Origin of the sequence: Methylocaldum szegediense (assembly GCF_949769195.1) — a bacterium.
Lineage (GTDB): Bacteria > Pseudomonadota > Gammaproteobacteria > Methylococcales > Methylococcaceae > Methylocaldum > Methylocaldum szegediense.
Window position 1 is genome coordinate 1,095,757 of the sequence record NZ_OX458333.1, and the last position, 115,343, is coordinate 1,211,099.

Annotated in this window: 91 protein-coding genes, 4 pseudogenes and 1 CRISPR repeat array (1 of these 96 running past the window's edge); of the genes and pseudogenes, 35 read left to right on the top strand and 60 right to left on the bottom strand. The window is 57.5% G+C overall.

Annotated features, from left to right (window positions below; all coding sequences use genetic code 11):
• Both QEN43_RS04630 and QEN43_RS04635 read left to right on the top strand, forming a co-directional pair.
• Positions 1-85, top strand: partial view of a hypothetical protein gene (locus tag QEN43_RS04630; RefSeq protein ID WP_026612151.1) — the end only. The gene continues 935 nt to the left of window position 1, outside the view; the window shows 85 of its 1,020 coding nt (coding positions 936-1,020); the start codon falls outside the window, past its left edge; its stop codon occupies positions 83-85.
• Positions 86-798: 713 nt separating this feature from the next.
• A complete protein-coding gene (locus QEN43_RS04635) occupies positions 799-1,413 on the top strand; it encodes a PEP-CTERM sorting domain-containing protein (RefSeq protein WP_317963746.1) in 615 nt (204 codons plus the stop codon).
• Between the two features lie 934 nt (positions 1,414-2,347).
• Here QEN43_RS04635 and QEN43_RS04640 read toward each other — a convergent pair.
• The 3 genes from QEN43_RS04640 to rnd form a co-directional block, all read right to left on the bottom strand.
• Complete coding sequence (locus QEN43_RS04640) at positions 2,348-2,647, bottom strand: cupin domain-containing protein (RefSeq protein WP_317963747.1); 300 nt, start codon at positions 2,645-2,647, stop codon at positions 2,348-2,350.
• 82 nt (positions 2,648-2,729) lie between these two features.
• The gene (locus tag QEN43_RS04645) at positions 2,730-4,313 is read right to left on the bottom strand and encodes a bifunctional aminoglycoside phosphotransferase/ATP-binding protein (protein ID WP_036269375.1); all 1,584 of its coding nucleotides are present in this window, start codon (positions 4,311-4,313) and stop codon (positions 2,730-2,732) included.
• A complete protein-coding gene (rnd, locus tag QEN43_RS04650) occupies positions 4,306-5,469 on the bottom strand; it encodes a ribonuclease D (protein ID WP_036270012.1) in 1,164 nt (387 codons plus the stop codon). The genes QEN43_RS04645 and rnd overlap by 8 nt, the downstream gene beginning before the upstream one ends.
• A gap of 87 nt (positions 5,470-5,556) precedes the next feature.
• Here rnd and QEN43_RS04655 point away from each other — a divergent pair, with 87 nt between their 5' ends.
• The 3 genes from QEN43_RS04655 to QEN43_RS04665 are packed head-to-tail and all read left to right on the top strand — an operon-like array spanning position 5,557 to position 8,887.
• Positions 5,557-6,306: an electron transfer flavoprotein subunit beta/FixA family protein gene (locus QEN43_RS04655; RefSeq protein WP_026612154.1), complete on the top strand. Its 750-nt coding sequence runs from the start codon at positions 5,557-5,559 to the stop codon at positions 6,304-6,306.
• Positions 6,303-7,253, top strand: coding sequence for an electron transfer flavoprotein subunit alpha/FixB family protein (locus QEN43_RS04660; RefSeq protein ID WP_026612155.1), 951 nt, complete (start codon positions 6,303-6,305; stop codon positions 7,251-7,253). The genes QEN43_RS04655 and QEN43_RS04660 overlap by 4 nt, the downstream gene beginning before the upstream one ends.
• The gene (locus QEN43_RS04665; RefSeq protein WP_026612156.1) at positions 7,250-8,887 is read left to right on the top strand and encodes an electron transfer flavoprotein-ubiquinone oxidoreductase; all 1,638 of its coding nucleotides are present in this window, start codon (positions 7,250-7,252) and stop codon (positions 8,885-8,887) included. The genes QEN43_RS04660 and QEN43_RS04665 overlap by 4 nt, the downstream gene beginning before the upstream one ends.
• Before the next feature lie 10 nt (positions 8,888-8,897).
• Here QEN43_RS04665 and ubiA read toward each other — a convergent pair whose 3' ends face one another.
• The 15 genes and pseudogenes from ubiA to hslV all read right to left on the bottom strand — a co-directional run bounded on the left by ubiA (position 8,898) and on the right by hslV (position 24,657).
• A complete protein-coding gene (gene ubiA / locus QEN43_RS04670; RefSeq protein ID WP_051332087.1) occupies positions 8,898-9,785 on the bottom strand; it encodes a 4-hydroxybenzoate octaprenyltransferase in 888 nt (295 codons plus the stop codon).
• Positions 9,782-10,363, bottom strand: coding sequence for a chorismate--pyruvate lyase family protein (locus QEN43_RS04675; RefSeq protein ID WP_317963748.1), 582 nt, complete (start codon positions 10,361-10,363; stop codon positions 9,782-9,784). The genes ubiA and QEN43_RS04675 overlap by 4 nt, the downstream gene beginning before the upstream one ends.
• A gap of 168 nt (positions 10,364-10,531) precedes the next feature.
• Complete coding sequence (gene panB / locus QEN43_RS04680) at positions 10,532-11,317, bottom strand: 3-methyl-2-oxobutanoate hydroxymethyltransferase (RefSeq protein ID WP_026612159.1); 786 nt, start codon at positions 11,315-11,317, stop codon at positions 10,532-10,534.
• A 241-nt stretch (positions 11,318-11,558) separates the two neighbouring features.
• A complete protein-coding gene (recG, locus tag QEN43_RS04685) occupies positions 11,559-13,643 on the bottom strand; it encodes an ATP-dependent DNA helicase RecG (RefSeq protein WP_026612160.1) in 2,085 nt (694 codons plus the stop codon).
• Between the two features lie 17 nt (positions 13,644-13,660).
• Positions 13,661-14,047 carry a RidA family protein gene (locus tag QEN43_RS04690; RefSeq protein ID WP_026612161.1) on the bottom strand — a complete coding sequence of 129 codons (387 nt, stop codon included), beginning with the start codon at positions 14,045-14,047 and terminating at the stop codon, positions 13,661-13,663.
• Positions 14,022-16,238, bottom strand: coding sequence for a bifunctional GTP diphosphokinase/guanosine-3',5'-bis pyrophosphate 3'-pyrophosphohydrolase (gene spoT / locus QEN43_RS04695; protein ID WP_051332088.1), 2,217 nt, complete (start codon positions 16,236-16,238; stop codon positions 14,022-14,024). The genes QEN43_RS04690 and spoT overlap by 26 nt, the downstream gene beginning before the upstream one ends.
• A 23-nt stretch (positions 16,239-16,261) precedes the next feature.
• Positions 16,262-16,555 carry a DNA-directed RNA polymerase subunit omega gene (rpoZ, locus tag QEN43_RS04700; protein ID WP_026612162.1) on the bottom strand — a complete coding sequence of 98 codons (294 nt, stop codon included), beginning with the start codon at positions 16,553-16,555 and terminating at the stop codon, positions 16,262-16,264.
• 273 nt (positions 16,556-16,828) lie between these two features.
• Positions 16,829-17,989 carry a phosphoglycerate kinase gene (locus QEN43_RS04705; RefSeq protein ID WP_026612163.1) on the bottom strand — a complete coding sequence of 387 codons (1,161 nt, stop codon included), beginning with the start codon at positions 17,987-17,989 and terminating at the stop codon, positions 16,829-16,831.
• Between the two features lie 198 nt (positions 17,990-18,187).
• Positions 18,188-18,607 (bottom strand): annotated as a pseudogene (locus tag QEN43_RS04710) (thioredoxin family protein); the annotation flags it as partial.
• Between the two features lie 684 nt (positions 18,608-19,291).
• Positions 19,292-20,911 carry a ubiquinone biosynthesis regulatory protein kinase UbiB gene (ubiB, locus tag QEN43_RS04715; RefSeq protein ID WP_317963749.1) on the bottom strand — a complete coding sequence of 540 codons (1,620 nt, stop codon included), beginning with the start codon at positions 20,909-20,911 and terminating at the stop codon, positions 19,292-19,294.
• A gap of 13 nt (positions 20,912-20,924) precedes the next feature.
• Positions 20,925-21,581, bottom strand: a complete 657-nt coding sequence (locus tag QEN43_RS04720) for a ubiquinone biosynthesis accessory factor UbiJ (protein WP_317963750.1) — start codon at positions 21,579-21,581, stop codon at positions 20,925-20,927.
• Positions 21,582-21,583: 2 nt separating this feature from the next.
• Positions 21,584-22,333, bottom strand: a complete 750-nt coding sequence (gene ubiE / locus QEN43_RS04725; protein WP_026612166.1) for a bifunctional demethylmenaquinone methyltransferase/2-methoxy-6-polyprenyl-1,4-benzoquinol methylase UbiE — start codon at positions 22,331-22,333, stop codon at positions 21,584-21,586.
• Between the two features lie 55 nt (positions 22,334-22,388).
• On the bottom strand, positions 22,389-22,757 hold the full coding sequence (locus QEN43_RS04730; protein ID WP_026612167.1) for a gamma-butyrobetaine hydroxylase-like domain-containing protein: 369 nt from the start codon (positions 22,755-22,757) through the stop codon (positions 22,389-22,391).
• Between the two features lie 14 nt (positions 22,758-22,771).
• Positions 22,772-24,097: an ATP-dependent protease ATPase subunit HslU gene (gene hslU, locus QEN43_RS04735; RefSeq protein WP_317963751.1), complete on the bottom strand. Its 1,326-nt coding sequence runs from the start codon at positions 24,095-24,097 to the stop codon at positions 22,772-22,774.
• On the bottom strand, positions 24,094-24,657 hold the full coding sequence (gene hslV, locus QEN43_RS04740) for an ATP-dependent protease subunit HslV (protein WP_026612169.1): 564 nt from the start codon (positions 24,655-24,657) through the stop codon (positions 24,094-24,096). Before hslV ends, hslU begins: the two co-directional genes overlap by 4 nt.
• A gap of 144 nt (positions 24,658-24,801) precedes the next feature.
• On the opposite strand from hslV, the gene QEN43_RS04745 reads away from it, so the two are divergent.
• Positions 24,802-26,001: a class I SAM-dependent rRNA methyltransferase gene (locus QEN43_RS04745; RefSeq protein ID WP_026612170.1), complete on the top strand. Its 1,200-nt coding sequence runs from the start codon at positions 24,802-24,804 to the stop codon at positions 25,999-26,001.
• On the opposite strand, the gene QEN43_RS04750 is transcribed toward QEN43_RS04745, so the two are convergent.
• Positions 25,996-28,317, bottom strand: a complete 2,322-nt coding sequence (locus QEN43_RS04750; RefSeq protein ID WP_317963752.1) for a cyclic nucleotide-binding domain-containing protein — start codon at positions 28,315-28,317, stop codon at positions 25,996-25,998. The genes QEN43_RS04745 and QEN43_RS04750 overlap by 6 nt on opposite strands.
• Positions 28,318-28,527: 210 nt before the next feature.
• Here QEN43_RS04750 and QEN43_RS04755 point away from each other — a divergent pair, with 210 nt between their 5' ends.
• Entirely contained in the window at positions 28,528-29,883 is a 1,356-nt protein-coding gene (locus QEN43_RS04755) for a DegQ family serine endoprotease (protein ID WP_026612171.1), read from the top strand.
• 163 nt (positions 29,884-30,046) lie between these two features.
• Positions 30,047-30,688: a hypothetical protein gene (locus QEN43_RS04760; protein ID WP_026612172.1), complete on the top strand. Its 642-nt coding sequence runs from the start codon at positions 30,047-30,049 to the stop codon at positions 30,686-30,688.
• Between the two features lie 175 nt (positions 30,689-30,863).
• On the opposite strand, the gene QEN43_RS04765 is transcribed toward QEN43_RS04760, so the two are convergent.
• The 4 genes from QEN43_RS04765 to QEN43_RS04780 form a co-directional block, all read right to left on the bottom strand.
• Complete coding sequence (locus tag QEN43_RS04765) at positions 30,864-31,787, bottom strand: branched-chain amino acid transaminase (RefSeq protein ID WP_026612173.1); 924 nt, start codon at positions 31,785-31,787, stop codon at positions 30,864-30,866.
• A gap of 35 nt (positions 31,788-31,822) precedes the next feature.
• Entirely contained in the window at positions 31,823-34,681 is a 2,859-nt protein-coding gene (glnE, locus tag QEN43_RS04770) for a bifunctional [glutamate--ammonia ligase]-adenylyl-L-tyrosine phosphorylase/[glutamate--ammonia-ligase] adenylyltransferase (protein ID WP_317963753.1), read from the bottom strand.
• A 37-nt stretch (positions 34,682-34,718) separates the two neighbouring features.
• Positions 34,719-35,435 carry a tetratricopeptide repeat protein gene (locus tag QEN43_RS04775; protein ID WP_162144368.1) on the bottom strand — a complete coding sequence of 239 codons (717 nt, stop codon included), beginning with the start codon at positions 35,433-35,435 and terminating at the stop codon, positions 34,719-34,721.
• A gap of 135 nt (positions 35,436-35,570) precedes the next feature.
• Positions 35,571-36,170, bottom strand: coding sequence for a hypothetical protein (locus QEN43_RS04780; RefSeq protein ID WP_026612175.1), 600 nt, complete (start codon positions 36,168-36,170; stop codon positions 35,571-35,573).
• 514 nt (positions 36,171-36,684) lie between these two features.
• On the opposite strand from QEN43_RS04780, the pseudogene QEN43_RS04785 reads away from it, so the two are divergent.
• Positions 36,685-38,061 (top strand): annotated as a pseudogene (locus QEN43_RS04785) (IS1380 family transposase).
• Between the two features lie 426 nt (positions 38,062-38,487).
• Here QEN43_RS04785 and QEN43_RS04790 read toward each other — a convergent pair.
• From QEN43_RS04790 to QEN43_RS04805, 4 genes are all read right to left on the bottom strand, one after another.
• Positions 38,488-41,589 carry an error-prone DNA polymerase gene (locus QEN43_RS04790; protein ID WP_026612176.1) on the bottom strand — a complete coding sequence of 1,034 codons (3,102 nt, stop codon included), beginning with the start codon at positions 41,587-41,589 and terminating at the stop codon, positions 38,488-38,490.
• 105 nt (positions 41,590-41,694) lie between these two features.
• Positions 41,695-43,179: a Y-family DNA polymerase gene (locus tag QEN43_RS04795; RefSeq protein WP_026612177.1), complete on the bottom strand. Its 1,485-nt coding sequence runs from the start codon at positions 43,177-43,179 to the stop codon at positions 41,695-41,697.
• 534 nt (positions 43,180-43,713) lie between these two features.
• On the bottom strand, positions 43,714-44,445 hold the full coding sequence (locus tag QEN43_RS04800; RefSeq protein WP_317963754.1) for a PEP-CTERM sorting domain-containing protein: 732 nt from the start codon (positions 44,443-44,445) through the stop codon (positions 43,714-43,716).
• 32 nt (positions 44,446-44,477) lie between these two features.
• On the bottom strand, positions 44,478-45,443 hold the full coding sequence (locus QEN43_RS04805; protein WP_317963755.1) for an IS481 family transposase: 966 nt from the start codon (positions 45,441-45,443) through the stop codon (positions 44,478-44,480).
• Positions 45,444-46,128: 685 nt separating this feature from the next.
• On the opposite strand from QEN43_RS04805, the gene QEN43_RS04810 reads away from it, so the two are divergent.
• The 5 genes from QEN43_RS04810 (at position 46,129) to QEN43_RS04830 (ending at position 52,745) form a co-directional block, all read left to right on the top strand.
• Positions 46,129-47,286: a Card1-like endonuclease domain-containing protein gene (locus QEN43_RS04810; RefSeq protein WP_317963756.1), complete on the top strand. Its 1,158-nt coding sequence runs from the start codon at positions 46,129-46,131 to the stop codon at positions 47,284-47,286.
• A 446-nt stretch (positions 47,287-47,732) separates the two neighbouring features.
• Positions 47,733-48,062 carry a CRISPR-associated protein Csx16 gene (csx16, locus tag QEN43_RS04815; protein ID WP_026612180.1) on the top strand — a complete coding sequence of 110 codons (330 nt, stop codon included), beginning with the start codon at positions 47,733-47,735 and terminating at the stop codon, positions 48,060-48,062.
• Complete coding sequence (locus QEN43_RS04820; protein ID WP_026612181.1) at positions 48,059-48,679, top strand: PDDEXK family nuclease; 621 nt, start codon at positions 48,059-48,061, stop codon at positions 48,677-48,679. Before csx16 ends, QEN43_RS04820 begins: the two co-directional genes overlap by 4 nt.
• A 192-nt stretch (positions 48,680-48,871) precedes the next feature.
• Positions 48,872-51,579: direct repeats of the CRISPR family, unit length 36 nt; unit sequence GTTTGAAACGAGACCTGATTAAGAAGGGATTAAGAC.
• An 18-nt stretch (positions 51,580-51,597) separates the two neighbouring features.
• On the top strand, positions 51,598-51,969 hold the full coding sequence (locus QEN43_RS04825) for a FlhC family transcriptional regulator (RefSeq protein WP_051331384.1): 372 nt from the start codon (positions 51,598-51,600) through the stop codon (positions 51,967-51,969).
• Between the two features lie 107 nt (positions 51,970-52,076).
• Complete coding sequence (locus QEN43_RS04830) at positions 52,077-52,745, top strand: cold-shock protein (protein WP_317963757.1); 669 nt, start codon at positions 52,077-52,079, stop codon at positions 52,743-52,745.
• Positions 52,746-52,774: 29 nt separating this feature from the next.
• On the opposite strand, the gene QEN43_RS04835 is transcribed toward QEN43_RS04830, so the two are convergent.
• The 4 genes and pseudogenes from QEN43_RS04835 to QEN43_RS04845 all read right to left on the bottom strand — a co-directional run.
• Positions 52,775-53,659 carry an IS630 family transposase gene (locus QEN43_RS04835; RefSeq protein WP_156912590.1) on the bottom strand — a complete coding sequence of 295 codons (885 nt, stop codon included), beginning with the start codon at positions 53,657-53,659 and terminating at the stop codon, positions 52,775-52,777.
• Positions 53,580-53,894 (bottom strand): helix-turn-helix domain-containing protein, encoded by a 315-nt coding sequence (locus QEN43_RS21690; RefSeq protein ID WP_396662766.1) that lies wholly within the window; start codon positions 53,892-53,894, stop codon positions 53,580-53,582. The genes QEN43_RS04835 and QEN43_RS21690 overlap by 80 nt, the downstream gene beginning before the upstream one ends.
• Positions 53,895-53,999: 105 nt before the next feature.
• On the bottom strand, positions 54,000-56,345 hold the full coding sequence (locus tag QEN43_RS04840; RefSeq protein ID WP_317964065.1) for a lytic transglycosylase domain-containing protein: 2,346 nt from the start codon (positions 56,343-56,345) through the stop codon (positions 54,000-54,002).
• Positions 56,337-57,662 (bottom strand): annotated as a pseudogene (locus QEN43_RS04845) (conjugal transfer protein TraG N-terminal domain-containing protein); the annotation flags it as partial. The gene QEN43_RS04840 and the pseudogene QEN43_RS04845, both read right to left, overlap by 9 nt.
• A gap of 515 nt (positions 57,663-58,177) precedes the next feature.
• Here QEN43_RS04845 and QEN43_RS04850 point away from each other — a divergent pair.
• Positions 58,178-59,512, top strand: coding sequence for a cytochrome P450 (locus QEN43_RS04850; protein WP_317963758.1), 1,335 nt, complete (start codon positions 58,178-58,180; stop codon positions 59,510-59,512).
• Between the two features lie 118 nt (positions 59,513-59,630).
• On the opposite strand, the gene QEN43_RS04855 is transcribed toward QEN43_RS04850, so the two are convergent.
• Complete coding sequence (locus QEN43_RS04855; protein WP_026608925.1) at positions 59,631-60,008, bottom strand: hypothetical protein; 378 nt, start codon at positions 60,006-60,008, stop codon at positions 59,631-59,633.
• Positions 60,009-61,421: 1,413 nt separating this feature from the next.
• Here QEN43_RS04855 and QEN43_RS04860 point away from each other — a divergent pair.
• Positions 61,422-61,592: a rubredoxin gene (locus tag QEN43_RS04860; RefSeq protein ID WP_026608926.1), complete on the top strand. Its 171-nt coding sequence runs from the start codon at positions 61,422-61,424 to the stop codon at positions 61,590-61,592.
• Between the two features lie 176 nt (positions 61,593-61,768).
• Here QEN43_RS04860 and QEN43_RS04865 read toward each other — a convergent pair whose 3' ends face one another.
• From QEN43_RS04865 to QEN43_RS04890, 6 genes are all read right to left on the bottom strand, one after another.
• Positions 61,769-62,764: an IS481 family transposase gene (locus QEN43_RS04865; protein ID WP_317963759.1), complete on the bottom strand. Its 996-nt coding sequence runs from the start codon at positions 62,762-62,764 to the stop codon at positions 61,769-61,771.
• Positions 62,765-63,985: 1,221 nt separating this feature from the next.
• Positions 63,986-65,098, bottom strand: a complete 1,113-nt coding sequence (locus QEN43_RS04870; RefSeq protein ID WP_026608928.1) for a triose-phosphate isomerase family protein — start codon at positions 65,096-65,098, stop codon at positions 63,986-63,988.
• A 632-nt stretch (positions 65,099-65,730) separates the two neighbouring features.
• Positions 65,731-66,300 (bottom strand): endonuclease dU, encoded by a 570-nt coding sequence (locus QEN43_RS04875; RefSeq protein WP_026608929.1) that lies wholly within the window; start codon positions 66,298-66,300, stop codon positions 65,731-65,733.
• A gap of 105 nt (positions 66,301-66,405) precedes the next feature.
• Complete coding sequence (locus QEN43_RS04880; RefSeq protein WP_026608930.1) at positions 66,406-66,807, bottom strand: GGDEF domain-containing protein; 402 nt, start codon at positions 66,805-66,807, stop codon at positions 66,406-66,408.
• Positions 66,773-67,648 carry a GGDEF domain-containing protein gene (locus QEN43_RS04885; RefSeq protein ID WP_317963760.1) on the bottom strand — a complete coding sequence of 292 codons (876 nt, stop codon included), beginning with the start codon at positions 67,646-67,648 and terminating at the stop codon, positions 66,773-66,775. The genes QEN43_RS04880 and QEN43_RS04885 overlap by 35 nt, the downstream gene beginning before the upstream one ends.
• A gap of 126 nt (positions 67,649-67,774) precedes the next feature.
• Positions 67,775-69,106 (bottom strand): POT family MFS transporter, encoded by a 1,332-nt coding sequence (locus QEN43_RS04890; protein WP_026608932.1) that lies wholly within the window; start codon positions 69,104-69,106, stop codon positions 67,775-67,777.
• A gap of 213 nt (positions 69,107-69,319) precedes the next feature.
• Here QEN43_RS04890 and QEN43_RS04895 point away from each other — a divergent pair, with 213 nt between their 5' ends.
• Entirely contained in the window at positions 69,320-69,475 is a 156-nt protein-coding gene (locus tag QEN43_RS04895) for a hypothetical protein (RefSeq protein WP_162144247.1), read from the top strand.
• Between the two features lie 356 nt (positions 69,476-69,831).
• Here the strand turns inward: QEN43_RS04895 and pepN are convergent, their stop codons facing one another.
• Complete coding sequence (gene pepN, locus QEN43_RS04900; RefSeq protein WP_026608933.1) at positions 69,832-72,486, bottom strand: aminopeptidase N; 2,655 nt, start codon at positions 72,484-72,486, stop codon at positions 69,832-69,834.
• 134 nt (positions 72,487-72,620) lie between these two features.
• On the opposite strand from pepN, the gene QEN43_RS04905 reads away from it, so the two are divergent.
• The 4 genes from QEN43_RS04905 to QEN43_RS04920 all read left to right on the top strand — a co-directional run bounded on the left by QEN43_RS04905 (position 72,621) and on the right by QEN43_RS04920 (position 77,671).
• The gene (locus tag QEN43_RS04905; RefSeq protein ID WP_026608934.1) at positions 72,621-73,601 is read left to right on the top strand and encodes an HlyD family secretion protein; all 981 of its coding nucleotides are present in this window, start codon (positions 72,621-72,623) and stop codon (positions 73,599-73,601) included.
• The gene (locus QEN43_RS04910; protein ID WP_026608935.1) at positions 73,598-74,542 is read left to right on the top strand and encodes an ABC transporter ATP-binding protein; all 945 of its coding nucleotides are present in this window, start codon (positions 73,598-73,600) and stop codon (positions 74,540-74,542) included. Before QEN43_RS04905 ends, QEN43_RS04910 begins: the two co-directional genes overlap by 4 nt.
• Entirely contained in the window at positions 74,539-75,639 is a 1,101-nt protein-coding gene (locus tag QEN43_RS04915; RefSeq protein ID WP_026608936.1) for an ABC transporter permease, read from the top strand. The genes QEN43_RS04910 and QEN43_RS04915 overlap by 4 nt, the downstream gene beginning before the upstream one ends.
• A 487-nt stretch (positions 75,640-76,126) precedes the next feature.
• Positions 76,127-77,671 carry a sensor histidine kinase gene (locus QEN43_RS04920; RefSeq protein ID WP_026608937.1) on the top strand — a complete coding sequence of 515 codons (1,545 nt, stop codon included), beginning with the start codon at positions 76,127-76,129 and terminating at the stop codon, positions 77,669-77,671.
• A gap of 621 nt (positions 77,672-78,292) precedes the next feature.
• Here the strand turns inward: QEN43_RS04920 and QEN43_RS04925 are convergent.
• Positions 78,293-79,282 (bottom strand): IS481 family transposase, encoded by a 990-nt coding sequence (locus QEN43_RS04925; RefSeq protein ID WP_317963761.1) that lies wholly within the window; start codon positions 79,280-79,282, stop codon positions 78,293-78,295.
• Positions 79,283-79,387: 105 nt separating this feature from the next.
• Between QEN43_RS04925 and QEN43_RS04930 the strand changes: the two genes are divergently transcribed.
• From QEN43_RS04930 to QEN43_RS04940, 3 genes are all read left to right on the top strand, one after another.
• Complete coding sequence (locus QEN43_RS04930; RefSeq protein ID WP_268870477.1) at positions 79,388-79,987, top strand: DUF6345 domain-containing protein; 600 nt, start codon at positions 79,388-79,390, stop codon at positions 79,985-79,987.
• A gap of 44 nt (positions 79,988-80,031) precedes the next feature.
• A complete protein-coding gene (locus QEN43_RS04935; protein WP_036267702.1) occupies positions 80,032-81,105 on the top strand; it encodes a hypothetical protein in 1,074 nt (357 codons plus the stop codon).
• Between the two features lie 105 nt (positions 81,106-81,210).
• A complete protein-coding gene (locus tag QEN43_RS04940; protein WP_156912625.1) occupies positions 81,211-81,636 on the top strand; it encodes a hypothetical protein in 426 nt (141 codons plus the stop codon).
• Between the two features lie 120 nt (positions 81,637-81,756).
• Here QEN43_RS04940 and recQ read toward each other — a convergent pair whose 3' ends face one another.
• The 3 genes from recQ to purE all read right to left on the bottom strand — a co-directional run bounded on the left by recQ (position 81,757) and on the right by purE (position 85,665).
• Positions 81,757-83,904, bottom strand: a complete 2,148-nt coding sequence (gene recQ, locus QEN43_RS04945; RefSeq protein ID WP_026608942.1) for a DNA helicase RecQ — start codon at positions 83,902-83,904, stop codon at positions 81,757-81,759.
• A gap of 35 nt (positions 83,905-83,939) precedes the next feature.
• Positions 83,940-85,070, bottom strand: a complete 1,131-nt coding sequence (locus QEN43_RS04950) for a 5-(carboxyamino)imidazole ribonucleotide synthase (RefSeq protein ID WP_026608943.1) — start codon at positions 85,068-85,070, stop codon at positions 83,940-83,942.
• A 106-nt stretch (positions 85,071-85,176) separates the two neighbouring features.
• Complete coding sequence (gene purE, locus QEN43_RS04955; RefSeq protein ID WP_026608944.1) at positions 85,177-85,665, bottom strand: 5-(carboxyamino)imidazole ribonucleotide mutase; 489 nt, start codon at positions 85,663-85,665, stop codon at positions 85,177-85,179.
• 105 nt (positions 85,666-85,770) lie between these two features.
• On the opposite strand from purE, the gene ubiG reads away from it, so the two are divergent.
• Positions 85,771-86,511, top strand: coding sequence for a bifunctional 2-polyprenyl-6-hydroxyphenol methylase/3-demethylubiquinol 3-O-methyltransferase UbiG (gene ubiG, locus QEN43_RS04960; RefSeq protein WP_026608945.1), 741 nt, complete (start codon positions 85,771-85,773; stop codon positions 86,509-86,511).
• Here the strand turns inward: ubiG and QEN43_RS04965 are convergent.
• From QEN43_RS04965 to QEN43_RS04985, 5 genes are all read right to left on the bottom strand, one after another.
• On the bottom strand, positions 86,481-86,858 hold the full coding sequence (locus QEN43_RS04965) for a hypothetical protein (RefSeq protein WP_026608946.1): 378 nt from the start codon (positions 86,856-86,858) through the stop codon (positions 86,481-86,483). The genes ubiG and QEN43_RS04965 overlap by 31 nt on opposite strands.
• Before the next feature lie 212 nt (positions 86,859-87,070).
• On the bottom strand, positions 87,071-87,577 hold the full coding sequence (locus QEN43_RS04970) for a cupredoxin domain-containing protein (protein WP_026608947.1): 507 nt from the start codon (positions 87,575-87,577) through the stop codon (positions 87,071-87,073).
• A 133-nt stretch (positions 87,578-87,710) separates the two neighbouring features.
• Positions 87,711-88,226 carry a WbuC family cupin fold metalloprotein gene (locus tag QEN43_RS04975; protein WP_036267704.1) on the bottom strand — a complete coding sequence of 172 codons (516 nt, stop codon included), beginning with the start codon at positions 88,224-88,226 and terminating at the stop codon, positions 87,711-87,713.
• Positions 88,198-89,118, bottom strand: coding sequence for a M90 family metallopeptidase (locus QEN43_RS04980; protein ID WP_084161582.1), 921 nt, complete (start codon positions 89,116-89,118; stop codon positions 88,198-88,200). Before QEN43_RS04980 ends, QEN43_RS04975 begins: the two co-directional genes overlap by 29 nt.
• The gene (locus tag QEN43_RS04985) at positions 89,115-90,011 is read right to left on the bottom strand and encodes an isoaspartyl peptidase/L-asparaginase (RefSeq protein ID WP_317963762.1); all 897 of its coding nucleotides are present in this window, start codon (positions 90,009-90,011) and stop codon (positions 89,115-89,117) included. Before QEN43_RS04985 ends, QEN43_RS04980 begins: the two co-directional genes overlap by 4 nt.
• Positions 90,012-90,294: 283 nt before the next feature.
• Between QEN43_RS04985 and QEN43_RS04990 the strand changes: the two genes are divergently transcribed.
• Positions 90,295-90,474 (top strand): hypothetical protein, encoded by a 180-nt coding sequence (locus QEN43_RS04990; RefSeq protein ID WP_036267706.1) that lies wholly within the window; start codon positions 90,295-90,297, stop codon positions 90,472-90,474.
• A gap of 28 nt (positions 90,475-90,502) precedes the next feature.
• Here QEN43_RS04990 and QEN43_RS04995 read toward each other — a convergent pair whose 3' ends face one another.
• The 6 genes from QEN43_RS04995 to QEN43_RS05020 form a co-directional block, all read right to left on the bottom strand.
• Entirely contained in the window at positions 90,503-91,102 is a 600-nt protein-coding gene (locus QEN43_RS04995; RefSeq protein WP_051331387.1) for a DUF488 domain-containing protein, read from the bottom strand.
• Positions 91,103-92,015: 913 nt separating this feature from the next.
• Positions 92,016-93,266, bottom strand: a complete 1,251-nt coding sequence (locus tag QEN43_RS05000) for a DUF4340 domain-containing protein (protein WP_317963763.1) — start codon at positions 93,264-93,266, stop codon at positions 92,016-92,018.
• Between the two features lie 12 nt (positions 93,267-93,278).
• Entirely contained in the window at positions 93,279-95,159 is a 1,881-nt protein-coding gene (locus QEN43_RS05005; RefSeq protein ID WP_026608952.1) for a GldG family protein, read from the bottom strand.
• A gap of 16 nt (positions 95,160-95,175) precedes the next feature.
• Positions 95,176-95,910: an ABC transporter permease subunit gene (locus QEN43_RS05010; RefSeq protein WP_026608953.1), complete on the bottom strand. Its 735-nt coding sequence runs from the start codon at positions 95,908-95,910 to the stop codon at positions 95,176-95,178.
• Positions 95,907-96,845 (bottom strand): ABC transporter ATP-binding protein, encoded by a 939-nt coding sequence (locus tag QEN43_RS05015; RefSeq protein ID WP_026608954.1) that lies wholly within the window; start codon positions 96,843-96,845, stop codon positions 95,907-95,909. Before QEN43_RS05015 ends, QEN43_RS05010 begins: the two co-directional genes overlap by 4 nt.
• A 39-nt stretch (positions 96,846-96,884) precedes the next feature.
• Positions 96,885-97,892, bottom strand: a complete 1,008-nt coding sequence (locus QEN43_RS05020; RefSeq protein ID WP_317963764.1) for a DUF5765 domain-containing protein — start codon at positions 97,890-97,892, stop codon at positions 96,885-96,887.
• A 473-nt stretch (positions 97,893-98,365) separates the two neighbouring features.
• On the opposite strand from QEN43_RS05020, the gene QEN43_RS05025 reads away from it, so the two are divergent.
• Together QEN43_RS05025 and QEN43_RS05030 are read left to right on the top strand one after the other, a co-directional pair.
• Positions 98,366-99,385: a zinc-dependent alcohol dehydrogenase family protein gene (locus tag QEN43_RS05025; protein WP_026608955.1), complete on the top strand. Its 1,020-nt coding sequence runs from the start codon at positions 98,366-98,368 to the stop codon at positions 99,383-99,385.
• Positions 99,386-99,387: 2 nt separating this feature from the next.
• Positions 99,388-100,080 carry a type 1 glutamine amidotransferase domain-containing protein gene (locus QEN43_RS05030; RefSeq protein WP_026608956.1) on the top strand — a complete coding sequence of 231 codons (693 nt, stop codon included), beginning with the start codon at positions 99,388-99,390 and terminating at the stop codon, positions 100,078-100,080.
• A 388-nt stretch (positions 100,081-100,468) separates the two neighbouring features.
• On the opposite strand, the gene QEN43_RS05035 is transcribed toward QEN43_RS05030, so the two are convergent.
• Both QEN43_RS05035 and QEN43_RS05040 read right to left on the bottom strand, forming a co-directional pair.
• A complete protein-coding gene (locus QEN43_RS05035; RefSeq protein WP_156912626.1) occupies positions 100,469-100,615 on the bottom strand; it encodes a hypothetical protein in 147 nt (48 codons plus the stop codon).
• A gap of 225 nt (positions 100,616-100,840) precedes the next feature.
• Positions 100,841-101,524: a dioxygenase family protein gene (locus tag QEN43_RS05040; protein ID WP_036268378.1), complete on the bottom strand. Its 684-nt coding sequence runs from the start codon at positions 101,522-101,524 to the stop codon at positions 100,841-100,843.
• Between the two features lie 275 nt (positions 101,525-101,799).
• Here QEN43_RS05040 and QEN43_RS05045 point away from each other — a divergent pair, with 275 nt between their 5' ends.
• The 4 genes and pseudogenes from QEN43_RS05045 to hisC all read left to right on the top strand — a co-directional run bounded on the left by QEN43_RS05045 (position 101,800) and on the right by hisC (position 105,104).
• Complete coding sequence (locus QEN43_RS05045; RefSeq protein ID WP_084161586.1) at positions 101,800-102,381, top strand: HdeD family acid-resistance protein; 582 nt, start codon at positions 101,800-101,802, stop codon at positions 102,379-102,381.
• Positions 102,382-102,523: 142 nt separating this feature from the next.
• Complete coding sequence (locus QEN43_RS05050) at positions 102,524-102,844, top strand: hypothetical protein (protein ID WP_026608959.1); 321 nt, start codon at positions 102,524-102,526, stop codon at positions 102,842-102,844.
• A 149-nt stretch (positions 102,845-102,993) separates the two neighbouring features.
• The gene (locus QEN43_RS05055) at positions 102,994-103,551 is read left to right on the top strand and encodes a thiamine pyrophosphate-dependent enzyme (protein ID WP_235726504.1); all 558 of its coding nucleotides are present in this window, start codon (positions 102,994-102,996) and stop codon (positions 103,549-103,551) included.
• A 486-nt stretch (positions 103,552-104,037) separates the two neighbouring features.
• Positions 104,038-105,104, top strand: a pseudogene (hisC, locus tag QEN43_RS05060) (histidinol-phosphate transaminase).
• Positions 105,105-105,345: 241 nt separating this feature from the next.
• Here hisC and QEN43_RS05065 read toward each other — a convergent pair.
• The 4 genes from QEN43_RS05065 to QEN43_RS05080 are packed head-to-tail and all read right to left on the bottom strand — an operon-like array spanning position 105,346 to position 109,745.
• Positions 105,346-106,104, bottom strand: coding sequence for a CpsD/CapB family tyrosine-protein kinase (locus QEN43_RS05065; RefSeq protein WP_235726505.1), 759 nt, complete (start codon positions 106,102-106,104; stop codon positions 105,346-105,348).
• A gap of 32 nt (positions 106,105-106,136) precedes the next feature.
• A complete protein-coding gene (locus QEN43_RS05070; protein WP_026608960.1) occupies positions 106,137-107,888 on the bottom strand; it encodes a GumC family protein in 1,752 nt (583 codons plus the stop codon).
• A gap of 19 nt (positions 107,889-107,907) precedes the next feature.
• Entirely contained in the window at positions 107,908-109,167 is a 1,260-nt protein-coding gene (locus tag QEN43_RS05075; protein ID WP_026608961.1) for a porin family protein, read from the bottom strand.
• Between the two features lie 2 nt (positions 109,168-109,169).
• Positions 109,170-109,745, bottom strand: coding sequence for a polysaccharide biosynthesis/export family protein (locus QEN43_RS05080; RefSeq protein ID WP_051331388.1), 576 nt, complete (start codon positions 109,743-109,745; stop codon positions 109,170-109,172).
• 75 nt (positions 109,746-109,820) lie between these two features.
• On the opposite strand from QEN43_RS05080, the gene QEN43_RS05085 reads away from it, so the two are divergent.
• The 3 genes from QEN43_RS05085 (at position 109,821) to QEN43_RS05095 (ending at position 114,854) form a co-directional block, all read left to right on the top strand.
• Positions 109,821-110,087, top strand: coding sequence for a hypothetical protein (locus tag QEN43_RS05085; protein WP_156912627.1), 267 nt, complete (start codon positions 109,821-109,823; stop codon positions 110,085-110,087).
• An 841-nt stretch (positions 110,088-110,928) separates the two neighbouring features.
• Positions 110,929-113,325, top strand: coding sequence for a tetratricopeptide repeat protein (locus QEN43_RS05090; RefSeq protein WP_026608964.1), 2,397 nt, complete (start codon positions 110,929-110,931; stop codon positions 113,323-113,325).
• A complete protein-coding gene (locus QEN43_RS05095; protein WP_317963765.1) occupies positions 113,322-114,854 on the top strand; it encodes a tetratricopeptide repeat-containing sulfotransferase family protein in 1,533 nt (510 codons plus the stop codon). Before QEN43_RS05090 ends, QEN43_RS05095 begins: the two co-directional genes overlap by 4 nt.
• Positions 114,855-115,343 lie beyond the last annotated feature (489 nt).

The window sequence follows — 115,343 nt, forward strand, 5'->3', positions numbered from 1 at the left end:
GGGTACGCGAGCTGCGGATCCCAAGCAGGTTGTGAACCCGACGCTCATCGTTTTCGACGGAGCGAAGCGGCCATTGGGCCAGTGAGATAAGGGTACAAACCGATATGATCCTTCACAAAATATACCGGGCAGCTGGTTTACATGATTGTGAAAGGGCCAGGCTTTTGTCTTTTACTCAGGATCAAGTCATCCCATTCCGTTAAGAAGATCTTAACTGGACGGCTTGCTCGTACTCAGGTCGATCTTCTTATGAAGCGCGTGTAGGGCGCATTAGCCTAGCGTAATGCGCCGAATGGAAGGTTCCCATGGGGCGGAATAGGCGACTACGCTATTCCGCCCTACGCGGGCTGTCCACCTCAGTGAGCTGTCACTTCGCGTAAGAAGCCCAAAGCAAATAACCAAAACCTGACGCGTTCTCGTTTCGTTGGTTGAGCGCTTGGGATTGTGAACGGTCGGGAATTGCGGGGTTGCACAGCTAGGGCGCGTTGATATCGAAAGCAAACAACAAAAGCCTGACCTTTTTGACCCTTTTTTCTTTTTTTGTGCTCACCCGCCCAAGCCGCTGGGTCTGGTTTCGGAAGCTTCGACCAGTGGATTCCGGCAGCACGGCCGCCCGCTTTTCTATTGAAGACGATGTAAAAAATTTTAAATTTTAGCTTTGCCTTCCCAGTACCGGGTGCGCTGTCATGGCCTTCAGAAAAGCCCATGAAAAACAGACGAATACGATGCTGGTTTTATTTTTGCCTGAAGGCAATCCGGGTAATTCCGCCCGCCATCCCGTGGACAAAGGAGACGTTCATGAACAAGACCCAAGAAAAAGAACAATTGCAGCAAGCTCCGCTCCCCCTCGCGCAGCCAGCATCGGCCACCAGAAGGCGCAACCGACTGACCCGGAACCTGGCCGTCGCGGCTTTCCTGGCCGTCCTTCTGCCCCTGACCAGGGCTGAGGCCATCCCCATCGTCATGAACTTCACGGTGCCCGGTCCCGTGACCGGCACCATCGTCTGGGACGCAGCCTCCCCGACCTCGCCCATCGATAGCCTCATCTCCATTGATCTGAGCATTGATGGGCATGACTTTACCCTAGACGAGGTCGACTTCGTCAACCTTGGGGAATTTGGGTTAATCGGGGGCAGGGTGACCGGAGTCAATACTATCTCTCCTGGGACTAACGACTTTTGGATAATGTGGGACGTACAGCATTTGACTCCTTTCGAGTTCGCCTACACCAGCCCCACCCTCGACGTTGTTTCTGTTGTAACGAAATCGAGATTCGACCAGTTCAGCGTGACAGCGCAACAAGCGGTGCCGGAGCCAGCGACCCTGACCCTCCTCGCGGCGGGTCTCGCCGTGGGGCGCCTCGCCCGGCGCCAGCCTGTGTACGCTTCGGCACCGCGGTACAAACCGGGATGATCCTTTTGCCCATACTCAGGCTGATCTTCTCGAGCAACACGTGTAGGGCGTATCAGCTTTAGCGCAATTCACCGAATGGAGATTCCCATGTGGCGGAATAAGCGCGTACGCCCTTCCGCCCTTTCACGGCCTCAACCCTGAGGTGCCGAACTCCGCTGGAGTTCGAACAACAGTGGCAAACAGCAGCCTGGCTTTTTTATCCGGAAAACTCTTGCCCTGCCAACTGTTGGACGACAAGGGGCGGAGTAACGGGGCTATTCAAATCAAAAGGAAAGAACGAAAGGCTGACACTTTTCGACTATTTCTTCTTACGTGGGTCATCGGCAGGATTCGTATAAACGATATCCCATGGCCCGGTGGCGATTAGCTCGACGATCGTTTCCTCGTCAGTCGTCCAGACATAATGGGTATGATCTCCGGGTAGCACAAAACTTGAACCTGCTTTAAGCATCTCGCCTTTTTGCGTGTCGAATGTTTCACCGACGCCATTTCCTTATTCCATTTCTACCTCATAGCTGAAATATTCGACTGCACTTTGTCCGCTCTATTTTGCTAGGTCACGGATCATAATTTCACTTCAGAATTAGAAATTGAATTAGTTACTTGAGCCAACGTGTGAACCGAAAACCGAAATAACGGAAACGTCCCATCAGCCGGCGCATTCCCTCACCCCAACCCCTCTCTCAGAGGGCGAGGGGCTTAACTCCCTTCTCCCTCTGGGAAGGGGCGTCCTGGTGCTCCCAGGACGACCGTTTGCGATTGGAAGGGTCGTTTCGGTGCTCCCGGAACGACCGTTTGCGATTGGAGAAGGGCCGGGGATGAGGGCCTAGCACTTTTGGGCTTGTTGTTCCATTTCTACTCCATAGCGGAAACGTTTGACTGTACTTTGTCTGCTCTACTGTGATAGGTCATGGATCATAAATTCACTTCGGAATTAGAAATGGAATAATTTGCCGCGTAGGACTGTAATGACCTCGGTAAACGGGTGTTTGTGCGGTGGAATCGGGTAGTTGGGCGGAAATTTTAACCAAGCGATGAAAACACCTGCTCTGTTCGGATCGCCGACCAGAACTGCGCTCTGAGCGCCGTTAGGGAGTATCGGTTCGTCATTCCACTTAACGATATCTGGCGTAAACGATCCTGGGGTAACGGCATTCATGCGATCGATCTTATCCCGGCCTAACGCAGAACCAACGAAAGAGAAAACCAATAGGGATATCAAGAAAATCTTCATCTGATTTCTCGCACAACGTTGGAAAGCGTCGGGTTTTTCGTTTTTACTTTGGATCGGGTCGTTCCATTCAGTTGAAAAAACCTTAATCGGACGATTTGTCCGTACTCAGGCCGATTTTCTTGACAAGTTCGTCAACCGAAACCGCTCCGCTGGTCTCGATCACCAGCGTATTGCGCTGCTCTTCTTCGGTTAATTCATCATGCGTCGCAAGCTGACGTTCGAGCACCGCCAGATCGGCTTCAGAGGGATCTCGACCCTGTGAGGCGCGGGATTCGATGCGGCTTTTCAACGTGGCGACCGGAGCCCGGCAATCAAGAATCAAGAAGGGGACGCCTAGCCGTTGGGCAAGCAACCGTTGGCTTTCACGGTACTCATATTTCAGGAACGTGGCGTCGACGATGACGGAGACGCCGGATTTCACGATCGCCTCGGCGGTGTCGAGTAGATAGTCATAGGTTCTCCGCGTCATATCGGCGGTATAGATGCCGGTGTCGAGGGTCGATCCAGTATTGGCGAGTTCGCTAAATCCGGCCAAGCGTTTTCGTTCCAGGTCGGAACGGAGGCGTATGGCCGGGAGGCGTTCGGCGATTTGGCCGGCGATATAGGACTTGCCACTGCCCGAAAAACCGCGGGTGATGAACAATGCGGGGCTTGGTGGCCGGATGAGACCGGAAGCGTAATCGAGGTAACGCCGATAAAGGGCCAATAATTCCTGCTGTTTCGAGGAATCAGTGGTGGATGCTCGAGTCAGTTGGGCGATCTTGGCCCGCACCATAGCGCGATAGACGAGGTAAAAATCGAACAAGGCAAGCCCTCGGTAGTCTCCTGTAACCTCCAGGTAACGGTTCAAAAGCCGGAAAGCTAAATTCCTTTTGCCTTTAACTTCGAGATCCATGGTCAGAAAGGCCAGCTCGCTCATGACATCGATCCAGCGCAGGTCTTCGCTGAATTCGATGCAGTCGAACGGCGTGGGCTCGTCGTCGATGAGCACGATGTTGCCGAGGTGAAGGTCGCCGTGGCATTCGCGAATGAAACCAGCGGCTTTACGGGCAAGCATGGTCTCTCGGCAGCGCGAATACACCTCGGACGTCCAGGCGCGCACGGCTTCGAGTTTGGCGCGGTCGATCGGATCGTCCTGTAAGGGCTCGACGTGGGTGAAATTCTGTTCTGCGGTGTCGTGGATCTGTTCCGGGAGTCCGTGGGCGTCTTCGGCGGTGCTGCGGTTTACGCTTGCGTGAAACCGCGCCAGCGTTTCGGCCAGCTTGTCCATGTGTTCAGGCGAGAGGCGATCTTCCTGACACAAGCGATCGAATAAGGCCGACTCGTCGAAGCGGCGCATCTTAATGGCGAATTCGATAGGGGTGCCACTGCCGCCGATTCGGGGGTTTCGAGCATCTTCGGTGATGGGGACGACGGCGAGATACAAGTTTGGAGCGAGCCGGCGATTGAGTCGGAGTTCCTCTTCGCAAAACCGGCGGCGTTTTTCCAGAGTCGTGAAGTCGAGGAAACCGAAATCCACCGGCTTCTTGATCTTGTAGGCATAGGGATTTGTCAGCAAAACCCAGGAAATATGGGTCTCCCGGATTTCGATGGTGTTTGTGGGATGATCGTAAGCGGCGGGATTACGCAGCGCCGAGATCAGTTCGGGATAGGGAGCGTCATCCATACGGTTCCATCTGTAAGCGGCCGTTAACCACTTTAAGCTGTCTTTCGCCCTGAAGGAGCGCTTTGAGCTCCGCCCCGGCCATGGCCTTGCGCCAGCCCTGAAGCAGTTTCGATTGCTCCGGGTCATCCATCAGTTGTTCCAAATCCTTGCGGCCTGCGAGCACCGCCGGGTTCAGTGTGTGCTGCGCGGCCCGCAGGCGTACCACCGCAGTCAGCACATCAAGCAGCGCTTCCTGTTCCGGCGTCTTCTTGGCCTGCCGCGGTCTGAGGGGAACCGCCGGCGGTGGGCGGTGTTTCGCCTCGTCGATGATTCGGCACAGTTGGCTGCCATAACGCTTGAGCGTACGTTCCTCCAGCCCCCGGATCAGCTTGAACTTGTCGGCAGTCGTCGGCTGCAGCCGTGCGAGATCGAACAAAACTTCGTCCTTGACCAGCCAACTGCGTGGAATGTCCTGCTGGCGCGCGTTATCCTCACGCCAAGCCGCGAGCGCCTGTAGTACGGCGAGCTGGGATGCGTTCAGCTGATAATGTCCGCCGATGCGCTGCCAAGCTTGATCGGACGCATTCTCGTAAAGCTTCGGATCGAGCAGGGCAGCGAAATCGCCCTCCGGCCAATCGAGGCGGCCCAAATCTTCCAAACGCTGGCGGAGTTTCAGATAAGCGGTTCCGAGATGGATGACATCGTCGGCTGCATAACGCAATTGGGCATCGGCCAAGGGCCGGAGCGACCAATCGGTGCGTGCGTGGCCTTTGCCCAGGTTCACGCCGAGCAGTTCCGAAATGAGGCCGGCGTAACTGATCTGTTCGGGCAAGCCGATCAAGGGAGCGGCGATCTGGGTATCGAAGATCGGCGCCGGCAGTTTTCCCCAGAGGTTGAAGAAGATTTCCAAATCCTGCCGCGCAGCATGAAATACCTTCGTGATGGCGGGATCGAACAGCAGATTCGCTACCGGTTCCAAGGATTCGAGGACGAGCGGGTCGATGCAAGCTACCCGGTCGGCGGTCGCGATCTGGAGCAGGCAGAATTTGGGATAGTAGGTTTTTTCGCGGAGAAATTCGGTGTCGACGGCAATCCAGGAGGAGTTCCTGGCAGCGCGGCAGAAGTCTTGGAGTTGACTGGGCGAGTCGATGTAGCTGATTTGCGGAGAGGACGTCATGTCGGAAAGAGTGCTTTTTCGAGTCATAAGGCTATTATATGGCTTAGGGACGAAGAATACGCTCCCGCCAATCATCCGAGGTGGCGCATGAAAATATTGGTGAGTGTGAAGCGCGTGGTGGATTACAACGTGCGCATTCAGGTGAAGCCGGACGGGACGGGCGTCATGCTGGACGGGGTGAAGATGAGCATGAACCCGTTCGACGAGATCGCCTTGGAAGAGGCGATTCGTCTTAAAGAGGCCGGCAAGGCGACCGAGATCGTGGCCGTCTCGCTCGGGCCGCAGGCGGTACAGGAGCAATTGAGGAGCGCTCTAGCGCTAGGCGCAGATCGGGCGATCCACATGCCGCTGGATAAGGCACCTCAACCCATCAACGCCGCGCGCGCCTTGGCCCAGCTTGCGCGGCGCGAGAATCCCGATCTGATCCTGATGGGCAAGCAGGCCATAGACGACGACTGCAATCAGACGCCCCAGATGCTCGCGGCGCTGCTCGATTGGCCGCAGGCGACCTTTGCTTCCAAAATCGAGTTGAATGACAAGTCAGCCACGGTTGCCCGCGAGGTCGACGCCGGACTCGAATTTCTGGCAATCGATCTACCGGCAGTGATTTCCGCCGACCTGCGGCTCAATGTTCCCCGTTATCCGAAGTTACCGGACATCATGAAGGCGCGTCGTCTGCCGATCGAAACGGTCACGCCGGGGGACCTGGGCGTCGAGTTCGTGCCGGAACCTAAGCTAGTTAAAGTCGCGCCTCCAGAGAAGCGTCAGGCCGGACGGAAGGTAGCTTCGGTCGAGGAGCTGGTGGCGGCGCTACGCGAGCGAGGGCTGTTGTCATGAGCAAGGTATTGGTCATTGCCGAGCACGACGGCGAAACCTTGAATCTTTCGACTTCGAAAACCGTGGCTTGCGCGCTGACTCTCGAGCCGGAGGCGATCGATGTGGCCGTGTTCGCCGATGCTGGGAACAAGCCCGCGCAAGCAGCGGCCCGGCTGAATGGCGTGACCAGGGTGCTACTGGTCGAACATGTTGCCAACCAGAATCCCGTGGCGGCGGTTCTTGCGCCGCAAATTTCCGCGCTGGCTAGAGACTACACCCATGTGCTAGCGCCGGCGACCACCTTCGGCAAGGATGTTTTGCCGCGAGCGGCGGCGTTGCTTGGCGTACCTCAAGTGAGCGATGTCATGCGGGTGATCGACCGGAATGTTTTCGAGCGGCCGATTTATGCAGGGAACGCGGTGGAGACAGTCGAAACGCCGCCCGGCATCGTCGTCGCGACGGTGCGCACAGCCTCGTTCAAGGCGGTTCCTGAATCGGGATCGGCACCTGTGGAAAAAATCAGCCTCGATTTCGACTGTCCGACGCACACGCGTTTTCTCCGGGTCGAAAGTTCGTCCGGCGGGCGTCCGGATCTTCAGTCGGCCCGCGTAGTAGTGTCTGGCGGTCGGGGTTTAGGAACCAAGGAAAACTTCGATTTAATCTATGCGCTAGCGGATCGATTGGGCGCGGCGGTCGGCGCATCCCGCGCGGCGGTGGACGCAGGATTGGTTCCGAACGACTTGCAGGTGGGGCAGACCGGTAAGATCATCGCGCCCGAGTTCTATTTGGCTTTCGGCATCTCCGGAGCGATACAGCATCTCGCGGGAATCAAGGACGCGGGCACCATCGTCGCGGTCAATAAGGACCCGGACGCGCCCATCTTCGAAGTGGCGGATATCGGTTTGGTGGCTGATTTGTTCGACGTGCTGCCAGCCTTGATCGAGGCTCTGTCCAAGGGGCGAGCGTGAACCGCGAAAGTCTGGAGTTTGACGTCATCATCGTAGGGGCCGGCCCCGCGGGGCTCTCCGCCGCTTGTCGTCTGATGCAACTGGCGAATGAGGCGGGAAAGTCTCTCCGGGTCTGCGTCGTCGAAAAAGGAGCCGAGGTCGGCGCCCACATCATTTCCGGTGCCGTGTTCGAGCCGACCGCTCTGAACGAACTGTTCCCGGATTGGAAAGAGCAGGGCGCGCCGGTCACTGTACCTGTCGAACACGACGAACTGCATTACCTCATCGGCGAAAAAAACTCGGTCAAGGCGCCCGGCTTTCTGATACCAAAGCCCATGCGCAACGAGGGCAACTACGTGATCAGCCTGGGCCGTTTGTGCCGTTGGCTGGCGGAAAAGGCCGAAACGCTCGGCGCCGAAATTTTCACCGGCTTTGCCGCGGCCGATGTGCTTTATGACGAGAACGGTTCGGTAGCCGGCGTAGTGACGGGCGACATGGGTGTTGCTAAGGACGGTTCAAAAAAGCCGAACTATCAGCCCGGCGTTGAGCTGCGCGCGCCCTATACGATTTTCGCAGAGGGCTGCCGCGGACATTTGGGCAAGCGGCTGATGGAGCGCTTCGACTTGCGGAGGGACATCGATCCGCAGCATTACGGCATCGGCATCAAGGAAATCTGGCGCATCGATCCGTCCCGCTACCGGCCAGGGCACGTGGTTCATACGCTAGGCTGGCCTTTGGACAATGAAACGGAAGGCGGCGGTTTTCTCTACCACAGTGAAGACGGACTGGTTTCGGTCGGGTTCATTGTCGCCCTGAATTACCGGAATCCCTATCTGAATCCGTTTAGCGAGATGCAGCGCTGGAAGCATCATCCGATCGTGCGCCGGTTCCTTGAAGGCGGAACCCGGATCGGCTACGGTGCGCGGGCGGTCAACAAGGGCGGCTGGCAGTCAGTGCCCAGGCTCTCTTTTCCAGGCGGCGTGCTGGCGGGTTGCGAGGCCGGATTTCTCAACCCGGTGAAGATCAAGGGCAATCATACCGCCATGAAAACCGGCATGCTGGCGGCGGAAGCGGTATTCGAGGTGCTGGAAACGGGAGGAATCCCGGATTTGGACGGGCGCTATCGCGAGTCCTGGGTCTATGACGAGTTGTTCCGGGGTCGCAACTTCGGTCCCGCACTGGCGAAATTGGGAACGCTCGTTGGAAGCGCGTTCATTTGGCTCGATCAGAACATTTTCCGCGGAAAGCTTCCGTTTACCCTACACAATCGTGTTCCGGATCACGCCTCGTTGGATCGAGCCGCGGACAGCCGTAAGATCGATTATCCTAAGCCCGATGGCGTACTGAGTTTCGACAAACTGTCCTCGGTTTATCTCTCCAACACCAATCACGAGGAAGACCAGCCCTGTCATCTCGTTCTGACCGATCCTTCTATCCCGATTTCACAGAACCTGCCGTTGTACGACGAACCGGCACAGCGCTATTGTCCGGCAGCGGTTTATGAAATCGTGGAGGCGCCAGGAGAACCGGCCCGATTCCAGATCAACGCGCAGAACTGCGTTCACTGCAAAGTCTGCGATATCAAGGACCCGGCGCAAAACATCAACTGGGTACCACCTGAAGGCGGGGGCGGGCCGAATTACGTGAATATGTGATGTGGGTGGTCTATGCGCGCAACAGGTAATCCGCCGCAAGTCCCGCAAACACCGTCGCACCGAACCAATGGTTGTTCAAAAACGCCTTGAAGCAGCCGTCGCGGTCGCGCTTCCGTATCAGAAATTGCTGGTAGGCGAATAGTCCAGCAGCAACCAGGAGTCCCAAGAAATAGGGCAATCCCAGCCCGGTCTGCCTACCCACCCCATAAAGAAGCAGCAGCACGAAGATCTGAAGCATTCCGATCAAGACTCTATCCATATCGCCGAACAGAATGGCGGTGGATTTCACGCCGATTTTGAGATCGTCGTCCCGATCCACCATGGCGTACATGGTGTCGTAAACCAGAGCCCACAGGATGGTCGTGAAGTAAAGTTCCCAGCCGATCCACGGAATACCACCCGTTTGGGCCGCGAAAGTCATAGGCACGGCCCAGCCGAAGGCTAGCCCCAGGTAGGCTTGGGGAAGATAGGTGTAGCGCTTCATGAAAGGGTAGGACGCGGCGAGGAAAGCGCCGGGAACCGACAATGCAATCGTGAGCGGGTTGGTAAGGAGAACCAGGCCGAACGACACGAGGCAGAGTATGACGAACAGCCAAAGCGCTTCCCTAGGGGATACCAACCCAGCGGCGATCGGGCGTGATTTTGTGCGTTTCACATGAGGATCGAAGTCACGGTCGGCGTAATCGTTGATCACGCAGCCCGCCGCTCGCATCAGCACGACGCCGGTCGCGATGACGAAGGTTACCAAGATATCAGGCTTGCCGTTTCCGGCGATCAATAACGCCCATGCGGCCGGCCACAGCAGAAGGAAGATGCCGATGGGCTTGTCCATCCGCGTCAGCCTCCAGTAAAGCTCGAGACGCTGGGTGGAAAGTCCGAAGGTCGGTTGCTCGATCATAGGCTCGCTTCTCGTTTCAACAGAGAAGGTAGAAAGAACTCAGCGACTAAGAGGTTTCCGTGCGCGATGGCGTACAGTGAGCGTCGACCCCAGATCCGCTCGGACGATTCGACAGTATCAAGCACGTCGAGGCTTCCGGGAAGCCGCTCTGCCTTTTCGACGACGGCTAGCTCCAACCCGAGGCGCCTCAGCTTGGGATCGGAGAAAAGAACCTCTCCCAGTGGGCGGTTGCCCAAAGACGCCAAATGGTGCTGAGCGCCGCGGCGAATGCTTGCCGGTATGATGCTGCGCGCCACCACCAGAGGCTCCTCACCGCACTGAAGGGAGACCTCGCGTACCAATGCGACCCGCGAAGGTCTAAGTCTAAGCGCCCTCGATTCGTCGGCGAACGGTCTCAGCCAGTCTTGCTGTAGCACTCGGAGGCGGAACTCGCCGCCGCAGAGGTCGCGAACCCGGCGGGTCAGCGAACCGGTTTCGAAAAGCCAGGAATGGAGGCCGTCGGGGATACGGCTACGCCGACTGCTTCCGGGATGAAACCAGTCCGGTGCTCGGCGGAAAAGTTGGCTGCGTGTCGTCAATGGTTGCTCTCAAGAACAAACCGCAAATTCTAACAGAGGGAGTGGGCTTTCTGGATCGGCCAAATATATTGAGCCGCAAGGAATGGCTTAGCTGCGCCTCCGATGCGGCGGTTTGATCGGAGCGGCCGCTTAGGTCGCCGAACTCGCCATCCGCTCGAGCGCATCCCCTTACTTGGTCCGTGAAGCGCGCATCTGGAGAACATGGTCCACGAAGGTGCCGTCCCCGACTTCCTTCATAAATCGCTCGGCGACATCGACTATCGCTTTGCCAACGTAGGCGTACTGTCTCGAAAACGGCGGCCAATAATCTCCAAGCCCGATCGCGTCGTTGATGACCAGAACCTGTCCGTCGCACCCTGCGCCCGCGCCGATCCCCACGGTGGGCACTTTGATCGACTGCGTGATCGTTTTCGCCAGGGCTGCCGGTATGTGCTCGAGAACCACCATGAACGAGCCAGCTTCGGAGATGCCGATCGCTTCGCTCAAGATGCGTTCCGCGTCGCTTTTGTTTCCTCCGACCTGCCGGAAATCGGAGGCCGTCTGGGGCGTCAAGCCGGTATGGCCGACCACATCGATTCCGTTGGCGACGAGATGCGCAATCACGTCGTACTTCGGACCTTCCAGCTTGATGCTGTCGGCACCGGCGTCCAGCAGCCGTTTGGCGCTTTTCAAGGCCGTTGCCGGATCGCGATCGCTGTTGTATGGAAGATCGCCGATGATATGGGTGTTCGGTGCGCCGCGGCGGACAGCGCCGACATGGTACTCCATATGTTCGATGGTGACGTGGTGCGTGCTGTCGAAACCCATTTCAACCATTCCCACCGTGTCTCCGACCAGGATGACCGGAATCCCCGCTTTTTCGAGAGAACGGGCGACCGGAGTGGTGTAAGCCGTCAGCACCGGGATCGGTTTTACCGACTTCATATGTCTTAAGGTTTCTGCGTTGAGTTTCATGGCTCTTATCTCCGGTTTGTCGGATTCATAACAAGTGTCGTCATCGTGTGTCAGGGAGCTTGGAACCTATCCCGGCGACTCGGCTCAGGACGAGCCCGTTCGACAGCCTCCGAGCGAACGGGTTGTATGGCTATCTGTTTCCTCGAGGCGGGGATAAGACGGACTTTTATCGTTGCCGTATTCGCTTTGGAAGACCGTAATGGCATCAGGAAAAATGTCGAGATGCCATTCAGGTCGCCATTCAAGCGCCGGCATATTGCACCGAATGGCCGACCCAGCGCCGGATCAGGCGTTCGGCGCGGTCGGGATAATCCTTCAGCAGAATAGCGGCCGATTGAGCAACAGCATCCAGGAGGGGGCCGTCGCGCGTCAAGTCGGCGATGCGGAACTGAATTTGCCCGGTCTGCCGGGTTCCCAAGAGTTCGCCGGGGCCCCGCAGTTCAAGGTCCTTCTCGGCGATGACGAAGCCGTCGTCGGAATCCCGCAGAATCCCCAAGCGCTGTCTGGCGGTTTCCGAAAGAGGCGGCTGGTACAGCAAGACACAATGAGCTTCGCCGGGTCCGCGTCCGACCCGCCCGCGAAGCTGGTGCAGCTGCGCCAGTCCCAAGCGTTCGGCATTCTCGATGATCATCAGGCTGGCGTTCGGGACGTCCACGCCGACTTCGATCACGGTGGTTGCCACCAGCAAATCGAAATGTCTTTCCTTGAAGGCCGACATGACGGCTTCCTTTTCGGCAGGCTTCAAACGCCCGTGTATCAGAGCAACGCGCACATTCGGAAGGGCTTCGGCCAGCATGACAGCGGTCTTTTCAGCTGCTTCGCACTGCAAGACCTCGGATTCTTCGATCAGCGTGCACACCCAGTATACCTGCCGGCCTTTGGACACCCAATCGGTAATGCGGGCGATAATGTCCGCGCGGCGGCTGGTCGGAATAACCGCGGTTTTGACCGGCGTCCGTCCGGGAGGGCGCTCGTCGATGACGGAAAGATCGAGGTCGGCATACCCGAGCATCGCCAAAGTTCTCGGAATCGGTGTGGCGGTCATGATGAGCTGGTGCGGATACAAGCCATCCTGAAGACCTTTTTCGCGTAACGCCAGCCGCTGATGGACGCCGAATCGGTGCTGTTCGTCGATGATGATGAGCCCTAAGCGGTGAAATACCACCTGTTCTTGAAACAGTGCATGGGTGCCGACGACGATGCCGGCTGCGCCGCTACTGATCGCCTCGAGTTCGGTTTTTCGGGCTTCGCCTTTTAGGCGTCCGGACAGGAAGGCGATCTGCACGCCGAAGGGTTCGAGCCACTGGCGGAAGTTGCGGAAATGCTGTTCGGCCAGGAGCTCCGTCGGGGCCATGATGCCGACCTGGTAGTTGGACGACAATGCGGCCAATGCGGCATAGGCCGCGACGACCGTCTTACCCGAGCCGACGTCACCCTGAACCAGCCGCATCATGGGGCGATCGGAACACAAATCGGCTTCGATTTCGGCGATAACGCGCTGCTGAGCGCCGGTCAGAGCGAACGGCAGGCTGCGCACAAACCGCTCCGCCGCCTGCCGATTGATCGCCAGAACCGGTGCTCGATGAGCTTGCATCTGGGTTCTGAAACGACCGAGGCTCAGATGATGGCTGAGGAGTTCCTCAAAGGCGAGGCGCGACCGGGCCGCGGTTAGCTTCGGTGATGTTTCGTTGCAGCCGGCGGGCGGCTGATGCAGCAGCCGGAGAGCGTCCCGAAGCGGTAAGCGATACCCTGCCGGGATCAGCGGCTCGGGCAGCAAGTCGGGAAGCCGCGATTCGTCCGCCATGGACAAGGCTTGCGCGGCCAGTCGGCGAATGGCTTTCTGATGGATGCCTTCAGTCAACGGATAAACCGGCGTCAGCGCTTGCTCCGAAACGTCGGCGTCCATATCGTCGATCAGCTTGTAGTCGGGATGGGTCATTTCCAACCCGGCGTAGCCCGTCCGCACTTCGCCGTAACAGCTGAGTCTTTTGCCTCGGGCCAGTTGCTCGCGCTGCTTGGCCGTGTAGTGAAAGAATCGGAGGTCGAGAAAACCGGTACCATCGCCAATCCGGATGATCAGCGAGCGACGGCCTTTTGGGAGGATTTCCGCGAGTTCAACCCGGCCTTCCACCAGTGCATGGTCGCCGGGTTTCAGTTGGCCGATGGGCGTGACGCGAGTCCGGTCCTCGTAACGCAGCGGCAGGTGGAACAGCAGATCACCGACGGTGGAAATGCTCAGCTTTTCTAGCCGCTTGAGCGTGTGCGCCCCGGCGCCCTTCAGGGCGGATACCGGGAGCTCGTCGAGAGATCGGACTTGCGAAGCCAAATAGTCGCGTGCGCCTACTACTTCGCCACAACCATGACCGCATCCATCTCGACGCCGGCGCCGCGCGGCAGTGACGCTACGCCGATAGCGGCACGGGCAGGGTAGGGCTCGGCGAAATACTCCGCCATGATTTCGTTCACCAGCGGGAAATGGGCGAGGTCGGTCAGGAACACGTTGAGTTTGACAACATCCCGGAGGCTACCCCCGGCAGCTTCGGCCACGGCCTTGAGATTGTCGAACACGCGCCGGATCTGCACGTCCATTCCGCCCTCGACCATGGTCATGGTGGCGGGATCGAGCGGAATCTGTCCGGATAGATAAACGGTGTCGCCGATTTTCACGGCCTGGGAGTAGGTGCCGATCGCCTTGGGAGCCAGGTCAGTCTGAATAATTTGTTTTTCCATGGTTTTGCTTCTTTCTGAGTTCGGACTTTACGCGGGAAATTTTCAAAACGACCGACAATTTTCGGAGTTCTCGCATGACCGAGGCGAGATGGACGCGGTCCTTGACCATCAAGGTGATGATGTCGGTAGAAATCTGGCTGTCCTGATTGGTGATCTGGACGTTCTCGATGTTGGCACCCATGCGGGAGATGGTGGAAGCGACTTTCGCCAGAGTGCCCACCTGGTTCATCAGTTCGAGGCGGATGACGGCCGGAAATTCGCCGCTGGCTTGCTTGTCCCAGTCCACGTCCAGCCAGTTCATGTGTTTCTTTCTAAGTTCCGAGACGTTCTTGCACTCGCTGAGATGAACGACGATGCCTTTGCCCGGATTGAAGAATCCAACGATAGGGTCGCCCGGTATCGGGCGACAGCATTTGGCCAAATTGACCACCATGCCCTCGGTGCCTTTGATGATGAGCGGCGACAGCGCGGTTCCCTTCTCCTCTTTGCTTCCGGCGTCCAATGAGGCATCAGCCTGAAGGAACTGGCGGACGACCAAGAAAGGCAAACGGTTGCCTAGCCCGATATCTTCCAGCAAGGCTTCTAGGGAGGGCAGTTCGAGTGCCTTTAGCAGTTGGTCGATACGCTCTTTCGGAACATCCTCGAAACTCATGTTGTGGGCGTTGAATTCCTTTTCCAGCAGGCGCCTGCCCAGGGCAACCGCCTCTTGTTTCTTGAAATTTCGGAGATAGCTGCGGATGGCGGCGCGCGCTTTCGCGGTAACGACGAAATTAAGCCAGAGCGGGTTGGGGCGGGCCCAGGGCGCCGTGATGATCTCGACGGTCTGGCCATTTTCGAGAACGGTCTGGAGCGGCGCGAGCATGCGGTCGATTCGGGCGGACACGCAGGTGTTGCCGATGTCGGTATGCACGGCGTAAGCGAAGTCGACAATCGTCGCGCCGCGCGGAAGCTTGGTGATTTTGCCCTTGGGTGTGAACACGTAAACTTCCTGTTGGAACAGGTCCACCTTCAGGTTGTCCAGGAATTCCATCGAATCGCCGGCACTTTTCTGGATTTCCAGAAGATCTCTCAGCCATTCGTGAGCACGGGCCTGACTGCTGGATATCTCTTCTTGGTCGCTTTTGTATAGCCAGTGTGCAGCAATGCCTGACTCGGCTAGGTGGTGCATGGCACGGGTGCGGATTTGGATTTCCAGCGGCTGGCCGTAAGGTCCGACCAATACGGTATGAAGGGACTGATAGCCGTTGGCTTTGGGCACCGCGATGTAATCCTTGAAGCGACCCGGAACCGGCTTATAGAGGTTGTGGACGATGCCGAGCGCCCGGTAACAATCGTCCACCTGGTCCGCGATGATGCGGAAGGCGTAAACGTCGTAGACGCCGGAGAAGGACACGTGCTTGGTGCGCATCTTCTGATAGAGACTGTACAGATGCTTTTCCCGTCCGATCACTTCGCAATTGACCAGTCCGGCATCGTGTAATCGTTTGGTGATCGTGGATTCGATCAGCGCCACCACTTCTTTGCGATTGCCGCGCGCCTTTTTTACCGATTGTTCCAGCACTCGGTAACGCATCGGATACATCGCGGCGAACCCCAGTTCTTCGAGTTCGAGCCGCATTTCGTTCATGCCGAGTCGATTGGCGATCGGCGCATAGATATCCAGGGTCTCGCGCGCAATACGCCGCCGCCGCGTCGGCGACATGATTCCTAGGGTGCGCATGTTGTGGAGACGGTCTGCCAGCTTGACCATGATGACGCGGAGGTCCTTGACCATCGCGAGCACCATCTTTCGGACATTCTGAGCCTGCGCCTCGGCCCTGGATTTACAATCGAGCTGGGTCAGTTTGCTGACCCCGTCGACCAGTTCGGCGACTTCGTCTCCGAATTGTTCGCGTAACTGTTCCTTAGTGACGGGGGTGTCTTCGATGACATCGTGCAGGATGGCCGCCATGATGCCTTTCGCGTCCATGCGCATTTCCGCAAGAATGATGGCGACGGACAGCGGATGGCAAATGTACGGTTCTCCGGTCAGTCGAAATTGGCCTTCGTGGGCGGAAAGGGCGAGCTGATAAGCGCGGTATATCTCGTCAACCTGAGCGCTGTCGAGATAGGTCGAGACCAAGCTGCAAAGCCTGCGAATGAGCTTCTCATTCGGCAGTTCGGTGACTTCTTTCGGAAGCAGCTGGTTCATAACACCCCGGGATTCGGACCGGTTTACTCGAAGTCGTCTTCCTCGAGTTTCTCCATGCCGGCAGCCTCCGGGCTAGGCGCTGCCGGACGTTCGATGGCGAACCGTTCCTGTTTGGTGTCAGCAGTGAGATAGTCGCGGGTGATCAGACCCTCGGCGATTTCCCGAAGCGCTACCACGGTCGCTTTATCGTTTTCCCACGGCACTTTGGCAGCGTCGGGGTGACGGGACAGTTCGCGGGCTCTCTTGGTCGCCAGCAAAACGAGTTGAAAGCGGTTGTCGACATGCTCTAGACAGTCTTCGACGGTTACTCTTGCCATATGTGATGTATCCTCGATTTACAATCGATTGAATAAAAAGTTAATAAAAACAATTGCCTTATAGGATATTCTACCTAAAAAGAGAGGTCTTGACGCAGAGCATCCACACTGCGAAGCGGAACGTACTCCGCCTCCAGCAGTCCCCCTCCAGTTTTGGTCGAAGCTTCATAATCCAGACCGTCAACGCGCTTGCAAGGTTCAGACCGCCGAGAAAACAAAGCGCGAAGGACAGCGCCGGGTGCTCTCCCTCGCGCTGCGGAGTCGAAGAAAAGACTACTTGGCCCGTTCTTCCAGCATGGCGACCGCCGGGAGCGTTTTTCCCTCCAGGAATTCCAGAAAAGCGCCGCCCCCCGTCGAGGTATAAGACACCCGATCGCCGATTCCATACTTTTCGATCGCGGCTAGCGTGTCGCCGCCGCCGGCGATGGAGTATGCGCTACTTTCCGCGATTGCCATAGCCAGGGTGCGGGTGCCTTCACCGAATTGATCGATTTCGAAAACGCCGACCGGACCGTTCCAAACGATAGTGCCCGCCGACTTGGCCAGTTCAGCATAACGGGCCGCGGTTTCCGGTCCGATGTCGAGGATCAGATCGTCGTCGGCTACATCGCCCACCTTCTTGACCGTTGCTTGTGCCGATTCCGAGAACTCTTTCGCGCAAACCACGTCGGTTGGAATCGGAATTTCTGCGCCTCTTGTTTTCGCCTGTTCCATCAAACGCTTGGCCTCGGGAATCAAATCGGCCTCGTACAAGGATTTGCCCACCGAGTGACCTGCCGCGGCGATAAAGGTATTGGCGATGCCGCCACCGACGATGAGCTGGTCGACCTTGGAAGCCAGTGAGTCGAGCACCGTCAGCTTGGTGGATACTTTGGACCCGCCGACGATCGCGAGAAAGGGGCGCTCCGGGTTTTCCAGCGCCTTGCTAAGAGCGTCGAGCTCGGCCGCCAGCAGGAGACCGGCGCAGGCCTCGGGCGCGAAACGGCCGACACCGTGGGTCGAAGCTTCGGCCCGGTGAGCGGTGCCGAAGGCGTCCATCACGTAGATGTCGCAAAGAGCGGCCAGTTTTCTGGCCAAGGCTTCGTCGTCCTTCTTTTCACCTTTATTGAAGCGGACATTCTCGAATAGGACGATCTCGCGTGGATGTAAATCGACACCGTTCAGCCAGTCCTTGATCAGGGGTACCTTGCGGCCAAGCAGCCAGGTCATACGGTCGGCCACGGGTTTCAACGAAAACTCGTCGGAATATTCGCCTTCGGTCGGCCGCCCGAGATGGGACATCACCATCACTTTGGCGCCGGCTCTGAGACAGTGCTCGATCGTGGGCAAGCTAGCGCGTATGCGGGTATCGCTGGTGACTTTGCCATCTTTTATCGGGACATTCAGGTCCGCGCGGATCAGAACGCGTTTTCCGGCGAGATCGAAATCGGTGATGCGCTTGAAAGAAAGGGATTTTTTGTTTTCGACTTCTTTTTTCTCGGCTTTTTCAGGGGCTGGCGGTTCCCGCCATTTGATCGAGCAGCCCATGCTCGGGATTTGTTCCTCCGGTCCCTTACCGGTTTCCGCGATCTGCTTCATGGCCTCGAACAGCTCGCGCCTTGCGTCCGGCGGGGCGGCTTCCTTACGGCTCGCGTCGAGTCGTCCGCGGTATTGCAGTTCCAAGTCCTTGTTATAGCCGAAGAAGTCCGGCGTGCAGACAGCTCCGTAGGCTTTGGCGACTTCCTGAGTTTCGTCGTACAGGTACGGGAACGGATAGCCGAGCTGCTCCGCGACGATTTTCATGTTTTCGAAGGAGTCTTCGGGGTAGTCCGTCGGGTCGTTGGACATGATAGCTACGGCGTTGATGCCGTATTCCTTGAGTTCTTTGACGTCCCGAATGATGCGATCTTGCACGGCCTTTACATAGGGGCAGTGATTGCAGATGAACATCACCAGGAGCCCGTTGGGACCCTTGCATTTTTCCAGAGTCCAGATCTGGCCATCCACGCCAGGCAGAGCAAAATCAGGTGCTTTCTTGCCGAATTCACAAACCGGGGTTTCTGTGCGCGCCATGGGGACCGTCCTTTCTTATACGTTTGTGACCGAGGAAATCTATGAAAATGACCCGAAATCATAACAAAGAAATCGATTCGAGTCGTCGGGATGAGCTACGGTCTCATGTCTGTCATTCGTACGTAACGGTTGCAGTTTAGAGCGTTTTCATCCCTGTTGTGCCCTCGAATAAGGAAGCTGCCTTCGGCAGCAAGCTATTTTTGAGCGGGTCTCGCCCCGCCGGCGAGTTTCGCTGCAAACTCCGTCCCTGGAGTTTGCCCTTCGGGCCAGCCTTCGGCTGTCCGAATTCGCTCCCGGCGAATTGGTCTTTTGCTTGCCCAAAAGACAAGTTTGTCAGGAACAAACTTGGACGCGCGAAGCGCGCCCGAAGGGTTCGCACCAAGGAGGGTGTGAATCAGCGAAACCAAAGAAAAGGGCACCCGGATGGCGCGCTGATCCTGCGCGTCGCCGGCTTGCGCCAGGGGCGACAGAAGGCACGTCCGTGTACCTCTGTCGCCGCACGCGCTCCCTCGCGTGCCCCTTCGGGCAATTCCGGCTCCAACCGGCGATGCTCGGGCGCGCCATACGGGAAAATTTTTTTATTCCATCTATTGGATTAGTAAAAGCTCTAAAGACAGGATGGCTGATAGGGGAAGCTCTTAGGAGCGAATGCCATCCCCATCGAATGTTTTGAAATTGCGAGGATCAGAGCCAGGCTCCTACGAGCAGGAGCACGCCTAGAGTGCCAGCTACGCCGGCGATGGCGAGCGGCGCGGAGCCTGATAGGACTGCCGCGCTGATGAGCAGGGCTCCGCCGGTGATTCCGATAAGCAGACGTCGCCGGCTCCGCACGATTTCCTGACGGATCTGCTCGAGCTCGCGCGATTCGAAATTCACCGTCAGCTTTCCGGTTGCCGCATTTTCCAGCGTGCGGTGGATCAGCATCGGCATCTCGGGCCAGCTTTCCGCCCATCCCGGAAATTGCGCCTGGATTTTCTTCAGGCTGGCCTTGGGTCCCATTTCGTCCTTGAACCAGCGTTCCAGAAACGGTTTCGCGGTCTGCCAGAGATCGAGGTCGGGATAGAGCTCGCGGCCAAGTCCTTCGATGTTCAGCAGAGTCTTTTGTAGCAGCACCAGTTGCGGCTGCACTTCCATGTCGAAGCGGCGGGCCACTTGGAACAGCCGCAATAACAGATGGCCGTAAGAGATATCTTTCAACGGCTTCTCGAATATCGGTTCACTCACGGCGCGTATAGCGGACTCGAATTCCTCGACGCGGGTGGTTTTGGGAATCCAACCCGATTCGATATGCATTTCCGCGACGCGGCGGTAGTCGCGGTTGAAAAACGCCAGGAGGTTTTCCGCGACGTAGCGCTTGTCTTCCCGCGATATGCTGCCGACGATGCCGAAATCGACGGCGATGTACCGGGCGGGCGGCGTGACAAAAATATTGCCGGGATGCATGTCGGCGTGGAAGAAACTATCCCGCAGCACCTGGGTGAAAAAGATTTCCACGCCTCGTTCCGCCAGGAGTTTAAAATCGACGCCTTCGCGCCTGAGAGTTTCCACCTCGCCGACCGGAATGCCGGAAATGCGCTCCATGACCAGGACCTGGCGTCGCGTATACGGCCAATAGATCTTAGGGATGTAAAGGATTTCGGAATCCTGAAAGCGACGCCGCATCTCCGCGGCATTGGCGGCCTCGCGCACCAGATCGAGTTCATCCAATATGGTTTTTTCGAACTCGGCGACGACCTCGACTGGCCGAAGGCGCCGGCCGTCGGACCAGAAGCGTTGAGCGAGCCTGGCCAATTCGTACAAAAGGGCGATGTCGGACCGGATCTGCTTCTCGATGCCGGGTCGAAGCACTTTGACCACTACGGCCTGTCCGTCGTGCAGCTTTGCCGCGTGTACTTGCGCGACGGAGGCGGAGGCCAGCGGCGTTTCGTCGAACTCGGCGAAAATTTGGGCGACCGACTGTCCCAAGGCCTGCTCGACGATGGCTTTGGCTTCGCTGCCGGGGAAAGCCGGCACGCGGTCTTGAAGCTTGACCAGTTCCTCTGCGATGTCGTCCGGCAGTAGATCCCGGCGGGTAGACAGGGTTTGGCCGAACTTGACGAAGATCGGACCCAAGTCTTCCAACGTTTTTCGGATTCGGACGCCGCGCGGTTGGTCTTTGGAGCCCAGCCAGTAATTCGGGGATAGGGCAGCGACGAAGCGGACTGGCCGGAACAAATGAGTGGCCAGTACCAATTCGTCCAGGCCGTGGCGCACCAGCACGCGTTGAATGTGTAGCAAGCGCCTGATTAGCTTCGGTCGGACCACGAGAGGGAGTTCCCTAGACAGCGGACTCGGGATCCGAGGGGGTAGCCTGCAACGAGCGGCGAATCCGTTCTATTCGGACTTCGAGGCGGTCGCAATCGGCACGCAGCCGATCGACTTCGGCGTAGAAGGCGTCGGCCTCGGTCTGTGCCGGCAGTTCCCGGCTTTCTTCCTGCCAATATTCAGCGAGATCGAGTCTCAAGGTGTTGAGGGTGTCCCTGGACCAGGCGAGTCCTGAGCGAAAGAGCTCGAAGCAGGTCGAGGCAAACGCTTGACCAGTATATTGGGCAAGTTGAGCCTCGAAGTCGACGTTCAGTTTCTCGAACAGTGCCTGGAAGCGGCGCGCCGTCTCCATGTCGCCGTCGATTTCGATGTCGCCCGAAGAGAGGAGTTGCCTCGGGGATTCGCCGAGTCTGAGCCTGGTGAAGGCCAGAATCGAACCAGCCAGCGTCACGTCTGGTCGACTTCCGAAATCGCCGAGTACTTGCACGCTCGTATCGGTAGGGCAGAAGTAGATCGAGAAATCGAACGGGCGCGGTTTGAGTTCGATCACTTTGCCCGCGATCGGCGCCAGCAACTCGCGGCTTCGGGGATCCAGGCTCACATAGTGCGCGACCGCACGTTCCAGCGCTTCCGCGAGAAAACCGGCCAACACCGGATGGCGAACCGTCACGGTCAGACCTTATAGCCCCGATGAACGGCGACCACGCCGTGAGTGAGATTGAAATACTCGCAGCGCTCGAAGCCCGCTTCGAGCATCATCTGCTTGAGCTTTTCCTGGTTGGGGTGCATCCGAATGGATTCGGCCAGGTACTGATAGCTCTCGGCATCGTTGGCAACAAGCTTGCCGAGCATGGGCAAGACCTTGAACGAGTAGAGATCGTAGACCTTCTTGAACACCTTACCCTGCGCTTCCGAGAATTCCAGGATGATCGCCCGCCCACCCGGCTTCAGGACCCGATAAATCGAGCGCAGGGCCTCATCTTTGTGAGTTACATTGCGGAGGCCAAAGGCGATACAGACGCAATCGAACTGGTTGTCACGAAACGGCAGTTTTTCGGCGTCGATCTGCGCATAGCTCACGTTGTCGACCACGCCCTCGTCTATCAGACGGTCGCGGCCACGTTTCAGCATCTCGGCATTGATATCGGAAAGAATAACGCGCCCGTTCGGTCCGACCCGCTTCTGGAAGAGAGATGTCATGTCGCCTGTGCCGCCTGCCAGATCCAGAACCTTCTCCCCGGCACGCACGTGGCTCAGCTGCAAGGCGATCCGTTTCCAAATCCGATGAATGCCCAGGGACATGAGGTCGTTCATGATGTCGTACTTGTCCGCGACCGAGTCGAACACGGCTTTTACCAATTTGGCCTTCTCGCTCGCGGGGACCTCACGGAAGCCGAAGTGGGTGGTTTTTTGATCGTTCATTCGTTAGAGGCCGGATGGTTTCTTGATGATCGCTCGGGCGAGCGGTTGTTTGATTTCAGGGAGTTTGGTTTCGACGCTGATATCCTGCTTGCTCCAGTTTCTTCAGATACTCGTTCCAGAGTTCCGTCTGATGCCGGCCCAGATTGTACAGCAACTCCCAGGTGTAAATGCCGGAATCGTGGCCGTCGCTGAAGCGGGGAGCGATAGCATAATGGCCCACCGGCCGGATCTCCGTGATGGTGACATCCTCTTTTCCGACCTGGAGAACGCCTTGATCCGGTCCGTGGCCGCGGACCTCGGCGGAAGGCGAGTAAACCCTAAGGTATTCGCAGGGCAGCTTGAAGACAGAGCCGTCCTCGAACGCAATTTCGAGAATCCGCGACTTTTGATGGAGCTTGATTTCTGTGGGTAGCGGCGTAGCCATGGTGTGACAGCCGATCAAAGGATGTAGCGGCTCAAGTCTTCATCCTGCGCGAGTTCGGACAGATAACGATTCACGTACTCGGCATCGATGACCACGGTCTTTCCGGCATGATCCGGCGCTTCGTAGGAAATCGTTTCGAGGAGGCGTTCCAGCACGGTATGCAGCCGGCGGGCGCCGATATTTTCGGTACGCTCGTTCACTTCCCAACTGATCTCGGCGATGCGGGCGATGCCGTCCTGGGTGAATTTCAATTCCACGCCTTCGGTAGCCAGCAGCGCAGTGTATTGCTCGGTCAGCGAGCTGGCCGGTTCGGTCAGGATGCGGATGAAATCCTCCACCGTCAGCGCGTTCAGTTCTACTCGAATGGGCAACCGGCCTTGAAGCTCCGGAATGAGATCGGACGGCTTGGACAGATGGAACGCGCCGGAGGCGATGAACAGGATGTGATCGGTCCTAACCATGCCGTATTTCGTACTCACGGTTGAACCTTCCACCAAAGGCAACAGATCGCGCTGCACGCCTTCGCGAGAAACGTCAGGGCCGCCGTATTCGCCGCGCTTGCAGATCTTGTCGATTTCGTCGATGAACACGATACCGTTTTGTTCCACCGCTTCCACGGCGCGCAGCTTGATGTCCTCTTCGTTGATCATCTTGGCCGACTCTTCCTCGCGAAGGAGTTTGAGCGCGTCCTTGACTCTTAGCCTGCGCGTGCGAGTACGTCCGGAATGGAGGTTCTGAAACAGACTCTGGAGCTGATGGCTCATCTCTTCCATGCCGGGCGGCGCCATGATTTCCACGCCTATTGGGGAGGCGCTGACCTCGATCTCAATTTCTTTGTCGTCGAGTTCGCCGTTACGAAGTTTTTGCCGGAACTTCTGGCGTGTCGCCGATTCAGAGGACTGCGTCTCTCCGCTCCAGCCTGAAGTGCCTGGCAACAAAGCGTTCAAGATTCGCTCTTCGGCCGCCTCTTCGGCACGGGTGCGCACCTTCGCCATTTCGCTTTGCCGCGTCATTTTCACGGCGGCGTCGACCAGATCGCGAATGATCGATTCTACGTCGCGTCCGACATAGCCGACTTCGGTGAACTTGGTCGCCTCTACTTTAATAAACGGTGCGTTGGCGAGTCGCGCGAGACGGCGCGCGATCTCGGTCTTGCCGACGCCGGTCGGGCCGATCATGAGGATGTTCTTGGGCGTAATCTCTTCGCGCAGTCCGGGTTCGATCTGCATGCGCCGCCAGCGGTTGCGCAAGGCGATAGCGACCGCGCGTTTGGCTGCGGCCTGCCCGACGATGTGTTTGTCCAGCTCGTGGACGATTTCTCGGGGAGTCATGTGCGTCATGGGTGTTCGTGCAGTTCCCGTTGCATCTCCAGTTCTTCGATGACCAGATTGCGATTGGTATAAATGCAGATATCGGCGGCAATTTGCAGCGACTTCTCGACGATTTCGGCGGCGCTGAGTTGGGTGTTCTCCAACAGCGCGCGGGCGGCCGCCTGTGCGAACGGCCCGCCGGAACCGATGGCGATGAGTCCGTTTTCCGGCTCGATGACGTCGCCGTTGCCTGAAATGATCAAAGAAACTTTCGAATCAGCCACCGCGAGCAAGGCCTCCAGCCGGCGCAGCATTCGGTCGGTGCGCCAGTCTTTCACCAGTTCGACCGCTGCCTTGGTCAGGTTGCCGCGCTGCTTTTCCAATTGACCTTCAAAGCGTTCAAATAGGGTGAACGCATCGGCCGTCGCGCCGGCAAAGCCAGCGAGCACGCGCCCATGATAAAGCCGGCGGACCTTTCGGGCGTTGCCTTTCATGACGGTGTTGCCCATGGTTACCTGTCCGTCGCCACCGATGACGACTTTATCGTCGCGGCGGACGGATACGATGGTAGTGCCGTGAAACTGTTCCACAGAGTTACCTGTTTGGCTAAAACCGCAATTGTACACTATCCGGTACGCATGGGTTGCCGATGGCGCCGGCATTCGATTCTTAGAGTCGGCAACGTTCGCGATGGTGCGAGATAATGTACGACTATTTTGATTTCAGCGACGGTCATGAGCCAGTTACCTTCGATACGCCTCAAGAAAAATGAAGAGCGGCGCCTGCGTGGTGGTCATTTATGGATATTCAGCAACGAAGTCGATATCGAAGCGATGCCGCTTAAGTCGTTCGGGGCGGGGGATTTGGCGATTGTGGAGAGCTCGCGCGGACAAGTCCTGGGCATCGCGTACGTCAATCCCGCATCGCTGATTTGCGGCCGCCTGCTGACGCGAGATGCGCACGCCGCAATCGATCGAGCCTTCTTCGAACGACGTTTGACGCGTGCGCTGCGTTTACGCGAGCGTTTGTTTTCCCGCCCCTTTTATCGTCTCACCTATGGTGAAAGTGACGGGTTGCCGGGAGTCGTCATCGACCGCTTCGACGATGTGTTCGTGGTACAGACCAATACGGCCGGCATGGAACGGCTGCAGGAGCCTTTGGTGGCAGCGATCGAGGCGCTATTTGCTCCCAGGGCCATTGTTGCGAAAAACACATCCAGCCTTAGAGCCTTGGAGGGACTGGACACTTACACGTCCATCCTCCGGGGCACCTTAGACGGCCCAATCCAAATCGAGGAAAACGGCGCCCGATTCTTGGTCGATCCCATAAGCGGACAAAAAACCGGCTGGTTTTTCGATCATCGCGAGAGTCGGGCCGTAGTCGCGAAGCTCTCGCGGGGCCTACGCGTACTCGATCTCTTCTCGTACACCGGGGCATGGGGCGTGCAAGCGGCGCTGGCAGGCGCCGCGTCGGTTGAGTGCGTGGACGGGTCCGAGGCCGCTTTGGCGTTGGCGGCGGAGAACGGCCGGCTCAACGGCGTCCTAGAGAAAATGCGCTTGATCAAAGACGATGCGTTCGAGTTTTTGAAGCGCGCCAGGGAAGAGCGGCAGCGTTATGACCTCGTCGTGCTCGACCCGCCGGCGCTGATCAAGCGTAAGAAAGACGTCGGCCAGGGAATTGAAGCGTACCGGCGGCTGAATCAAGCCGCGATACAGGTTCTAGCGCCCGGCGGTATTCTGGTATCCGCATCCTGCTCGTTTCATTTGCGCTGGGAAACGTTGCACGATCTGTTGCGGGCTGTAGCTAGGGCATTGGATCGCCATGTGGTTTTCTTCGGTCGCGGCGGACAGGCTGCCGATCACCCGGTACATCCCGCCATTCCGGAGACCGATTATCTGAAGACTTTCTTTTGCTATATAGGCGAGAGCTTATAAGCCTTGCGTCGGCTTGGACAGCATCGCTTTCGCTGGCGGCTGCTCCAGGGATGCTCCGGTGTCTAGCGCCAGCAAACGGCTGACCACCTTTCGGCCGGATGTGGTACCGAACAGTCCGCCGAGGATGAGAGCCGTTAGGAACAGCGTTGTCGCGAGGGTCACCGGAAACCAGATGGCAAATTCGAAGCACGGCTTTTTCCTTTGATCTTGGTCTCCCGCTTTAGCGGCGGATTCCAACACAGCTAGCCGGGCCCGGGCCAATTGAAGGTCCTCTCGAAGCCGGTTTCCGTCCTGCTCCATTTCCCGGAGTCTAGCTTGCATTCCCGCCAGCTCGTCGGCGTGCTGGCGGTGCAGAGCCTCCAGCTCGCGGCGCAGCGCTTCCGTATCGGTGGCGCTGCCAGTGGACCGCTCCATTGCGGTTTGAAGTTCCGCGACCTGGCGAGCTAAATCCGCTACCTGCCGTTCTGCGGAAGCTTTGTCTCTTATTGCCAATCGGTTGATAGTTTTCAGCCGTTCGATTTCTTCTTTCAACGCCGATAGAGCTTTTTCGCCCTTACTGTTTTCTTCGCTGGCCTTCTTGGCTTGGCGGGCTACGAGTTGCTCGTAATTCTCCCGCAAGGATCGCAGCGCGACATCTCGGTCGTTCGCTAGCTCGCGCACCTTTTCCAGCTCGGCCTTCAAAGAGGCGACATCCTCCTTGGCTTTCCGCAATTCGTTTTCCACCTGCTCGCGCTGTTCCGTGAGGGCCGCGGTGGTCGCAATGATTTCATTGGCCTTCGCCAATTGCGTTTCCAGCGCCTGCGCCCGGGCAGTGGCCTCGGCAGCCCTGTTTTCAGCGTCCGCTAGGCGCCGGGCGAGATCCTGCTCCCGCAAGGCGCGTTCCTGTATCGACGCTTCTAGTTCCTGCAGCCGGCTCTTCAGTGTTGCCAGGTCGTCGTCCGGACCTGGGTTTCCGCTTCGCTCGGTGGCCAACAGGGCGTCCAAGGTTGGGGTGTGTTCCGTGGGAGGGGGTGAATCGGTCCATGCGATCTCTCGATCGGACGGCTCTTCCGGCCCGCGAGCGTGGAAGGTGTATCCGGCATCTTCCGAGGATTCCTCCCGGTCAATTTCGCCATCCGGCGTTTCATGCACCTCGAGCGACAGTCCTTCATGTTCCTCCGGGTTCTTGCCGATGTCGACTTCTTCGTTGGCCGGGTCCGGTTGCTCGCGGTGCGGCGCTCGGTAAGCGGTAGCCGCCAAAGAGCGGGAGGGTGTCCATTTGGTCGCCTCGATTACCAGGTGATCGCGCGGCGCGTTGACGATCCCGCCGGCCAGGACCTGCGCTTCGAATCCGTAGCGAATCAGCAGAAAGGCGGCGGCCTCGCTGAGTCGTCCGTCGTCGCAAACCAAAAGGTATTTGCTCTGCCGGTTCAGGGTCGGGAGCGTCACCCGCAACGAAAAGAATGGAATATTGAGGCTTCCCGGCAGGCGCCCCTGCTCGTAGGCATCCGGCGTTCGGACATCCAGCCAGACCGCATCCCGGCTAGCCATCCGTTGGGCGGTTTCAAAATCGACGTGAGAGATCACCGGCTCCTTGAGCAACTTGATAAAACTCGCCTTGTCGAGCCTGAGCAGGACACCGTCGGTGAGCATAGTAACCGTTACGTTACGAGGTTCGCCGGAAATCAGGGCATCTTCGCCGAAGGTTTCGCTGACTTTCAGCGTGGCCAACTTGATTTCTTTCGCGAGCCGAGACGGCTTGCGCGTCAAGGCGCAACGCCCCTTTTTAATGATGTAGTAATAGTCACCGGGATCGCCTTGACGACAGATGACATCGCCTTTCTTGACTTCTATTTCTTCGAGACCGCGAAGGATCGCTTGAATATTGGCCGGAGATAGGCGTTGGAAGAGTGGCGATTTGAGCAAAGCCGTCATCCAGTCGCGCGTGGGTTCTTCCGGAATATCGCTGACCTTGTAGGTAGGCACGTCCCGGTTGAGGTCCTCCTGCTGGTTTATGAGGTACGGGGCGATTCGGACGTACCGGACGGCATCGTTCGCAACCGCCGACACTTTTCGTGGAATCTGGTGAGCGAGAGCAAATCGGGCGGTTTCCGTTCCGCCGCTGACTGAATCCATTTCTACGCCTCCCGCCTGCAGCGATATCGTACCGCTCAGCAGATACACGAATTCGTTATTCGTGTCTCCCTGTCGAAAGAGGACGGAACCTTTCGGCGCCTCTTCGATTTGGATTTGCGAGCAGATCTGCTCGAATCGGGTGTCGGAGAGGGTGTTGAGTGGAATCAAACGGCGCAATTCCTGTGCGTCAGAGGCGCTCACGGCAGAAGGCATGTTCGTGTAATTGGATCTTTCGAAATTTCGGATGTTGAGGACAGATCGTTTCCGAGATCCGAGTCTATGGCGTTGTTCGGTTTTCCTACGCTTCCATATAATAGACCATCCCTCCGCAAGCACTGTGTGACCCATATCAATTATCGGTGGCTTGCATCCAGGCCATCCAATCGTCTTGAAATCACCGAGGTTTAACAAATGACCAATATTCGTGGATTGCTTCCGCTTCTTTTGGGCGGTCTGCTGTTCTTGTCGAACGCAGCCTATGCCGCCTGGCCGACCAGCGTGGACGGCCAGCCTTTGCCCAGCCTTGCTCCCATGCTGAAGAGAGCGACGCCGGCCGTGGTGAATATCTCGACGAGAACGCAGATTCAGGAAGCTGAGCATCCTTTGTTGCGCGATCCTTTTTTTCGCTATTTCTTCGACATTCCGAATCAACCCCGCCGCCGTGAAACCTCCAGTTTGGGTTCGGGTGTGATCGTCGATGCGAGGCGCGGCTACATCCTGACTAATAATCACGTGATCGACAAAGCCGACGAAATTATGGTGACGCTCAGTGACGGCCGCCACCTCAGTGCGAAATTGGTCGGGGCCGATCCGGAATCTGATATCGCGGTGATCAAGGTCGAAGCAGACAATTTGACCGAACTGCCGGTCGCGGACTCTAGCCAACTGCAGGTAGGCGATTTCGTGGTGGCTATAGGCAATCCGTTCGGACTGGGGCAAACCGTGACCTCCGGGATCATTAGCGCACTCGGGCGTTCCGGGTTGGGGATCGAAGGCTACGAGGATTTCATTCAGACCGACGCCTCGATCAACCCCGGCAACTCTGGCGGTGCCCTGGTCAATCTAAGAGGTGAGCTGATCGGAATCAACACCGCCATCTTGGCGCCTAGCGGAGGTAACGTGGGCATCGGCTTCGCCATTCCCTCCAATATGGCGACCAGCATCATGACCGCGTTGATCGAGCACGGTGAAATACGCCGCGGTCTGCTCGGCGTAACGATTCAGGACTTGACTCCCGAACTTGCTCAAGCCTTCGGTCTCACCCGCAGCCATGGTGCCGTAATCACCGGTGTGCAGCCGGATTCGCCGGCCGCCAAGGCCAAGCTCGAACCCGGCGACGTCGTGCTTGCGATCAACGACCGTCCCGTAAGGAACAGCATGGATGTCCGCAATGCGATCGGCATGCAGCAGATCGGCGACAAAGTCGAAATCGAAGTGCTGCACAAAGGAGAGACCGTGGTTCGCGTGGCGAGAATCGCGGAGCCCAAGATCAGCCGGGAGGATGGCAAGAAGGTTCATCCCAAGCTTTCCGGCACTATGCTGAGCGATACCGAGCCGAACGCGCGGGTACAAGGAGTGCGTGTGGAGAAAATCCACACGGCTTCCTATGCTTACCGAGCCGGTCTTCGGCCCGGCGACGTCATCGTCATGGCCAATCGCGAACGAGTGGGTAATCTGAGAGAACTCAAGGCCGTGGTCAGCGGCAGCGCCGAACTGCTGCTCAATGTGCAGCGAGAAAACGGTTCGTTCTTCTTGTTGCTGCGTTAATACCGAGGACGACTCTCGACTCGTTGATGTTGGGAGCGGTGCCGGTAAGACGCTGCTTATCGGCACCGCTCACGCTAAGTTCGTACCAGCCCTGAGACTGCGAGGAGTATCGATTGACCGAAGGGCTGTGTTACACAGCCCCTTTTTGTTACGAGAGGAATCCATGGATTATTGGCGGGCGATTTTCCAGCCCGATTTTTGGCTGTCATCGCTGGTCGTCGCGTTTCTGCATTTGCCCCTGTTCGTTTTGCTCGATAGGCTGCAACAGAGGCTAGGGGACGTTCCGCTGAGCCGTGAAATCGTAGCCCGGGTTGGTCCTCCGTTTGTTCATGCCGCGCTTGCTTTCGCTTTTGTCCTCACGGTTTTCCCTCATCAGTTCGGACACGCCGCCAGTGCGGTCGTCTTGCGAAGCACGCAGGCCGGCATCCGACCGCTTTCGGACCTGTTCAACCTGGCTTTTCTGTTAGCGGTCCTATTGCCTTGTCTCCCGGTCCTCGGCAAATACAGAGGCATGGTGACCTCGCTTCAGATAGCCGTGCTCGGCGCTGTGTTGTTGCACTGGCGGCTTCCTGGCATCGCGATGACGTACATTCCACCAGTTTCCACGGTAGCCGAACTGATTGCCTTATCGATCGGCCTGCACATCCTCGCCAGAGAGTGCGGTGAGCGGCTGGGGCGTCGTCTTGACGACGTATTGGCGACGGAGGGATGGGCGAATCTCGTCGAGGCGCCGCTCGATTTCCTGTTACAAGGCGCTGTCGTACTGCGGTATGGGGTTTATTTGGGTGGGCAATTATCGGGTTGAACGAAGCGGCGTCACCCGCGAACGATGCCTGTCCTGAGCCTAGACGAAGGGCGGTTCGCTTCGCTCACCACATCCTACGACTGACAACTGCGGCCTTAATCGGGGTGAGCAGTTGCTTAGTTGGCGAATGGGTTAGGGCGGGAAAATCCCGCCCTGTAATGCGGCCGAGGTTTGGTCAGCTCACATAGCTGAGCCATTCCGGATGGTCGCTGCGGCGGCCGTGGACATAATCGAAATACAACGACTGCAGCTTTTCCGTGATCGGCCCGCGTCCGCCTTCGCCGATGGTCCGTCCGTCCACTTCCCGAATCGGGGTCACCTCGGCGGCGGTGCCGGTGAAGAAGGCTTCGTCCGCGATATAGACTTCGTCGCGGGTGATCCGTTTTTCGATGACTTCGAGCCCATTTTCACGGGCAATCGTAAAAATAGTGTCACGGGTAATGCCTTCGAGCGCCGAGGTCAGATCCGGCGTATACAGCTTGCCACGACGCACGATGAAAATATTCTCGCCGCTGCCCTCGGCGACATAGCCTTCGTGGTCGAGCAGCAGGGCTTCGTCACAGCCCGCTTCCACGGCTTCCTGAACGGCTAGGATGGAATTGACGTAATTGCCGTTTGCCTTGGCCTTGGTCATGAGGCTGTTGACGTGATTGCGGGTGTAAGAAGATGTGCGAACCTTGATGCCGCGCGCCATGTTTTCCGCACCGAGATAGCTGCCCCATTCCCAGGCGGCGATCATGACATGTACTTTGAGACCTTTGGCGTGCAGGCCCATACCTTCGGAGCCATAGAAACACATCGGCCGGATATAGGCGCTGGCCAGATTATTCCGGCTCACGGCTTCGCATTGCGCCCGATCGAGAGCGTCCTTATCAAATGGAATCTTCATGCTCATGATGTGGGCCGAACGGAACAGCCGGTCGGTATGGTCGCGCAGGCGGAAGATCGCCGTGCCCCGGTCGGTCTTGTAAGCCCGAAGACCTTCGAATACGCCGCAACCGTAGTGCAGGGTATGGGTCAGCAGGTGAACTTTTGCGTCTCGCCAGGGCAGCCATTCGCCGTCGAGCCAGATGACGCCGTCTCTGTCATCCATCGCCATCAATCGTTCTCCGAATTATCAGTCAAAAATAAAACTTAGCGTTCCATCACGTCCCGCCAGATCCGCTGCACGCGGGAACGCAGTTCGAAATATTCATCGGCTGGCACCAGCGCAGGCACTTCCAGCAGCGCCAGCCGGTGGATGCGCTCACGGAAAAGGCAATAGGCCTGCCTTAATAGTCCGGCGTCGTCCGCATTCAAGAAACCGGCTTCGATGAGGGAATCCAACAGGCGGACCACATCGGTCCATTGAGTCAGTTTCTTGTCGTGGTGAGCGCGCGAAAGGACCCCGAATTGTACTATAAACTCGATATCGACAATACCGCCGGAACCTTGTTTCAAATCGAACACTGTAGTGTCTTTGGCCGCTAGATTCGCGCGCATTTTCTCGCGCATTTCGAGGATTTCGGTCCGTAAGGCCTCGACGTCTCGTTTCCGGCAAAGGGATTTCTCGCGGACCGCGGCGAATCGCTTGCCGATCTCGGGATCTCCGGCAATGAACCGGGCTTTTACCAGCGCTTGGTGTTCCCAGGTCCAGGCACTCTCCGTCTGATAGGTATCGTAAGCATCGACGCTGCTGACCAAGAGACCGGAGCTTCCGGAAGGGCGCAGCCGCAAATCCACTTCGTAAAGAACTCCGGCCGGAGTGTTTGCGGTCAGAAGGTGAATGATCCGCCTGCCCATGCGTGCGAAAAACTCGGCGGTACTAACTGGCCGTTCCCCATTGGTGAGTGCGGTGTCGTCTCCATCGTAGAGGAACACCAAGTCGAGATCCGATCCGTAGCCGAGTTCAATGCCGCCTAGCTTGCCATAGGCGATCACCCCGAACCCGCTGACTTCGTCGATGCTCGCGCCAGGCGGAACGCCGTGGCGCGCCGCCGTCAGTCGCCATGCTTGCCGCATGACTTCGTTCACGAGGACTTCGGCGGTGTAGGTGAGGTAATCGCTGACCACCATGATCGGGATGGCACCAACGAAATCGGCCGCCGCGACCCGCAGAACATTAGTTTGCTTGAACTGGCGGAGGCCGATCAAAATCTGCTCCAGATCATCGGGGTCGATCGAATCGAGTTTTCGTTTCAACTCCCGCTCCAGTTCCGCTTTCGAAAGAGGGGCGTAAAGCGCTCGCGGATCCAGGAGTTCGTCAAGGAGCAGAGGATGCTGGGCGATATAGTTGGTGATCCAGGGGCTGCCCGCCGCTAGTTTGACGAGTTGTGACAAAGCCTGGGGATTCTCGGCGAGAAGCGTCAAGTAGACGTTGCGGCTGGCGATGGCCTCTAGCAGCGCGAAAATCCGTTCGAGGGTGTCGTCCGGCTGCTCGGTTGAGGCCGTGGCCCGGAGCAGCATGGGCATCAGGCGGGCGAGTTCCGAAGCGCCTCTGGGTGTGAGATTCCGGACCGCGTGGGATGCCTGAAAGGTCTCGATGAGCTTTGCCCCCGATTCGGGTGTGGGCCACCCGAGGTTCCGCAGTGTAGCGCAGATGTGCTCGTGGTCTCCGTTCAACGCGAAGGTTTCTTGCGCTCCGGCTTTGGTCGGGGCAACGATCTGTTCGAACACGTCATGCACGTCCCGGCGCACCTTATCGAGATGCGCCTTGAAGCTCTCCCACTCGGGAAAGCCCATGGCGTAAGCGAGGCTCAGCCTCTGTATCGGATCGGTGGGGAGGTCATGGGTTTGCCTGTCGGCGTATTGTTGCAGCCGGTTTTCAACCGTGCGCAGAAAGCGATAGGCGTCCAGAAGCGTTTCGACCGTGGATTCGGGCAATAGACGCAGATCGGCGAGCGCTTCAAGGACGACTTGGATGCGACGTTCCCGCAGCCGTTTCTCGCGGCCACCGCGGATCAGCTGAAAAGCCTGGCCTACGAATTCGATTTCGCGGATACCGCCTGGGCCCAGCTTGATGTTTTCCTGGCGGTCTTTGCGCTGCAGTTCCAGCGAGATTTTCTGCTTCAATTCGCGCAACTCGACCAGCGTCCGATAATCCAGATAGCGCCGGTAGACGAAAGGTCTTAAGAATTCCTGGAGCTCGTGCCCTGCCTCCATGTCGCCCGCCATGGGGCGAACTTTGACCATGGCGTAGCGTTCCCATTCGCGCGCTTGGCTCTGGTAGTAGGCGTCCAAGGCATAAAAATTCTGCACTAGCGGGCCGGAATCGCCGAACGGGCGCAAGCGCAGGTCGACGCGGAAAGCGAAGCCATCCTCGGTCTGGGTGTCCAACACCTTGACCAGATTTTGCGCCAGTTTGGTGTAGAACTCGCAGTAGCTGGTTTCGCGCTTGTCCGCCAGAACACCCTCGTCGCGGTAGGCAAAAATTAGATCGATGTCGGACGAGAAATTGAGCTCGAAAGCACCGAGCTTGCCCATGGCCAGCACGACCAGGGATTGCGGCTGACCCTGCTTGTTGAGCGGCGTGCCTCGTCTGGCGCAGGCGGCACGAAAAAGGAAATTCAGGCTTTCCTGCACACAGACGTCGGCGAGAGCGGACAGATCCCGTAGCGTTTCATCCAGATCCGCCCAACCGGCGATATCGCGCCAGGCGATGCGCACCATTTCAAGGTTGCGGAAACGCCGTAGGACGGCCATCAAATCCGTTTCAGTGTCGACTCCATCCAGAAGTCTTCGTAAGTCGGTGCGATAGTTTTCCTCGTCGGTCGACTTTAGCAGCCTTCCGGATTCAACCAGTTCTTTCAGAAGCTCGGGCCGGCCGGCGCACTGGTCAGCCACGAAAGGGCTCGCGGCCCAAACCAGGCCCAAGGTTTCTTCGACCGCGTCCGGCCACCCGCTGATTTCGATTCCGAGGCGTGCCGAGTGCGCCGAAAACGTTGACCAAGCCAGGGAAACCGGCTGTTTGAGCGGTTCGGGCAAACGCTGTAGGGATTCAGGGGCATCGGACATAAATCAGCCTCGGAGATGAGGATGCGAAAGCCTTGGTTCAGGGTTTTTCGCTGTCGTCGCCGAATAATGACGTCAAAAAGTTCGAGAAGAAATCTCCATATCCGTCTCGCTTTTCGCGGGCGGCTTTCAAAGCCTCGCGGATTTCTTCCTTCAGTTTGGTGTCGGAAAGCCGCATGTAGGGTCGGATCGGCGCCTTCTCGGCTTTTTCCAAATAAATCAAAGCCTTGTCATACTCGCCCTCCTGCAACAGGAAATCACCGTAAAAATAATTGGTGTCGATCGCGTTTGGATAAAGCTTTAAAGCCGATTCAAGGTATTGGCGGGCCGAGTTGGTGTCTCCGAAGGAAATCGGCCAGCCGGGAAGGCGATAGTAAAGATTGCCGAGTGTGATATAAGCCGAGGCTTCCATGGCGCGAGGATTGATGTCGATCGCCTTGATGAGCAGTTTACGGGCCTTCTCGACTCGGCTCAAAGAGCTCAAGCCGATATCCGCTCCGGCATAGGTACAGAGGACGATGGCTTCCAGGATCAGCGGATCGGCTTCGTTGGGATACTGCTCGGAAAGCGCATGTACCCTAGCTAGAAGATTCTCGAATTTCTCCGCTTGCTCGGATCGTGGCAGGAGGTAAAAAATCTCCGCCCACTCGTCTTCCAAGCGGCGAACGGCTTCATGAAGGTCCGACCCGGTTTTCGTGTGGCCGGTGTTGGCCAAAAGAAACGTCAGCAGAACGAGTGCAAGGTGTAAGGGTCTCAAGTGCGTTTTTCTTCGTGTTGACGATACCGGCATTCTAACAACCCCAGAATGGGCGGTTAATGAGGATTTTCCCCGGGCGCCGGATCGGCCGTGAGGTGTTCCCGTGGAATGGTCGTCGACGATCCGTTCGGCCGGTTACGATTGCTCGGATTTCTTCTTTTCGAAATCCCTTCTTATCTTCTCGATTTCCCGCCGGTATGTTTCGGTGTCGCCGTAGTCAAGAAACCGGTTGTACCAAGCATGGGGTGATTTGATGCGGCGGGCGTGCTTGATGGGACACCAGTGCTGTTCGGTACGAGCGGCGATCTCACGGACATATGCGAGAAGGCCGTTGCCGTAGGAACAGTACGTGCAATTGATTTTTTCGATCAAATTCAAATAAGCCAATCGCCCTCGGTCGAAGACCAGGTAGTCCTTACGCTTGACTTTGGGAATGCCGTAAATCGGGAAGCAAATCGCCTGGTATAGCGTGACGGCCAGATCCAGAAGGACGAAAGGGACGATCAGCGAATAGATGATCGGAGCGGTGAGCACCTTGAGTGGTTTGGCTTTTACGATGTATTGGGGCAGACTGGCCTTGAGTCGGCGATGTTCCTGCAACAGCTCGTGGGCGTAATCGATCTTGCCGTTGCGGAGTCTGATCCGGAATTCGTCCCTACGTTTGGCCAGTTCGGCTTCGAGTTCCTCTTCGAGCGCTTGGATGTTTCGGATCAGGGCGTCTATACGTGGATTCATTGTATGCTCGAAAAGGCGGCGGAAACAGAATGTGTACGATAACACGAAAGTTCGTGGAGAGTCGCGGAGTCGGTCGGCTGGAATATTTCCAGTTTGGGGCGGTGTTTTCGTAGCCCCGAATAAGCCGGCCATTTAGGGCGAGGGGCTAAACTCCATTCTCCCTCTGGGAAGGGGCGTCCTGGTGCTCCCAGGACGACCGTTTGCGATTGGAAGGGTCGTTTCGGTGCTCCCGGAACGACCGTTTGCGATTGGAGAAGGGCTGGGGATGTGGGCGTAGCGCTTTTGAGGCTGTACCCTATTGCCGGATTTAGGATTTAAGAGCCTATCCTAGGGGGCGCTCTGATCTCTTCTTCCATTCGGCATTCGGATGATCATGAATCGTAGGATGGGTAGAGCGAAGCGAAACCCATCGATGGTGGGTTAGCCCGGATATTTCATCATGAGGAGGGTCGGCACAGCGTTGAAACCCGCATAAAATCAGGTTGCGAAACAGATTGTGTGGGGAGCTGTGCCGATGCCAAATTGTAGCGCTGATGAGATGACATTTGGACGCCTGGGACGGCGGGTCATCGAAGCCAATTTCCGGGGTGGAGCGATCAGTTCCGATGGCGGACTCGTGCTCTTGCGGCAGCTGGATCGACGCCTTGGCTTATCGAAGGCGGTAGCGCAGGCGTTGAACGATCCGAGGGCTCCGAACCGCATCACACATGCCCTGCAAGACCTGGTCGCCCAACGGCTTTAGGGTCTGTGTTGCGGCTATGAGGACCTCAATGATCATGACCGGCTGCGGCACGATCCGCTGCTGCAAACGGCGGTGGGCAAGGTGACGGCTCTGGCCAGCAGCCCGACGTTCTCACGCCTGGAAACCCGTGCCAGCCGTGCCGATGTGGTGGCCTTGAATCGGGTGCTGGTTGAGCAGTTCATCGCGTCCCAGCCTCAAACACCGCGCGAGCTGATCCTCGACATCGACGCCTCCGATGTGCCGCTGCACGGGCATCAGGAACTCGCCCCATTTCACGGCGACTACGATCAGTATTGCTATCTGCCGCTGTATGTCTTTTGTGGTCAAGCGCTCCTGATCTGTCTTTTGCGGCCCAGCCGGATCGATGGGGCGAAGCATTCGGCGGCGGTGATCAAACTGTTGGTGACACGCTTACGGCAGGCGTGGCCGAAGGTTCGCATCATCGTCCGGGGCGATTCCGGCTTCTGCCGGCAGAGGCTCTTGCGTTGGTGCGAACGCCATGCTGTTGGCTATGTGATCGGTGTGGTGCGCAATGCGCGCTTGCACAAGGCCGTCGCGGCTTGGGAAGACGAGCTCAAAGCCGCCTTTGCCGAAACCGGTCTCAAGCAGCGCCGCATTCACGAATTCCGCTACGCGGCCGACTCCTGGAATATCGAACGGCGCATCATCACCTGCTTGGAGTTTGGCAGCCAAGGCGCCAATCCAAGGTTCGTGGTGACGAATCTTGAAGGGAACGCCGACGCCCTCTACGATCCGCTCTACTGTCAGCGCGGAGAAGCCGACCCATTCGATAGGATCGAATGGGAGCGGAAGCCCCGAAGGGGTGAGCCGTAGGGAGGCGGCGAACAAAATCGGATCAAGGAAACACAACTGGACCTCTTCGGCACCCGCGCCAGTGGCCATAATTTTCTCGCCAACGCGCTGCGCCTGCTGTGGGCTGCCCTCGCGTATACGCTGATGCAGCGGCTGCGCGAGATCGCGCTCGCCGGTACCGAGCTGGCGCGGGCAACCGCCGCGACGATTCGGGTGAACCTCCTTAAGATCGGCGCTTCGGTGGTGCGCAATACGCGCCGCATTCCTATCCTCTTCGCCTCGCATCATCCCCAGCGTGAGACCTTTCTCGTCGCCGCCCGTATCCTCGCCACCTGACCCGGTCCGAGTGCGGTCCCCGGCACGATGACAAACAATGGGGTAAGGGGGACTTGCGTCGATTGTTCAGAAATCCCTTCGTTTTTGCCCGATCGCCTTCCCTAGTCGCATGCCGTTGACCCAACCGCCCCATTACTCCTGCCCGCGAAAAGAGCTGATGAAATATCCGGGTTAGCCCTTCGACGATGCTCAGGACAGACCCCTTGGCTCCGCTTGCGACAGGCCCTTCGACAGGACTGTCCTGAGCACTGTCGAAGGGCTCAGGACAGATCCGAGGTCACTCGGTGGGTTACGGCCTCACGGCCTAACCCACCCTACAAAAATGAATGCCTAATTGGAAGCGATTTGGAATTCGACCGCGCTCAGGACACGCCCATCAAAGGGTTCCTCGAGCCTGCTTGAATAGGCTCCCAACCAAAGCTTCATCTAATAAAAATCCCGGCAGGGCACACTCAAGTCGCCCAGCCACCGGCTTAAGTCTGCCAGTCTCTTGGCTACGAGGTGCAACACGCCGTCTTCTTCCTGCACCGTACCGTGCACGGCGAGCAATCCCGCTTGCAGAGCGATGTGGCGCTGGCGCTGGACCAGGCTGGGCCAGACGATGACGTTGGTTTGGCCGGTTTCGTCTTCGAGGGTGAGAAAGACGACGCCGGAGGCAGTCATTGGGCGTTGCCGGCAGACCACGAGACCGGCGGTGCGCGCGAAGCTTCCGTTGCCCAGTGTCCGGAGTTCCTGAGCGCTGAGCAGGCGCCGGGCGGCGAGCCGGGAACGGAGCAGGGTCAAGGGATGACGACGCAGGGTGAGTCCGGTGGATGCGTAATCGGCGACGATGTTTTCGCCCTCGCGGGGCGGACGCAGCAGAGGCTCGCCTTCTTCGAAGACCGGCTGGCCGAACAGCGGGGTAGGGCGCTGTTGCGCGCTCACGTCCCAGAACGCGCGATGCCTGTGGCCGGCGAGCCCGTGCAAGGCGTCGGCGGCCGCCAGTGCTTGGGCGTCTCGGCGGTCGAGCTTTGCGCGGGCGATCAGATCGGCGGCATCGACAAAGGGCTTCTCCCGCCGTGCGGCGACAACGGCTTCCGCACCCTGTCGCGACAACCCTTTCACCAGCCGCAGGCCAAGCCGTAGGGCGGGCGGTTCCGAGGGCGGTCCTTCGAGAGTGCAATCGTAATCGCTGTACCGGACGTCGACTGGGCGGACGTCGACCCCGTGTCGGCGCGCATCCTGAACCAGTTGGGCAGGGGGGTAAAAGCCCATGGGCTGGCTGTTGAGCAGCGCGCAGGTGAATGCTGCAGGATGATGGCATTTCAGCCAGGCCGAAACATACACCAGCAAAGCGAAGCTGGCGGAATGCGATTCCGGAAAGCCGTATTCGCCGAATCCCTTGATTTGCCGGTAGATCTGTTCCGCGAACTCGGCGCTGTAGCCGCGTTCGCGCATACCTTCGATCAGGCGCCTTTCGAATTTCTCCAAGCCGCCGCGCCGGTGCCAGGCCGCCATAGCGCGGCGGAGCTGATCCGCTTCGCCGGCGCTGAAACCGGCGGCCACCATGGCGATTTGCATCACCTGTTCCTGGAAAATGGGGACGCCGAGGGTGCGCTTGAGCACTTTTTCCACCTCGGGGCCTGGATAGGTAACCGGTTCCCGTCCGCTTCGACGCGCGAGATAAGGATGAACCATGTCGCCCTGAATGGGACCGGGGCGCACGATCGCCACCTGGATGACCAGGTCGTAGTAGTTCTCGGGTTTCAGGCGGGGCAGCATGGCCATTTGGGCGCGGGATTCCACCTGGAACACACCGATGCTGTCGGCCCGTTGCAGCATGGCATAGACCGCCGGATCTTCCGCCGGAATACGATCCAGGGTCAGCACTTCGCTGCGCCGATCGCTCACATAGGTGAGCGCCTTGCGGATGGCGGTCAGCATGCCTAAGGCGAGGACATCTACCTTGAGCAGGCCGAGCGCTTCCAGATCGTCCTTGTCCCATTGAATCACGGTGCGCTCAGGCATTGCCGTGTTTTCGACCGGCACCAGGCGCGGCAAGGCGTCCGCCGCGATGACGAAGCCGCCGGTGTGTTGCGACAGATGACGCGGAAAACCGCGCAATTGGCCGACTAGTCCGGCGAGCAGGCGGAGTTTCGGATTCTTGGGATCGAAACCGGCGGCTTGTAGGCGTTCGGTGTCCAAATCGTCGCCGCTTAGGAAATGGGCGGCTCCGGCCAGATGGTCGACTTGCTCGCGACTGAAGCCCAGCGCCTTGGCCACGTCGCGCACGGCGCTGCGGCCGCGGTAGGTGATGACGCTGGCGGCTAGAGCCGCGCGTTGCCGGCCGTATTTACGGTAGATGTACTGGATGACTTCCTCGCGCCGCTCGTGCTCGAAATCCACGTCAATGTCGGGCGGTTCGTTCCGCTCGCGGGAGATGAAGCGCTCGAACAAAAGATCGAGGCGCCCCGGATCAACTTCGGTAATGCCTAAGCAATAGCACACCGCCGAGTTGGCGGCCGAACCTCGACCCTGGCACAGAATACCCCGCTCGCGGGCGAAGCGGACGATGTCGTGTATGGTGAGGAAATAGGGCTCGTAGGCGAGATCGGCGATTAAAACCAGTTCATGCTCGATTTGCCGTCGTACCTTGTCGGGAGCGCCGTCCGGCCAACGGCGCCGAAGACCTTCCTCGGTTAAATGACGCAGCCAGCTCGTCGGCGTATGGCCTTCCGGCACCAGTTCGGCAGGATATTCATAGCGGAGTTCGTCGAGCGAGAACCGGCAGCGTTCGGCGATGCGCACGGTTTCCGCCAGAAGTTCCGGGGGATAGAGCCGGGCCAGGCGGGACAGAGGGCGGAGATAGCGCTCGCCGTTCGGGAATAGCGCGTATCCAAGTTCGGAAAGCGGCCTGTTTAGGCGAATCGCAGTCAGTGTGTCTTGCAGAGGCCGCCGTTCCGGATCGTGCATGTGGACATCGTTGCAGGCGACCAGGGGTAGCCCGAGTTCGCTGCCGAGCCGGCAAAGACGATTCAGCCGTTTCCGGTCGGCTCCGCTCATAAACAGCTCCACTCCGATCCAGAGCCGGTCGTAAAAACGCTCCTTGAGCCAGAGTCCTGGCTCCGACTCTGGCGTTTCGTCCGGCAGCCACAACGCCAGACAATGGTCCAGGGAGTGCCGTTCGAGTGAGCTGCGATCCAGCCGGTAACGGCCTTTGGGCGCGTCCATCCGGGCTGCGGTGATGAGGCCGGAAAGCTGAGCGTAGCCTTCCCGGTCGGTGGCCAGCAGTACCAGCTTGAGTCCGTCTTCTAGCCGGAATTCGCTGCCGATGATCAGCTTCAAGTCATGACGGCGCGCCTCCAAATGAGCTTTCACCACCCCGGCTAGGGAACATTCGTCGGTTAGGGCCAGCGCGGCATAGCCGAGGCGGGCTGCCGTTTCGACTAGTTCTTCCGGGTGTGAGGCGCCGCGCAGGAAACTGTAATTGCTGAGGCAATGGAGTTCGGCGAATCGAAGAGCATGATCGAAAGCGGTGTTCCGATTCATGGTCCGACATTGGGTAGGTTAGGCGAGAGGAGAGTCTTGTATGCGTGGATTGCCTCGTGGCAGCGCCGACGATGGGATTCGCTACGCTCTTCCCATCCTACAGCTTTAGGCGAAAAGGCCATGGAGATACCATTCGCCATCTCCATCGAGGTCTTGGTATATCCAGGCACGGGCACCCTCCGGGCTCACCGCTACGCAATAATCCCGCCGGATCGGAGCGCCGTCCCACCAGCCGCTTTCGATGCGCTCCCGCTCCGGCAACAACCGATAACGGCTCGGATCGCAGGGTTGCGGTTCGGGCAGCAGCCATAAGGGCCTACGGCCTTTGCCCAAAGCGAAGCCGATGGGCGATTCGTTCCATTCCCAGGCGTATTCAGGGCGGTGATCGGCCGCGGTACCCAAGAAGCGCAAGGCATTGCGCCCTAGGCGCTGCTGCAATTGTTCCAGCAAGGGTTCCCAATCCAGGGCGCCCGGCGTATCGGCGGCGAATAAGTCGGTTTCGTGCGCCCGATAGGGTTGCAGCGAGTCGCAGCGGAGGCTAAGGGCGGTGACGGCGGCGGGCAGTGGCGTTCGTTCCAGCCGCTCGTTCAGCAACATCGAAATCCGCTCGGGATCGCGGCTGGCATAGCGAAGCTTAAGCTCCAGGCGCGTGGCTGGCCGGCGGAAGTGGGACAGCTTCAGTTCTAGCCGATCGGTGGCAGCGTCATGCCGGCGCAGAAAGGTAGCCAAGTCTTCCAGCAGAACCGCGCACACGGGCCGCAGGTGAGCCAGGTTCTCGGTTTCCGTTACAAGTTCCTGATGGGCTTCAAAAACAGGCGACGACTTGAAGAGCCGAGGGATTTCCTTTTCCCGCCCCGCGGCCCGGTCGAGTTGGCGCAACACGGCCAGGCCATAACGCCGGGCCAGGCCGTCCCGCGGCAAGCGCCAGAGATCGCGCAGGGTATGAAGACCGGCTTTGGCAAGCCGATTCACGGTATCCTGCTCCAAAGGTAAACGAGCGATGGCCAGATCGCCGAGTCTGGAACGCAACGCTGTCGACTCCTCCAGCGCCCGCTCCAGACCGGAGGATGCCATGAGCCAGGCGGGGAAGGGCGCCGGTGCTGCCGCGAGAACGGCGCGATGACCTAGAGCTTCGAGTTTGGCCCGCAGCCGCTGTATCAAGGATTCCAGCCCACCGAACAGGGTTAGGCTGCCGCGGATTTCGAGGAGCAGGGCAGCCGGATAGTCGAGGCTTACCCAGGGCGTAAAGCCGAGCCCGATTTCCGCCAGCTTTTCCAGCGTCTCACGCTCCATCCGTTCGTCGCGGCGATACAAGCGCAAATCGGCGCATAAAGCCAAGGCTGCATTCGTAGGCAAACCAGGACGGACGCAGAACTTTTCAGCCGCGGTGGTGGCAGCGTAAATCAAGGAACGCCCGCCGCTGTCTACCCATACGGCAGCAGGGCGGTCATCCTCGAGTCTGAAGATCTCCAGCGGTAAATGCGGCAGATAACAGCACAGCCAAAGCGCCGTGGGTGCTGAATGCGCGGTGCCCGAGGTTTGTGCCGTCGGTGGCGTAGGCGGAATCGCCGGAAAAGCGTGCAAAGCCATGGGTCGTTCCAGTGTTTATGGGAGTTTCTGCAGCGCGGTGGCATCGGACTATCCGGAAAGACGCAATCCAAGGCATAGCCGTGGGGATCCATTTAGAGCCTATCCCAATAGGCCGTTCGCCCTGAGCCCTTCGACCTAGCTCAGGACAGGCCCTTCGACCTAGCTCAAGACAGGCTTGTCGAAGGGTTTCTTAAGCCCATTGGGATAGGCTCCTAGCGTCTATCCTGACAGACCTAGAACGAGGTCCTACTGGCGCTCTAGTCCTGCTGAAATTTTGGCTCGTTTTGCGGGACGGATCAAAGGGCAAAAAACGGCCGACGAGTCAAATGATCGGGTAGTCTAGCGGTCGCCACAGAGACATCACTGAATATGAAGTCTAGGCGAAAGGGTATTTGGTGTCTCGGGAGATTTGGAAAGGATGCGCCTCACGAAGTGAGGCGCATCAAGTATAACCATGCTTCGCTTTCGCTCAGCACACGCACCGCGACTGGCCATAAATCGTCGCGTAGTACCTCGGATCCTTAGTAGAGGCAATTACTGAGCAAAGCGCTTAGCGGATTTCAAGTTCCGCGCAACACCGATGCCGGCAAGACCAATACCCATCAGCGTCAAGGTAGCAGGTTCGGGAACTTGTTGAATAATTTTTTGCCCGCGTATCTCGAACAGCTGGTCCGGTAGGCTTTGCGGTCCAGGAGCGCAATCTGTTTTGGTGGTCCAAGTGGTACAGCCTGTGAGAAAACCATTTCCTGGATTCTGCCAGACGGCTGCAAAACCGGTTTGTACCGTTCGGGATCCCCAATACCACTGCCCGCCATCGTAATCTAAAACTACAACCACGCTCAACCACCACGTGCCCGAATCAAGTTCAACCGGAATGCTTAGCGTGATAGTCAACTCACCTGGGTCTCCTTCGGTAAACTGCTGGTTCAGAAAACTGGCGTAGAGCGCTCCCGGCTTTCCGGAATCATCCTGATAAAAGGTCACGTTGACTGCAGCTCCGGCTGCCAATAAGGAAGAATGGGGAGATCCACTTAGGCTGCCCGGTATATACAGCTCTTCGATCTTCCATGTTTCACCGGTAATGACGAAATCATCTGCCGCCATGGTATTTAAGTTTGAACGGGGTATCTCGAATTCCTGCGAGGTAATGCCAGATGAGGAGGGATTATCAAGTTGACTGTAAAGGACTGCCGCATGACTTGGAGCTGTACTCGCCGCCAATAATATAAAAGCAAGGAAGATATCAATAAAACTACTTTTGTTCATTGTAATTACCCTGTAGATATTTATATTATTAGCTAATTGTTATGTCCCGAATGATTGTAAACCTTCTTGTGAAAAAGATGAGGATGGGACAGTTGCCAGTTTTTGAGAGCCTGGATCGGGGTGAGATGGCCTAAGGCCTTTTGGGGAATGTGATGATTGTACAGCTCGACATAGCGGTGCAGGGTGGTGTCCAGATCGGCGGTTGAATCGAAGTGATGGGTTTGCAACACCTCCTCGATGCGGCCATTGAAGCGTTCCACCAGGCCATTCGTTTGGGGCCGGCCCGGCGGAATCAGGCGATGTTCGATGCCTTGTTCAGTACAGAGGCGGTCAAACTCATGCGTCCCCGAGGGCTGCCGAGTTCGGGTCAGGAAACGGTCGGTAAACTCCGAGCCGTTGTCGGTCAGGCATTTCTGGATGCGGAAAGGCGCGGCCTGAATCACCGCTTTGAGGAAGTCCTTTGCGCTTAAGGCGGTGCGGTTGGGCTTGAGGGCGACATAGACCCAGCGGGTGGCGCGGTCGATGGCGACGAACAGGTATCGGCGGGGTTCGCCGTCGATGGCGGGCAAGTACTTAACATCCAGGTGAAGGAAGCCGGGCTCATAGGCCTTGAAGGGTTTGACCTTCGCCTTCTCTGTAGGCGGAAGCAGGGTCTTGAGGGACGCCACCCCGTGGCGGCGCAGGCAGCGGTCTAGCCCGGAACGGGACACGGCGGGATTGAGAAATTCCCGGGTCACGGCCAGGAGATCATCCAAGGGGAGGAGCAGAGCTTGGCGGAGGTAGACCACGATGGCTTCCTGGGCGGGCGTGAGCGTGGTTCTGAGGGTGTGGGGCCGGTGTGAGGCATCTTCGACCGAGGATCGGTGTTTCCACTTGCGGACGGTCGTTCGGCTAATGCCATGCTTTTGGGCCAAGGCGCGCTCGCTCAACGTGGACGCTTGAATGGCCTGCCGAACGGCCGGGGTGGTACGGGCGTTCTTATGAAGACGAATCTGCATGGAGAGAAACCTCACTTGGACGAACCGAATATCTCCTGGAGAAGGCTCCGGGCTTCGAACAGAGCATAACTCCTTCTGGGTAAATAATCATACGGGACGTGACAGCTAATCAACAGGAGCTACCCGCTGGTTTGCCCCCATGCATTATTGAGATAAAGCAATATATGTGCCAAATAAGAAGATATATTTAAAACAAAAAGATATGATTGAATCCTCTTGCGATTCAACACGGATTGTAAAATTTTCTGACATCAGCTTTCGGAAATATTTCGGATTGTACGATACAGCGATGAATGCCCGTTCTTCGCCTGTTGAAGGCGGTTCGATACTCGCGAAAAATTAAGTCAGCCTTTCAGAAAGATGGGAAAGGGAGAAGGAATTTTCAAAAGCCGTTCTCGCAATGTGGAGCGCCGTGAGTGGCAAATAAAATCGCTTTTAGAGAGATTTCATCCACGACCAAAAGGTTTTACATGGTTATGTCGATTACGTTTACGAGATTCCGGTAAATCACGGATATATTCGGGCGGCTTTAAGCCAGCTTCACAGGTTGTTCCATCGAGATATTCGAAAGTTTTTTTACTCGAGCGACTTCCAGATTCAGTAGAGAAGTTATGTTGAGGTTATTTTATCGAGGGTGAAGACTTATTCAGAGTTTCCTGAACGGTAATGTAGGCGGAACAGAATAATGAAGATTCATGTAGCGATTGTGTCCGATCAAACCCTGGCCAATCTCATCCCGGCGTTCATGGAACGACCGGATTTGGTTTATCTGGTCACTTCCCGCCAAATGGCCGAGCGAGGGCTCGATCAACGGCTCGCACGACTGCTGACACAAGACGCTATCGCCGTCGATATCCGGCCCGATGCGCCGGAAGTCGGCTTGGCCGCCATTCACGAATACGCCTACGCACTCGCCGAGGCCATCGAAGAAAAGCACCCCGGTGCGAAAATCGTTCTAAACGCCACTGGAGGCACCAAGTTAATGGCGTTCGGCTTCGTCGATGCTTTTCGGGACATCGGTGCGCGGATCATCTATACCGACACGGCCCACCGCCGTATCGAATGCTTGCCCGCTTCCAAGGACTCGCTGCTGCAGCCGGTGCCGATGGTGGATGTCTTGAACGTCCCGCGTTATCTCGCCGCTCAAGGCTTCCGCGTTTCCGGCGCAACCTCGGACGATCCGGAATGGTGCAAACGGGCTGCGGCACGGAAGCCGGCCTGTAAATACCTGGGGCAGAACGCCGCGGCGATTCAGGATTTCATCGGCGCGCTCAACGCTCTGGCCGACCGGGCGCTAGGAGGATGCGAAACGCTGATGGAACCGAGACAAGCCTTTTCGCGCGTACCGTGGGGAAGCTGGGCCGCCGCCTTGCACCAATTGGCCTCGGCTTCGCTGCTGCGCTGGCAAGAAGGTACCGCCGAAATCGAATTCCTGGACGACGAATCGGCTCGCTTTCTGCACGGCGGGTGGCTGGAAGAATTCGCTTGGCATGTGCTCAAGGACAACGGCGCTTATGACGTCCGTTTGGGCGTGACCGGCACCTGGGAATCCGGGCAAAACAGCAAGAACGAATTCGATGTACTGGCTACACAAGGAAACCAGCTGCTCTTTATAGAATGCAAGACGCTCCGCCATCGCAAGGAAAGCGACACCAACCTAGCCTACAAAGTGGACAGCCTGGGGCAGGATGCCCGCGGCCTGTTCGGCGCGACCTGGCTGATCACTGCGCGCGAACCTAGCCCGGTGCTGCACGAGCGCGCCAAACAGGCCCGCATCCGTATATTCGGCCCTAACGACTTGCCAAAACTGCGGGATCCTGTGCGCCGCTGGCTGGAGGGATGAAAAACGGCACGCCCGCGCGGCAAGCTTGTCGGATGAGCCGGCATGTTAGAAAACCGATAAAAACCGATATAAGAGATGTTCCGAACCCAAAGGGCGATCGATGAAAAAACTCGAATACACCGTCCGTTTCACCACTCCCGACTGTCTCGGCAACGTCACTCGGAGCGGACAACGGCGCAGGCCACCGTTCGAGGCTTTGCTTCGCCGATAGTGGCGGTGGTGCGTGTGAGTGGGACTTTAATCCCCGAAACGGCCGTTGGACGCGCAAGGGTGTGTAGCGACCGGATACAAAGAGATGCGGCAGAAGCGGTCGCCTCATGCCACTGGGGAAGTCCGGCCGAATCTCGAGACGCCGGTAACGATTCGTTACAAAGAAGACGGAGGATGAGAATGCTCGAAGTTGAGTCTATTGCCGGAGCGAACGCGGGGACCAATCGGGAGGCGCTGTGACCATCTACTTCATCACCCGGCATGAAGGCGCTCGGCGCTGGGCCGAGGAAGAAGGCTTTGCCGTCGAGCGGATGGTGGACCATCTCGATCCCGGCGACATCTGCGCCGGCGACATGGTGCTCGGCACCCTGCCGGTCAATCTCGCCGCCGAAGTGTGCGCAAGAGGCGGGCGATATTTCCACCTCAGCCTAAACCTGCCACCTGAATGGCGGGGTAGGGAATTGACGCCGGAAGACATGCGCCGTTTCGGGGCTAAGCTCGAGGAGTTCCGGGTAATTGGCCCCCTGGCTGCGGACGGCCAACTGAATAGCGGGAACCAGTCGTGACATCCAATCTCTTCGGCTGGAGCGACGCCGTCTGGGGCGTCATCGACCAGGTCAGCATACTCTTTGGGATAGCTACGGGGGTGACCTGGTTCATCGGGCTTGTGTTGGCGTTTATCAAGCGGGATGTCCTGAAACGGTGGCTTTTTCGCAATCATTTCCCTCATGTCGGCGACAGTCTGACGACCGACGATCACTGGGACGGGCTGATTTTCACTGTCAGCAAAGCCGAACTGCCGATAATCGTGCTGCAGCGGTTGAGACCTAGCCACATAGGCCTCATCGCCTCCGAGCAGTCGCGAAGCCAGGCCGAAATCATCCGCCAAAAGGCCGAAACCATGGGCATTCAATGCCACGGCATCGAATGCGTGAACAATCCCGACGATCCGGCTGAAACTCGCGAGCGCACCCATGCGCTGATCAACTGCATGCGGACATCCGGCGCCACTCGCTGCGCTGTCGATGTCACCGGTGGCAAGACACCCATGAGCCTTGGCGCGTTCATGGCCGCCGAAGAAACAGGCTCCAGCACGCTTTATCTAGCATCCCGTTACGACGACGAACTGAAACGCCCCGACCCTCTCAGCTCCCGCATCCACTGCATCTCCAGACCGGAATAGCCATGTCGAGCATTGCTTTGATCATTGTGGACCATCCCCCAACGGCTCCAAACACCGAGCGAGCAACCGGAAACTTCGTGCCGGCAAACCGGTTGAATCGACCACGCTTGAATGCTAACTTTTCGGCGCTTCAATTTTTCTGCAACCCCCTTTCTAACTCATTGAATATGGAGGCATTTTAGACGCGAGCCGGTTTGAAACGAGACCTGATTAAGAAGGGATTAAGACCCAGGTCGACGGCCAGAATTAATTCGCCAGAAATGTTTGAAACGAGACCTGATTAAGAAGGGATTAAGACCTTCAGGCAGTGACAAGGTGAACTGTCCGCGTTGGTTTGAAACGAGACCTGATTAAGAAGGGATTAAGACCTTCGATCAATTCCGCGATTTCTTCCCATCTGTTCGTTTGAAACGAGACCTGATTAAGAAGGGATTAAGACTTGTGGCGTTTGAGAAAGCCGTTAAAACTCTTTCCGTTTGAAACGAGACCTGATTAAGAAGGGATTAAGACTTCTTTCCTGATACCATCTAAGACGGATTTAAACGTTTGAAACGAGACCTGATTAAGAAGGGATTAAGACCCATAGAGCCTGCGAGCACTATACAGGTCATCCCGTTTGAAACGAGACCTGATTAAGAAGGGATTAAGACGGTATCCGCTATGGTGAGTACTACTAGGTCTTCTGTTTGAAACGAGACCTGATTAAGAAGGGATTAAGACTTACGTGTTTAATTTTCATTTTGTATTGCTCCCTGTTTGAAACGAGACCTGATTAAGAAGGGATTAAGACCGTCCTTGGCGCGGATTGTAATGGAGTGAGGGGTGTTTGAAACGAGACCTGATTAAGAAGGGATTAAGACAACCAACAGTTACCCAATTTGTAAAGTTGATCGGGTTTGAAACGAGACCTGATTAAGAAGGGATTAAGACCAGGCATTCTCAGCCTGTTTAGGGTCCTTGGTAAGTTTGAAACGAGACCTGATTAAGAAGGGATTAAGACTGCGAGTGATTCGGTAATTGCCAGCGCCAAAAGCGTTTGAAACGAGACCTGATTAAGAAGGGATTAAGACACATTCGGCATCTTCCGGTCCTCAGGTTGGTAGTATGTTTGAAACGAGACCTGATTAAGAAGGGATTAAGACAGTCAATAACGGCGAACCGTTGAAACCTAACCTCGTTTGAAACGAGACCTGATTAAGAAGGGATTAAGACTTGTCGTTCCAATTGGGCATCTTTCCGGTACGAGTTTGAAACGAGACCTGATTAAGAAGGGATTAAGACGAAGGGATTAAGACCGGTTTTCATGGTTTCACCTCGGTTTGAAACGAGACCTGATTAAGAAGGGATTAAGACCACATTCGTCAACCCTCTTAAAAGTCACTAACGGGTTTGAAACGAGACCTGATTAAGAAGGGATTAAGACGCTTTCTCCGGGCAATTCCCACTCATCTGTTATGTTTGAAACGAGACCTGATTAAGAAGGGATTAAGACGCGCAGGACGTTGATAATGTCCTCGCGACTATTGAGGTTTGAAACGAGACCTGATTAAGAAGGGATTAAGACACCCCAGCCCCGCGTGGCTTAGACCGCCTCTTGAGGTTTGAAACGAGACCTGATTAAGAAGGGATTAAGACACGCACCAATCCGCACAGTCGCGACCTCCTTTGCGTTTGAAACGAGACCTGATTAAGAAGGGATTAAGACTTCGGACGAAGTCCCCTTCTACCCAATACCCCTTCGGTTTGAAACGAGACCTGATTAAGAAGGGATTAAGACGGCCAGGTCCAGCGTATTGGTCCCTTCCTTCGGTTTGAAACGAGACCTGATTAAGAAGGGATTAAGACCGCTCCCGGATGTACTCAGTTCGGACGAGGGGTTCGGTTTGAAACGAGACCTGATTAAGAAGGGATTAAGACGGGTCGTCCCAGCGGCGGCCCTCGTTTTCCGGCAGTTTGAAACGAGACCTGATTAAGAAGGGATTAAGACTATAAGCTAAGAACACCTTTTTAATTGCCATTGTGTTTGAAACGAGACCTGATTAAGAAGGGATTAAGACCGGCTGGAACCCCGGCGAACGGGCCTTCGCCCTGAGGTTTGAAACGAGACCTGATTAAGAAGGGATTAAGACTCGGTCGATTGACCACACCAGCGGTGGGCCTCGGTTTGAAACGAGACCTGATTAAGAAGGGATTAAGACGCCCCGGTGATTGGGCACGTGCCGACCACCTCATGTTTGAAACGAGACCTGATTAAGAAGGGATTAAGACTTAAGAATTTCTTGTTTTTTAGCCATTTTTTTCAGTTTGAAACGAGACCTGATTAAGAAGGGATTAAGACGCATTGACCCAGATACATTTCCACCTCATCCAGCGTTTGAAACGAGACCTGATTAAGAAGGGATTAAGACCGATCCTCCCATTGAAGAGGATGCACCCAAAGTGAGTTTGAAACGAGACCTGATTAAGAAGGGATTAAGACTCCGCCTGCCTTCCTAGATCCTCGATGTGCGCTATGTTTGAAACGAGACCTGATTAAGAAGGGATTAAGACGCCCCGGTGATTGGGCACGTGCCGACCACCTCATGTTTGAAACGAGACCTGATTAAGAAGGGATTAAGACAAGGCGTCCCGGTCACCGATACGGACCAATTCGGTTTGAAACGAGACCTGATTAAGAAGGGATTAAGACTTATTCTTGAGCCCATACCCACACCGGACGATATGTTTGAAACGAGACCTGATTAAGAAGGGATTAAGACTTGGACACCCGGTTCGAACCGCCGTTGCTGCGGGCGTTTGAAACGAGACCTGATTAAGAAGGGATTAAGACGGAATGGGCACGTCCTTGTGCCAAGTGGCGTCATGTTTGAAACGAGACCTGATTAAGAAGGGATTAAGACGCCTTTGCGGTCCTGTATTTGAAAGCCAGTTCGCTGAAAAACACGGAAAATATCGATGCCAAAGCCGTGATCGCGGCTTGGGATCTGTTTCACGAGCGCTATCCGCACGCGCTCAGGTTCCGTCGCCCGTTCACGAAGATTAGGCCCGCCAATATCACGGAGGCTTGGGTACTCGCGCAAGCCTTGCGTTGTGGCATGGCTGAACTTCGGCATTGTTCGGATTGCCACGGTGAGTATCTGGTGATAGAGGACTGCAAGATCCCTCCGGTATGCCAATACTGCGCCTTAGGATTTTCAAGGAGGCGAGGCGAGAGTGCTCCGGCTGGTGAGGATGTGATGGACCTGTTGACACTCGATCGAGAACACCAACCTGAAGAGATCGCAGCTTAACACTACGCATTCCCCAGCTTTGCGCACGTAGCTTTGCCATCCAAGCAGCTTGCTTGGATGGCAGGAAAAGTTTTACGCTGATAAAAGCAAAGTTGGAGAATACGTAAATGGATAGCTCTGACCATTGTTCGTTAACCCCCATTCCAAGCAAGGGGGTTATTAAACATCTATCCAAGAAAGGCTACGGATTTATCACCGGCGAAGACGGTGTGGATCGATTTTTCCACATCGTCGACGCCGCGGCCGACTTCACGCCGAAAACCGGCGCTTTCGTTCTGTTCGATCCACAGGATCACCAGAAAGGGCCGCGTGCGGTCAACGTCAGACTGGATCCGGCGTCCTTGGTTGAAGTCGACCGGACGAACGGGAAGATTTCAGCACTGCAATCGCCGCAGCTAAAAAAGAAGGAAGAAGGGGCTATCAGTTCGGCTTTTTGGCGGGTGGTTCTGTGCTCGGTGGTATTGGCCTGGATGGTATACAAACACGATACAGGTAAAGGGATTGTCGTGGGCATCGTCGTCCTGCTCTGGCTCGCCTTCGTCGCTGACCTCCTATTCAAAATCCTCCGCGCTGTGTGCCAGGCAGTCATCAACCGTGTATGTCGATTGCTGGGTATCGAAAGAAAAGCGAAACCTGCCAAACCTACGGTTGCATGGGAAAAACCGGAACCTCGAAAACACTGGAGCATCAAAGGTCCCGAAGCACCAATTGAGATTGACGACACCACCACAGACCCGTGGTACTACCTTTATCCCGGGAACATTTACCACGACTAGTGGAGTGTTCGCGAAGTAATTCAACCTAGTCAATGCCCCTGACTATTGACCCAATCCCGCATTTTGCGGCGTGTCCAGGACCAGTGAAACGGATGGGCGAGCAACTCGTTGTATTCGCGCCAGGCCGCCTGCAGGTGGTCGGTCAAGTCGGCTCGGCTGGTCCAGTCGCCCCGCTTCAGATAGCGCTCGGAGAACGCCCTGAGCAGCAACTCGGCTTGGTTGAGCCAGGAGGCGTGCGCCGGCGTCAGCAGCACGCGTACCTTCTGGCGATGCCGGCGCAGGCACTGCGCGGTCAGCCCGCTGGTATGACTCGGCCCGCCGTCCCAGATCAGGTGAATGCGCTGCATTTCCCGCAGATCCTCGAACAGTTCGTCGAGGGTGGGGATCAGGTGAGCGCTGTCGTTGCGCTCCAGACACCAGCCTCGCATCGTCCCGTCGTGCACGAACAGCGCCCCGAGGAAGTTCACCGTCCCGTGCCGGATATACTCGAACTCCTGCCGCTCGATCCGCCCGGCGCGCATTGCCACCGTAGGCCGGCGGCGCTCCAGGGCCTGCAGCTGTGGCTTCTCGTCCAGGCAGACGACCACCTCGTCGGACTCGCGCAACCGATCGACCCGTTCATAGCACCACAGGATTTTCCGCGCCCGCTCGACGAAGTCCCCGTCCAAACACGGCGTCTTCCAGTAGCGCGAGCGGTGCGGCTGCAGGTCAGCGGCGCGCAGGATGAGCGCGACCGTCGAGTGCGCGATCCGAGGAACAAGGCCCTGGCGTACCGCGGCCTGGGCCAGGGTCCGGGTCGACCAGTGGGTCATTTGCAAGCCAATCCCGCTCGGTTCACAGCAGGCCAGTTGCTCGATGCGTACGCGGACCAAGGGGGGAAAGGCGACGCGGGCGGCCTGAACGGGGAGCGTCATCGAGGGCCGCCAGGCCGCGCTGCTCAAAGCGCCGACACAGGTGCCAGATACTGGAACGGTCCATTTCCACGTGGGCGGCTAACGTCTCGACGACCGTGCCCGCCTCTGCCATGGCGAGCGAGACACGGGCGCGCCGGGCACGGCGTTGCTCCACCCGATCGTCTCTCACGATGGCTCGCAGGGCTTGGCGATCGGCTTCGGACAAGTGAACGCCACGGGGCTGACGGCGCCTCATCGCTCTCACCTCACGTTTCGAACTGCCGTGAGAGCGAGTGTAGAAGGCACAGTCCAGCACTGCGACTATGTTGAATTACTTATCAAACAGTCCACTAGTGCGGTATTAACTGCGTTTTGACGCCAATTGATCCCCCAACACCCGCCGCACGTAGTCCTGTGTTTCCGGGAACGGGGGGATGCCGTTGTATTGCTCGACAGCGCCTTCGCCCGCATTGTACGCAGCAACGGTTCGCACAAGGTCGCCCTGGAAATGATCCAACAGCCACCGAACGTACTTGGCGCCACCCTCGATGGATTGGCGCGGATCGGTCCGATCGGTCACGCCGAAGCGTTCGGCGGTGGCGGGCATCAGCTGCATTACACCGACTGCGCCCTTCGGAGACGTGGCGAGCGGGTTGAAGGACGATTCCACGCTCGCCATCCGTTCCAGCAATCCGGACGGCAAACGGTACCGGCTTTCCATTTCCTGAAAGATCGGTATCAAATCGGCCGGTGTCGGCTTCGTTTTCGTGAACACGGGATAACTGTCGCCGGTCAGGGGGTTGTCTGTGGCGCCCTGTGCGGGTTCGTTGGCGCGATTGTAGTTGCCGATCAGATCGATGAGGTCGGGGCGATATTGCGTGGCGGTCTGCCGCAAGAGTTTTGCGATATTCGGCCCCATGTCGCCTGACTCCTCTAGGAGTTGCTGTTCCGCCTCGCTTAGCGTCGGGTGACCGGTATCAGTACCAAGAGAGAGTAGTTGACTGATCTGGTTTGCCATCCAACCAGGACCGCTGAGTTCCGACCATGGAAGACCGGCGAACGTTTCGTATAACGAGGCCCGATAATAATCCTGTTGAGCGGGTGTCAACCGATCCGCAACCTCCGCGACTCGTTCGTCAACCCATCGGTCGATACCGGCCTTGAATCGATCTGCCGAGATTTCGGGTAAATTTTCCAGTGCTTCGATACCAGCTTCCGCTGGATTCTTACCATCCCGCAATGCACGTTCATACGTTTCTTTGAAGTCATTTCTGACACCTTCGAGATTTGTTACGCCGGTACTAACTGCCGAGAGACTCTGGCCGATGCTGTACAAGGCGCCGCCGACATAATCGTAGGCGAACTCCGCCGGCGAGGAATCGTTGGCCGAGCGGGTGATCTGCTCCCTGAAATGATCAGCTCTTTTACTACGAATGTCGCGGCGAGCTTGATCGGACTCGTGGCGCAACGTGGTCTGGCTGTCGTGGTATGCGCTATTGACCGACGCCTCGCCGCTTGCGACTCTTCCGTGTTCCTGACGGATTCGGCTTAGAACACGATCCTCTATGCCGGCCGTATCGCCGCGGGGATCGTAAAGATTCACTTGCTCGACCTGGCTTTGAACCTCGCCGAAGGCAGGCGCGGCCTCGCGGATGTGCGTGTTACGGCTGTAGTTCAGATCGTTGCCAGGTGCAAGTGTTTGCCAGGTGTCACCTAGCAATTGATAACCGGCAATCTTTGCTTTGCTGGCTTCTTCGGCATCGAGCGACCGATAGTGCGTCGGCGAAAATCCGGTCAGCAACGACACGCCAGCGGCAGCGTAGGCCTGATCGCGATCGGAGATCAGACCGATCGCGCGCCATTCGGCTGCCAGGCGCTGAGTATCCCCAATCAGGCCATAACGGTCGAGCGTCTGGGTGAGCCGTTCGAACAGACCCGGGTCGCTGGCGATTCGAAGCCCGGTTTCCGCCGCGCCGAATGTCGCCTGTGCGCCGAATCGTTGCTGCATAGCCACCGTCTCGTTGTAGGTTTCCGAGGCCGACAGCGCGTCGGTCGCGCTGCGCTGAAGCGTCGAAAGTTCCTGGCTTTGCAGACCGAAAGCCGCGACGTCGCGCGTGCTCTGCTGCGCGTCGGTGACCAGGCTGCGCTCGAGGCCAGTTTGAAAACTATTGTCTTCTCCCCACTTAGAGAGTATGTCGGCAGCAAGTTCATTTGCGGTTTGGTCACCAACCTTGAATTGGTTTTGAATTTGGCCGGAAAGACTGGCTAGCCGAATATTGCCTCCGATTGAGGCCGACAGAGCCGCGGCGAACTGGTCGCCGGAAATGCCGGAATGACTGTAACGCTGCGCGAAGTCCTCGCCGACCGACCGCAGGAATTTGTCGGTGTAGCTCGTGCTGTTCGCAATTTTGGTCACCAGCGAATTCAGATCCGAACCCTCTGTGCTGAGGCTGTGGCTTCTGGACGCTGCCGCCTGGAGATTGCTCATGAAATTGGAGGTTGCCTGTTCCATTGCTCCGTAGGCCGAGGATACCGAGGCGCTTAGGTCGGTCCCAGCATTGAAAGTGGGCAGCACGCGTTCCGCGCCATGCAGCGTGACGCCGGAGAGCGGCGCGTGTTGATGCATCGGTTGAAGGTTCAACACCGGCGCGGGGCCGATCACGTCCGGCGTTGTAATTCGCTCGTTCACGTGGTCACCGCTGTCCATCCGGCTCAGGAAATGGGTCGCCGTGACGGCGCCACGATAAATCAGCATTAGGGTGATCGCCGGCGTCGAGGCTGCGAGCATGCCGCCGATGGCAATCCAGTTCTGAAGCTCCTGGTCCAATTTATAAATGCCGTATATCGAGGGCAGATTGAACGTCGCGCCGGTCAGAGCGGCCATCTTCGCCGAGGCGGCCATCTGTATGAAGAGGTTGACCACGGCCAGAATCGGCATCCACAGCTGGATCCAGAGCAACATGGAGAAGTAGGCGATATTCATGCGGATGCCCAGGGCGCCCAGCATGATCACGAAGGCCATCATAGGCGCGAGAGCGTAACTGAGCCCTTCGATGAACGCCATCATCGGCCGAACGATGCGGTTGAACAGCGTTTCCTCGGCAGCCCATTGGGTGTTCCGTTGCTGGATCGCCTGTTCGACCATAGCGGCCTTGTTCCAGTGCATGGCATCCTCGTGACGGCCGACAATACCTTTCTCGAACATCGGCAGGATCGCGGCCATCTTCATGTAGTGAAGTGCGTCGACCGCACCGGAACCGGCGAGCGCGTCGAAGGCATCCTGAACCTTCGGCAGGACCTCAGCGGGAGACGATACGCCGACAGCGTCGGCAAGTAGCTCTTCGAGCCGCGGGACGAACCGGTCGTCGATGTAGGCCGCCAATTGAGCCCAGGCGTCGGTGCACGTCAGGATACGCGCCCCCCCGCCGATATAGATCTCCGTGGTGTAAATCGCCGTGTCGAACCGGATAGCGTTCAGGGGATCGGGGTCGCGCAGGATCTCGTCAATGGATTTCCGGTTCAGATCCACGCCGGTGAGCGTGCACTCCTTGACATAGTTGATCACGCTGTTTTCGACGTCAGCCCCGGCGGTAGGCGCGTTGGCTCCGCCAAGCTGCGTGCGGGAAAGGAGGTTTTTCCGAATGGCGGTGATCGTGGTCAGAGTGTCCGCGAACCCGCGTTCGGTCATCGTCGGCAGTGAGAAAGCCTGCTCGAATAGGCGAGTCGTGCGGTATCCCATGTTCGACAAAAGGCTGCCGACCGCGGCCGGACCGAGCGGTACGTTATCCACCACCCGGACATCGCCAGTATAGGCATCCTCTATGGAGACCCGAACCCCTGGGCTGTACAGGATCATCCACAGTACCACGGCCATGAACATATCCTGGTAGCGGATGCCACGACCGTCCCAATTCACCAGGGACCGGATCATGACCAGAATCACGCCCACGACAGCGCCGACGGAGGCGGCCGTCCGGTAATCGCCGGTCTGGGCGAGCATGGCAACCGCATTCAGTACCGTTTGAAACGAGACCTGGTTAAGAAGGGATTAAGACACTATCTTGGTCACGTAGCGCGGCAGGGACGATTAGAGCGTTTTCATTTTGTTTATACAGTAGATCTACGTTGCGGAAATCATTTAGCTGTAGTGGAAGTAGGGTGTGGTGAGCGAAGCGAACCGCACCGCACCGTTCGCGGATGGCTTCCAGTATGGAGTCCAGTTAGTCCTGCCTGACTTCCATTCCCCTCGGTTGCCTTTCAATGAAGATGAAAACGCTTTAGTTTGAAACGAGACCTGATTAAGAAGGGGTTAAAACCGTGTGGGGTAAGGGAAAACTTCGCCGAAGATTATGTCGGCGATAGGCCATGATGCCTCAGACGGACATCATCAGGCGGACGGATGAATTGTTCCGGTTTGAGAATGCCCACCATGCTGGCTTATGAAAGCCCGCGCGATCTGAGGATTCATTCATAATGGATATTCTGTCGGCCGGACGCGGTTTTCTGGAGTAGGTTGAAGTGGGATTCTGGGGGATGGAGATGTTGGGTTTTAGTGCGGTTTATCGGCTCGCGACTGACTTGCTGGGTTTCTTTCAATCGCTGGCCGAGCAGGGCTGTCCGGCGCCATTTCGGTTGGGGCCTTACCGGGCGTTTCTGGTCACTCGCCCGGAGCACGTGCGGCACGTCTATCAGCGCGAGCAGGCTGGCGTTTACATCAACAATCGATTTGCCAGCGTAACCAAGCGTGTTTTTGGGGACAGCCTGTTGAACAACGATGGTCCACAGTGGGCGAGTCAGCGGCGAATGTTGAAGCCGTACTTTACGAATGCGGGGGTCAAGCAATGGGCTAGTCTCATCGATCGGAAACTCGGCGATCTGGCGGACGCCTGGGAGCGGAAAGCCGGTGAGTGGCTAACGGTCGATGCCGAGTGCGCGGCGCTCACGCAGGCGGTCATGACGTCGGTCTTGTTTGGAGAGGAAGTGGGGCAAACCGCTGTGGCGCAGGAGGCTATCGAGGCCATCCACGTGGTGCACCAGGAGTTTGTCACGCAGACGCTCGGTTTGGCGCTCCTCGGCCCTGTGTTTTCCTGGCTTCCTGTGCCGTCCAATCGGCGCTTCAATCGAGCGATCCGAACGATCGACCGGATAGTTGGCCGTCTTATCGACTGTGCAAGTCGCACGCGGCAGGGTCTGATAGCCTTTCTGCGGGAAACGGTCGACCCCGACACGGGGCGCTCTATGGATGCGAAACTGTTGCGCGACGAACTCATTGCCTTGTACGTCGCCGGTCAAGAGACAACGGGAATTGCACTGACCTGGTTGTTGTACGAGCTGGCCAAGCATCCCGAGATTGCGGAGAAAGCCCGGAAGGACGTGCTGGATCGGCGAGAGGGTGAGGTCAATGCTGAGGCATTTCCGTACTTGTGGGCTATCGTACAGGAGACCTTGCGACTCCACCCGTCGACAACCACTCTGCTTCGATATGCGGTCCGCGGCGACAGGATTGGCGAGGTTGAGATTCCCAGAGGCTCGCTGGTGTTGATGAGCCCTTATGTAACGCATCGACTACCCGATATCTGGCCGGACCCGGAGCGTTTCGATCCGACACGCTTTAAGCCAGGATCAGGCGCGCCGGGTGTTTGTTCTTTTATAACTTTCGGCGGCGGGCGTCATATATGTCTCGGCTTGAATTTAGCCAACCGAATTCTTCTCCAAAGCGCGGTTACTCTGCTACGGCGCTTCGAGTTTTATGTCCCCAACGACTATCGGGTCAATCCACGTCCGGGGTTGTTTCTACGACCGGAAGGCGGGTGCCGGATTCAGATCGTGTCACGGCCGCTATCGGATCGGCTCGCCGCGGCAGCCGGACGGTGAGGATCGATCCCAGTCCTGCCGTACTTGGTTCTATCAGAGCTTGTAGCGTGTAGCCCGGATGAAACGACGAAATCTTTACACACCATGTCGTATGTACGTGGAGTTTTTCACCAGCCTGTTATGGCGCACTGAGTACTAGGATTTGCCAATAGCTATCGGTGGCGTAGCAATGCCACATGACAGATTCTTCTTGCAGCTTGGCAAGAATCTCTTCATCGGCATACATGACCCCATCGGCACATGAAATACAAGCAAACGGTCCAAACGACTCCGACCGTTCGCCTGTGGTATTTTCGAAAGAAATCGTGGCCGGAGCTTCACAAACATACCGGGTAAAGTGCCGATCTCGGGTTTCCCAGAAATGATTGCGATAAGCCGCCACGCTGTTTCCTTGCGGTCCTTGGTGAAGGACGTTACCGCTGATACGGAACCACGGCGCGGGTCCAATGTATTCGGGGCGGCCTCCTGCGCCACTTTCAAATTTCAATCGAATCATAGTTCTTTTCCCTTTCCGACGTTTATATAGGCATCGGAAGCGGGTTAAAGTTTTCTTCGAAAACTCATAGTTCGAGATGTTTCACCCCGTGCACTGTGATGGATCTCGTCTTTGAGGTTTCGATAGATTTTCGGTGCACGTCGCCCAGGGCGTTGGTATACAGTTGCGATCCGGTTGCTGCTCAAGCCAACCGCACGAGAAAGTCAAGGCATAAGACCTGCATGTGACGGGTGATGCCGAGTGACACATCATGACTCAGGCAGTTCCCGGCTGTGAGCCTGAAATTCGGAATCGCAAACACCCTTTATTGTGATCTTCTATTTCTGTATTTTTATGAGATAGGAGCTTCATCTTCAGCCCAATCGGCGCCGGGTAGACGCGATTTCTGATGAACTCCTGTTACTTGGAGTGATCTCATAAATTGACAGTGAACTGATTAGGGATTACCCATATGAAACCAGGTGCCATAGTTAATGCTACATTCAATAACCGTCACTGTATTGCCAGGATTACTGGTGTCGGCAAAAAGTATGGAGAAACCTTCTTTCATATTATATTGATCTCGCCATGTGTAATGGATACCGGAACTATACCAGCTGGAACAAAGACTTGGGTATGGCCGGAGATGGTTACACTCAGTGTTAACGACGCTAGTTAGGTTCACGCGCTTTGATCATCAGGGATAAAAAAGGCGGCGCGACCATCGAGCCATTTATCGATCGTCGGTCGCGCCGCCTGCGTCCTTCATATTCCACCTAGGGATGTAAGAACGCAATCGATCAGGCGTTCTTCGCGACCAGTTAGGATTCCAAAGTTCAATTCTTCCTGCACAGGCCCCTACTCGAGCTTATAGAAACGCTCATAACCATGGTTCCTAAAAGGCCGGAGCAATAACAACAGATCACGTATCGGTCTTATGGCGGCCTTTCCTTCTCCGGCGCGGCTCTCTAAGGTATGATCCGCCGTTCCGTTGTTTGCTTCTTTAGGCGCGACTGAGAATCTGCAGTTAAAGGCCCGCCAGCCCCGCGATATTGAGCGAAGGTCCCATGGAATTCAAAAAGCGGGGCTTTTGGAAGTAAACCGGCCGGCTCGAGTCCAGGATGGTCTATCGCGAAAGAAGAAGACGGATGATGAGTGCCGTGAGGTTGTTATGCTGCGTGACTTTTGGGACTTCTGCACAAGACCCAAGCGGCGAGCAAAAGACCTTTTGTCGGTATCCGTCGGTTTTACCCTACGAACCGACATCGTCAGCCTCGCAAGCCTTCGTCATATGGATGTTCCGATTAAGTCCTTCGACTTAGCTCGGAACACGCCCGTCGACTGAGCTCAGGACAGGTTTGTTGAAGGGTATGAACGGAATCCAGTTTTTCAGAGCTTCCGTAATACTGAAACACTTATCAAGAGAAAACAGTCATGTCCGCCTTTAAGAAATATCATTGTTTGGAATGTGAGCATATTTATGATGAAGCCAAAGGCGACCCGGATAGCGGTATTGCCCCTGGTACTCGCTGGGAAGACATTCCCGAAGACTGGGTTTGCCCGATCTGTGGGGCGCCGAAAAGTTTTTTTAAACTGATGGAGTGAGCTTCGGTAAAGGATTTGCCGAACTTTGCCAGCTGATTCGGGGGAAAGGTAACTTTGGCTTCGATTGTTGCGGATTTTCCGTGCCGGCGTTCCGAGTCGTGCAATCTTGAGCAGCGTTGTAAGGTGCGCGGTAAGTCTTTCGCAATGGAAGGATCGGACGCATCAAAATATATTCTCTACGCGTCCAGGATACTGAAAGACGGCCGATAGGTGTCATGTCCCGCATGATTGTAAACCTTCTTGCGAAAGAGATGCGGGTGGGACAGTTGCCAGTTTTTGAGAGCCTGGATCGGGGTGAGATGGCCTAAGGCCTTTTGGGGAATGTGATGATTGTACAGCTCGACATAGCGGTGCAGGGTGGTGTCCAGATCGGCGGTTGAATCGAAGTGATGGGTTTGCAACACCTCCTCGATGCGGCCATTGAAGCGTTCCACCAGGCCATTCGTTTGGGGCCGGCCCGGCGGAATCAGGCGATGTTCGATGCCTTGTTCAGTACAGAGGCGGTCAAACTCATGCGTCCCCGAGGGCTGCCGAGTTCGGGTCAGGAAACGGTCGGTAAACTCCGAGCCGTTGTCGGTCAGGCATTTCTGGATGCGGAAAGGCGCGGCCTGAATCACCGCTTTGAGGAAGTCCTTTGCGCTTAAGGCGGTGCGGTTGGGCTTGAGGGCGACATAGACCCAGCGGGTGGCGCGGTCGATGGCGACGAACAGGTATCGGCGGGGTTCGCCGTCGATGGCGGGCAAGTACTTAACATCCAGGTGAAGGAAGCCGGGCTCATAGGCCTTGAAGGGTTTGACCTTCGCCTTCTCTGTAGGCGGAAGCAGGGTCTTGAGGGACGCCACCCCGTGGCGGCGCAGGCAGCGGTCTAGCCCGGAACGGGACACGGCGGGATTGAGAAATTCCCGGGTCACGGCCAGGAGATCATCCAAGGGGAGGAGCAGAGCTTGGCGGAGGTAGACCACGATGGCTTCCTGGGCGGGCGTGAGCGTGGTTCTGAGGGTGTGGGGCCGGTGTGAGGCATCTTCGACCGAGGATCGGTGTTTCCACTTGCGGACGGTCGTTCGGCTAATGCCATGCTTTTGGGCCAAGGCGCGCTCGCTCAACGTGGACGCTTGAATGGCCTGCCGAACGGCCGGGGTGGTACGGGCGTTCTTATGAAGACGAATCTGCATGGAGAGAAACCTCACTTGGACGAACCGAATATCTCCTGGAGAAGGCTCCGGGCTTCGAACAGAGCATAACTCCTTCTGGGTAAATAATCATACGGGACGTGACAGATAGGGCACATGGATAGTGCTCTTGACTCTTGGAGCCAAACAATGGCACCTCATGACAGAAATAGGTATAGAGACGAAGCACGAAACGAAGAATCGATCAGCCGCCAAAAACACCGTAACCTGGTAAGTCGCTACGGTCCAAGGCTCGCGCTTATCATGTTGCCGGTCCTAGCCTATCACTCAAGTCAGAGTTTTCAATTCGAAATTGACGCTTTGTGGACGGAATTGAAGACAAAGTATTTCTCGGGTCAGGCAGAAAGCGACCGAGGATCGGCACGCCCCGCTTACAAACCAGAGCAATCCGTGCCTGCCCCGATGCCCGCTAAACCCGAGGCGGAGCCGCGACATCATCAATCGCCTCGGTATGATCGACAGCCCGATAACGATCCACCGTTTGATGAGGAATTTAGAAACTATACGGCCGACAACCCGCGACAATTGGCAGAACTCGAAGATGGTGTTGGTTTGGTCGCGCGGTAGGAAGACACCGGTTATACCGACCTCCGAAATAACGGACGTATCCCTGAAGTACTTAGAAAATGTTGAGCATTGGCACTCTCGGGATTTTCCTATGCAATAAATCCTCGCAATAACGAGTCTCCGAGCTTATTTGTGTTTGTGAAAATCGGGGAGAAAACGCCGTTAGATGTTCGGATAACCGCGAATATAGCTGAAAAACCTCTGATTTCTGGATTCGTGATCGCGGCATGCGTGCCGTAGTTTATCTTTTGTTCGGTTGCGTTTAGAAACTCGGTCACAACGCTCTTACTATTCTTATTGCGCTGTGTCTCGCAGGGTTTTGGATGGCTATATGGTTTACGCGCCTGGTCGCCTTTCTGATGTACCTGTCCTTGGGCAAAAAGCAACAGATGAGCCGTAGGTTTTCGGTGGTTGATCGGGAAATCGAGTCAACGGTACTGGTCCTCTCGGCATTGCTATCGGCGTTTGGTGTCTTTTCCGGCGTGCGATTTGCGCTCAGTCTGCGTCGCTGGAGAGTTATATCGAGCGCGTGAGTTCCGGGCAGGTCGATTCGGTATTCGAATTCCAGAACCTTCCTCGCTATTTCCATAACCGCCACAAAGCACACCCTGTCCGAAGTGGGACTCGGTAGCAGAGTTATTCCAATCCGAATCGGATGATTTGGGCAAAATCCCAGGCTCTTAGGCTCGCGCCGCCGACCAACGCGCCGTCTACACCCGCGATGCTCATGATTTCGGCGATATTGTCGGCTTTGACGTTGCCGCCATAAAGAATCCTGATGGTCGATGCAATTTGCTCGCCGTAAAGGTCCATGATTAGGTTTCTGATAAAGTCGTGTACTTCGCTGATCTGTTCCAGTTTTGCGGGTTTTGCACCTTCGCCGACTGCCCAAACCGGTTCGTACGCAATGATGACTTCACTTGCGGTTCTTGGCGAAACCACTTCGAACGCCGATCTCAACTGGCGATCCAGCAACTTGAATGTGTCGTGGGTTTCTCTAGCCTCCTTGTTTTCGCCGACGCAGAGGATGACCTGAAGTCCGTGGGCCAGGGCGGCTTGAACCTTTTTCTGTATAACCTCGTCGCTTTCACCGGCCCGCTCGATCAATTCTTCTTCCAAGAAACGCTGGATTCCGATCAGAACGTCTTGATTCGCTTCCGAAACGAGGTGTTCGAGTGCCGCGAGGACTTGCTGGTCCGCATCGTCTTTGGTCCTGAGCAGTTCCAGTTCCTGCAACAGAAAACTCTTGGAAAGCCGCTTCGCGATACTGGGTCCGAACCCGAAATACTTGCCTAGATTGGTCCGGCGGTCCGAATGTCCGACGATGACGCGGTCGACGCCAAGGGACGCAAGCATCTCGGCTGAAATTTCTCCGGTGAACGCACCTTTGGACTCGAAAAAAGTGTCCTGTGCCAAAAGGAAGACATTCCGCCCGAGCCCGTATTCGGTGCGGAGGAAGTCTGGCTTGATGTAATCGGCGAGGGTGGATAATCCGGTAAAAGGAGGAGCCAGTCCGATGTCGACGTCCTTTATGCCCTTGCAAAGGTCAAAGATTCTCGCGGCGAGCGCGACGCCCGATCTCGGAAGCACGTTCATTTTCCAGTTACCGGCGAGGAACGGTCTGATCGCCCCGGGATCTCCGCTCTCAGCTTCGATTTTCATCCACTGATTCGCCGTTCTCTGACGGTAATAGTTTCGATAGACGCTTGCCGCAGTCATGGTTTGCTTATCCTGATATTCAGGTTTCATTCGACATCCGCCTGTTGTTCCGCTGCTTCGATCTATCATGGGGGCTGAGGGAAGGTAATACAACTCGACCTTGCCTGCTCGTCGGTTCGTTGATGATCGCTAGGCGCGTCTTAAAACAGTTCTGACCCGAAACCATTAAGGATAATTCTGCTGCCGATAATCTCGGCTTCGAGCATCGCTCTTGAAGTTGTTTAGGAGTTATCCACTGTCAAGACTTGACAGCAGCGTGCACGAGTATCCCGTGTCTGGGGGATCCGATGTAAGTCTTTGATTTGATTTTATCGCTCCAGAAAATTGAGCATTATCAATAAGATACATCAATAAACGCGCATACCGGCCTGGGTTGCAAAGAACTTGGCCAGGTTAACGCGAAGGCTGAATCGGTCGGCATCGGCAGGTATTATCCACGGACTTATCCACAGGGTTTTCCACGGAAATTGTGGATGAGTGGCAAGTCATTCCAATCGACATCGGGCCGGTTTGCCGCAAGAAAGACGACTCGAAAACTGCTTGTCCGTTATTCGGAAACAATAAGCGAGGTTCGCCGTCTCGAATTCTACTTTGCTGTCAATCGAAGCCAAGGCTAAGAGCGGAAACGCAAGCGCCCATTGGTATGCCTCACGTGCCCGACATTAAGCACGATGTGTGTTCTCGCCGCGCGACACACCGCCGGCAACGATGTGGGCGGTGCGCAACGGCTCTGGTAAGCCGCTGTGGAGAGTATGCGCCTGGATCAATGCTTTTGTTTGTGGCATCGACAAACCGGCACGCTGCACGTAAACCCGGTCGATCGGTTCCATCGGTCCTGCCCGCTCGATGAGTCGCCACTTCCGGCGTCCTCCCGGAACATGACCGAGCAGAGCGTCGCGGATTTTTTCGAGATTCGGAAGACGCCGGGTGACCACGACTACCGGGCGGTCCAGCGCCTGATGCAGTCCATGTATATCGATGACGTTGAATCCGGCAAACGCGATACCTTGAAGCAGAATCGCCTGAATTTGCGGATAAAAGCGCGAACCGGCGATCAACCGCGTCAGTGTCGAGGTCGAGTTCGCGCCATCTCGCCGCACTTTTCCCGATAGGATCCCATCTAGACGATTGCCGGCATAGTATGCACCGATAATCATCACGTCGCCCCGATGATGGCGCTCGAAGGGCGCGTCATCGAACCCGATCACGTGGGAAAACTTGGAGGAAGCCATCGGACTTCGGAAGCGAGTGATGAGAGCCGACGACTGGGGCGGGCGTTACTCGTGCGGCGATCGGACTGCTCGTCAGCTTGTGGGTATGCCGGTTGTATTCTAAGCTCAGGCGAGATCCATTTCGTTGATCACCAGATTCCGTCCGCTGTCTTTCGCCTTACGGAGACAACGCTCCGCCCGCTGAATCAAATCTGACAGAGTGTCGCTAGGGTGCATCTCCGCTATGCCTACGCTAATCGTAACCGGGATGGCTTTGCCCTGGTATCGCAGCGGAATGCGCTCCAGCACGCTGCGCAGACGGTCAAGCGCGAATGTCGCCCCCGGCGCATTGCTCTCAGGGAACACCACGATGAACTCCTCTTCGCCGGAGCGAGAGATGATGTCCTGTGACCTAAGCAGCCCGCGCGCCGCCGCCACCACATGCAAAAGAGCCTGGTCGCCAGCGTCGCGATCATGGTTTTCATTGATCCGACTAAGTAGGTCGATGTCGATCAGACCAATGGACATCTGATCTTTCCGGCGTCGGCTTCCGCTGCGAGACATGGAGCGAGTGAGCGAGCGAGTCGAGTAGCCCCCGGAAGCCCGAGCGCCGGGTGTGAGACCGAAGGTCGACGCGATAGCGGCGGTCGTAGGTCTTACACAAGGCATCGCGACCGGGCGTCGAGTTATCTGCGAGCGGTGTCCGGACCCCTCGTTGGGTCCGGACCAGACGAGCGGGGACGGCCGGGGCGCCGAAGGCAATCACTCGTCGCCAATTTTTTGCTCCTTTTGGTGACTCGGAAGTCCCAAAAGGTTTTGCAAAAAATGGCGACGCAATCGGCGTGAACTCGCGCGTCAGCACGATGTCAAGCCCGCGCCGATTCGGTATTCCCGTAAGTGGATCGATCCGGCTCAAACTTCGGCTCTCCTTCAATTCATCCTGCATGCGTTGGAGCAACTGCTGGGCTTCCTGTAATTCGACCTGGGTATCCGCGACCCTTTGCCTCAGTTGGGCGAGCGTTTTCATGATCTCGCTAAACGCCTGTTCCACAGAGAGTTCTTGGGCGCCATAGCTTTTTTCGCTGATAAACCTCTGAAACTGGCCGTCGAATGTCCCCAACTCGGCGGCAAGACTGAAGGTCGTGTCGGTAAGAATCTGTAGGACGGAGTCGACAGCAGTGGTGACTTCCGCCTCGGGCTTGGCTTCGCACATGAAGGACTCGGGCTTTCGTCCGGTCAGTTCACCAGCGATCAGATAGTAGTGCTCGGCGTAATGATCCGGGGTTGGCGGCAGACCGGATTCCGTCAGGCGTCGCAGAGCTTGTCGCGCGACCGCGCCGGGTCGGGGGGCATCGATTTCGGCGGTCATTTCGTACTTGGTTCAGAAAAGCGTGATGTTTGTAGCAAAAAGTAGACTAAACTCCTCGGATTACCAGGTTTCATACGGCTTGTACTCGATACAAGACGCCTCGATTTGTACCGAAAATTCGGGGCATCAGGCACTCACCATCTGGGTTGTCTCGCGGTAATGTCGGCTTATGGCGGCGAACGCGACGGCAGTCGCCAGCATCAGTATCGAGAAGAACCAAAAATAATCGGCCCCTGCCAGTTTTGAAGTGCCATCGGGGTTTTGTATGAAAAAATTGACCGCACTGGTGAAGAGGTTTCCGGCGGCAATGGAAACCATGTAGAACGACATGACGAAAGATTTCATGACCGGTGGTGCCTGGGTATAGGCGAACTCCAGGCAGGTGATCGACACCATGACTTCGGATGCGGTCAGAACGACATAATTGAGTAATTGCCAGCCGATGGACACCGATGCTCCGGCATCCAAGGCACGCTGAATCCATGCGGCGAAGGCGAATGAAAGAGCCGCCAGCATCATTCCCGCCCCTATCTTCCTCAATGGCGTGATGCGTACGAGGCGCTCCAGCCTCGGATAAATTCCGTAGTAGAAGAGCGGCGTCAGAATCATGATGAGCAAAGGATTGGCCGCCTGTATCTGCGAGGGCAAAATCCGGTAGCCCAGGAAGGTCTGATCCATCTTTTGGGCCTGCAGCACCCAGGACGAACCGGTTTGATCGAACAGCGCCCAGAACATCGCGACGAACAGGTAGATGACGCCGAGCCGGGCAAGAATTCGCAAGCCTTCAGGGCTGAAAACCTCGCGCAAAAAAGCGGCACCGCCGGGCGGGACATGAGTGAACTGGTAACGGCCCGACCAAAAAACGACCGTGGCAACGAACATCAGTATCCCAGGTACGCCGAACGCCGCTGAGGCTCCGTAGTGTTCCAGCAGCCAAGGCGTCAAGAGCATGGACGTGAACGCGCCGAAATTAAGCGCGAAATAAAACCAACTATAGACTCGGCTGAGCAGATGCCGATTAGTTTCCGCGAACTGGTCGCCGACATGGGCGGAAACACAGGGCTTGATGCCGCCTGCACCGAGCGCGATCAAGCTCTGCCCGACCAGCAGGCCGGTGCGGGTGTCGTCCAGCGCAAGTGCTAAATGTCCGAGGCAATAGACCAGCGACAACAGGATGATGGTTCGGTACTTGCCCAGCCAGCCGTCGGCGAGCAAGGCCCCCAGGATCGGTGTGACATACGTGGCGGAAACGAATAGATGAAAATAGCCCTTGGCTTCGTCTTCACTCATCGGATCGGGATAGCCGGCAGGGCTCATCAGGTATTGGCTCATAAATACCACCAGCACCGCACGCATGCCGTAATAGCTGAATCGTTCGGCTGCTTCGTTGCCGATGATGTAAGGAATGCCAGGTGGGAGTCCGGTGATGGGCAGCGGTTTGGAGCGATACTGCGTCATGGCTGCATCACCACTCCTTGCTCCTGGAGGAATCCTCTCGTACCCGAAACGGGCACACGAGGAGGGCAGGAAAGACGACGGGTTCGTCGAATCTCCGCCTTTTTTGATTTAGGTCAAAAAACGTCGAATTTCCTTTGGTTAGTTTATTGCCGCGTGCCGATTGCGGCGTAGCTACACAAACAATCATCTGCGAAACAATCTGAGGAAATCGTGATGGAAAAAGAGAAAGATTACTTTTGGTACTACGTAGGCGGAATCATCGTCGCGGTTGCGATCACCGTATTTATGGTCAAGAGCAGCGAGCATGGCAAATACGAAACCGCTGCCAGGGCTATCGCCGAAGATGCTACCAATTCCTCCTATCGATAAGGTATGGGACGGGTTGCTTAACGGGTTTCGACCGTACACCAATAGTGTCTAAGCAGCCTAATGCAATGCAGGACGGGCGTTTGACAATCGCACGTCCTGCATTGCAGATTTTTGAGCCCTCCAAAAATAAGCTCCTGGGTTGTCCCTACTTCCGTAGCCTAGCACATGAGGTCGTGAGGCGCCGCCGAGAGCGACGCGCTTTATAAGGATGTTGCAAATGCAGACCCGATGATGAAGGAATCCAGTCAGCCAGCTGAAAATGCTGGGTTTTGATCCATCACGCCAGCCTGTCTTTTCGGAAGTTACAACACTCTCTTGGTGTCGACGCTTTTATCTCCGGCGATCCGGCCAGGCTTTCACGACAGACTCTTCATCGCCACTTCGTAGACGTCCTTGGAAACGTTCTCGACTCCGGCGATACGCTGAAGTTGCTCGCGCATGAGTCGTTGCCGATGCTTGTCGTACCGCCGCCACGGTGTCAAGGCAGTCAGCATCCGGGCGGCCACCTGAGGATTCAAGGCATTCAGCGTGATGACGTGGTCGGCGAGTAGTGCGTAGCCGGCACCGTCGCGAGCGTGGAAATTGACCGGATTGGATTGGGAAAAGGCGCCAATCAATGAACGGACCCGGTTTGGGACTTTCAAGTCGAAAGCGGGGTGCGACAGCAGCTCCCTGACCCGATCCAGAGTTCCGGGAAGATGACAAGTCGCCTGCAAGGCGAACCACTTGTCGATCACCAAGTCATCATCCCGCCAACGTTCGTAGAATTCAGCCAGACAATCCGATTTTTCCGGATTATGGCTGTTCACGATCGTCGACAAGGCCGCGATCTGATCGGTCATGGTACGTGCTTCCCGGAACTGCCGGACGCTGAGCCGATAGACGTCCTCGGTTTCCAATTCGCTCAGATAAGAGAGGCAGACGTTCTTTAGCCGGCGTCGGCCCACGGCTTCTGCGTCGAAGCGGCCCGCCTCGTCGACGTGATGCGTCTGGTACAAGCGGCGGAAATCCTGTTCCAGGGTAGCGGCGAGCTCGCGTTTTACGGTTTGTCGGGCCTGGTGAACGGCATCGGGATCGACGATCGCCATTGATGCACTGATGTATTCTTCCGACGGCAAGGTCAAGAGCAAGGCGAAATAGGAGAGATCCGCCCAATCCTGGCCAATGATGCGCCGATAAGCCTCGATGAGACGGCTGTCCACCCTTGTTGGCGTTTCTCCCTTGGACAACCGGCCCGCCAGATCGAGGATGACCTGGGTGGCCAACTGCTGTCCGGCGTCCCAGCGGTTGAATGGGTCGGGATCGTGGGAGAAAAGAAAAGCCAATTCCTGATCGCTGCGGTTCATGTGCAGCCGGACTGGAGCCGAGAATCCACGCAAGGCGGAAACCACGGGCTTCTCCGGCAGACCGACGAAGCGGAATTGCTGGTCCGGTTCTTTTAAGTCCAACACGCGGGTTGTTTGCCCATGGGGTTCGGTTTCACCCTCGAGCTGCAAGGGCAATTCCGTGCCGTCCGGCGCCAACAGTCCTATCGCCAGGGGAATGTGAAACGGGGCCTTCACCGGTTGACCGGGTGTGGGTGGACAACTCTGTCTGACGGTGAGGTTCAGAACGCGGTTTGCCGCATCGTAATCGGCGGCGATATGCACTTCCGGCGTCCCGGCCTGGCTGTACCAGCGGCGGAATTGGGTGAGATCGACGCCGTTGGCGTCCTCCATGCATTTGACGAAATCGTCGCAGGTCACCGCTTGTCCGTCGTGGCGCTGGAAATACAGATCGGTGCCCCTGCGGAACCCGTCCTTGCCGAGCAGGGTTTGCATCATGCGGACCACTTCGGCGCCTTTTTCGTAGACGGTCAGGGTATAGAAGTTGTTAATCTCGATATACGATTCCGGCCGAACGGGATGGGCGAGGGGACCCGCGTCTTCGGCGAACTGCTTGGTGCGCAGCATGTTGACTTCGTCGATGCGCTTGACGGCGCGGGACGTCCGGTCGGCGCTGAATTCCTGATCGCGGAATACGGTCAGGCCTTCCTTGAGGCTGAGCTGGAACCAATCGCGGCAGGTAATGCGGTTGCCGGTCCAGTTATGGAAATACTCGTGGCCGATGACGCCCTCGATGTGCTCGTAGTCGCTGTCCGTGGCGGTATCGGGCCGAGCCAGCACGCATTTGGTGTTGAAGACGTTGAGCCCCTTGTTTTCCATGGCGCCCATGTTGAAATGGCTTATCGCCACGATCATGTACAGGTTCAGGTCGTATTCCCGCCCATAGTTCTCCTCGTCCCAGCGCATGGCATTCTTTAGAGACTGCATAGCGTGATCGCATTTGTCGAGGTCGTGCTTTTCGACGAAGATCTGGAGCGTGACCTCCTTGCCCGAGCGCGTCACGTAGCGATCCTCGACACACTCCAACCGTCCCGCGACCAGAGCGAACAAATAGGACGGCTTCTTGAATGGGTCCTCCCATTTCACCCAGTGGCGACCGTTCTTGAGCTCGCCGCTCGCGATCCGGTTGCCGTTGGATAGCAGCACGGGGTAACGCGACTTGTCTGCGACCAGGGTCGTCGTGTATTTGGCCATGACGTCCGGACGGTCGATGAAATACGTGATCTTTCGGAACCCTTGCGCTTCGCATTGGGTGCACAGCATGTCCTTGGAGAGGTAAAGTCCTTCCAGGGCGGTGTTCGCTTTGGGGTTGATGCGGGTGACAATCTCGAGGTCGAACGGGCGGTCGGGAACGCTAGGCAAAACCAGGGACTCCTCGCTCAGGCGGTATTCGGAGGCGTTCAAACCGCGGCCGTTCAGCTTGATCGATTCGAGCAGGAGCTCTTCGCCATTCAGCTCGAGCTCCGGATTTTCGCGCGGCGACTCCGGATTTCGACGAACCCTAAGCTTCGCGGTGACGCGTGTATTCTCTTCGTCCAGCTCGAAAAAAAGATCGACGGTATCGATGAGATAATCCGGCGGCGTGTAATCCTTGAGATAAATGGTTTTGGGGGTGTGTTCACGCATCGTGGTCTAGCCTTGTGTCGAAAATGTCGGAATGATACGGCTTAGACCACTGAAACGGGAGAGCTGTCGCTTCCCGCACGTTTTCCGATCCGGCTCGATGGTCGCATTCCGGCCAAAACGGTTAACATGACGGGATGACGCATTCCCTGTACAAGGTTTCGATCGTTGCGGTGATCCTGCTGTTTCCGGCTTGCGGGCAGGACGAAACGAATCATCGCGTCGTGGGCACCTTGGAGTGGGATCGTGTCGAGCTGATTGCGGAAGCTTCCGAGCCTATCGTCGAAATCACGGCCCAGGAAGGCGATTGGGTCGAACCGGGGCAGGTTCTGGTGCGGCTCGATCCGGCGCGGCAACAAGCCAGGCTGGAGGCGGCGAAGGCGGAGCGCGATCGCGCCGCTGCCCGGCTCGAGGAACTGGAACGGGGACCTCGGGCCGAGCGCATTCGAGAGGCTAGAGCCCGTTTCCAAGGGGCAGATGAGGTTTATGCGGTGAGGCGCCGCGACTTCGAGCGGTTGAGTGAATTGCTGCCGCGCAAACTCATCGCCCCGGATGAGGTGGACAGGGCGCGGAGGGAGCTCAAGGCGGCGCTAGCTGACCGCGATGCGGCTTTGGCAGTTCTGCAGGAGCTCGAAGCCGGCACGCGCCTGGAGGAAATCGAACAGGCGCGCCAGGCGCTTGCCTCCGCAGAGGATGCCGTGCATGTCGCCGCGACCGATTTGCAACGACTGACGGTGAGGGCGCCAGTGGCGGGGCGCCTCGACAGCCTGCCGCTCAAACTCGGAAATCAGCCCCAAATTGGCACTGTCGTAGCCGTGTTGCTCTCCGGCCCGGCTCCCTACGCGCGGGTCTATATACCCGAACCGATCCGTGCTTCCGTGATGCCCGGGGATACCGCCCGGATCTGGCTGGACGGGGTCGATAAACCGTACGAGGGTACCGTCCGCGTGGTGAGTTCGGATCCGGTCTTTACGCCGTTCTTCGCCTTGACCGAGCGCGACCGGCGTCATCTCAGCTACATCGCGAAAATCTATTTGAGTGAGACGGTCCGGGACGTGCCGGCCGGTCTTCCGGTCGAAGCCGAGCTGTCGGGACCCTCGAGGCCCCGGCGGCAATGACCGGCGACTATGCGGTTACGGCCTCCGGCCTGACCCGGCGATTCGGCGCATTGACCGCCGTCGATCATGTCGATCTCGCGATTTCCCGCGCTACCATTCACGGCTTTCTCGGCCCCAACGGTTCCGGCAAGTCGACCACGATTCGGATGCTCTGCGGCTTGCTGAGTCCCACGGAAGGAGAGGCGACAGTCCTGGGACACCGGATTCCCGGCGAAAGCGAGGCCATCAAGCGCAAGATCGGTTACATGACCCAGCGCTTTTCCCTATATGAAGATCTCACGGTCCGCGAAAATCTGGAGTTCATGGCCGACATCTACAGCTTGCCGCGGAAGCATGCCCGACAGCGGATCGACGAGTTGCTGGAAAAATACGAGCTTTCGGACCGGCAGCGGCAATGGGCCGGGACGCTGAGCGGAGGCCAGAAACAACGCCTGGCGCTTGCGGCGGTGACCGTGCACGAGCCTGAGTTGCTGTTTCTGGACGAACCGACCAGCGCAGTGGACCCGCAGAGCCGGCGCGAATTCTGGGAAACGCTGTTCGAACTTTGCGAAAAGGGGACGACCATCCTGGTATCCACCCATTACATGGATGAAGCAGAGCGCTGTCATCGCCTCGCCATCCTAGACCGCGGACGTGTGGCGGCGGATGGCGCGCCGCAGGGATTGGAACGGCGCATCGACGCCAGCATCGTAGAGATGGAAACTGACGACCCGAGGGCCGCCCGTCTTCTGTTGGCGGATTTGCCCGGTGTGCTCAGCGTAACCCAGCTCGGGGTACGGCTGCGCGTCCTACTCGACCGATCTATCGCCGATCCGCTGGCGGAGGTCCAGGCACGCCTATTCGGTCGGGGATTGAGATTCGAAGCCCGATTGACGCATGCGAATCTCGAGGACGTTTTCGTCGCCGCTACCCGCGGCCGTTATCTCAAGGCACGGGCGTGAACAGTCTGCTGCGTCTTTTCGCCATTTTACGGAAAGAAATCCGCCAACTCAGGCGCGATCGGCTGACCTTCGGGATGATCGTCGGCATTCCACTGCTGCAGATCACCCTGTTCGGTTATGCCATCAATACTGATGTCCGCTACCTAAGCGCAGGAGTGGCCGATCAGGCGAATACGCAGCTCTCGCGCATTTTGGTGCTTGATGCGCAAGCGTCTCAAGTTGTCGACATTATCCGGTGGGTCGAAACGCCGGAGGAATTGGAAACTCTGCTTTGGCGCGGCGAAATCTCGGTCGGGATTTTTATTCCCTCGGATTTCGCGCAGCGTCTCGCGATGCGAGACCGGCCGGCGGCACAGCTCATGATCGACGGGGCCGATCCTCTGATACTCGCCGCTGCACGCCAGCTCACCGGGATGTCGCTGCGCTACGACACGGCGCCGAGGCCTTCCGCCGATGCGGCCTTATTTGAAATCCGCAATTATTACAATCCTGAGCGGCGTTCGGCCGTCTATATCGTGCCCGGATTGATGGGGGTCATTCTGACGATGACGATGGTGCTGTTCACATCGGTGGCCGTCGTGCGCGAACGCGAGCGCGGCAACCTCGAATTGCTCATCACGACACCGGTGAAAAACCTGGAATTAATGGTAGGGAAGATCATCCCTTACATCGTCATCGGCTTGATCCAGGTGAGCCTCATTTTGCTGCTCGGCGTTCTGCTGTTCCACGTTCCGATTCATGGCCGGATCAGGGACGTTTATATCGCCTCGCTGGTGTTCATCGCCGCCAATCTGACAATGGGCCTGGTGATCTCGACACTGGCAAAGACGCAGTTTCAGGCGATGCAAACGACCTTCTTTTTCTTTCTCCCGTCCATACTTCTCTCAGGTTTCATGTTTCCTTTCGACGGTATGCCCAGGGCGGCGCAATACATCGCCGAACTGCTTCCGCTGACTCACTTCGTGCGCCTGATTCGCGGGATCATGTTGCGCGGCGCGGGCCTGTGGGAAATGGCGCCGGAAATCCGAGCTTTGCTGGCGTTTACGCTCGTCACGTTGAGCGCTGCGATGTTGCGGTTCAAGAAGCGGCTGGATTGATCGACCGCGTGCGGGAATAGGCGGTAGTTCCGAAAAGCACGGCTTTGGCGCGCGCTTTGCTGGATTTTTCGAAAGCGACGTGTGTCTTATTGAAATCCGTTTGAGAATTTCCGCTGCCGGGAGTTTTGATCGATCATGCCTGCTCGTGATTTGAGTTTTTCGGATCGGGTTATCCTCGACACGATCCTGTTAATGACTCTCTGATTAGGTCCTTCGGCAGGACTGTCCTAAGCCCTTCGGCTTCGCTTAGGACAAGGCCCTTCGACCGGACTCAGGACAAGCTTGTCGAAGGGCAGGAACGAAATCCACCTATTCAGAGCTTCCTTAACGGGTGCTTGTCATGCTGCTTTACCATCCACTGACAGGTGTATGTCCCGCTTATGAACACTGCGTCGACAAACGGTGATTTCTGGGGCTGGACGACCCCATCGAAATCCAGCCTAGGCCAGGCGCTGGTCCGCTCAACAATCCTGTGCGGATATCGAATATGAGATTTCCTAGTCGCTCCGGATGCGATGGTAAGGAATCAAATTCCCGCCATACGCAGGAAATACGAGCAGCGCAGATCAAACTCCTGTATCAGCAAGTTCCGTCAGGTTTGATCGCGACCGCGATCAACGCCGCGATTGTCGTTTTGATTTTATGGCAGGAGGCTTCCAGACCGCTGTTATCCGCCTGGCTGTTAGCGATAGGTGCTTCGGTGTATGCTCGTTATCGGCTGCTTCGTGCCTACGCGCGAGCGAATCCGACCAGCGCCGACGCAACGCCCTGGGCGCGGTCTTTCTTGCTCGGCGTCGCCGCCAACGGAGTGCTTTGGGGTTTTGCCGGGTACTTCCTTTTTGTCGAGCACAGCTACGTCCATCAACTTTTCCTAGGATTCGTGCTGGGTGGAATGGTTGCGGGGGCGATGTCGACCTTGTCTCCGTTTCCCAAGGCTTTTTCGCTATTTTTGCTGCCGACACTGCTTCCGTATACGGTAAGGGTTCTCAGCCATGGCGGAGATGTCCATCTTGCGATGGGGGTCATGCTACTGCTCTTCGCAAGCCTGATGTGGATGATTTCCGAGCGCTTGCATGCAACTGTAGCGGAATCCCTGCGGCTTCGATTCGACAACCTTGATCTTGTGAGCGATCTCACTTCGGCGAGGGATCGTCAAAAGGCTGTCAATGAGGCGCTGGCTGTCGAGATTGCGGAAAAGCAAAGGGCACAGTGCGAATTGCAGGAATCGTGCGAAAAACTGGAGCAACGGGTAAGGGAGCGTACCGAGAAGCTCGCCCGTTCCGAACAGGCTTTGCGGGAAGCCAATCGCCGTAAGGATGAGTTTCTCGCGTTGCTGGGCCATGAGCTCAGGAATCCGCTAGCCCCGATTCGCAATGCCGTTCAGGTCATGCGAAAACTGGAGCCGAAAGAGCCGAAGCTTCGCTGGGCGCGCGATATCATCGATCGCCAGGCGGATCATCTCGCCCGCCTGGTAGACGACTTACTCGACGTATCCCGCATCGTTCAGGGCAAGATCAGCCTTCGTCCAAGCACTCTGGATCTTGCAACAGTCATTGATCAGGCCGTCGAAGCGTCCCGGCCGCTGATCGACGAGCGGGACCATGATCTGCTGGTGACCATGCCCGAGCGCCACTTCCTGGTTAGAGGCGACCGGGTACGATTGGCGCAAGTCGTTTCGAATCTGCTCAATAACGCGGCGAAATACACCGACGCCGGCGGGAAGATATGGCTGGCGGTGGAAGCGTCCGAAACGCGCGTAAGCATCCACGTGCGGGATAACGGCGTCGGCATACCGAAGGACCTCTTGCCCCATATCTTCGATTTATTCAGCCAGGCTGACCAAAGTCCCGTCCGCGCCCAAGGAGGATTAGGCATCGGGCTGACTTTGGTCAAGCGACTGGTGGAAATGCATGGCGGAGAAGTCGAGGCCAGAAGCGCAGGCCCCGGTCAAGGATCGGAGTTTTCGATACACCTGCCGCGCGTCTTCGGACAAATGGACGAAATGGATGCTATCCGTTCGAATGCGGGCTAGCCCAGATATCCGTCAGCTTCCAGCCAGGGGGGCAGCAGCAGGGCCGTAGGTCTAAAGGCGAGCGATCGGGAAGGCGATGATAGTTAAGGCGAACGGATTTTTGAGCATATAGACGCACCTCTCTTACCCCCGTTGTTTGTAGCTGTGCCGGCGACAGCACTCGGGTCCGCTTAGGTGGCCGAGAAGCGGGTGCCGGTGAGGAAGGTCTCGCGCAGACGTTTAAACGAGCAACACCAGTCGCGGCACATTCGGGGCAGTCGTTCCCATGACTTCGGCGCTACGGCCAATCGGGAAACCACCCTGCGCTGCTAGGTCACTCTACACAACCGCCATTTTCCTCACAGGGCTTTACTCATCCCGCTTGGGGGCAAGCCTTGAAAGAGTGGCAGCACCTCATGCCCATCTCTATCGCAAGAACATTTACAAACACTCGCGAAACTTAAATGTTTAAAAAGCAGTGATGTTATTCCCAATTCCAATGGTGAATTGATCACAGCAATTGTCGCCTTAGATACTTACTATATAAATCAATTCCAGATCGAATAAATATTTCCAATAAACTAGCCGTAATAATACTAAATAGGTATCTAAGATACCTATTTATGGTGTGTTTTTTATGCTTTATGGAAGAGTTATTAGTCTGGAATAGGTGTCATGTCCCGCATGATTGTAAACCTTCTTGTGAAGAAGATGAGGATGGGACAGTTGCCAGTTTTTGAGAGCCTGGATCGGGGTGAGATGGCCTAAGGCCTTTTGGGGAATGTGATGATTGTACAGCTCGACATAGCGGTGCAAGGTGGTGTCCAGATCGGCGGTTGAATCGAAGTGATGGGTTTGCAACACCTCCTCGATGCGGCCATTGAAGCGTTCCACCAGGCCATTCGTTTGGGGCCGGCCCGGCGGAATCAGGCGATGTTCGATGCCTTGTTCAGTACAGAGGCGGTCAAACTCATGCGTCCCCGAGGGCTGCCGAGTTCGGGTCAGGAAACGGTCGGTAAACTCCGAGCCGTTGTCGGTCAGGCATTTCTGGATGCGGAAAGGCGCGGCCTGAATCACCGCTTTGAGGAAGTCCTTTGCGCTTAAGGCGGTGCGGTTGGGCTTGAGGGCGACATAGACCCAGCGGGTGGCGCGGTCGATGGCGACGAACAGGTATCGGCGGGGTTCGCCGTCGATGGCGGGCAAGTACTTAACATCCAGGTGAAGGAAGCCGGGCTCATAGGCCTTGAAGGGTTTGACCTTCGCCTTCTCTGTAGGCGGAAGCAGGGTCTTGAGGGACGCCACCCCGTGGCGGCGCAGGCAGCGGTCTAGCCCGGAACGGGACACGGCGGGATTGAGAAATTCCCGGGTCACGGCCAGGAGATCATCCAAGGGGAGGAGCAGAGCTTGGCGGAGGTAGACCACGATGGCTTCCTGGGCGGGCGTGAGCGTGGTTCTGAGGGTGTGGGGCCGGTGTGAGGCATCTTCGACCGAGGAGCGGTGTTTCCACTTGCGGACGGTCGTTCGGCTAATGCCATGCTTTTGGGCCAAGGCGCGCTCGCTCAACGTGGACGCTTGAATGGCCTGCCGAACGGCCGGGGTGGTACGGGCGTTCTTATGAAGACGAATCTGCATGGAGAGAAACCTCACTTGGACGAACCGAATATCTCCTGGAGAAGGCTCCGGGCTTCAAACAGAGCATAACTCCTTCTCGGTAAATAATCATACGGGACGTGACAGCTGGACGATACCGACACCAAGGTTTTCTATTACAACCTACATGGTGCCAAATGGTGGTGGGAAACCGGCGGCGACCAACTCACTCTGGACAATGTCAATCTTTTCTACGCCAGCACCCACGGTGGTGGGTGGTCGACCCGGTCGGTGTGGGCCATGTGGGACAAGGATTCCCTCGCCGACTCCACTCAGATGCGGTTGGGCGATGAATCCTATGGGCTCAGTATCCTGGCCACTTATGCCTGCGAAACGCTCAAGTTCAACGATAACAAGATGTGGACGCGGATGGGGCCCATCTTCCGCGGTGGGCTGCGCATCGCCTTGGGCAGCCATGACAAGCTGTACGATTCCATCACTACCGACGAGACCGGCGAGGATTTCGCCGACAACCTGCAGAAAAAACAAAAGATCCAGTACGCCTGGAAGGACGCCAACTCGGATTGGGCAACGAGTCAGGACGTCACGGTCATGGCCACCGGCACCAACTCCTCCAATTGTGCTAGCAGGCGAGACAACATGACCTGGCAGAACTACACGAGCTACGGCCGACTGCGCGATGGTGCCATTGGGTATTACTGCTACCGCTACTGGAACGATCTCTGATCGACCGTATGACTTTTCCCTACCGAATTCAGGTGACTAAGACCATGAAAACTCTGCATGACTTCAAACGTAAGACCATCGCCCCCGTGATCGCCGCAATGGGAATTTCCCTGATCTCCGGCGCTTCGTACGCCGCCGACTACCCGGAGCGGATCGCTTCCGAAGAACGCTCCCGACGTGTCGGCGTGGGTTTGGACGAGGTGCCCTTGTTGAGCCGTGCCCAAGGGCCGGGTGCCGAGAAAGTGGCGTCGCAACTACTGAGCCGGTTCCACTCCCTGCCGGGAGCGGTGCATACCTCGGACCGCTATCAAAAGGAGGTGACGAAGAATCAGATCGCCTTGGTGAGTGACGAAGGCTGGCATTTGCAGGTGTTCGCCGATGGGAGCAGCGTGCGCTATCGCAACTACCGCTACTTGAACGAGGCCGGCGCTAAGCTGGCGCGTCCCGTGGCAGAGCGCTTCTCGCAAGAAGAACTGGAGAAACTGGGGCGGAATTTTATAGAGGAGAACCTCCGCGATTGGGTGACCCTAGGCGACGGTGAGCAGCTGGTGCCCTTCTTCAGCGAGTTCGAAGTGACCGGCGGCGGTTCCACTAAAGCGGGTGCCCGAATGGATCCGGAAATGGTTCACGCCAGCACCGTAGTGTTCACCCGCACCGTGGGAGAGTTGCCCGTGGTCGGCGGCGGTTCCAAGATTGCCGTTATCTTCGCCAATGACGGCCAGCCGGTGGGATTCGATTTCGATTGGCCGCGCTATGAGAAAACCGGCCGGTCCCAGAAGGTCCTCTCGCTCAACGAGATCAAAAAGCGCGGGGAGGCGTATTCTCCTTTCAAGGTCGACGATGCCGCCGTGAAAGACCTTCACTTCGATTGCGGCTACGTGGACTTCGGTGCCCGCAAGCGCGATTTCAATGCGCCGGTTCAGGCCGGTTGTCTGCGCCAGGCGGCGAAGAAGTCGATCATCGACCGCGAAGCTTATGCGAAGGACAAGAACTCCGGCCACGTGATCAGCGCCAGTTTGGATTACTTCCCTGCGGGCGCGACGGTGGAACCCGATGCGGTGTGGGAAAGCGCTCTGAAGCCGGGAGGTGCGGAGCCGCCGCCAGCTGGCACACGTTGAGCATCTCATGACAGCAAGGGCCTCAGGCTGCGGCAAGCCGCAGCCTGAGGCCCGTTTCTCGTGAGCCGCGAGTTGAAAACAATGTGTGAGGACGCGTCTTCTTCCATGAACAAATGTCTTGTGTTTTTTGCCGTGCTGGCTGTGATGGGAACGGTTTCTCGCTTGGGTTTGCTGAATGCCCGCGAATATACCCATTCTCTACAGTCGTCTGAGTCGTTTCAGGCTGACAGCGGAAAACCGGAAGCCTCTGCGGCACGGGTCGGAGGCGCGATACCTGCCCCGAAAGACGGATTCGCTATGCCGATGACGCAACCCCGTGAGATTCCCGGTCCTGACTTCTCCACTGCGGCGGTCGCGCCTTCTTTCAGGGAGCCGCGCCCTGTAGAGATTCCGGGCGCTTTCGTTCCGGAGGAGGTTGAGTGGCAGGCGGTTGCAGTGGAAAGCGAGATGTCCAGTGCGTCGTCTGAGGCGGAGGCGAACCTCTGGGAAGACCCGTATGGCGGACGATGGCACGATCAGAGCGGTGGCTGAGCGATCGCGCCGAGTGGACAGGCGACGGAAATCCAGGCGCCGATCGAGATTATGTCAGCGATGAAAACGCTCTGACGTCCTCCGATCGAGAAATGAAATCACTGGGATATACCAGGCTTATTAACGGGAACCCGATGAGTTTCTCAGCCTATCGAGCTGGGCACGGAAGCAACGAAGCACCTCGTAGCTGTATTTTCCCTCCAACGCCTGGTACAGCGGCTTGAGCGCACGCCTCTGGTCTTCCGGCAGGGTTTGCCAAACCGTTTCGATTTCTCCGATCTCCGAATCGCCGAGGCCCACCACTTCGCCGAGTTCCGCGGCTCCGGTTTCGATCGCCTTGGCCAGATGGCCGTAAACCGTTGAGATTGCCAGTCCGCGCTGATAAGCGATCTGTTCGGCGGTCATGCCGAGCCGGAACAGCGCCAGGCTTTCGTCCGCCGTCGTGCCGGCGGTCGAGGCCGAGCCGCCGCCCGTGTGTTCCAGAATGGCCGACAGAAAGTCGTCTCCGTAAAGCTCCAGCTTGCGCTCGCCGATCCCCGGCAGACGGCTCAGTTCGGTTCGGGTGGTCGGTCGCGATTGGACCATTTCCATCAGGACGGCATCTTGAAAAATGACATAGGCGGGAACGTTTTGCTCCTCGGCTAGCTTACGGCGCAAGGCGCGCAAGGCCTGCCACAGGTGCTCGTCGTCCGGGTTGGTAAATCGGGCGACGGTCTGGCGGCGGCCCGCCGAAACTTCCGTGTAACGGTCCCGCCTGAGCCGGATGGCGACCTCGCCACGCAGCACCGGCCGACAGGCTTCGCTCAGACGCAGTGCGCCGTGAGCCTCCCAATCGACCGTCAAATAGCCTTGGGCGATCATCTGGCGGAATACCGAGAGCCACTGCTTCTCGTCCATGCCTTGACCGATGCCGAAGGTGCTGAGCCGGTCGTGGCCCAGGCGCCGTATTTTCTCGTTGGACTTGCCGCGCAGTACGTCGATCACATGATGGGCGCCGAAGCGCTGGCCGGTGCGGTAGACGCAGGACAGCGCCTTGCGGGCGGCGTCGGTGCCGTCCCAGGTGTCCGGCGGATTCAGACAATTGTCGCAGTTGCCGCAGGGCTTTTCGGAGATTTCGCCGAAGTAGCGGAGCAAGGCCTGTCTGCGGCAAGTGGTCAGTTCGCAGAAGCCGAGCATCGAATCCAGTTTGTGGCGCTCGACCCTTTTGTGCAATTCATCGGCTTCGGAGGCTTCCACGATCTGCCGCAGGGTAATGACGTCCTGCAGGCCGTAAACCATCCAGGCATCGGCCGACAAGCCGTCGCGGCCCGCCCGTCCGGTCTCCTGATAATAAGCTTCCACGCTCTTGGGCAGGTCGAGGTGAGCGACGAAGCGGACGTTGGGTTTGTCGATGCCCATGCCGAAGGCAATGGTCGCGACGACGATAACGCCTTCCTCCATCAGGAACCGGCGCTGGTTTCGTTGGCGTTCCTCGGCGGACAATCCGGCATGATAGGGCAGGGCGGAAAACCCTTGCGAGCAGAGCCAGTCCGCGACCGATTCTACCTTTTTTCGTGATAGGCAATAAACGATTCCGGCGTCTTCGGGGTGTTCGTTTCGGAGAAACTGAACCAATTGCCGCCTCGCGTCCTGTTTGGGCGATATCCGGTAGCGGATGTTGGGCCGGTCGAAGCCGCTGCAGAAGATTTTGGCATCCTGCAGCCCCAGACGCTCGATGATTTCGTGCCGGGTCCTCTCGTCGGCGGTAGCGGTCAAGGCGATCCGGGGAATGTCGGGAAAACGCTCGTGCAGCATGGAAAGCTGCCAATAATCTTCCCGGAAATCATGCCCCCATTGCGATACGCAGTGCGCTTCGTCTATGGCGAAAAGGCTGAGCCTGGCTTGTCCTAGGAGCGCCTGCATGCGCTCGGTCAGCAGACGTTCCGGCGCGATGTAGAGCAGATCCAGCTGCCCGTCCAGAAGTTTCTGTTCGACCTGGCGCTGTGTGTCGTAGGTCAGGGTGGAATTCAGAAAGGCGGCTTGAACGCCCAGTTGCAGCAAGGTTTCGACCTGATCCTGCATGAGTGCGATCAGGGGCGACACGACGACGCCCGTGCCGGGACGGACCAAGGCCGGAATCTGATAGCAAAGGGACTTGCCGCCTCCGGTGGGCATCAACACCAGCGCATCGCCCCCGGCCGTCAGATGATCGATGACGGGGCGCTGCTGGCCGCGAAACCGCTCATAGCCGAAAACGCTGCGCAAGACCTGAAGGGGGTCTTTCGGCATGATCCGTCGGTTTGCCTAAGACGCCGCCGCTTCGGTCAAGCGTGAAGCATCTGTTTCAATTCCAGCGCCTGCGACAGCGCGTTTTCGACATCTTCCGCCAGCACGTTGAAATGTCCCATTTTGCGGCCGATGCGGGCGGTCTTTTTGCCGTAGAGATGGAGCTTGACGTTGGGCTGGCTCAAGAGTTTGTCCCAGGCCGGTTCGTCGTCGCGCCAGATGTCGCCCAGAAGATTGACCATCACCACCGGACTCAGCAAGCGGGTATCGGCGGGCGGCAATCCGCACAAGGTGCGCACCTGTTGTTCGAATTGGCTCGTGGCGCAGGCATCGAGGGTATAGTGGCCGCTGTTGTGGGGGCGGGGAGCGATTTCGTTGATGACCAAATCGTCGTTTTCCAGCACGAAAAATTCCACCGCCAGAACGCCGACGTAGTCCATGGCTTGAGCTAACGCAAGCGCCATGTCCTGAGCGCGTGCCGCGACCTCCGGCGTTACCCTGGCCGGTACGATGCTGATATCGAGAATCCCTGATTCGTGCTGGTTTTCAGCGACCGGAAAACAGGCGATTTCGGTCGGCGAAGTACGGGCGATGATGACCGAAATCTCGGTTTTCAGGTTCAGTTGCCGCTCCAGCACACAAGGCTTTCCGCCCAGTTCGGCGAAAGCGGCTCGCGCTTCTTCCGGCGTTTTGACCCGGATCTGGCCCTTGCCGTCATAGCCTAGCCGCGCCAGCTTCAGAATTCCGGGCAAGTGGCCGGCGAGATTCTGATCGAGGTCGGCGCCGCTTTCGATCGCTAGGAACGGCGCCACCTGCAGTCCTGCACCGGAAATGTAACGCTTTTCCGCGATCCGGTCCTGAGCGATCGAGACGCATGCGGCTGAAGGACTTACCCGCACGCGCCCAGCCAAGTAGCTGAGGCTGTCGGCCGGAACGTTTTCGAATTCGGTGGTGACCGCGGCGCAGGTGTCCGCCAGCCGATCGAGAGCCGCCGAGTCGTCGTAGGCCCCCCGGATGTGCACGTCGGCCAGCGCACCGGCCGGGCTGTCGGGGTCGGGGTCCAGTACGGTAACGCGATAGCCCATGGCCCGAGCGGCCATGGTGAACATGCGGCCCAATTGGCCGCCACCCAAGATGCCGAGCATGGCATTCGGTAAGATGTGTCTCATCGTCGATCAGTTGAGTGTGGAACTACAGGGTCGATAGCGGAAAGTCGTTCTTATGCTAGCCGACTGGAGCGGTCTTTTTTGGAAGACCGGTGGCTGGCTCTCGACCTCACTCGATTTCTGGCAGCATCTGCGCCAGAACGGTTTCCGTCTGGCGGAGACGATAGGCCTGGAGCTGGACGGCCAGGTCCGCATCGTGGACAGCGAGCAGCGCGACAGCGAACAAGCCGGCATTGACCGCGCCCGCTTCGCCAATGGCGAAGGTCGCGACCGGCACGCCCTTAGGCATTTGCACGATGGAATAAAGAGAGTCCTGGCCTTTCAGATATTTTGTGGGTACCGGAACGCCGAGCACGGGCAAGTGAGTTTTCGCCGCCATCATTCCGGGCAGATGCGCCGCGCCGCCGGCGCCGGCAATGATGCACTTGAGGCCGCGTTCAGCTGCGGTTTCGGCGTATCGAAACAATAAATCCGGGGTCCGGTGGGCGGAAACCACTTTCGTTTCGAACGGGACATTGAATTCTTTCAACAGGCGGGCGGCGTGCTGCATGACCTCCCAGTCGCTGTTGCTGCCCATGACGATGCCGACGTGAACCATTGAAAATCCGGTTTCTCAAATAAAGAAGCGATTTTATCCCGATTCTTCGCGGCACGCTAAGATGATGGCCCATGCCTCGTCGTTCCACCTTTCTAAAACCGAGCCTTGAGTACGAGAAGCACTATCGATCCAGCTGAAGCGGCATATTTCGACCGGCTGGCCCACACCTGGTGGGATCCCGAAGGCCCGTTTTGGCCTTTGCATCGCCTAAATCAGCTACGAGTGGGCTATATCTCCGAGCACTTAATTGCCCGTTTCGGCCGCGATCCGAAGGCGGCAGCGCCGCTTCACGGGATTCGAATTTTGGACATCGGGTGCGGCGGCGGATTGCTGAGCGAAGCGATGGCTCAGCTCGGCGCGGTAGTGCACGGTGTCGACATGGTGGAAAAGAACATCCGCGTCGCGCAACGGCATGCCGAAGCAAGCGGCCTAACGATTCGCTATACCTGCGGCACCGCGGAGGACTTGGCCGAGCGGGGCGAATCATACGATGCCGTGTTGAATCTCGAAGTCGTCGAACACGTGGCCGACTTACCGCTTTTCATGAGTGTCTGCAGCCGATTGGTGCGGCCGGGAGGCCTCACCGTCATCGGTACGATCAACCGCACTGTCATCTCTTTCCTCGCCGCGATCGTCGGCGCCGAATACCTGCTTCGTTGGCTTCCTGTGGGGACCCATCGCTGGCACAAGTTTCCGACGCCGGACGAATTGGAAGCGTTGCTCCGGGACGGCGGCATGTATGTTTCCGACCGGACCGGAGTCAAGGTCAATCCGTTTACCCGCCAATTTCGGTTGAGTCCGGGTATGAGCGTCAACTACATGCTAGTCGCCGAAAAACCCGGCTGATCAGCTGAGGGAACAAGGCTTTCCGTTCCAGAGCGCCAGAGGCGGCCCAGATAACCACTGCGAAAATCGAAGATCGTCGCGAGGCGCGCGCGGATGAGCAAGGCATGCACGACTTGCCCGATGCAGTCGAGAGGTATGGTGTAGTAGGCCGCGTCCTCCCTCGATGCCGTGATCCGTTTCCCGGAAGCGGTGTTCGTGCTGCTCATGGGAATGCCGGTGACTGCGGCGATGCAAAAGATGATGCTCAAACCGGAATAAATGTCCCCGGGGAGGTCCGATGTAATCCTGAAATTGGGAAAGGCCGGTTTGATGCTGTCGAGATTTCGGGGCTCGAAAAGAAAGGTCAAGCTTCCCCTAAGCCTATCGGAAGTGCTTGCTTGCGGTTCACGCAGTGCACGTCCATGGCGGTCGTGAGTGCGTGACCGGCCGACTTCGAAATCGCGGCAATCTGCAATCAATGGCGTTGAAAATGGATAAGAGGTCGCCGCTTCGATTTTGTCGATTAATGGGTAGCCGCGATGTACGCCGGCTCGGGCTTTTTCGCGGTGCTCATTAAGCCTTAGCGAACGTTTACTTCGGCTTTCATGCCCGACTCGTAATGGCCGGGGATATGGCAGCCGATCTCGAACCGGCCGGGTTGATCGAACCGCCAAATCAATTCCCTTGTTTCGCCGGGAGCCACGGTAACGGAATTCGGGCTGTCGTGGTGCATGTGCGGGTCAGCTTTCATTTCTTGGTTATGAATTTTCTGTTCCTCGCTCGTGCCGATAGTCGCCTCGTGAATCAAGTGTCCGGGATTGGCCACGATCAGACGCACGGTTTCTCCGCGGCCAACCGTAAGTGACGAAGGCTCGAACTTCATGCTGTCGAGCGTTTTTATCTCGACGGTTTTCGTCACTTCCTCGGGTTTGCCTGGCACGCCCGCGGCGAATTGGTCGTGACCGGCATGTACCTCGGGATGATGTTGATCCCCTGTGCCCGACTCCTCTGGGTTCTGCGCCTGTGCGGCGGTGGCAGACATGATTGACGCGAGAATGAGAGCGGGATAGATCGAGTGTGACTTCACAGTACCCTCCATATTGTTATGGCAAAAGCATTTGGGACCGGCCTCGAAATCATGGTCAATGAGCTCGGGCGAGGCCGGGAACGATTCGAAGACTGCATCGTGTCCGACCCACAGATACGATCGTTCCGCATTCCTAGCCGGTTTCAGCCGACGGTCGAAGCGGCAGCCGCTCCCCGGGCCTTGCAACCTCGTACCAAGCTACGACCCGCTCGGCATCCGGATCACCTTCTTCTGGAGCCCAGGCGGCGAAATCTTTGTCTTCCACGGGGCTATACGGGCCCGGTTTGACCTCGAACATGACCGTTTCCGGCGCCAGCACCACGATGGCATGCCAAGTGTACGGCGGAATTTCAGCCGCAATGTCGCCCCCGGCGGCGCTCAGGTCGACTCGTTCCAGAACGGTTCCTTGGTCGTCGAAGGAAATGATCGAGAACGCACCGCGCACCGCCAGCATCAGCTCCCATCCGTTCGGGCGGGCGTGGCGATGAGGCCGGACGTAAGTGCCCGGTTCCATGGCATTGAACAGTCGCTGTATCGGGTCGTCGTAATCGGAATGAATGTTCAGGTTCTTCCGTAGCCTGGGCGAAGCCGAGGCTTCCCCCATCAAGCGGATGAGTTGTTTATCGCTGATCGTTTTCAAAACGTCCATGGTCGTCTCCAGATATATTGTCGGCCGGCGCTTCGCGAACTGGGTGATGACGGACCTGCGGGCTTTCTTGAGTCGGTCGTCCTTTCCCGCCATGAAACGGATCGGCTGTCGACGACGAATCCAATCTCGCCGCCGGGTCTTGTCGGTAGAACTGCGCAAGAAGACCGTAGACCGCCGGATATTCCGCACGCACCAGGTCCGGTAGTTCAAAAAAGTATTCGCTGAGCACCGCGAAAAACTCACCGGGCTCTTCGGCGGCATAAGGATCTATGGGGGTATCCTCCTCACGGTCCACACGAGCATTGAAATCCTCGAACGCGGCGGTGAAAACCTCGGTCCAAGCGCGCCGGCTCATCCCTGGATGCAGGTTAGGAAAACCGTCGGCGGTGCCATTGAGCATATCCAGCTTGTGAGCCATTTCGTGGATGACGACGTTATAGCCTTCACAATGACCGGAGCCCTGCACATCCGCCCACGACAATATGACCGGCCCGCGCTCCCAGGATTCACCGGTCAGCACATCTTCCCATTCGTGCATGACGCCGATATCGTCGAATTCCGACCGAGGGCGTATGAATCCGCCCGGATAAACCACCACCGTTTGCCAGCCTCGGTACCAGTCGAAATCGAGGTTAAGAATCGGAAGACATGCCAACGCGGCGATTCGAACGCGCACGCGGTCGTCCAATACCATCCCGCCGGCCGGCTCGAAGATTTTTTCGTGCACGAACAGCGTAGCGAGTTGACGCAGACGCTCCCGTTCGTCCGCGTTTAAGAATCGGAAAATCGGGAGCCCGCCGAGCGCAGAAAACCAGGTCGACTCGGATATTAGCCGATGCTCGAGAAGCTTGCGGCGACGTTGCTGCCGAAAAAGGCGAAGAGGCGAGATCATGGATCTTCCCCGAGCACGGGGCTCTGACGATCCGCGCTGATCGCGGCGCAGAGCATGGCCTCGGTGGTCCAGCACATGCTCCACGCACCCTTATGGTCTACGGCAATCCAGCCGTATTCACGGTGCCGCGCGACGGCTTCGCGGTAGGTCGTCTCGGAGGCTTCCACGATGCCGCAGCCGTCACGGACGCGGGTTTCCAGACGAACGGCGACGCCGTCATCGACGATTTGTTCGCCGATGCCGGTGCAGCTTATGGCCGCATAAGCGGAGGCATAAGTGCCGGCAACGGTCGCCGAGTCCGAGACCCGTTCAGGGAAGTTGAACCGGCCGCCGCCAGTGGACGTGGCGGCAGCGAGGTGGCCGTGATGGTCCAGGACCACGGCGCCAACGGTACCTGCGCCGTTCATCGTCCCGTTCGGTCGTTCGAGATGATCGGCCCAGCAGCGCGCCCGCTCCGGGAGGGCCGGGTTTTGCGGCGCCATGCCCAGTTCTCGGGCCAGGAGCTGGGCTCCTAATGGGCCGAGCACCGATTCGGTACGGTTCTGAAGTACGCGGGCGAGTTCGATGGGATGGATCAGGTGAGTCGCGAGCATGACGCCTGAGAATTTGAGGCGTTCGCCGTCCATCAGCGATGCCGAAAGGCGCGCAAGTCCGTCACTCTGTAACGCCGAGCCATAGCCGGCATTGAACAGGCCGGATTTTTCCAAACGCTTGACGACTTCCGTCACGGTATCGACCGCGGTTTTGCCGCGGTGAAGCTCGGGCCAAGCCGACGCTGCTAAGTTTTTGATAAACGTCCGTCGCTTCTCCCGGAGTTCGGGATCGGATTCCAAGGATCCTGCACCACCGTGAATCAGCGGGACCGGGGGGCGGGCGGTATCAGAGCAGCGCATTTCCATGAATCGAGTGTCTATCGGCATTCGAGTTGGTTGGGTATCGCCGGCAGTTTCCGCTGCCATCCCGCACGTGAATGACCCGAGGGCCAAGCTGTCCGAACAATGCGGGTGCGGGCCGGCGCGGCTGCCTAAACGCTAATCGCTCCTCTGCGTAACTGAATCGAGTAAAGCGCGGGCAAAAGTCGGGCTTTTGGATCATTCCGCCGTTAAAATTCGGATACCTACCGCTGACCTCTGTTAAGAACCGTTTGCGTTTCATTCGTTCGGCAAGGAGCGTTCAATGTATCATTATTTTGTTCTTTGTTTGGTAGCCACGGCCGGCATCGTCGTTTTTGACGACGATCCGACCGGTGTTTCGCTGCAAGAGTGGATACTCTATGCGGTATTGCTGTACGCCGCGAGCCAGTTCTTTCGCCGTTATTTCGAATATCTACGGCAGCAGACGCGGCGCGGCAAGTAGCCACCGCTCCGGTCGCGGCCGGGAAGGTTTAAGGCGCACCCGCGGTGAACAGCTCGAGGTTTTGTGGATCCCGGTCGTAGATCAGTCTTGAACCGACGATTCGCGCAGCAGCCTGGATGTCATGCCGGTAACTCTGGTTCGGTCCGATCAAATGCTCGACGACGTGACCGCGGACCGTTAGATAATCGGAAATCAAAAAGCGGTGGCAGCGCGACGGTTCTTTCTCTGCGCACATGAACGCCGTTCTGCAAATGCGCGCTTGTTTCAGAATTTGTTCAACACCCTCACGGAAATCGGACGTTTCCATATAGGCGGCATATGATCTGAATCCCGGATCAAGGGTTCTGTGCCTTGCATCGCCCGGCACCGCCGCCCGTCGCCCGCCTAAACTGCCGCCTTCCCATCGATACAGAATGCCGGACTCGGCGAGTGCCCGCTCCAATGCGGGTCGGTTGAATTGTTTGAAACGCGCCGAGCCGGGACTGCTGCGAATGTCGACCAAACATCCGATACCATGCTTCCGGAGCAGATCGATCAGTTCTTCGGAGCTTCTGTTGCTATGGCCGATGGAATAGATTTTCATGGTTTCCCGTCCCTTTTGCTGCTTGTTTTTCCATTTCTCGCGCATCGCAACGCATCGACGGCGCCCGTCTAGTCGCCCGGTTGCCGTCTAACGTACAAATTTGCCTCAAGAACAATCCGAACCATCCCGAGTTTGGGCGAAACCACGGCATTCTGCCACTCCGGATCAGTCGGATCGCAAGTTCCCGGCGATTCTCAATTAAGTCCGGGATCAATCGTTCCAGATCAAACAATCGATTAAGACGGTCTGCCGCGTGAACCAACTGCCAAATGACACGCAGTCTTTGCGGATGTCGATGCCGGATATTCCCACATACGGGTACCGATTTCTATCGGTTGGGCGACTCGCCGGTTGTGGGTCCGGACCTATCCTTCGACACGGTATCCAGTCAACGTCCGGAAAGTCCGCCGGTGACTGAGTCTCAGAATTTCTGGCGATATGGCGGCGACTCGCTTCCCGCTTGCCTGTATCGATAATTTCACGAAATCCATCAAAATCGAATGAATATTGGAAACTAGTTCATATGAAGCATGTTTTATGCCTAATTCTCAAGAATGGGGGAACTTTACCGGGATACGTGAATCTACAGATGTAACGCTTATGTAGCACTATGTAAGCCATTAAGTTACCTCCAATTCTTGTAGACCCGCCGAAAAGGCGGGTCTTTTTTTGTCGACGGAACAGATGAAAAGGGCTCATTCAGAACATCCTTAAGGAGACGGCTTCGGGCGTGTTTAGAGCGCCTTATTCCAAATCGCTTTCAATAAGGCATGAATTCTTGTAGGGTGGGTTAGGCCGCGAGGCCGTAACCCACCGCGCGACCTCGAATCGGTGGGTTACGCTGCGCTAACCCACCCTACGATTCATGTTCATTCGAATGTCGAATGGAATGAAATCGCCCGGAATAGCCAAAGAGAAAAACGAGGCGGGACGTTTTGCATCCCACCCCGATCCATGATCAACGCTTGCCGGATTTCTTCGTTTGCTTCTCTTTTGGTCCGTCTTTCTTATCGGCAACCGGATTCAAAACGTCGTCCAGGGATTTATCCATATTGGCGTACTTGTATTCCGGAATGACGAAGCTCCAGCGGGCAAAGCGGCGATTGAGGGTTTCGACCTCGCGGTTCAGTGCTTCCAGTCGCTGCTCGCGATCCTTGGCGGGGTCGGTGACGGCTAGAGGTGCGGGGTCGGGCGTGTTCGCGCTTTGCTCGGTATTTTCCTCAGTCGACTTCGCGGCTTCCTTGTTCTTGGCCTCATAATCCGCCTTCGCCTTGGCCTGTTCAGCCTGGATGTGCGCGTCGGCCACGGCGTTATCCAGCATCGCCGAGAAACGCGCGAGGCGTTTGTCGTCCTGTTTCCACGCTTGAACATCCACCGTGAGCCCGTCGAAAGTTCGGTACCGGGCTTTGACGATTTGGTCTTGAGCGGGCGGTGAAGAAGATCCGTCCGGTAAAGCGTCCACCAAGTTCAACCCGCTCAGGGTCGAGGCCAGCGCGCTGACGGCGGAAGCGTCCTTGAGTTCCCGTCCGGACGGGATATCGGCGACCTTGTAGTCCTTGTCGTCCGGTGCCGTCTTGTATAGGCGCAGGGGCTTGCCGCTAGGACGGGTTAGGACGACCTCGGCGATGCGGTCTGAAGGAATGTCGGCTAACGCCTTGTCGAGCCACTGTTCCGGCTCACGCTCAACCTGTAGGGCTCCTTTCGCCAGCCAGCTTTGCTTGTCCCCGGGACGGCGAACGAACGTTCCGTCAGCCTGACGGCTGATCTTGCCGACGATGAGTTGCACGGGCTTTCCAAGACCGTCAAAGCTCAGCAAAACTCCGCTGGCGTCCTGACGTTCGACATCCTCGACGCCCAGTTCGGGATAGCGTTCGGCATTTTCGGTCTTGGGTTCGAGCAGGCTGGCGCCGGCTATTTTCAGCAGCAGTTCCCGCAGTTTGCCGGTGTTCGCGGGATAATCTCCTTTTTCCTTGATTGTCCATCCTTGGTCTCCGCGCACCAGCGTCACTACCGGTTTCTTCTCAGCGGCAATCACGGTAACGCCCGTCACATCGTTGATGCGGTCGCGCAGTTCAGGCAGGGCGACGCTTGGGCCTGGGGGCGATTCGCTCGCCGGTTCACGATTGGAAGTGACGATGATAGCCGCAATCACGGCGACTACCGCCAGAGCGGCAAGTACCAACAGGCTGTTGGTATTAACACGATTCATGATGAAACCTCCTCAAACCGCTTTATGTCTGGCTTTTCTGGCCTTCCAGCCCAGGAAGGCAAGCGTTGCCAGCGTCAGCAACACGGGCACGAGGCCGATGTTGATGAACTTCAAGCGCGCGCCCAATGCGTCGATATCGGCATCCAGTTGGCGTCGCACCTCACGCAGTTCTTTGCGGATCTCCAACTTGCGCTTTAGGAAGTTTTCCAGTTCCTTCTGCTGTTCCGGACTGAGCACGAACTTTTCGTCCGTGGACTTGCTGCTCTGCAACTCGGTCAGCTTGCGCTCGGTCTCGGTTAGCTCGCGCTGGAGTTCTTGTTCCTTGACGCGGAATCGGGCATCCGCGGCGCGCTTGAGTTCCTCCACTTTGGTGAAGGGTCGGCTCGAAACGCCGCGGCCCCGGATTGAGATCAGGTCGGAGGAACCAGCCATGTTATCCACGGCGTTGGCGAACAGGTCGCCGTTGTCGGCGAAAGCGTTCAGCAATTTCTGGCCGAAGAAGTTTTGGCTTCGAACCCAGAGACGGTCGCTTAGGATGTCCGTATCCGCCACCAGCAGGATTTCACCGGGTTCTTTGGCTTCGGCGAGATGTCCGGAATCCTTTCTGTCGGGAAAAGCGGTTTTGAACTTACCTTCGAGACGGCAGACCAGGCAGTAGCGCTCGCCACTCGGCTTGTAACCGGCGAAGAGACTCGAGGGATCGTTCGAGAACTTAACCTGCTCCGCCGTGACGGTCATGGCCTGATCGGAGGTCTCGATCAAAGGCGTCAACTTGGCCGAGCTGTCCTTGGCTAGCTTGAAATAACCGGCCGTGGCAACGTGCAAGGTTTCGAGATTGGCAGTGATGACGTCGTCTTGCTTCAGATCGGATCGGGTGAAGCGCAGCATGGCAGGGTGCCGTACCGGCGCGGTGCCCGGGGCGACGGCGACAGCAAGAGCGTGGGCCCGATCCAACACGACCTTGTCGGGGGAATACTCGACGCCCCAAGCCTTGAACAGGGCCGGCAAATCGGAGAACTTGGGCGCCAGAATGCCCGCCATGGGGTTGCTGGGATCGGCGCCACCGTCGTCCATCTCGGCGTTGGGGTCGACGAAGACCAGCAAATGCCCGCCGCGCAGCACGAACTGGTCGAGGGCGTATTGGGCGTCCTCGCTGAGCTGCTTCGGATGGACCACGACCAGAACGTTCACGTCCGGATCGACCGATTTCAGATCCGTTGGCTGCAGTGGCTTGACGTCGAACAATTGGGAAAGCTGCTGGTAAACGACCCAGGGTTCGCGCCGTTCCCGCGTGTACGGATCGAGGCCTCCGGTCATGGGAAGTCCCGACAGGAAACCGATCGTCGGTTTCTTCGCCGTGGCCAGACCGTGAATCAGCTTGGCCAACTCGTATTCGAGAAACGATTCCTTGCTGGGATCGAAGAACGGAATTGCCGCCCGGCCGTCGGTGGAATTGGTGCCGACCAGTCCGAGGAAGATTTTTTCGCCCGAGGGACCGAGAGGAATCCCCTGAAGCCCCGAGGCCGCCGCGCGGTCTTCGGCTTCGGAATAGGGCAGGGGGTCGACCACATCCAGCCGCAGTTTCCCGGAAGCCCGCGATGCCATTTCCTCGAGCAACTCACGAACCCGTTCGTAGTACACCCGGAGGTTGCGGACATCAGCACGGCCGCTTTCCGCCGTCGCCTTGTCAGAAAAATAAAGCGTCAGATGGATAGGCTCGTCGAGCTTGGCGAGTATGTTGCGGGTGCCTTGCGACAAGGTGTAGAGCGAATTCTCGGTCAAATCGAGTCGGGCGCCGCGGAATAGGGTGTTGGAAAGCAGCGCCAGTGCCACGAAGAGCACCGCCAGAAGGCCTAAGGTGCCGTGAGTTACGGTTTTGCGATTCAAAATCATCTTCCGGAACTCCTCCTTAATCCGCCTTCTTGAGATCGATGACGACGGCATTGGCGTAGAGCCAAAAACCGATGACGAGCAGGAAATAGAACAGGTCTCGCAAATCGATCACGCCCCGCGAAATGGCATTGAAATGGGTCAGGAAGCTGAGCCCGGCGATGGCGTCGACCAAGCCCTGCGGTGCAACTGCGCGGAACACGTCCAAGACCAGCGGAAATCCGGCCAAGAGAAACAGAAAGCACACGACCACGCTGAGGATGAACGCGATTACCTGGCTGCGTGTCGTTGCCGACAGGCAAGCGCCTATAGCCAGAAACGCGCCCGCCATTAGCAGGCTGCCGAGATAGCCAGTGAGGATGACGCCGTTATCCGGGTCGCCGAGATAATTGACGGTGATCCAGATCGGGAAGGTCAGCAACAGGGCGAGGCCGATAAAGGACCAGGCGGCGAGAAACTTGGCGACCACCGCCTGCCACATGGTAACGGGCAGGGTCAACAGCAGCTCGATGGTGCCGCTCTTGCGCTCATCGGCCCACAGCCGCATCGCCACTGCCGGGACCAAGAACAGGTAGAGCCAAGGATGATATTGGAAGAAAGGTTCCAGATCCGCTTGGCCGCGTTCATAAAACCCGCCGAGATAAAACGTGAAGGAGCCGGAGAGCAATAGGAAAATCACGATAAAGACGTAAGCCACCGGCGTTGCGAAATAGCTGCTCAGCTCGCGTTTGTATAGCGTCAGGATCGGGTTCATGCGCTGGCCTCCCGTGTGTGCGGCAGGGTGATGCTGCGGAAAACCTCGTCCAGACGGCCGGTTTCGAGCTGCAATTCGCGTATGGCGACGCCCTTGGCCTTGAGCGCGTCGCTGACCGCCGCGAGAATCTGCTTGCCCTTGCGTGGGAAAGCGGTAATCCGCTGGTCGAGTGGATCGATCTCGACGCTCTCGATGTCGGGAATCGCGCCCAGGGCTTCCTTCGCTTTCTCGGTTTCGGTCGTGGTCAGCGACACCGCCATGTGATAACGGGAGCGCGCCTCGAGTTCGGCGGGAGTGGCGTCGGCGAGGAGCTTTCCGCCGGCGATGATGATCGCCCGATTACACACGGCATTGACCTCTTCCAGAATATGGGTGGAAATCACGATGACCTTGTCCTTCGCCATGGCATTGATGAGCATGCGGACTTCGTGCTTCTGGTTCGGGTCGAGGCCATCGGTCGGTTCGTCCAGAATCAGGACGGGCGGATCGTGGAGAATGGCTTGAGCCAGGCCGACACGACGCTTGAAGCCCTTGGATAGCGTTTCGATGGGCTGTTCCAATACGCCTTCCAGTTGCAGCCGGCCGATGACATCGTCCAGGCGCCGCTTGCGTTCCTCCCCTTTCAAACCGCGCACATCGGCTAGGAACCCGAGGAATGCGCGCGGCGTCATTTCTCCGTAGGCGGGAGCGCCTTCCGGCAAATAGCCGAGCGCCCGCTTGGCTTCTATAGGCTGACTTTCGACGTCGAAGCCGCACACTTTGGCACTGCCCGAACTCGGCGCGAGGAAACCCGCGATCATCTTCATGGTGGTGGATTTGCCGGCGCCGTTCGGTCCCAGGAATCCCAGCACCTGGCCGGGATCGACGCGGAACGAGATGTTGTCTACGGCGGTAAAGTGGCCGTAATGTTTGGTCAATGCAGACGTTTCGATCATCACCGAATCCTCCCCGGAAGGATACGGAATCGTTTCAGATCAAAATACATACGTTTTACTACCTCCTTTCGGTCGTGATTTGCTAGATATCCGAGCACGAGTCATTGTGATGCCCCCGTCGTATTCAAGCCGTACCGGATCGAGATCGGTACGCTTGACGACACGCTCCATCGGCCGGTTGGTGCGGATTCCGATTCTTTTAGCTCGAAGGCCGCGTCGCTGGCGGTTGTTCCATGCATTCAACTTTGGCCCGCGTGGAGGCGGCGGATCGGCGTATCGGTTGTTCAAAGCAAGCGCCGGCGTTACCCCTTCGCCGATTTCGTTGAGAGGTTTGTCCATCCACAGCCGGTATCCGGGCCAGTGTTCCACGCGCAGCAGGCGACGCAACGGAGTCTTGATCACCGAGACGCACAAGCCGATAGAGAGCAGACACCACACCGCGGCATGTTCGTTCGGGTGGCGGGTCAGGATGTCGGCCAGCAGCGGTCCCGCGACGAGATGAAGCGCGACGAATCGCCATGAGCCGTAAAGGAAAGGCAAGAAAAAACTGGCCGCGAAGTAGGCAAATCCGTGCAAGCCGAACCGGAATGGGATGAGATGGTTGGGATAATCCGAGAGCAGTCCGTTAAGCGGAAGCTGCCAGGCGATATGCCAGTCTCCGGATGTGGAACACACGAGCCGTCCGCAGAACCCTTCGTATCCCGGGATGCAGGTTCTCGCCCAGGAAAAGGGATACAGCTTGAGCAGCATCGCCAAGCTGGCCAATCCGCACAATGAGTACACGATCCCGCTGATTCGCCGCTTTACCTGCTCGGGAATGAAGTACAGCGCGACCATGTTGACGAAGAAAGGCTGAAACGTGATATGGAGATACCCCAGCCAGGTTAACAGTTGGTTCTGCGGGGTATCGCACTGGTCGATGTAGATATAGGTCGCGGCCTGCAATAATTCCATGCAGGCGAAATAGGTCAGGGGCACCCAAAGCTCCCGAGTTTCCCCTTTGTAGGCCAAGTAGCTTGCTGTCGCAAAACCGCTCGTCGCTAGCATGGCCGAAGCTTCACCGCTCCAACACATGAGGCGATCCCAAAACTCGATTAAAAGCTTGAATTAAAAAGTCGAAAACTTAGCCGAACTTCCGGGTTTCTGTCGACCGATCCATCCAAAATTCGGCTAAGGGCAGCGAATTTACGGTTCTTTTCAACCATGTCAATAGGACGACGTCCCGCCGTTGGACGACAGTGTTTCGAGAATGGTTCCCGTGAAAGCCGAGTGTTCCCGATTGCCACTGGGGTGGCCAACAACGCGGCGAAACCGCGGTCCTAATGGTAAGAGTAGAGCTGGCCATACGGCCGCATGACGGCGGCATGGTCATGACGCTGGTGGAGTACCGATTGGGGAACCGAAGTGGCGGTGATCAATAGCCTTCCTTGTTGGTCCCGAAAAACCTTCGACAGGGCCCCCGAAGGGCACTAGGTGAAGGGCCCATTGAGACGCGCTTAAGTGGAATCAGGAGACGACTCATGAAAGCTTATGAATTGGGTGGCTTCGGTATCGATTCGTTGGTTCTTGCCGAAAAGCCAATACCTCAGCCAGGACCAGGCCAGGTGCTCGTGAAGATGCGGGCGTGGTCGCTCAACTATCGAGATCTGATGGTGATCAAGGGCAGCTATCGACCGAATCTTCCGCTGCCGATGACGCCGCTTTCGGACGTCGTCGGGGAGGTGGTCGGTGTCGGACCGGGCGTGTCGCGGGTAAGCGTAGGCCAGAGGGTGGCGGGCATTTTCATGCCCAAGTGGTTGGAGGGCGAATTAACCGAAGAGAAGGCTAAGAGCGCGCTGGGCGGAGGGGAGGCCGGCATGGCGGCGGAGTACGTCGTGCTGGACGCGGACGGGGTGGTCTCGGTTCCGGACTATCTCAGCGACGAAGAGGCCGCGACCCTGCCGTGTGCGGCCGTGACGGCCTGGCACGCGATCGTTGCGTCGGGCAAGGTGAAGGCAGGCGACACGGTGTTGACCCTAGGCACGGGCGGCGTCTCGCTGTTCGCACTGCAGTTCGCCAAATTGTACGGAGCGCGGGTGATCATCACCTCCAGCAGTGACGAAAAGCTGGCGCGAGCGCTTGCTCTAGGCGCATCCGACGGCATCAATTACAAGACCACGCCCGAATGGGGCCGGCGTGTGCGGGAACTCACCGACGGGGTCGGCGTCGACCATGTGGTCGAGCTCGGCGGTGCGGGCACGCTGGAACAGTCGCTGAAAGCCGTGCGCATGGGCGGTCGTATCAGCCTGATCGGCGTTCTATCCGGTAAGGGTCGGATCGACCCCACGCCTATCCTGATGAAGAACGTGTGCGTACAAGGCATTTTCGTTGGCAGTCGCGCGATGTTCGAAGCGATGAACGATGCGATTGTGCGGCACCAGTTGCGGCCCGTGGTGGACCGCGTGTTTCCGTTTGCGGAACTGCCGGACGCCCTTCGCTATATGGAGCGGGGTGCCCATTTCGGCAAGATCGCCCTGAGTTTACGCGAAGAGGAGAAGTGACGATGAGAATCCTGATGGTTTTGACCTCGCACGATCGGCTCGGCGACACGGGCCAGAAGACTGGCTTGTGGTTGGAAGAATTCGCCGCGCCGTACTTCGCATTCATCGATGCCGGAGCCGACGTTACCTTGGCCTCGCCCAAGGGTGGACTGCCTCCAATTGACCCGAAAAGTCGTCAGCCGGAGGTGCGAACGGAGGCGCTCATCCGTTTCGACAACGAACCCGCCGCCAAGGTCGCGCTCGCCAATACCGTGGAGCTGTCTGCGATTTCGCCTTCCGATTACGATGCCGTGTTTTACCCAGGCGGCCATGGGCCTTTATGGGACCTCGCCGAAGATCCGAATTCCATTGCACTGATCGAAGCGCTGTATGCCGCAGGCAAGCCCGTGGCTGCGGTGTGCCACGGGCCGGCCGCATTCCGTCATGCCAAGGCGCCGGATGGCTCGCCGCTGGTGCAAGGAAAGTCGGTCACCGGTTTCGCCAACTCCGAGGAGGAAGAAGTGGGTCTTACGCAGGTGGTCCCGTTTCTGGTTGAAGACATGCTGCGCGAGAACGGCGGCAAGTATTCGAAAGCCGAGAATTGGATGCCCCATGTGGTGACCGACGGGAATTTGATCACTGGACAGAATCCGGCCTCTTCGGAAACCGCGGCGATGGCGCTCCTGAGACAATTCAAAGCGGCGACGCACGGATAAGAGCCGCTGAGTCCCAAGACTCTTCGACGGCAGAGACGAACGGATTTGATGAGCCCAAAGTACCGAGGCTTTACTCCCAAAATGCCCGGGGCGGCTTTTCCGTCGGTAAACCCGGCGACAAATACTTTTCGCATTCGGAGCAGATAGGTTCGAGCCTAACAATGATCTCCGGCTCGAACCGACGTACCCAAAGACGAGAGTGCACGCCGCTTAGCGGCGCGCACTCTCAAGAGAACGATTCAGTGGTAGAACTTACGCAGAAGCGCTTTCGGTTCCCTCTCCCTCAGGGAGAGGGTTAGGGTGAGGGGGATGAAATGAAGGAACTTCCTTTCCGATCCCCTCATCCCGAACCTTTCCCAGAGGGAGAAGGGGCGAGATGCGTAAGTCCTTAATGGCTTTGCCTTTGCTCGGCATCATCCTCGCTTTCCTGCCGAGCCTTCTCTTCCTCGATCTTCTTCACAATCTTGCGTATCTCTTCCTCGTCAAGTCCGCTCAGCCCCGCGAGTTCGTTCAGCAAAAAGTCCTCGTAGTTCATAATCCGTTCCTCGATGATTGAAGGCTTCGAATGCCTTTTCGTAAGGCTTGTCCTTTTGACTCGTGCAGCTTCGAAAAGAGCCCTGTCCGCCACGAATTTTTGATGTTTGCGGTCGGTTCGGCCGAGCGGGCCTAAGAGCGACGTATAAGATAAGGAAAGATCGCGAACATCCGTTCGCATCGAGCCCTTCGACGGCCCTGTCGAAGGACTTGACCAGAGCTCCCGTTACTTCTTCGAGGGCGTCTCAGGAGTCTTTCCGATTACGATGTCGAAGTGCGCCGTGAGCCCGCCGATACCGGGATCGTCGGCCGGCGCGAAATCAACCAGGATGGCTTCGCGGGCAGCTTTGTCCCAAATCTGGCGAAGAATGAAATCCTGTTCGTTCAAAGGATGGCCTTTGATGTAGAGCTGCGTGGTTAACATCCGCTGCCCGTCTTTCTTAACCACGACATGAATGTGCGGCGTGCGCTGCGCTCCGGCAACATAAGGAACCGGCTTGATGGTGCGGAAGTAATACTCGCCGTTGGGGCCGGTCAAACATCGCCCGAATCCCTGGAAATTCTCGTCGCGTCGCTCGCGATGGGGACTCGCCGAGTGCAAATAAATGCCGTTGTGGTCCACCTGCCAAATCTCGACGACCGCATTTGGGACAGGCTCCCCAGCGGTGCCGAGGACTCGTCCCATAAGGTGTGTGACTTCCCCGGCTGCCGGCGTGACCGAGTCGTTGACCAACAGCAGATCGTTGTCAGTGTCCGGCGGGAGTCGGTCAGGATAAAACGGTCCCTCGGGTTGCCGCGGGGTGCGCGTTAGTTCAGCAGCTGATGTCCCGCTCGCAGCGATCATTGCAGCGGCCAGGGCAAAATATCGAAATAGAAACCTCCGGACCGGGGATGAATGTTCGGATGTCATGAGTCGCCGCCCGAAAACAATGGAAGGAATAACTTCGACAGGACTGGGGAGCGTGGCGTTCACAGGAAAGCACTTCCGCCATTTCGGGCAAAAGGCCGGTTCGGCGTTTAACTCACGCCACGAGGAATCCGATTGCAGCGTCTCCTGCCATGCGTTGCGCATCGCGTTTCAGCCGCGCTGCCACGAGGATTTTGCAGAGCCAGGAATTCTTTTGAACAAAACGGATTCAAGTGCGTCATTAATCTTTAAATGGCTTCGATATAAGGACATTGGTTATGCGTCTCTCATTACTTTGGCCTTCTGGGACGAACGCTCAGGTGGGAATGGACGATGTGCGGGAACATCGGCTGGGATTTCTCGCGCTGGGCATCGTGTTAATCCTTCTCGGCGTGGCAGCGATGTTCTTTCCGTTCGTCGCCACTCTCGCGACCGAGCTCACCATCGGTTGGATCCTGGTTTTCGCCGGCATCGCGCAGAGCCTCCATGCCATTCGACTCCGCGATCGGATCGGCTTTTGGCCGTCGCTCCTGAGCGGTCTACTGACCCTCGCGGTCGGGCTGTTACTGCTCGTATTTCCCATGACCGGCATTCTGTCGATCACGCTTCTGGTCGCGGTACTGTTCCTGGTCAACGGCATTTTTCGTCTTACCCAGGGATTACGGCTACGCCCCGCTGGATATTGGGGGTGGCTGGTGGCGGGCGGCATCCTCTCGATACTGCTCGGGATCATGGTCATTGCCCAATGGCCTGCCGCCGCCATCTGGTTGGTAGGGCTCTTGGTCGGCATCGACCTGATGTTTTCCGGCTGGACGCTACTTTGGCTGACGTTACTCGCCCGTCAGATCGGCACCGTCTGAACCGGTAAAGCCGAGTCAGCCGGTTAGGGGACCGGTGCGTGTTTGCACGCATCCAAGGCGTTCATGCCAGAAAGCAAGTGAAAGCCGAGATCCCGACTGTAGCATGTGGCGATGGCATGCTGCGTCCTAATGGAGGCAGTACATGAAGATCGACGAAGACATCGTTCAGGCGATCTGGGAGAAAGGTCGCGCCATGACGGATCAGGATCCGACTCAATGGCGAATGGATGAGTGCGGGGCATGGATATACCGGGAGCATTACGGCCTCACGGATACCGATTTTGGCTGGAAAATCGAGAAGGTAACGCCCGGCGTGTCGGACGGTCCAGATGGCTTTCGTCCATTCCATCACCGCAACGGTTACAACATTGCCAATGGCGCGCCGCATTGTCGTGTCACCGCCGATCGGACTGACCTGGCACCGACCGGGTATGTAGACAAGCCGCGAAACCGGGAGCTTTGAATCCCGATACATCCGGAATTCGCGGTCACAGTCAAATGACGGTTTTCGGGGAACTATCGCCGCGCCTCCCCGACAACTGTATCATCTCGACCGACTCCGGATCCGGCACTAACTGGTACGCCCGCGACGTGAAGATCCGCCGTGGCAGGATGGCCTCCCTCTCCGGTGGACTCGCCACCATGGGCTGCGGCGTGCCGTACGCCATTGCTGCCGAGTTCGCCTATCCCGAGCGGGCAGCGATTGCCCTGGCAGGCGACGGCGCGATGCAGATGAACGGCAACATCGCTGGGTTTCCTGGGGATCAAGGCGGGCAAGCCGGAGGACATCGTCCCGACCCGCGAAAGGGCGTTCGCCGCGGACCGGCCGGTGCTCTTGGAAGCCTACACCGATCCCGCTGTGCCGCCTTTGCCGCCGCACATCACTTTCGAGCAGGCCAAGGCTTACCCTATCCGCCTTGTTCAGCGGCGATCCGGATGCCTGGGGTACATCAAGTCCTCGGCGAAGGAGATCGCTTCGTTAGTGTTGCCGGAAACGGATTGAGCTTGGCCGCGATGTCTCGGTGTTTGATCGTTGTCATCGGGAGACGGCGTGCAATATTCAGTCATCCGTGGAAGACCTCACCGATTGGGAGTAGGGACCGCAAATCGGCGATAAGACTCAACGATAAATCGAAGCAAAACGGGAAGGCCGGAATAAGTCTATCCTGAACTCACCGGGAGCGAACGGGAACGTGCGAGGCATAGCCCAAAAGGCCGACCTCAAGGAAGAAGCGAGTAAATCGTTCTTGTCACGCTTCCCGCTTTCGTTCGCGAAGCCGTGACAGCCTAGGTCAGCGGCTGCCCGCCCGTCGCGGTAGTCTCGCCCAGCCGATTTTGTCAGGCGCGGATACAGATCTCGATCGTCGAAAACGGCCACTCTCCACTCGCCTCGCCTAAGGTATCGGCCGCTCGCCGGGATCGCTGGGCTAGAGACCTCGACCGAGGGGTATTATCGCTTTCGCCCGGCAGGGGAAGACGGCAAATAGGCCGGTCTGATGGCGCTCAGGGACAATGGCTACCATTATCGTCGGCTCGTCTTGGAACGTTTTCAGACGCAGGCTCGGGAGAGAAGGTTGTGGGAGGTTGCCAATGCGGTCTGCCTTGACGCCAGAATCCCTGGCGTGATCCATATCTAAAAAGCGGAGTTGATTGTTCGTGAATAAGTTTTGGAGTCCTACCATCCGGGACTTAACGCCTTATACGCCCGGCGAGCAGCCCAATCTGAGCAATTTGATCAAGCTCAATACCAACGAAAACCCGTACCCGCCTTCACCCAAGGTCTTGGCGGCCTTGCGCGGCGAGATCGGCGGTCGACTGCGGCTTTACCCAGATCCGGATGCCGATCGCTTGAAAGAGGCCATCGGACGATTCTATGGCGTCGACAAGAAGTGGGTTTTTGTGGGCAACGGTTCGGACGAAGACTGGCCCATACATTGCAGGCGCTGCTGAAACACGATCTACCCATCTTGTTCCCGGATATCACTTACAGCTTTTATCCGGTCTACTGTGCTCTTTACGGTATAGGCCGCATTTGTATTCCGCTGACCTAAAGTTTCACGATCCGGATCGAGGACTACCGTCGACCGAACGGTGGAATCATTTTCCCGAATCCAAACGCGCCGACAGGTTGTTTGTTGCCGCTCGCCGCTATCGAAGCGCTACTCCGGAACAATACGGAGTCGGTCGTGGTGATCGACGAGTCCTACATCGATTTCGGCGGAGAATCGGCTGTGACATTGGTCGAACGTTTTCCCAATTTGCTGGTGATCCAAACCCTATCCAAATCGCGCTCGCTGGCCGGCCTGCGGGTCGGTTTTGCGATCGGGGATCCCGGTTTGATCGAGGCGTTGGAGCGCGTGAAAGGCAGCTTCAATTCCTATCCGCTGGATCGCTTGGCGATTGCAGCTGCGGTCGCGGCTTTCGAGGATCGGGATAATTTTGAGAGCATGCGCCTGGCCGTCATCCGGAGTCGGAATTGGTTAGCCGAGGTTTTGTCACGATTGGGATTCGAGGTGTTGCCGTCGGCCGCGAATTTCGTATTCGTTCGCCATCCTTCAATCGCCGCGCCTGCGTTGGCGGCTGCACTGCGCGAGCGTCATATCGTCGTGCGGCACTTCGTGCAGCCGCGCATAGAGCAATTCCTGCGCATTACCGTCGGTATGGATGCCCAGTGCCGGACTCTCGTAGAGGCTCTGGAAAACATCCTGGCGTTTCGGCGGTAAGTCGGCCTTAGCCGATATGCGGGGCGAGTATTGGGAGGCGCTGCTCGATTCGAGCGCTAAAGGAGGAAAAGAGTAGGGGCCTGCCTGCGTCAGCATTGCCGGCCACGGCTTGGTGTTCATTCGTCGCTGCCGAGAGATGCTATCGGAATAAGAACGAGCTCTCGGCAGCGCGGAGTGATTCTAAGGTTCGTGTACTGTCTCCCGATCGTCCTTCTAGGCATTTTGCAGTGCCGGTCGTTCCTCACGATCCAGACGTGGGTTCGGCCTTGTTGAGGACGGTGCCGAGGAGTGGTGTGGTATTGAGGTGGCCAAGGGCCTCGACGAGTTGGCTTTGGGTGGTGCGGCCGGCCTCGAGCACCAGTAGGGCGGCATCGACATAGGGTGCAAAGGCGAGGGCGTCGGCCGTGGTGAGATGAGGCAGATCGAATACCACGATGCGCGAGGGGTAGCGGTGTTTGAGCTCGTCCACCAGCCGCGCCATTTTGGGGGACGCGAGGAGTTCCGCCGAGTCTGGCAGGGGCCGGCTGCCGGGTAGGATGACGAAGCGGTTTATACCCTTAGGATTGATCAGAAGGCGCTCGATTGGCACGTCGTCCAGGAGGTAGTCGGCGAGTCCTTCGCGCGGGGTGAGGCCGAATGCGGTATGAACGCTCGGGTGACGGAGGTTGGCATCGACCAGGAGGACGGTCTGACTGATGTCGAGGGCAAGACTCAAGGAGAGATTGATGGCGGCGACGGTCTTGCCGGCGTGGGGATTCGGACTGGTGACGGCAAAGGCGTTCCAGCCGTGCTCGCGCAAGATTTGCAGGATCTTGGTGCGGAGCACCTTGTATGCGTCCACATATGGGCCGGGCACTTGGCCCGCGATCACCCGGTGGCGGCGCAGCACCTCGGGGTTGACCTCAACGGAGCGGGTGATGGTGTATTGGATCGGCGCACTGGGCTCGGCTTGGGCTTTGCCATGAGGGCGTGCGACGAAGGGGGTAGCGATCGATTCCATAAGGGCAACTCCAGACGAGAAGAGGACAAAGGTTAGCCGAGAACGGTGTTGAGCTTGCGGAGGCTCCGGAACCAGAGCACATCCAGCGGGGTCCAGAACCAATGGATCAAGCCCAGTGCAAGGAGCAAAGCGCCGAAGCTGATGCCAACAAGAATCAGGCGCTGGCGGCTCTGGTCGAAAGTCTCGTCATCAGTTTCGAGATAAGGGATGACCGCGAGAGGAGGGGCGCCGGCGAGCAGGGCGACCGTTTGGACGGTTCGGACGGTCTGATCGAGCGCGGTGCGCAATGCGATATAGCCGACCGCGGCGGCTAGGCCCAAGAGCAGGCCGAGAACAGCGATGGCAGGGCGGTTCGGCTTGATTGGCTTTTCCGGCAGCAGCGGCGGTTCGATGACCGACAATCGCTCGCCCTTGCTCTTCCGCTCCAGCTGCTCGCCGATCTGAGCCTCCATCTGTTTCGCTTTCAAATCCCGATAGCGGACGGAGGCATTTTCGTAATCACGCATCAGGGCTAGATACTGGCGCTCGGTATCGGGGGTACGCTGCAGCCGGTCCTGATACTCGGCGAGCTTTGTCTGCAACTCCAGCCGACGTTTCTTGAGCGCCTCGATCTCCTGTAGTGTACCGGCTTTCTGAGCGGAAAGGCTCAGATAGGCCGGGTTGTCCGGCTGGCGAGCGGCGATCTCGCGCGCGGTGGTCTCGGCTGACGGCTGGTTCAATACCGCTTCATAGGCAGCGATTTGAGCCGACAGCGCGACGACATCGGGATGGTCGGCGGCGTGAGTATCCTTCAGTTGGGCTAGCTCCGCACGGAGGTGTTTGAGAGTCTTGGCGGTGTCAACCGAGGTATCGACGACGCCGAGTTCCCGTTGCAAGGCTGCGATTTCCCGCTGTGCCTTGACCACGTCCGGATGCTTTTCGGAATAACGGCTAGTCAGGGCGACGAGCTCGGTCTGGAGATGTTTCAGCCGGTCTTGCTTGCTTAGGATGCGTTGCCCGGTGTCCGAGACGATCGGCGTGTCTGGGGAGATCTTTGTCAGTTCCGCGTCCAGATAGATGACACGCTCCTGAAGAGTGCGCAGTTGTAGGTCGAGCGACTGCAATTCCTGCTCAGTCTGATGCAGGAACTGTAGATTGAGCGTCTTTTGCTCCGGGAGGGCATACATATTGGCTTGCTTGAACTGAGCCAGTTTCTGCTCCAGTTCGGTGACGTAAGCGCCCATCTGCTCGACTTCCTCGGTGAGGAAATCGGAGGCTTCGGCTGTTTTCTGGGTGCGCGTCTTGAGGTTCTCTTCGAGGTAGAGCGAGGTAATCTCGTTGGCTACGTGCTGCACGGTGTCGGGATTGCGCCCATCATACGAGAGGCTAAAGGCAATAGTGGCCTTGGTCGGGTGGCCCGAGCGGGGATCGATGACCTCTGCGCTGATCGGCTGGAAATCGATATCTTCACGCATACGCTCGACGATCTCATCGGTGGTTTCCTTCTGACGCTCCTTCGCGTAGAGATCGAATTTTTGGACGATCGCGAGGAGATTCGAGCGGGTCATGACGCGCTGGCTGATCATCTGCAGGCGTTCGGCAGCATAGCTCGTGATGGTGGACCGTACCAGATCGGGCGGGATTTCCTGCTCCTCAATCAGGATGGTCGCGGTCGAGCGATAAGTCGGAGGCAATAACAACGCGGTCGCGAGGCTGAGCGCGAACAGACCGCCGAAGATCGTGGCGACGGCGGTCTTGTGACGCCTGAAGGTACCGAGATAGTCGCTGAGGCTTTTTTCTTCCATTGATCGCGTTCTCAAGTGCTCAAAAGTAGAAAGGGTCGAAACTGTACCGGAGCGTCACGAAGACGGCATGATCGTCCTGGTTCCCTGCGAATGTGCCGGCGTTTTTGCTAAGGTCGCGGAGGACATACTGGTATGACGCGCTGAGGTGCCACTGCTCAGTCAACGCATAGGACAGCTCGCCGTTGAGCAGGTAATAGCTTTGCTGAATGGTCTCGCCGTTCAGATGGGGCCGAGTGTACTCCGAGTAGGACAGCTTCAGGTTCGCGCTTAAACGCTCAGTGAGCCGCTGGCGGCCGCTGAGTGTGACCCGGTCCGACTCGAACAATGCACCGTTAATCGCCGGACTGATCTGATGCCTGTACACGAGCTCCCAATCGGACGTTTCGAAGCGCTTGCGCGCGCTGGCCGTGACCAGGGGGCCGAACTGCTGGTCCTTGAAGGTGACCTTCTCCGGAACCACCACCGGCGCGATCTGGAGCGGGTCCAGGCTCACGATCTGAAATCCCGCAAGACGCAACGTTTGCAAATTGGTCTCCGAATCGCTGTACTGGCCGCCGCCAGAGACGTTGAGATCGAGCGTTTCCGTCAGGGCATACTGGAATCCGGCCATAACGTTCACATAATCGATCGTTCGCTGCGAGGCCCTGTACGCGTTGTAGGCGAGGTGGCCGGTCAACGCCAGGCGTTCAGTAAGCTGATGCTCCAGACCGATGGAGGCGGTATGGACGGTGGCGTCGACGTAGCCGACGTTTTGGCGAGCCTCATAATCCGAGGTTTGATAAGCGTAGCCCAGGGTCAGGCGGGTACGTTCGTCCAAAACGTAGGCCCAGGACGGGGCCAGCGTGGTTTCGGACCGCTGCACCCGGGTCACTACGATTCCTACCACTCCCTCCGATTGCGACGACAGCAAGGCATCGTCGGTATGGTGCACGCTGAGCGCGAAGCGCGAACGCTCGGTCGCATAATAGGCATCGAGGTCAAGGTACTGATTCTGGGTGTCGATGTGGTCAATCGGCGTATAAAAGAGATTCTGTAGGCGCACCCTGCTTTTCACCTGCCAGTTCGGCTCCTGTGCGACAAGCTGGGCAGTCAGGCCGAGATCGGTGCCAAACACGGCTTCCGGATTGAATCGGTCCGGTAACAGCTGGATATTGGAATGGAACTGCTGGCTCACATTAGCATTGGCTTCCAGATACCAATCCACGGCAAAGCCTGGCGAGGCAAACGCCACGCCGAGCCCGGCGCCGACATACGCCAGGCGCGTAGCGAATCGTTTCACTCTCAACGCACGACCACGACGTCGCCGTTCATCAGTAGGATGTTCTGCTCCAGATCCTTGCCAGCGGCTACGGCATCGTAGTCGAACGGCAGCGGGGTCGTGCGGTCGCCGACCTGGCGCAGGATGGTGATATCGTCACGGTCGGCGAAAGGATTGAGACCTCCGGCGAGGGCGAGGGCGTGCATCACCGTGACCCGGCCGGGCGTGACGAACTCGCCGGGTTTATTGACCTTGCCGACCACATAGATCCTTTGGCTGGTGGTTATGACCGAGACCGAGACGACGGGGTCGGCGAGGTACTCGGCAAGGCGTTCGGTGACTGCGGCACGAACGTCCTCGACGGTGAGGCCACCGGCCTGGAGGTCGCCGACCAGAGGAAAGGAAATGCCGCCGTCGGCACGGACCAGGACCTGCTTGGTCAACCCTTCCTCGCGCCAGACCGAGATTTCCAGCACATCTCCCGGCACCAGTCGATAATTCTGCGGCATTTGCAGCAACGGTGTGGGATTTGCCTCATCGGTCAATGCGCTGTTAGCAAAGATGAAAAGCAATAAAAGCGTGAAAACCTTTTGAAACATGCTTGCGTTATGGGCTTAAGGATCGCCCATAGCGTGCAAATTGAGGGCCAAAGCAACGTGAGTGAGGATGTATTGATGAAAGCACATCCTGTGGACCGGCGCCTCGGCGGGACTATCAACCGATTCGATTTGCATTCCGCTTTCTTTATCTTGCGGGGCGCATGCCCTGGCTTCCCGGCACGCAGTGCCGCGGTTCAGGGCTTGTGCAAGGCGCTCGGCATGCTACGTCAGTTGCCTCAGGAAAAGGCGGCTCTGGAAGCGGGAAGGAGCGTTTGGCTGGAGCGGGCGGAAAACCTGAGATCGGGTCAGTCAGCTCGAAGCCGTGGAAAACCGATCCGGTAGCAGAAGCTGAGCCTATTGATTCAGCATAGGCCGAAAACCAAGCTCAGGAATTTCCGTTCAAGCTCGAGGAGCTTCAGATCGTGCCGTGATAAGAAACTGACACAGCGTGCCGGAAGCCCGGTCGTGCCCGGAGCGGCGATGCTGTTCCGCTGAGCGAAGAAAATGTAAGCAGATGCCCTTTCTGCCGGACTGGGGTCTAGCCAGTCACTCGTGTTACGCGCTCGGGCCGTTTTATACCTACGGTACGGGCACTGCCAAAAAGGTCAGGAGCCCCCTGCGTTAGCAAACCGACTCTTCGAGAACTCCGAATTCGCTCTTCCCGACACGACGTCCCGGTCAAGCAGTTTCGTCGACAAAGTATTGCCGGCCTAGGAATGTGTGAATCCATTCGCTTGAAGCGAAGGCGCGGTGAATCGGAGACCCGGGAGCACTTCTTGAAGGCGATGCGGCATTTGAAGCAGCGGTGCGGGATTTGCCTCATCGACCGGCATGCGATCAACCTGGCTAAAGAGAAGGAAGACCTCAAAAAAAACTGGTCGAAACGGCTTGTTTTATGAGCTTGGAGAAAAACCAGCGCCGTGTACGTCGAGGACCAGTAGGGCTGGGCACCAAATTTGTAAGCAAAGCGAGACGTAACCTTCGGGTGAGCTATACGCCTGAACGCGCAGTCCGGCAGCGGATCGGGAATTGCCGGAGACGGCGGTTCCTTGATTAACAGTGCCATTAACAGCGCCGCGGAATACAGGTTTCCATCTTTGCACGCTTTGATCCGGACCCGGGCTACCGCAAGGCCCGTCGCGATTGAAGCCTTACACTCGTTGTTGAATTCACGGAGTTCAGTATGAAGTTCAGACTTACTCGGCCGGTCGCGGCCTCGGTTGTCATGGCCGCGGTATTGGCGGCGTGTGGTGGAGCGGAGGAACGCAAGGCCGAGCACCTGGCACGGGGCCTTCGGTATTTCGAGGCGCAGAACTTCGACAAGGCCAAGGTCGAATTCAAGAACGTGCTCCAGATCGACCCCAAGACGGCGAGCCCCTATTTCTATTTGGGCCAGATCGAAGAAGAGCAGAAGAACTGGCGGCAAGCCTTTGCCTATTACCAGAAGGCAGTGGAGCTCGATCCCAATCAGCGCGACGCTCAGCTCAAGTTGGCGAAGTTCTACCTGATGGTCAAGGATGCGGCCAAGGTGGCGGAACTTCTAGGACCGGTAGCAGAGGAAAGGCCCCAGGATCTCGAGGTTCGGCTGCTCAAGGCCGCGCTCTCGAATCTTCAAGGCGATGAAGCCTCGATGCTGGCTCAGCTCGAGGCCATCGTGGCGGAAGCCCCGGCGCGGCCCGATCCTTATCTGGTTCTGGCGCTTTACCGGGTGCAGAAGGGGCAGCCGACGGAGGCCCTGGCGGTGCTTGAGGCGGGACTCAAGACGCAGCCGAACCAGCCAGCGCTGCTGGCGGCCCTGGCTCGGCTGCAGCAGCAACAGGGCCAAGCGGAGGCAGCTGAGAAGACGATTGCCGCCTTGATCGCAGCCGAACCCGATAAGCTCCAACATCGGGTCATGCTGACTGAGCTGTATGTGAAAGAACGCCTTTGGGATAAGGCGGAGCAGGCGCTTCGTACGGCTATACGCGATTTCCCAGAAGACCCAAAGCCCGTCGTGTTGCTGGCGCAATATTTCGTGGGGCGGGGCGAAGGAAAGCGGGCCGTGAATGAGCTGACGGCGGCAATCAAATCGAGCGCAACAGAAAAGGCGACGGCCTTGCGCTTCAGCTTGGCGTCCATTCACGAGCGGCTCGGCGAGAACGATCGGGCGGAAGGCGTTTACCGAGGTCTCATCGACGATGGTGAAAGCAAACCGGACCGCCTCAAGGCGACGACCTTGCTGGCAGAACTCCTGGCGAAGCAGGGTCGCATGGATGAAGCTCAGGACCTCGTTGCCGAGGTACTAGCTGAGAATCCACAGGATCATCCGGCACTGTCGTTGCAAGGCCGGCTGGCACTGGCGCGGAAGGATGCGCAGGCTGCGATTGCGGCCTTCCGGGCCTTGCTCAAGGACCAGCCCGAAGCGGCGGACGTTCTGACCCGATTGGCTCAGGCCTATCTCCTCGACGGGAAGCCAGCGCTTGCACAGGAACAACTGGAGAAAGCGGTTGCCGCGCATCCCGATGAGTTTCGCTTGCACAAGCAGTTGGTCGAATTTCTGGTCGGACAGAAAAACCTCAGTCTCGCGCTAGACAAGATCAACGCCTTTCTCAAGGCGCAGCCGAAGCACCTCGACGGGCTCAATCTGAAGGCGGATCTGCTTCTCGCGAGCGAGCAGACTGAGGCTTTGGAGGGTCTTCTCAAGCAGATCTCGGCCGACTTCCCGGACAAGGCCGTCGGTCCGTACCGGCTGGGGCAGCTCTATCAGCGTCAGAAGCAGCCGGCGGCAGCGCTGGCACAATACGAAGAGGCGCTGGCGCGTGCGGCGAACGATTACGAGCCGTTGAAGGCTATCGTTTCGTTGCACTTGGCGGAAAAACAGCCCGACAAGGCCTTGGCTCGGATTCGGAAGCTCTTGAAGGACAATCCGAACCATCCGACAGCCTATCACGTACTGGCGCTTTACCATTTCGCACAGAAGCAGGAGGCGGAAGCCGTCAAGGCGCTCAACCGGGCGATCGAGATTAGTCCGAAATGGCCGCCGCCCTATCATACCCTCGCGTCTTATCATGAGGGTAAGAAAGAGCTGAAAGAGGCGGCGGCGGTATACCGGCGGGTCTTGGCGGTAGTGCCGGGGCAGGTAGCGGCAAGGATGGGGTTGGCGCGGGTTCTCGAGCAGGAAAAGGACTGGAAGGGCGCCATAGCCGAATATGAAGCGGTGCTAAAGCAACAGCCGAACCATGCTCTGGCCGCCAACAACCTTGCGGCGCTGCTGAGCATGGATGTGGACGACCGGTCCCGACTTGAGCGTGCGCTGAAGCTGGCGGCGCGGTTCGAGAATGCGGCGGAGCCGGCGTTTCTGGACACTCTAGGCTGGATTCACTATCAGTTGGGCGACTTGACGAAGGCAAGGCCGCTCCTCGAGAAAGCGGTGGAGCGGGCGCCGGACGCGCCGATCTTCCAATACCACCTTGGTATGGTGCATCTCAAGGAGGGCGATAGGGCAAAGGCAAAGGAACGGCTGGAGAAAGCCATGGTCGAGAAAGGCGACTACCCGGGTCTGGATGAAGCTAAACAGGCACTTGCCAGCCTCTCCGAATGATGACGTTTTTACAGAGGGGCCAGGCCGCCGTTCAATCCCGAAATCTGGTTGAAGCCGCCGGCTGGTTCGAAAAAGCCGTGGCGGAAAACCCGAAAGACGGCCAGGCCAAGGCTTGCCTTGGGCAGACCTTGTGCTGGCTGGGCCGGCGCGAGCAGGGCATCGCCCATCTGCGCCAATCGGGCCAGTTGTTGCTGAAAAAAGCCCGGAAGAGCCGGGATATCAGCTTGCTGCTGGGACTGGCCGAGCAGCTGCAATTTTGGAACGACTACCGTGGATCGTTGGAGCTGCTCAAGCAAGCGGTGCAAATCGACGGCTCCAAGGTTCGTGGTTTTCAACTGCTGGCGCTTGCCCATTCGAGGCTGAACGAGAACAAACCCGCCTTATCCGCCGCGCGTAAAGCGGTGAGGTTGGCGCCGCACAGCGGCGTGCTGCAAATCTTGCTGGCGACTCTGGAAACGGACGACCGCCAATACGAGGAGGCCAAGCGGCGCCTCGAAAAAGTCCTAACGGGCTTTCCGACGCCTGAAGAGAAATTCAGGGCGCATAAGGAGCTGGCGCGGGTTCTTGACAAGCTCGAGACGTACGAACAGGTGTTCGGCCATTTGCGCGCCGCCGGGGATGTGGCTGGTTTATTGCCCGAGGTTAAGAAGCAGGACGCTGCTCTTGTTCCGACCCTGATTAAGACCAACACCTTAGGTTTTACCCGCGAGTTGCTGGAGCGTTGGTCGTGCGCCGGGCTTCCTCGGGATGAGTCGAGGAAGCTCGTGTTTATCGTGGGCTTCATGCGCTCCGGGACGACGCTTACCCAGGAAGTGCTCGATTCCCACCCGGATGTTTTCGTCGCCGATGAAACCGATCTGATCGTCACTTTGAGGAACGAATTGCATCGAATGGCCGGAACGGCCGGAACGACCCCTGAACTGCTCGAAAATATCGATATCCCGGGCGTCACCCATCTGCGCCGGTTCTATTGGGAGCGGGCTCGAGGACGGTTTGGAGAAAAGATCGACCGCCGCCCGGTATTCGTGGACAAGACGACCATGAATACGATCGATCTCGGTCTCATTAATTGCCTTTTTCCCGACGCCAAGGTCGTTTTCGTTATGCGCGACCCGCGCGACGTGTGTTTGAGCTGTTTTATGCAGACCATGGCGCCGACGCCCTCCACCGTTCACGTTCTGCAGTGGGAGAGGACGGCGGCCTTTTACGCCGAAGTCATGGAGTGGTGGATGTGCATAAGGTCGCGAATGACAATGGACTTCTACGAACTTCGCTACGAGGATGCAGTATTCCGATTCGAGGAGAGTTTCCGGAAAGTGTTCGATTTCGTCGGCCTCGACTGGGATCCATCGGTCGCCGAGTTCCACAAACGGGTAGCAGGGAAATACGTCAACAGCCCGAGCCACGGCCAAGTGGCTCAACCGCTTTACACGTCTTCAGTGGGACGCTGGAAACACTACGAAGCGGAGTTTGCGCCGATCTCGAAGATGCTGGAGCCTTTCGTCACCGCTTTCGGATATGAACGGTGAGAGCCAGAAATCGTGTGGGGAAGCCGATTGCCGAACCCGGGCCGGCCCTACGAGATAGGGGAACGGGTTTATTCCGGACCGTTTTCAATAAGACATTAATTTTTGTAGGGTGGGTTAGGCCGTAAGGCCGTAACCCACCGAGCGACCTCGGACCTTTCCTGAGCCCTTCAACAATGCTCAGCACAGGCTCTTCGACTGAGCTCAGGACAGGCTAACCCACCCTCTCATAGCCCAGTCAAGTCCCCAATTTCTGGTTCTCGAGCAATCCTCTTTGCCAGCACGAAACCGGGGCGCCTACGATTAATGTTCACTCGAATGCCGAATGGAATTAGGTAGAGGTAGTAGCGCCGAACGGTTCCGACATTCGCCGGAAGCGATTCGCCCATTGGACAAGCTTATTTCAGCCTCAGGAACCACAGGAGTGGCTTCGGTCTGTGACCGATCTCGACTTGCGTCCAGGTATTCGCCTGGGCGCAAGGATACGAGAAT

Excerpts from the sequence above, each read along its gene's own strand:
- rnd (WP_036270012.1), bottom strand. The coding sequence starts at position 5,469 with ATGACGTCCTCTCCGCAAATCAGCTACATCGACTCGCCCAGTCAACTC.
- QEN43_RS04905 (WP_026608934.1), top strand. The coding sequence starts at position 72,621 with ATGACGCATTCCCTGTACAAGGTTTCGATCGTTGCGGTGATCCTGCTG.
- QEN43_RS05015 (WP_026608954.1), bottom strand. The coding sequence starts at position 96,845 with ATGATCGAAACGTCTGCATTGACCAAACATTACGGCCACTTTACCGCC.
- QEN43_RS04760 (WP_026612172.1), top strand. The coding sequence starts at position 30,047 with ATGGATTATTGGCGGGCGATTTTCCAGCCCGATTTTTGGCTGTCATCG.
- QEN43_RS04980 (WP_084161582.1), bottom strand. The coding sequence starts at position 89,118 with ATGATCTCGCCTCTTCGCCTTTTTCGGCAGCAACGTCGCCGCAAGCTT.
- QEN43_RS04655 (WP_026612154.1), top strand. The coding sequence starts at position 5,557 with ATGAAAATATTGGTGAGTGTGAAGCGCGTGGTGGATTACAACGTGCGC.
- QEN43_RS04745 (WP_026612170.1), top strand. The coding sequence starts at position 24,802 with ATGAGCCAGTTACCTTCGATACGCCTCAAGAAAAATGAAGAGCGGCGC.
- QEN43_RS04985 (WP_317963762.1), bottom strand. The coding sequence starts at position 90,011 with ATGCGCTGCTCTGATACCGCCCGCCCCCCGGTCCCGCTGATTCACGGT.
- QEN43_RS04780 (WP_026612175.1), bottom strand. The coding sequence starts at position 36,170 with ATGAATCCACGTATAGACGCCCTGATCCGAAACATCCAAGCGCTCGAA.
- QEN43_RS04660 (WP_026612155.1), top strand. The coding sequence starts at position 6,303 with ATGAGCAAGGTATTGGTCATTGCCGAGCACGACGGCGAAACCTTGAAT.
- QEN43_RS04990 (WP_036267706.1), top strand. The coding sequence starts at position 90,295 with ATGTATCATTATTTTGTTCTTTGTTTGGTAGCCACGGCCGGCATCGTC.
- QEN43_RS04885 (WP_317963760.1), bottom strand. The coding sequence starts at position 67,648 with ATGACCGCCGAAATCGATGCCCCCCGACCCGGCGCGGTCGCGCGACAA.
- QEN43_RS04925 (WP_317963761.1), bottom strand. The coding sequence starts at position 79,282 with ATGCAGATTCGTCTTCATAAGAACGCCCGTACCACCCCGGCCGTTCGG.
- QEN43_RS05070 (WP_026608960.1), bottom strand. The coding sequence starts at position 107,888 with ATGGAAGAAAAAAGCCTCAGCGACTATCTCGGTACCTTCAGGCGTCAC.
- QEN43_RS05005 (WP_026608952.1), bottom strand. The coding sequence starts at position 95,159 with ATGATTTTGAATCGCAAAACCGTAACTCACGGCACCTTAGGCCTTCTG.
- QEN43_RS04950 (WP_026608943.1), bottom strand. The coding sequence starts at position 85,070 with ATGAGACACATCTTACCGAATGCCATGCTCGGCATCTTGGGTGGCGGC.
- QEN43_RS04940 (WP_156912625.1), top strand. The coding sequence starts at position 81,211 with ATGAACAAATGTCTTGTGTTTTTTGCCGTGCTGGCTGTGATGGGAACG.
- QEN43_RS05065 (WP_235726505.1), bottom strand. The coding sequence starts at position 106,104 with ATGGAATCGATCGCTACCCCCTTCGTCGCACGCCCTCATGGCAAAGCC.
- QEN43_RS04730 (WP_026612167.1), bottom strand. The coding sequence starts at position 22,757 with ATGGCTACGCCGCTACCCACAGAAATCAAGCTCCATCAAAAGTCGCGG.
- spoT (WP_051332088.1), bottom strand. The coding sequence starts at position 16,238 with ATGAACCAGCTGCTTCCGAAAGAAGTCACCGAACTGCCGAATGAGAAG.
- QEN43_RS05080 (WP_051331388.1), bottom strand. The coding sequence starts at position 109,745 with ATGTTTCAAAAGGTTTTCACGCTTTTATTGCTTTTCATCTTTGCTAAC.
- QEN43_RS04920 (WP_026608937.1), top strand. The coding sequence starts at position 76,127 with ATGAGATTTCCTAGTCGCTCCGGATGCGATGGTAAGGAATCAAATTCC.
- QEN43_RS04865 (WP_317963759.1), bottom strand. The coding sequence starts at position 62,764 with ATGCAGATTCGTCTTCATAAGAACGCCCGTACCACCCCGGCCGTTCGG.
- QEN43_RS04795 (WP_026612177.1), bottom strand. The coding sequence starts at position 43,179 with ATGGCTTTGCACGCTTTTCCGGCGATTCCGCCTACGCCACCGACGGCA.
- recQ (WP_026608942.1), bottom strand. The coding sequence starts at position 83,904 with ATGCCGAAAGACCCCCTTCAGGTCTTGCGCAGCGTTTTCGGCTATGAG.
- QEN43_RS04910 (WP_026608935.1), top strand. The coding sequence starts at position 73,598 with ATGACCGGCGACTATGCGGTTACGGCCTCCGGCCTGACCCGGCGATTC.
- QEN43_RS04975 (WP_036267704.1), bottom strand. The coding sequence starts at position 88,226 with ATGGACGTTTTGAAAACGATCAGCGATAAACAACTCATCCGCTTGATG.
- QEN43_RS04690 (WP_026612161.1), bottom strand. The coding sequence starts at position 14,047 with ATGGAAAAACAAATTATTCAGACTGACCTGGCTCCCAAGGCGATCGGC.
- hslU (WP_317963751.1), bottom strand. The coding sequence starts at position 24,097 with ATGACGCACATGACTCCCCGAGAAATCGTCCACGAGCTGGACAAACAC.
- QEN43_RS04835 (WP_156912590.1), bottom strand. The coding sequence starts at position 53,659 with ATGACGCTCCCCGTTCAGGCCGCCCGCGTCGCCTTTCCCCCCTTGGTC.
- QEN43_RS04805 (WP_317963755.1), bottom strand. The coding sequence starts at position 45,443 with ATGCAGATTCGTCTTCATAAGAACGCCCGTACCACCCCGGCCGTTCGG.
- QEN43_RS04765 (WP_026612173.1), bottom strand. The coding sequence starts at position 31,787 with ATGGCGATGGATGACAGAGACGGCGTCATCTGGCTCGACGGCGAATGG.
- QEN43_RS04840 (WP_317964065.1), bottom strand. The coding sequence starts at position 56,345 with ATGGACAGCGGTGACCACGTGAACGAGCGAATTACAACGCCGGACGTG.
- QEN43_RS04645 (WP_036269375.1), bottom strand. The coding sequence starts at position 4,313 with ATGGATGACGCTCCCTATCCCGAACTGATCTCGGCGCTGCGTAATCCC.
- QEN43_RS05030 (WP_026608956.1), top strand. The coding sequence starts at position 99,388 with ATGAGAATCCTGATGGTTTTGACCTCGCACGATCGGCTCGGCGACACG.
- QEN43_RS04860 (WP_026608926.1), top strand. The coding sequence starts at position 61,422 with ATGTCCGCCTTTAAGAAATATCATTGTTTGGAATGTGAGCATATTTAT.
- pepN (WP_026608933.1), bottom strand. The coding sequence starts at position 72,486 with ATGCGTGAACACACCCCCAAAACCATTTATCTCAAGGATTACACGCCG.
- QEN43_RS04850 (WP_317963758.1), top strand. The coding sequence starts at position 58,178 with ATGTTGGGTTTTAGTGCGGTTTATCGGCTCGCGACTGACTTGCTGGGT.
- QEN43_RS04895 (WP_162144247.1), top strand. The coding sequence starts at position 69,320 with ATGGAAAAAGAGAAAGATTACTTTTGGTACTACGTAGGCGGAATCATC.
- QEN43_RS05040 (WP_036268378.1), bottom strand. The coding sequence starts at position 101,524 with ATGACATCCGAACATTCATCCCCGGTCCGGAGGTTTCTATTTCGATAT.
- QEN43_RS05045 (WP_084161586.1), top strand. The coding sequence starts at position 101,800 with ATGCGTCTCTCATTACTTTGGCCTTCTGGGACGAACGCTCAGGTGGGA.
- QEN43_RS04875 (WP_026608929.1), bottom strand. The coding sequence starts at position 66,300 with ATGGCTTCCTCCAAGTTTTCCCACGTGATCGGGTTCGATGACGCGCCC.
- QEN43_RS04810 (WP_317963756.1), top strand. The coding sequence starts at position 46,129 with ATGAAGATTCATGTAGCGATTGTGTCCGATCAAACCCTGGCCAATCTC.
- QEN43_RS05050 (WP_026608959.1), top strand. The coding sequence starts at position 102,524 with ATGAAGATCGACGAAGACATCGTTCAGGCGATCTGGGAGAAAGGTCGC.
- QEN43_RS05085 (WP_156912627.1), top strand. The coding sequence starts at position 109,821 with ATGAAAGCACATCCTGTGGACCGGCGCCTCGGCGGGACTATCAACCGA.
- QEN43_RS04830 (WP_317963757.1), top strand. The coding sequence starts at position 52,077 with ATGGATAGCTCTGACCATTGTTCGTTAACCCCCATTCCAAGCAAGGGG.
- QEN43_RS05025 (WP_026608955.1), top strand. The coding sequence starts at position 98,366 with ATGAAAGCTTATGAATTGGGTGGCTTCGGTATCGATTCGTTGGTTCTT.
- ubiA (WP_051332087.1), bottom strand. The coding sequence starts at position 9,785 with ATGATCGAGCAACCGACCTTCGGACTTTCCACCCAGCGTCTCGAGCTT.
- QEN43_RS05000 (WP_317963763.1), bottom strand. The coding sequence starts at position 93,266 with ATGAATCGTGTTAATACCAACAGCCTGTTGGTACTTGCCGCTCTGGCG.
- QEN43_RS04790 (WP_026612176.1), bottom strand. The coding sequence starts at position 41,589 with ATGAATCGGAACACCGCTTTCGATCATGCTCTTCGATTCGCCGAACTC.
- QEN43_RS04890 (WP_026608932.1), bottom strand. The coding sequence starts at position 69,106 with ATGACGCAGTATCGCTCCAAACCGCTGCCCATCACCGGACTCCCACCT.
- QEN43_RS04635 (WP_317963746.1), top strand. The coding sequence starts at position 799 with ATGAACAAGACCCAAGAAAAAGAACAATTGCAGCAAGCTCCGCTCCCC.
- QEN43_RS04800 (WP_317963754.1), bottom strand. The coding sequence starts at position 44,445 with ATGAACAAAAGTAGTTTTATTGATATCTTCCTTGCTTTTATATTATTG.
- QEN43_RS05055 (WP_235726504.1), top strand. The coding sequence starts at position 102,994 with ATGGCCTCCCTCTCCGGTGGACTCGCCACCATGGGCTGCGGCGTGCCG.
- glnE (WP_317963753.1), bottom strand. The coding sequence starts at position 34,681 with ATGTCCGATGCCCCTGAATCCCTACAGCGTTTGCCCGAACCGCTCAAA.
- QEN43_RS04995 (WP_051331387.1), bottom strand. The coding sequence starts at position 91,102 with ATGCGCGAGAAATGGAAAAACAAGCAGCAAAAGGGACGGGAAACCATG.
- QEN43_RS05020 (WP_317963764.1), bottom strand. The coding sequence starts at position 97,892 with ATGCTAGCGACGAGCGGTTTTGCGACAGCAAGCTACTTGGCCTACAAA.
- QEN43_RS04855 (WP_026608925.1), bottom strand. The coding sequence starts at position 60,008 with ATGATTCGATTGAAATTTGAAAGTGGCGCAGGAGGCCGCCCCGAATAC.
- QEN43_RS05035 (WP_156912626.1), bottom strand. The coding sequence starts at position 100,615 with ATGAACTACGAGGACTTTTTGCTGAACGAACTCGCGGGGCTGAGCGGA.
- ubiE (WP_026612166.1), bottom strand. The coding sequence starts at position 22,333 with ATGAACGATCAAAAAACCACCCACTTCGGCTTCCGTGAGGTCCCCGCG.
- rpoZ (WP_026612162.1), bottom strand. The coding sequence starts at position 16,555 with ATGGCAAGAGTAACCGTCGAAGACTGTCTAGAGCATGTCGACAACCGC.
- QEN43_RS04870 (WP_026608928.1), bottom strand. The coding sequence starts at position 65,098 with ATGAAACCTGAATATCAGGATAAGCAAACCATGACTGCGGCAAGCGTC.
- QEN43_RS05090 (WP_026608964.1), top strand. The coding sequence starts at position 110,929 with ATGAAGTTCAGACTTACTCGGCCGGTCGCGGCCTCGGTTGTCATGGCC.
- QEN43_RS05095 (WP_317963765.1), top strand. The coding sequence starts at position 113,322 with ATGATGACGTTTTTACAGAGGGGCCAGGCCGCCGTTCAATCCCGAAAT.
- QEN43_RS04880 (WP_026608930.1), bottom strand. The coding sequence starts at position 66,807 with ATGTCCATTGGTCTGATCGACATCGACCTACTTAGTCGGATCAATGAA.
- QEN43_RS04935 (WP_036267702.1), top strand. The coding sequence starts at position 80,032 with ATGAAAACTCTGCATGACTTCAAACGTAAGACCATCGCCCCCGTGATC.
- panB (WP_026612159.1), bottom strand. The coding sequence starts at position 11,317 with ATGAAACTCAACGCAGAAACCTTAAGACATATGAAGTCGGTAAAACCG.
- QEN43_RS04755 (WP_026612171.1), top strand. The coding sequence starts at position 28,528 with ATGACCAATATTCGTGGATTGCTTCCGCTTCTTTTGGGCGGTCTGCTG.
- QEN43_RS21690 (WP_396662766.1), bottom strand. The coding sequence starts at position 53,894 with ATGAGGCGCCGTCAGCCCCGTGGCGTTCACTTGTCCGAAGCCGATCGC.
- QEN43_RS04640 (WP_317963747.1), bottom strand. The coding sequence starts at position 2,647 with ATGAAGATTTTCTTGATATCCCTATTGGTTTTCTCTTTCGTTGGTTCT.
- purE (WP_026608944.1), bottom strand. The coding sequence starts at position 85,665 with ATGGTTCACGTCGGCATCGTCATGGGCAGCAACAGCGACTGGGAGGTC.
- QEN43_RS05010 (WP_026608953.1), bottom strand. The coding sequence starts at position 95,910 with ATGAACCCGATCCTGACGCTATACAAACGCGAGCTGAGCAGCTATTTC.